Here is a 96,440-nt window from a genome sequence, read left to right on the forward strand (position 1 = left end):
AGCCACCGAGCCCTTCCAGATCGTCGGCCTGCTCATCGGCATCCCCATCGCCACCAAGCTGATGCGCAAGGATCCGGCGCTGCTGCTCAAGTTCCTCGGCGTCGCCGGCGCGCTGCAGGTCGTCGCCCTTTTCCTCCTGGTGTTCACCGAGAACCTGCCGATGGTCATCGCCATGCGAGCCGCACTCGCCTTGGTCACCTCGTCCACCGCACCCGGACTGGCCGCTGCCACGTCGCTCATCATCCCGCCCCGGGTCCGTTCGATGGGCTTCACCATCGGGAACCTGTTCATCATCCCGTCGCTGCTGGCGGGGCCCATCCTGGGCGCGCTGGCCGATCAGTGGGGCCTGCGGACCTCGCTCATCGTCCTCTGCCCCATGATCCTGCTGGGGGTGGCGATGATCACCTCCGCCGGGCCCTTCATCACACCCGACATCCACAAGGTGCGCACATCGACGGTGGCGATGGCCGAGGTGCGCAAGGCCCGCGACGAGGGCCGGGCCAAGCTCCTCCTGGTCAAAGAGCTCGACGTGCACTACGACACCGTCCAAGTGCTCTTCGACGTCGACTTCGAGATCGACGAAGGAGAGATCATCGCGCTGCTCGGCACCAACGGTGCGGGCAAGTCCACGCTGTTGAAGACCATCTCGGGGCTCGTCGAGCCCTCGGCCGGGGCGATCATCTTCGACGGGGTCAACATCAGCAACGCACCCCCGAACGAGATCGTGCGCCACGGGGTGGTCCAGGTGCCCGGCGGCAAGGGGATCTTCCCGTCGCTGTCGGTCGGTGAGAACATCAGGCTGGCGGGATGGCCCTACGTCGACGAACCCGAGTACCTCCAGGCTGCCACCGAGGAGGTCCTCGGACACTTCCCGATCCTCCGCCGGCGCTGGAACGATGCCGCCGGGAACCTCTCCGGCGGCGAGCAGCAGATGCTCACCCTGTCGATGGCCTTCATCGCCAAGCCCCGCCTGCTGATGATCGACGAGCTCTCGCTCGGCCTGGCCCCGGTGATCGTCGAGCGTCTGCTCGAGGTGGTCGAGGCGATCCGCGCTCGCGGCACGACGATCATCCTCGTCGAGCAGTCGATCAACGTCGCCCTCACCGTCGCCGAGACCGCGTACTTCATGGAGAAGGGCGAGATCCGCTTCAAGGGACCCACCAGCGAACTGCTCGAACGCCCCGACATCCTGCGGGCGGTCTTCCTGGAAGGGGCTGCCTCGCTCGAGGGCGCCGATGAATCGCCCCGGGTCGCCGCCAGGACACGCTCGAACCAGGACGTGGACGCCGATGCGCCCGTCCTCAGAGCAGAAGGGCTCACCCGCTCCTACTCGGGCGTCCTCGCCGTCAACGACATCAGCTTCGACCTGCGACGCGGCGAGATCCTCGGGATCATCGGGCCGAACGGCGCGGGCAAGACCTCCTTGTTCGACCTGCTGTCGGGCTATCTCACCCCCGACCGTGGACGGCTGTGGTTCGACGGTCGCGACATCACCCACCTGTCTCCCAGCGCCCGTGCCGGGTTGGGCTTGGGGCGCTCGTTCCAGGACGCACGGCTGTTCCCGGGCCTCACGGTCAAGGAGACGATCTCGCTGGCGCTCGAGCGCACCGTCGAGGTTCGGGACCCCGTCGCCACCGCCCTGGGGCTCCCCGTGGTCCGCGACTCCGAACGCAAGGTCGCGGCCCGTGCCGACGAGCTCATCGGGATGCTCGGTCTCGAGGCCTTCGCCACCAAGTTCGTCCGCGAGCTGTCCACCGGCAGCCGCCGGATCGTCGACATCGCCTGCATCCTGGCCCACGAACCCACGGTCATCCTCTTCGACGAGCCGTCGTCGGGGATCGCCCAGCGCGAGAGCGAGGCCCTCGGCCCGATGCTGGCGCGCATCCGCGAGGTCACCGGAGCCAGCCTCGTGGTCATCGAGCACGACATGCCGCTGATCCGCTCGGTGTCCGACGAGATCCTGGCGCTCGAGCTCGGCGAGGTCGTCATCAGGGGCACACCCGACGAGGTGATGCACGATCCCCGGGTCGTGGCGTCGTACCTGGGCACCAACGAGGCGGTCATCGGTCGGTCAGGACCCACCGGTGGCGAGGACGGCGGGTAGGCCCCAGGCCTCACGAACGACGGCGACTCGCCGATGGGGACATGGGTGGGGATCGGACCTCGCCGCCACGGAGGTCGGTCCGAACATGGACCCAGTCGACAACACCCAGCGGGCGTCACGTGAGCTCTGCCGAGATCGGTGACCGCGGGGGACCGAACGGGCATCCCACCGGCTGGTGGAAGGCCGTCGTCGAACGGTCCTCCGACGTGCTCGTCGCGCTCGACGCGAGCGGCACCATCACCTATGTGAGCCCGTCGGTGCGTCGGGTCTTCGGGTGGGACGAGTCGGACCTGGTGGGCTCCACCGGCTTCCACCTCGTCCACACCGACGACTCCGACCGGATCCGGATGGTGCTCGAGCGAGGTCTCGGCGGCGGCACCCCCGATTCGTATCCCACCTTCCGGCTGCGCCACCAGAACGGCTCGTGGCGCCACGTCGAGGCTCGGGCGTCGAACCTGCTCTCGCTTCCCGATGTGCAGGCGTTCATCATCAGCATCCGCGACGTGACCGAACGGGTGGAGGCCGAAGCAGCGGTCCAGCTCCGCGACGAGCGGTATCGGGCGGTGGTCCAGGCATCGCCCGAAGCGATCCTCATCCACCAGAACGAGACCGTGGTCCACGCCAACCCCGCGGCGGTGCGGCTCCTCGGTGCCAGCGACCGCTACGAGCTGGTCGGCTTGGACCCCGCGGACCTGGTCCAAGCCGAGCCCGACGACCCTCAGCCGGGCACGCCGACCGGGGTGACGGGGTTGGATCGTCCGATCTCTCCGATCGATCGAATCGTGCGACGCCTCGACGGCAGCACCGTGGCGGTGGAGGTCACGAGCATCCCGACGATCTGGGACGGATTCGCGGCCATCCAGTTGATCGCCCGTGACGTCACCGAGGCGCGACAAGCCGACCAGACGCTGATGCACCTGGCCACCCACGACCCGCTCACCGGACTCCCCAACCGCAACCTTCTCGAGGACCGGCTCCGCCATGCATCGGCCCGCGCCGTTCGCACCCAACGTCCCTTCGCCGTGCTCTTCGTCGACCTCGACCGCTTCAAGGTCATCAACGACACCTTCGGCCACCAGGTGGGTGACGAGGCGCTCCGCGAGGTGGCCGGCCGGCTGACCGAGGCGGTGAGGCCGGGTGACACCGTGGCCCGCTTCGGAGGCGACGAGTTCGCGGTCGTGGTCGAGGATCTGCTCGTGGCCGACACCGTCGACCTGGTCGTCGAGCGGGTTCACGCCGCCTTCGACGAGCCCATCGTGGTCCGCGATCGTGAGATCAGCATCGGGGGGAGCATCGGTGTGGTGGTCGCCGAAGAGGGGGGCGATCCCCGCACGCTGCTCCGCGATGCCGACACGGCCATGTACACCGCCAAGACCAAGGGACGTGGCCAAGCTGTACGGTTCGACGCCGCCCTCCGCGAGCAGGTGCATCGCCACGAGGAGTTGGAGCTCCGGCTGCGGGCGGCACTCGATGAGCACCAGGTGGTACTCGCGCTCCAGCCCCTGGTGAGGTTGGCCGATCGCAAGGTGGTTGGCGTCGAGGCACTGATGCGCTGGGACCATCCAGAGCGCGGACTGCTGCTACCCGAGGCCTTCCTCGAGGTCGCCGATGAATCCGGGATCCTGCCCGACCTGGGACAGGAGCTCTTCGAGCTCGCCTGCGCCGACGCGGCGCGTTGGCGCACGTCCCGCCAGGGTCCCGACGGGGGCGAGGTGCCGTGGATGAGCATCAACGTCGCCGCCAGCGAGCTGTTCCACCCGGGGTACGCGAGCCGGATCTTACAAACGCTCTCGGACCACGGGCTGCCGCCCACCAGTCTCTACCTCGAGCTCGGCGAGGACGCGATCCTCGACGATCCGGTGGGGGCCGTCGAGGCCCTCCGGCCGCTGCGCGAGGCAGGTGTGTCGGTGGCCATCGACGACTTCGGCACCGGGTACACCTCGCTCACGACCCTGCGACGCCTCGGGCCCGACCTCCTCAAGATCGATCAGTTCTTCGTCGAGCGGATGACCGAGTCACCGTCGGATGCCGCCATGGTCCGAGCCGTGATCCAGATGGGGCATGCGCTGGGGATCCCGGTGGCGGCCGAAGGCGTCGAGCTCGTGGAGCAACAGAACTTCCTGACCGTCCTGGGATGCGATGTGGCCCAGGGGTTCCTCATCGCTCGACCCGGCCCGCTCTCCTCGCTCGACTCGGTCTTCGACCCCGGTCACTGAGGCGCGCCCCGCCGGACCCGCGCGATTCCAGCCCCGTGTAGCGCCGCGCGACCGTTGCAGAGCGTGCGATCCCGCCCGGCGAGGCCCTAGAATGGGTCCACCGTGCCCGGTGCCCTCGCGAGCGCCGCGCTTTCGGCGGAAGCGCAAGGCTGCCCCGCTGGGCGGGCACGATCACCGATGTCGATTGCAAGGGACCCACTGTCATGGGAGCCAACCGCACCACGTTCGAGAAGCTGCAGCGCGACCGGGCCAAGAAGGCCAAGGCAGACGCCAAGCGCGCCCGACGGATGGGGCTCGAGACCCCCGCCACCTCCGACGAGCGGTCAGACCCCGGACCAGACACCGCTGTCGGTGGCGAATGGGACCTCGGGCCGAGCGAGAAGCCGCTGTCCGCCTCCGAGCTGCTGGTCCTGGTCGAACAGCTCCAGCAGCAGTTCGACTCCAAGGCCATCTCGTTCGAGGAGTACGAGGAGCGCAAGGCCGACCTCATGGCCCGGCTCCCGATCGACTGAGCCCGCTGGCCGCGGCGCTTCGACCACACGCCTGCATCCGTGCCCAAGACCGACTGGAACCCCGTCCTCCGCGACCAGCTCGATGCCCCCTACTGGTCCGAGCTGCAGGAGTTCGTCGCCAGCGAGCGGCACGCGCACCGGGTCTATCCCCCACCGCAGCAGGTGTTCGCCGCGCTGCACCTCACCCCGTTCGCCTCGGTCCGGGCGGTCATCCTCGGCCAGGACCCCTACCACGGGCCCGGACAGGCACACGGCCTGTGCTTCTCGGTCCCCGGCGGTGTCGACATCCCTCCGTCGCTGCGCAACATCTACGCCGAGCGCGAGTCGGACCTCGGCCTGGCTCCACCCGACCACGGCAACCTCGAGGCCTGGGCACGTCAGGGGGTGCTGTTGCTCAACGCCACGCTCACCGTCCGTGCCGGCCGTGCCGGTTCCCACAACGGCAAGGGTTGGGAGCGGTTCACCGACCAGGTCATCCGTGCGGTGGCCGCCAAGCCCGACCGCGTCGTGTTCATCCTGTGGGGAGCTGCGGCACGCAAGAAGAAGGAGCTGGTCGCCCAGGTCGGCGCTCACCGACATGGCGTGATCGAGAGCCCCCACCCTTCTCCGCTGTCGGCCAGCAGCGGGTTCTTCGGCAGCCGCCCTTTCTCGCGAACCAACGCCGCCCTCGAGGAAGCCGGACGCGAGCCCGTCGACTGGAGGGTCGACGGAGAGCACTGATCCACGGACCGAGCGGCCTCGGGTCAGCGCTTGGCGGTCGCCGCGAACTTCCGGGTGGCGACGACGGCGAACACCACGGTGATGGCGACCGCCCAGCCCAGCGCGATCCACGGATCGTTGCCGGCCTCTCGGCCGTTGTAGAGGGCTCGAGTCGCGTCGGTGAGGGTCGTGAAGGGGTTGTGCTCGGCGACGGGCTGGAGCCATCCCGGCATCGTCGAGGGGGAGACGAAGGCCGACGACACGAACGTGAGCGGGAACATCCAGATGAACCCACCGGAGTTGGCCGCCTCGACGGTCTTCACCGACAGGCCGATCCAGGCCTGGATCCAGCTGAACGCGTAGCTGAAGGCGAGCAGCAACAAGGTGGCCATGACCGCTCCACTCACGGTCCCGTCGAAGCGGAAGCCGACCAGCAGCGCCAGACCGATCATCATCACGAAGGTCAAGATGTTGCGCACCAGATCGGACAGCGTGCGCCCGATCAGGACTGCACCCTGCGCGATCGGCAGGGAGCGGAGTCGGTCCACGATGCCCTTGGTGAGGTCCTCGGCCAGGCCGACCCCGGTGAAGGCCGACCCCCACAGCACGGTCTGGGCGAAGATGCCCGGGATGAGGAACTGCTTGTAGTCGTCGTAGTCGGGCACCATGATCGCCCCGCCGAACACGTAGACGAACATGACGACGAACATGACCGGCTGCACCGCGGCGTAGACCAAGAGCTCGGGACTTCGGGGCATCGCCCGCAGGTGGCGCAGGGCCTCGACCCAGCTGTCCCGCAGGATCAACAGTCGGCGATGGTGCGCTCCGCGGGCGTACCCGGCGTCGGGTGCGGCATCGACCCCGGCGATCATGTCGCCCCCACCTCGGCGGTCCTGGACCGCTGCCCCTGGTCCTCGGCGGGGGGATCGTCGACAGGATGCCCGGTGAGGGCGAAGAACACGTCGTCGAGCGTCGCGCGCGCGGTCGCAACGTCGTCCACCACAAGTCCCAGGTTGTCGAGATGACGGATGAGCCGCGGGACCACGCCGTCGAGGGTCTCGACGGGAACCCGCACCGAGCGGCCGCCGGGATCGACCACCAGCTCACCGCAGGCGTGAGGCGCCAAGACCTCCCGGGCCCGGTCGATGTCGCGGTGGTCGGCCAGGGTCACGACCACCTGCTCGCCACCCACCCGGCGCTTCAGATCGGCGGGCGTGCCACGAGCGATGACCCTGCCCAGGTCGATCACCGCGATCTCGTCGGCGAGCCGGTCGGCTTCGTCGAGGTACTGAGTGGTGAGCAGCGTCGTGGTGCCGGCGGCGGTGAGCTCGTCGATGAGCTCCCACACCGCGATCCTGCTCCGGGGGTCGAGCCCGGTGGTCGGTTCATCGAGGAACAGCACTGCGGGATCGCCGACCAGGCTCATCGCGATGTCGAGCCGTCGGCGCATGCCCCCCGAGTAGCCGCCGGTGACCCGTGACCCGGCCTCGACGAGGTCGAACCGCTCGAGCAGTTCCGAGGCGCGGCGCCGTGCCTCACGCTTGGGCCGGTGGAACAACCGGCCCACGTGCTCGAGGTTCTCGAAGCCGGTGAGGCGCTCGTCGACCGCGGCGTACTGGCCGGTGAGTCCGATGCGGGCGCGCGCTTCGCGGGGGTCGGCCATCACATCGATGCCATCGATCCATGCCCGCCCCGCGTCGGGCGCGAGCAGGGTGGTGAGGATTCGCACCGCGGTGGTCTTGCCCGCGCCGTTGGGCCCGAGGACACCGAGCACGCTCGACCGGGCCACCTCCAGATCGACGCCCCGGAGCGCCTCGGTCGTTCCGAACCGCTTCGTCAGGCCCTCGGCCACCACCGCGTTCATGAGCCCACCCATGGCGATCCCCGCCGACCGATCACCCTCGTGCCGATTCGCATCAAGGGCCAATCACACCACGCCCGGCACCGACGAGGCCACTCACCACCGATCGACTCAATCCGCGTTGAGTGATTACGATGGCGACGTGCCCCACTCGTCGACATCGGACTCGTCGCTCCACGTGCGGGCGACACGGCACGCGGCCTTGGGCGACCCGAGCCGCCTCGCCATCGTCGACTCGTTGGCCATCTCCGACCGCTCACCGGCCGAGCTCGGCCGGTCGTTGCAGCTGCCTTCGAACCTGCTCTCCCACCACCTCGACGTCCTGGAGCGGGTGGGCCTGGTCGAACGAACACCCTCCAGCGGCGACCGGCGTCGCCGCTATGTGCGCCTGCTCCTGCAGGTGCCGTACCTCCCCGACGTGGTGCGGACGCCGGCTCGACCGGCGTTGTTCGTGTGCACCCACAACTCGGCGCGAAGCCAGCTCGCGGCCGCGCTCTGGCGGTCGGTCACCGGCGAGCACGCCCTCTCGGCGGGCACCGATCCCAGCGACCGCGTGGCCCCCGGCGCGATCAGAGCGGCCCGCCGCGCCGGCCTCGACCTGGGCGACGCCCGTCCACGACCTCTCCACGAGGTCGTCGACCCACCCTCGCTCGTGGTCACCGTGTGCGACCGGGCCCACGAGGCTCTCGGGCCCGTGCCGAGCCACCTCCACTGGTCGGTCCCCGACCCGGTCGTCGCCAACACCCCGGAGACCTTCGACCGAGTCGTCGTCGAGCTCCGCGGACGCATCGAGCGCTGCTTCGCCCCCAGTGCGGGCGGCACGGCGCATCGCTCCCCTCCCCCACCCGAAGGAAGGCACGATCCATGACCACCGAAGCACCTGAGGTTCTCTTCGTCTGTGTCCACAACGCCGGCCGGTCCCAGATGGCGGCCGCCCTGTTGCAGCACCACGCGGGCGACCGGGTCGTGGTTCGCTCGGCGGGCACCGCCCCCGCCGAGGAGATCAACCCCGCCGTCGTCGATGCCATGGCCGAAGTCGGGATCGACCTGCTCGCGTCCGGCGCTCACCCCAAGGCGCTCGATGACCCCGCCGTCGAGGCCTCCGACGTGGTGATCACCATGGGCTGTGGTGACGAGTGCCCCTTCTACCCCGGCAAGCGATACCTCGACTGGTCATTGGACGACCCCGCCGGCAAGGGGGTCGAGGCGGTGCGTCCCATCCGCGACGACATCGACCGCCGGGTCCGCGAGCTGCTCGACGAACTCGTACCCGACACCGCCACCTCGTAGCGCCACGGTCGCGACCCTCGCCCGCTACCGCTCGGTGGTCGCTGCCTCGAAGCCCGACCAGCGGTGGGTCGTGAAGTCGTAGAGCTTGCAGGTGCGGAAGATGTGCCTGACCGTGCGCCACCGGAACCGGTAGGTGGTGATCTCGTCGCCGTGGACGGCCGCCAGGTCGGCCGAGGCGCCCGCGAGCCGGTAGAAGGGGATGCGGGTGTCCACGTGGTGGGGCGTGTGCACGAGGATGTGGTGGGTGAGGTGCTCCCACACCGGGTTGCACCGGATCGTGATCGAGCTGCGGAGCTGTCCGTCGAGGGCGCTCCACTCGCGACGCTCGTCGTAGAAGGCCACGTCGGGGTGGGTGTGGTGCAGGTAGACGAAGAACGCGATGAACCACGTGAACACCACGAAGGGAACAACGACCGCGGCCACCGCGGCGACCGGACCACCGAGGAGCCACGCCACCGTGCCCAGCCCCAGGGCGTAGGCCAGCGTGATGACCTTGGTGGCGCCCACCCCGCGGGTCCTGCGGGCTCGGGGGTCGGGGCGGAAGCGCACCATGCCCTGCCACCACACCCGCAACAGGTAGTGCAGCGCACAGGTGACGGGGTGGCGTTCGAGCCGGTACACGAGCCGGCTCCATCGGCTGGCAGCGCGGTACTCGTCGATGGTCCACGGTCGCCAGATCCAGTCGATGGTGCTCAGGCTGGTGAACCCGTGGTGAACCTTGTTGTGGCCGAACACCCAGAGTCGGTACATGTTCAGCGACGGGAGCATGGCGATGGTGCCGAGCACCTCGGACACGCGGTCGGAGTCGAACAGCGCCCCGTGGGCGGCGTCGTGGCCCCACACGAACGCGAACGCCACCGCGAACCCGGCGAGGACGCCGAAGCCGATGGTGAGCACCGGGTTGGCGACCACGATGGCGGCGGCGATCAGCGCGGTGTACAGCGCCAGGTCGAACGCCAGGGTCAGCAGCGCCCGCGCGGTCGAACGCTCGTAGCAGCGTGGGGAGAACGCGGCGCGCACCTGACCGAGGGTGAGCCGGCGTGGGGAGTGGGGAGCCGGCTCGGCGGTCTGGGCGGCATCTGGGGTGGTGATCGTCGAACTGCTCATGGCCCGAGAGCCTACCTACCAGTAGGTAGGTGATGCCAGGGCCGAACGTCCCGAGCTCGCACGGGGCCCGGATTGCCCCTGGCCCGATGGTGATCGAAGCTGGACCGTCCCCGACCTGGACACTGGTTCGCCCCACCCATGACACCCGCCACCCGCGATGCTCACCGCGCCGAGCTCCACCGGCACCTGACCGGTGCGCTCCGGTTCCCTGCCGACCTACCGATCAGCGCGCGCCGCGACGATCTCGTGACGGCCATCGCCGAGCACCAGGTGGTGGTGGTCGCCGGCGAGACCGGCTCGGGGAAGAGCACCCAGCTCCCCAAGCTGTGCCTCGCCGCCGGACGTGGGCGTGACGGGTTCATCGGCCACACCCAGCCTCGCCGCATCGCTGCCCGGACCATCGCCGAACGAGTCGCCACCGAGCTCGACACCGAGCTCGGCGGGGCGGTCGGCTACACCGTCCGATTCCACGACCAGGTCGGCGACGACACCCTCCTCAAGGTGATGACCGACGGCATCCTCCTCGCCGAGATCCAACGCGACCGCCTCCTGTCGCGCTACGACACGATCATCATCGATGAGGCGCACGAGCGCAGCCTCAACATCGACTTCCTCCTCGGCTACCTGCACCAGCTGCTGCCCCGACGGCCCGACCTCACGGTGATCATCACCTCGGCCACCATCGACACGGCCCGGTTCGCCGAGCACTTCGACGACGCCCCGGTGATCGAGGTGTCGGGCCGGACCCATCCGGTCGAGATCCGCTACGAACCACCCGAGGACCCCGACACCGGCGTGGCGCTCGACCAGTCCGAAGCCATCGTCGGCGCCGTGCGCTCGTTGCAGCGCGAGGGTCCCGGTGACGTGTTGGTGTTCTGCAGCGGCGAGCGCGAGATCCGTGACGCTGCCGGGGCCCTGCGCGACCTGCACCTGCCCGACACCGAGATCCTCCCGTTGTACGCGCGACTGACCTCGGCCGAACAGCACCGGGTCTTCCAGGCCCACCGCGGTCGTCGGGTGGTGCTCGCGACCAACGTGGCCGAGACCTCCCTGACCGTGCCCGGCATCCGCTACGTGGTGGACCCCGGCACGGCTCGCATCTCCCGCTACAGCTACCGGACCAAGGTCCAGCGCCTTCCCATCGAGGCGGTGTCTCAGGCCTCGGCCGACCAACGGGCCGGTCGCTGCGGGCGCCTCGGCCCCGGCATCTGCATCCGGCTCTACTCCGAGGACGACTACCTCGCCCGGCCCCGATTCACCGAACCCGAGGTGCAGCGGACCAACCTGGCGTCGGTCATCCTCAAGATGGCGTCGCTGGGTCTGGGAGCGGTCGAGGACTTCGGATTCATCGATCCGCCCGACGCACGGGCCATCCGCGACGGGATCCTGCTGCTCGAGGAGCTCGGCGCCGTCGATCCCGACCAGGCCGGCACACGCCGGTGGCTGACCCCCGTCGGCCGATCGCTCGCCGAGTTGCCGGTCGACCCGCGTCTGGGACGGATGATCCTCGAGGGGGCGGCCAACGACTGCCTCCACGAGGTCCTCGTGATCGCCTCCGCCCTGTCCATCCAGGATCCCCGCGAACGCCCGACCGGACCGGACCAGGCAACCGCAGCCTCGCTCCACGCCCGCTTCGACGTCCCCGGCTCTGATCTCTTGTCCTACCTCCGGCTCTGGGAGCACCTCCACGAGACTCGTCGCGGCCGATCGGGCAACCAGTTCAACAAGCTCTGCCGATCCGAGTTCCTCCACGTCCTGCGCATTCGCGAGTGGCAGGACCTCTACGCCCAGCTCCGCACCGCGACCAAGACGCTCGGCCTCCGACGTCGCTCACAGCCGGCGGAGCCCGATGAGGTGCACCGGGCGCTGCTCGCGGGGTTGCTGTCCCATGTGGGCACCCGCACCGGCGACCGGCGTGAGTACCACGGCGCTCGCAACAGCCGGTTCGCCATCGCGAGGGACTCGGTGCTGTCGAGCTCGTCACCGAGCTGGGTGATGGCCGCCGAGCTGGTCGAGACCAACCGCATCTGGGCGCGGGGTGTCGCCCGCATCCAGCCGGACTGGATCGAACAGGCCGGCGAACACCTGGTGACGCGCAGCTACAGCGACGCCTGGTGGGACCCCGCCCGGGGGTCGGCCATGACCACCGAACGGGTGACGCTCTATGGCCTCACGCTGGTGGCCGACCGCACCGTGGAGGTGGGATCGATCGATCCCGAGCTGGCCCGCCGGCTGTTCATCGAGCACGCCCTCGTCGACGGCGAGTGGGACACCCGCCACCGGTTCCTCGCCGACAACGAGGAACGAGTCCACGAGGTCGAGGCGCTCGGGGCCCGCGCCCGCCGCGACCTGGTGGCCGCCCCCGAACGGATCGCCGCCTACTACGACGAACACATCCCCGACCACATCGTGTCGACCCGCCACTTCGACCGCTGGTGGCGCCGCCGCCGGTCGCGTGACCCGCACCTGCTCGACCTGCCCCTCGACGTGCTCATCGACCCGTCGGCGGGCGAGATCGATCGCGACGACTTCCCCGACCACTGGACATCGGGCTCGGTGTCGCTGCCCCTCAGCTACGAGTTCGATCCCTCGAGTCCCACCGACGGCATCACCGTCGAGGTTCCCGTCTCGCTGCTCCCCCACCTCGATGCCACCGAGTTCGAGTGGAACGTCCGCGGACACCGGGCCGAGCTGGTCGAGGCGCTGGTTCGATCACTGCCCAAGGCCACGCGCCGCCGGCTCGTACCGGTCCCCGACACGGTTCAGGACCTGCTCCTCCGACTCGACCCCGATGCCGGACGCCTCACGGCGGCGTTGCGCGACGAGGTGGCGGCGCTCACCGGCGAGGTGGTCCGACGGGACTGGTTCGACCTCGACCAGGTGCCCGGCCATCTCCGGATGTCGTTCCGCGTCCACGATGACCGGGGCAACACCCTCGCGACCGACAAGGACCTCGATGCCCTGAGGCACCGCTTGCACGCCCACGTGCGCGAGGCGATCGCCGCCCTCGGCCTGGACATCGAGGTGGCCGGTCTCACCGCCTGGCCCGGAGGCTCGATCCCCAAGCGGCAGCGGGTGCGAACCGGCCGGCACCAGGTCATGGTCTACCCCGCCCTGGTCGATGAGGGTTCCACCGTCGCGGTGCGGGCGTTGCCCGACCGCCGCGAGCAGGCTCCGGCCATGTGGGACGGCACCCGCCGCTTGCTGCGACTGCAGCTGCCGGCCGCCGCGCGTGCGCTGGGCCGACTCCCGACCGCATCGGTCCGCGAGGCCATCGCGGCGAGCCCGTATCGCGGTGAGGACGAGTGGCTCGACGATCTGCTCACCGCGGTCTTCGACCACCTGATCGACACGGCAGGTGGCCCGGCGTGGACCGGCGAGGAGTTCGAGCTCCTGGTCGAGCACGTGCGAGACGGGATGAGCGATGCGCTTCGTGACGCCTGGACCGGTGCCACCACGGTGCTCGATCGCCACCAACGGATCGCCGCGACCCTCGACCGGACCACCGGTCCCGGGTTCGCCGAGGCGGTCGACGACATCGGGTCCCAGCTGCGGCGGCTCGTCTACCCGGGAATGTGCACCGCCGTCGGCATCGACCAGCTCGCCCACGTGGCCCGCTATCTCCGGGCCATCGAGCGCCGGCTCGACACCCTCACCGACGACCCCCAGCGCGACCGCCGGCGCATGGCCGTCTGCCGCCGCCTCGAGGCCGACTACGAGGCGGTTCGGGCGCGGGTGCCCTGGTCGCCGGAGCTGGAGGAGGTGGGCTGGCTCCTCGAGGAGATGCGGGTCGCCACCTTCGCCCAGCCGCTCGGTACGGCCCAGCCGGTCAGCGAGAAGCGCATCTGGACCGCGATGGCCGCGCTCGAACGGTCCTGAGGATCGGCGCCCCGAACCGATACGTTGCGGGGCGTGGAACCACGTGACCCCGGCCATCCGTCCCCCGACGATCTCGTCGCCGGGGTCTTCGCCAACCGGACCCTCAACCTCCGCTCGGTGGCCGCCATCGGCTACGACATGGACTACACCCTCATCCACTACCGCACCGACGAGTGGGAGGGCGCCGCCTTCGAGCACGCCGTCGACATCCTTGCCCAGCGGGGCTGGCCGGTCCACGACATGGGCTTCGACCCCGACGAGTTCATCCAGGGCCTCGTGCTCGATCTCGACAAGGGCAACCTGGTCAAGGCCACCCGCTTCGGGTACGTCATCCACGCCCACCACGGCACCAGGGCCCTGTCGTTCGACGAGCTGCGCACCACCTATGCCGGGCACTTCGTCGATCTCGAGGAGTCCCGCTGGAAGTTCCTCAACACGCTGTTCTCGTTGTCGGAGGCCGCCCTGTACGCCCAGCTCGTCGACCGCCTCGACGACGGGCGGCTGGGGTGGGTCATGGGCTATGACGAGCTCTATGCCGCGGTGTCGGGCGCGCTCGACGAGTCACACATGCAAGGCGCGCTCAAGGCCCGAATCGTGGCCGACCCGGCGCGCTATGTCGTGGTCGACGAACGCCTGGCACCGACCCTCCTCGACCAGCGGGCCGCCGGCAAGCGGCTGCTGTTGATCACCAACTCCGAGTGGGCCTACACCCAGGCGATGATGAGCTGGTGCTTCGATCCGCACGTGCCGAGCGGATCGTGGCGTGAGCTCTTCGACATCGTGGTGGTTGCCGCCGGCAAACCCCGCTTCTTCGCCCAGGACGAGCCCTCGTTCGAGGTGGTCGACGAGGAGGCCGGGCTGCTCAGCCCCCACTGGGGCCCCTTGGAGCTCGGCCGCGTCTACTACGGCGGCAGCGCCCGGGGGGTCGAGGCCAGCCTCGATCTCGAGGGCGACCAGATCCTCTACGTCGGCGATCACCTCTTCGGCGATGTGCACGTGTCGAAGGCGGTGCTGCGCTGGCGAACCGCGCTCATCCTCCGCGAGATCGAGGCCGAGCTGATCGACGGCGCCCGCTTCGCGCCCGACGAGCAGCGGTTGGCGGCGCTCATGGGCGACAAGATGGCGCTCGAGGACGACTTGGCGCGAGTCCGCCTCGACCGGATCAGAGCACGCGACCGCGGCGACGCCGACACCGCCAAGCGTCTGCAGCGCGATGTCAGCCGGCTCGCGGCCAGGGTGCGCCGCCTCGACGACCGCATCGGGCCGCTGGCCCGGGCCGCCGGCGAGCTCGGCAACGCCGTCTGGGGTCCACTGATGCGTGCCGGAAGCGACAAGAGCCTCTTCGCCCGCCAGGTCGAGCGCTACGCCGACGTCTACACCTCGCGGGTGTCGAACCTGGGTGCCCGCACCCCGTTCGCCTACCTCCGAGCGGCCCGGACCTCGCTGCCCCACGACGCCACCTGAGGTGCAGTCGAGGCGAAAAGGAGCTACACCGGTGGCATGAAGTTCAAGAGCGGACTCATCGCCGGCGTCGCCATCGGGTACTACCTCGCCACACGGATCGACCCCGAGACACGACGCCGCTTCGAATCGAAGGTCAACGAACGGGTCGCGCACCTCCGTGACGATCCACGCGTGCAGGACGTGGTCGACTCGGTGTCGTCGGTGGCGGGCGAGGTCATCGACAAGATCGACGACCGGGCTGCAACCTGAGCCACCACCGGGTCATTCGCCGGGTCACTCGCCAGGTCAGTCGCCGGGGTCGACCCGTCCGCGCATGCGCTTCACCTGTGACCGCTTCGACTTCGCGTCGAGCCGGCGCTTCACCGCGTTGCGACCGGGCCGGGTGGGTACGCGCCTGGTCCTGACCGCCAGGGCTGCCGCGAGCCGCTGGGCGAGACGCTCGGCGGCGATCACCCGGTTGCGCGCCTGGGACCGTTCGTCGGATGCGACGACCCGCACCTCCGATCCGAGCGACCGGAGCAGTCGCTCGCGCTGGGTCTCGTCGAGCGACGGCGAGCTCGCGACGTCGAAGCGCACCTCGACCTTGGTGTTGGCCGTGTTGGCGTGCTGACCGCCCGGCCCACCCGACGCGGTGAAGCTCCATGTCAGCTCCGACATCGGAATGGCGAGCGAGCGCGAGACCCGCAGCACGTCTCGGTCCTCCGATGACTCCATCCGACCATGCTGGCACGTCCCGACTATGATCGGTGGTGCCGCCCCTGCAGAGGGACCGTTGCGGGAGCGGCACGACAACGGGGGGTGGTTTCCCGCCCCGAAGCCATGTGCTAGCAAAATGATGTGCTAGCAAGAAAGGGCCTACTGGGTTGAGCATGCGCACATCGATCCAGGGGTGTCGCGGGCGAGCCACGCTGGCGGTGCACCCGGAGAGACCGGCCCGGAAGGTACACACCCGCTACTGAGAGGACTCTCTCGATGAACGGATCACGATCTTTCACGTCTCGCTCGGCGCTGATGCGCCTTCTCGCCGTGCTGGCCGCCCTCGTCATGTTGATGGCTGCCTGCGGCAACGACGACGAGGACGACGCCGCCGATCCCGGCGACGACGACACCACCGAGACCACCGCCGCCGACGACGGTGGCGACGACGGCAACGGCGACGACGGCAACGGCGATGCCGCCGATGGCCTGCTGGCCGAGCTCCAGGACGAGGGCTCGATCACCATCGGTATCGCCAACGAGGTGCCCTTCGGGTTCGTCGACGAGGACGGCGAGGCCACCGGCATCGCACCCGACGTCGCGAAGGCGGTGCTCGCCGAGCTGGGCATCGACGACGTCAACGCCGAGGTGGTCGAGTTCGGCAACCTCATCGGCGGGCTCCAGGCCGGACAGTTCGATCTGATCGCGGCCGGCATGTACATCAACGCCGACCGGGCCGAGCAGATCCTGTTCTCGGATCCCGACTACTGCATCGCCGAGGGTCTCGCGGTCGCCGAGGGCAACCCCGAGGGGATCGAGGACTACGGATCGTTCCTCGACAACGCCGACATCACGATGGCGGTCGCCACCGGTACCGTCGAGGTCGGCTACGCCGAGGACGCCGGGGTTCCCCAGGGCCAGATCGAGGAGTTCGGCGACATCGACAGCATGTACGACGCCCTCGAGGCCGGTGAGGTCAACGCCGTGACCGGCACCGCCGCCACGGTCGGCCGCCAGGTCGATGCCCGATCGGGCATCGAGGCCGTCGAACCGTTCTTCCCCGTCGACGCCGAAGGCAACGAGGTGCTGCCGTGCGGTGGCTATGGCTTCCGCAACGAGAACCAGGACTTCCGGGATGCCTTCAACGACGTGCTGAACGGGTTCCGCGAGGACGGCACCACGATGGAGATCATCGCGGCCTACGAAGACTTCTCCGAGGCCGATGTCGAGAAGGCCAACGAGCTGACCGTCGACGACTTCCTCGGCTAGTCCAAGGGCAGTCCGCCACGAGGGTCCCCGACTCGTCTATGGTCGGGGACCCTCGTCGCGCATGACCGAGAAGGGGTGGAAACGCAGTGGACGGGTTGCTCCTCGAGTCGCACCAGTACGACCTGCTCCTTGAGGGGGCGTGGATCACGATCCAGATCCTCGTCTACGCGTTCGTCCTCGGCGTCGCCCTCTCGCTGGTGATGGGGGTCGCCCGGCTCTCCGAACGACGGTGGATCCGGGGCGCCGCCCTCGTCTACGTCGAGTTCTTCCGGGGCATCTCCACGATCGTGCTCCTGTTCATCGTCGCCATCGCGATCCCGATCCTCTTCGACCTGAGCCAGGTGTCACTGCTGGCGCTCGGCGTCGTCGCGCTCGGGGCCAACATGGGCGGCTACGGGGCCGAGATCGTGCGCGGCTCCATCCTGGCCATCCCGCGGGGTCAGAGCGAAGCGTCGATCGCGCTCAATCTCAGCAACACCCAGCGTCTGCGCCATGTCGTGCTGCCCCAGGCGATGCGCATCATCCTGCCACCGTTCGGCAACCTCACCATCGAGATCCTCAAGGGCACCGCCCTGGTCAGCCTCGTCGGCCTGGCCGACATCACCCAGGCCGGCAACTTCATCCGCCAGCAGCAGCTCTTCACCGCCGACGGTGCCGACCGCACGGTGCTGTTCTTGAACATTCTCGTGCTCTACTTCGTGCTGGCCCAGATCGTGAACGGGCTGTTCCGCCTCGGCGAACGCCGCCTCGAGCGCAAGTACGCCGGAGGCGCCGCCGACCTCGGGACCATCGCGGAGGTGGGCAAGTGAGCGAAGCGCTGACCGAGCAGGTCCAGCCCCCACCCCCCTGGTACCGGCGGACCGATATCGTGGCGGTCCTCGTCGCGTTCGCGCTCGGCTACGCCTTCCTGATCCTCGGGGTCGACGATTCGACCCGCTTCCGGACCCGCCTCAGCCCCGCCGGCGATCTCGACTTCGACTGGATGTACTTCTGGCACCTGATCCCGCTCATGTGGCGGGGCCTGATGGCCACCGTCAAGGCGACGGTCTTCGGGTTCACCTTCTCGGTCGGGCTCGGGCTGGTGCTCGCCCTCCTCCGCCGCTCCACGGTGCGCGTCGTGAGCTGGCCCACCGCGTTCCTCATCGAGTTCATCCGTTCCACGCCGATCCTCGTCCAGCTCTACTTCCTCCACGCGCTGATCCGAAGCCTGGACTGGTTCCGGCCATCGTCGATCAGCATCCTCGCCATCGGCCTCGGTGTGCACTACGCCACCTACTGCTCCGAGGCCTACCGCGCCGGGATCAACAGTGTCGACAAGGGACAGTGGGAAGCCGCCACCGCGCTGAACCTCGGCCCGCTCACCAAGTGGCGCCAGGTGGTGCTCCCCCAGGCGATCCCCAACGTGTTGCCCGCCCTCGGCAACTTCCTGGTCGCCGCCTTCAAGGATGCCCCACTCGGCATCGCCGTCAATGCCACGGGAATCCTGTTCTTCGCCCAAGCCGTCCGCGGCGGCGACTTCCGCGCCGTCGAGCCCTACCTCATGATGGGTGTCGGGTTCCTCCTGGCCAGTCTGCCCGCCGCCTGGCTTGTCCGCCGACTCGAGCGAAAGGTCCACTATGAGCGCACCTGATCCAACCGCCGACGGAACCAACGGATCCGGCGCCGCGGGCGTTCGCCTGCGCGGCGTCCACAAGGCGTTCGGGCTCAACGTGGTGCTGCGCGATCTCGACCTCGACGTCGACCCGGGCGAGCGGGTGGTCATCATCGGGCCGTCCGGGTCAGGCAAGACGACGATCCTCCGGGTGATCATGACCCTCGAGCGGCCCGACTCCGGCACCATCGAGGTCGGCGGGCGCCACCTCTACCACCAGCCGGCGGGCGACGGGTTGAAGCCGGCCAGCGAGAAGCACACCCGATCGGTGCGCTCCGACGTCGGGATGGTGTTCCAGCACTTCAACCTGTTCCCGCACATGACCGCGCTCGAGAACATCATGCTCGCTCCGGTCAAGGTGCACGGGATGTCGAAGGAAGAGGCGCGATCCCTCGGCTTCGAGCTGCTCGAGATGGTGGGGCTGAGCCAGGCGGCCAACCAGACCCCGGGGCAGCTCTCGGGCGGCCAGAAGCAGCGGGTGGCCATCGCCCGGTCGCTGGCCACCAAGCCGGCGGTGATGCTCTTCGACGAGGTCACCTCGGCCCTCGACCCCGAGCTGGTGGGCGAGGTGCTCAACGTGCTGCGCGACATCGCCGCGCGGGGCGAGACCACCATGATGCTGGTCACCCACGAGATGGGCTTCGCCCGCGAGGTCGCCGACCGGCTGCTCATGTTCGACAACGGCCAGGTCATCGAGTCGGGCCGACCGGCCGACGTGCTCGACAACCCCACCGAGGAGCGCACCCAGTCGTTCCTCGGCGCGGTCGCCGAGCACTGACCGTTCGACTCAGCCGACGATCCCCTGCGAGCCGGCGGGGTATTCGCCCAGCTCCGGCTCACCGCGGCTCCAGCGTTCGAGCACCGGGGCCACGATGCGCCACTGCTCCTCTGCTTCAGCGCCACTGACGAACCAGCGCCTATCGCCGGCGAACAGGTCGGCCAGCACCCTGGCGTAGGCCGACGGCTCTGGGGCGGCCGGCAGGGAGCGCAACGTCATGTCCCCCACCCGCAGGCTGATCGAGGCAGGGGCGAGCCCGAGCACCATCTGGTCGTCGCTGTCCCGCGCACGCAGCACGACACATCGCCGGTCGTCGCCGAGGGCCTTTCCGCTGCGCAACCTCACCGCCGTTCCCATCCAGCGCGAGCTGTCGATCTCCAGCTCGACCTCGGCCAGGGTCTCGGTGCCCCGATCAGGATCCACGTCGGGCTCGTCGACGTAGGCGGGCACCATCTCACCGTCGATGGCGCCCGCGGTGTAGCGGGCGCGTACCGAGGTCTCGGGGCGTGCCTCGACCCGCCGCAGCACGTCGAGGCGGGCCGATGCCACGTCGTCACCGCCGGGGTCATCGGCCGGCTCCATGGCCGCCACCGCCAACACCTGCAGCAGGTGGTTCTGGAGCATGTCGCGCAGCGCACCGGTGTGGTCGTAGTAGCCGGCGCGACCTTCGAGGGCGATCGTCTCGTCCCACACCACCTCGATCGACTCGAGGTGGCGAGCATCCCAGATGGAGGCGAACAGGGATGTCGCTCTCAAGCGCGGCAGGCGACGGATCGACGGGTGCCCCAGGAAGTGGTCGACGCGAAACACCCGGTCGTCGGAGAAGCAGTCGTCGAGCAGCTGGTTGAGCTCCCTCGCCGAGTCGAGGTCTTCACCGAAGGGTTTCTCGACGGCCACCCGGACCCGGTCTCCGAGGCCGAGCGCGGTGATCGCCGTGAACACCTCGGCGAAGATCGCGGGTGGTAGGGCCAGGTAGAACACGATCGAACCCTGGTCGGGGAGGTCGAGTCGACCGAGCTGTGCCGGGTCGGTGGCGTCGGCCCGGGCGTAGCGCACCAGATCCAGCACCACGTCGAACCCGTTCTGGTCGACTCCCTGCTCGACCGCGTCGTCCCACAGCTGGTTGCGGTAGTCGGCGGTGTCGAGGTCACGCCGGGCGACGCCGATGACACGGAGGTCCTCGGGCAGCGCGCCGCTGCGATGCAGTTCGGCCAGTGCAGGAATGAGGTAGCGCGTGGCCAGGTCGCCCAGGCCTCCGAGGATCACCAACGTTGTCGACACACCCTCGGTCTACCCGATGAGCGGTCCGTCACACGGCGTCGCCTCAGCGCGACAGCAGGTCCCGGGCGACGTGGGTGATCTGGATCTCGTCGGTGCCGGCGTAGATCTGCAGGACCTTGGCGTCGCGTGCGAGCTGCTCGACCCGGAACTCGGACATGTAGCCGTTGCCGCCGAAGAGCTGTACCGCCTCGAGGGCGACCTCGGTCGCGGCTCGGGCCGAGTAGAGCTTCATGGCCGACGCCTCGGCCAGGCTCATGCTCGTTCCGTTGGCACCAAGCTCGACGGTGCGGAACACGAGGTTCTGGACGTTGAGCCTGGCCACCTCCATGCGGGCCAGCTTCTCCTGGATCAGCTGGAACTGCCCGATCGGCTGGCCGAACTGGACGCGGTTCTTGGCGTAGTCGATCGAGCGGTCGAGGCACTCTTCGATGATGCCGAGGGCCATGGCCGCGACACCGGAGCGTTCCTGCTGGAACGTGGCCTTGGCGCCCTCGCGCCCGCCCGAGGACACGTCCTCGGTCTCACCGATGAGGCGGTCGCGCCCCACCTCGACGTCGGAGAGGAACAGCTCGCCGGTGGGCGACGAGTGCATGCCCATCTTGCGCAGCGGCTTCGACTGCTCGAACCCGGGCAACCCGCGGTCGAGCACGAAGCTGAGCACCTTGCGCTCCTCCGGCGGGTTGCCCTCGTCGAGCTTGCAGATGAACACCGTGGTGTCGGCGTAGGGACCATTGGTGATGAAGGTCTTCGAGCCGTTCAAGACGTACCCGTCGCCGTCTCGGCGAGCGGTCGCCTTCATGGACCCGAACGCGTCGGAGCCCGACTCCGGCTCGGTGATGGCCCACGCTCCCACCTTGTCCATCGTCAGCAGGTCGAGCGCCCACCGTTCCTTCTGGGCGGTGGTGCCCTTCGACATGATCGCCGCCGAGGTGAGCCCCATCGAGACGCCCATGGCGGTCACCATGCCGGGGCACACCCGGCACAGCTCGATGATCGGGATGAGGGTGAGACTCCCGTCGCCACCTCCTCCGCCGGACGAGCCCGAGTCGTCGGACTCGACCTCGCCCTTCTCGCGAGCGATCTGTCGGGCGAAGCGCTCCTTGGCCATCGCGTCCATGCCGAAGGTGGCGAACAGCTTGCGCAGGATGTCGTAGGGCGGGAGGTCACCGTGCTCGAGCTCGTCGACGTGGGGTCTCACCTCCTCGTCGACGAAGCGGCGAACCGCGTCGCGCACCATCTGCTGTTCGTCGGTCCAGTCGATCATCGCTGCTCCTCGGGTCACCGGAGGTCGGTCAGGGGGTGTCCTGTACAGCGTACGGTAGGCATGATCCGCACCGGGACGACATCGGGGCGGACCGGTCGGGGTAGCGTCCAGGGCACCGCACCGACGTCTCATCGGAGAGCAGCACATGATCGAGCGACAGGTCGACATCGAGACCGCCGACGGCACCATGACCACCTTCGTGTACCACCCCGACGAGGGTGGACCCTTCCCCGTGGTGCTCTACCTGATGGATGCCCCCAGCATCCGGCCCGCCCTCAAGGACATGGCCTCGCGCATGGCGTCGCACGGGTACTACGTCATGTTGCCGTTCCTGTTCTACCGGGGTAGCGCCTACAAGGAGTTCGGCGCGGACGACGCCGAGATGCACGAGCGCCGCGAGCTGATGAAGACCGTCACCCGTGACGGCATCGTCACCGACGCCGATGCCCTCCTCAGCTTCGCCGACGACGACCCGGCCGCCCGCGGCGGCGACATCGGAGCGGTCGGCTTCTGCATGAGCGGGCCGATGGTCCTCGCACTCGCACAGCGGCGGGCCGACCGGGTTGCGGCGGTGGCCTCCATCCACGGCGCCTGGCTCGTCGCCGAGGACCGCGACGACTCGCCGCATCGCGAGGTCGACCAGATCCGAGCCGAGGTCTACTTCGCCTGGGCCGACGACGACCCCACCGCGCCCGCCGAACAGATCCCGGTCATGGAGTCGGCACTGTCCGAGGCCGGCGTCCGCCACCACATCGACTTCATGGAGGGCGCGTTGCACGGCTTCGCACCACCCGGAGGCCCGCGCCACGACGAAGCCGCCTCCGAGCAGCACTGGGAACGGGTGCTCGACCTCTTCGAACGCAATCTCTGATGGATCCGGGGGATTCGTCTCCTGCTGTTGTATACACTGAGGACACGGCCTTCTCCGACGTTCCCTTGGATTGGGCCACCGATCCCGGCACCTACCCTGCAGGAGGGACCTACAGTGCATACAATCGAGCATTGGATCGATGGGAAAGCGGTCCCCGGATCTGCCGCTGGGCGGATACCGGTGCACGATCCCGCCACGGCGGGGGTCGTGGCCGAGGCCATCGATGGCACCAGCGAGGACGTCGACCAGGCGGTGGCGGCAGCCCGAGCCGCCGCGCCCGGTTGGGCCGAGGTCTCCCTCAGCCGTCGGGCCTCGCACTTCTTTCGCCTGAAGCAGCTCCTCGACGAGCACGCCGATGATCTCGCCGAGCTGATCTCGACCGAGCACGGCAAGACCCGCGAGGACGCCCTCGGGGAGGTCGCCCGCGGAACCGATATCGTCGAGTTCGCTTGCGGCATCGCCAACCTGCTCAAGGGCGAGATCAGCGAGCAGGTCTCGACCGGTGTGGACAGCTGGTCGGTCCGCCAACCCCTTGGTGTCGTGGCGGGGATCACCCCCTTCAACTTCCCGGTGATGGTTCCCATGTGGATGGCTCCCCTCGCCATCGCGTGCGGCAACACGTTCGTCCTCAAGCCCTCCGAGAAGGATCCCTCCCCCTCGTTGCTGCTTGCCGAACTCTTCGACCGTGCGGGATTCCCCCCGGGGGTCTTCAACGTGGTCCACGGGGGCCCAACCGTCGTCAACGCCCTGCTCGACCACCCCGACATCGAAGCCATCTCATTTGTCGGTTCCACCCCGATCGCTCGCCACGTCTACGAGCGAGGCACCGCAGCAGGCAAGCGCGTGCAGGCCCTCGGAGGTGCGAAGAACCATGCCGTCGTGCTCCCCGACGCCGATCTCGAGCAGACCACCTCAGCGCTCACCGGAGCGGTCTACGGTTCCGCCGGGCAGCGGTGCATGGCGATCTCCGCCGTCGTGGCCGTCGGCGACGTGGGAGACGACCTCGTCGCTCGTCTCCGGACCCAGGCTGAACAGATCCGAGTCGGCCCAGCGACCGATCCCGAGTCTGAGATGGGTCCGGTGATCTCCGACGCGACCATCGAACGAATCGATGCTGCGATCACCGATGCGACCGAACGGGGCGCGACGCTCGCGCTCGACGGGCGGGCCGCGCCGATCGCCTCGGGTGACGGTTGGTTCGTCGGTCCGACCATCCTCGACCACGTCACCCCGGAGATGGACGCCTACACGACCGAGATCTTCGGTCCCCTGCTCGTCGTCCTGCGAGCCGCGTCGCTCGACGAAGCGCTCGAGGTCATCGCCGCCAACCCCTACGGGAACGGGGCTGCTCTGTTCACGTCCTCGGGTGCTGCGGCTCGTGGCTTTCAGCGTCGGGTGCAGGCGGGCATGGTCGGGATCAATGTCCCGATCCCGGTTCCGCTCGCCTTCTATTCCTTCGGGGGGTGGAAGAGCTCGCTGTTCGGCGACACACACATCCACGGTCCTGAAGCGATCCACTTCTACACTCGCGGAAAGGTGATCACCACCCGCTGGCTCGACGACAACGTGGCGACGGCTTCGTTCTCCTTCCCGACGACGCGCTGAGGCGGACCGCATGACCCACCCCTCGGAGTTCATGCGGAGCGTCGAGACCACCCATCCCGAGGCCTCGTCGACCAAGCCCGGATATGTTCTGCGTCGCGTCGACATGCCCTACGAGGTGATCGGTGAGCTCAACCACAACCCGCGCGACGACGGGTTGGTCCATCGGCTTGCAGACCCCAATGCGAGCAACGATCCCAGCTGTGAGTTCGCAGCGGGGATCTACCGGATGGAGCCGGGCTGGCGCCATCCGTTGCACCTGCACCGGTCCTCGGCCGAGCTCTACTACGTCCTCGATGGTGTCGCGTCCTTCACCCTCGGCGATGACACGTTCGAGGCAGCCAAGGGCCACTCGCTGTACATCCCCGCCGGCATGCCTCATGCCATCTCGTCGGGCGACGAGCCGATGGAGCTCCTCTACGCCTTCGCCGTTCCGGACCTGGCCGGCATCGGCACCGTCTGGCTGGAGGAGTAACCCTCCGCTACACGGCGGCGGCGCCGACGCGGATGCAGGCTGCCTCATGACGCTCGCCCACCGCCCGCAGCTCGACCGGTGCCACCGCGCACTCATCGATCCGGATGGGGCAGCGCGGGTACAGCACGCACCCTTGCGGGCGGTTGATCGCGCTCGCCGGATCGCCTTCCAATCGCACCGGCTCGGTGCGCTCGAAGGGATCGGCAGACAGCGACGACGACAGCAGCGCCTTGGTGTACGGATGCTGCGGATCGTCGAAGAGCTGGTCGACCGGCCCTGATTCGACGATCCGGCCCAGGTACATGACCAAGATCCGATCGGCGACATAGCGAACCGTGTGGATGTCGTGGGAGATGAAGAGGTACGCCATCTGCGTCTCCTGCTGGAGGCGCGCGAGGAGCTGCAGGATCTGGGCACGAACCGACAGGTCGAGCGACGAGGTCGGCTCGTCGAGCACGACGAACGACGGATTCGTCACGATCGCCCGAGCAATTCCAACGCGCTGCTGCTGTCCGCCCGAGAGCTCACCGGGAAAGCGGTCCGCGAACTCCGCGCCGAGCCCGACGTGCTCGAGGGCGCCGAGGACCCGACGGTTGCGCGCGGCCTCGTCTGGCTCCAGCCCGTGGATGATCAACGGCTCTGCGATCGTGGATCCGACCCGGAGGCGGGGGTTGAGCGATTCGAACGGCTCCTGGAAGACCACCTGCAAGCGGGCCCGGATCTTCCGCACCTGCCTCTTGGGGAGGCTCGCGAGCTCGGTCCCTTCGAAGCGCACCGTCCCGGAGGTCGGTTCGAGGAGTCGCAGCGCCAGACGACCCGCGGTCGTCTTGCCCGAGCCGCTCTCACCGATGAGGGCGACCGTCTCCCCCCGCTCGATCGAGAACGAGAGGTTGTCCACCGCGTGAACTTGGTGCCCTCCCGGCAGCTCGAAGGTACGGCAGACCGCGTCGAGATCAAGCAACCCCATCAGCAGCAACTCCTTCCGGGAGGTGGCAGCGGTACTCGTGACCATCCCCGCTCACCGAGACCCCTGGCGCCTCTTCTCGACACCGCTCGAACACATGCGGACAGCGGTCGGCGAACGGGCAACCGGGCGGATACTCGACAAGGTCGGGGAGACGGCCCTCGAGGTGCACGAGTTGGTGCCCGCGGCGCGGGATCGCAGCCAACAGCGCCGCCGTGTAGGGGTGATCGGGTCGCGTGAGCACCGAGGTGACCGGACCTGACTCGACGACGGTGCCGGCGTACATGACCACGACCGAACTGCAGTACTGGGCGACGACACCGAGGTCGTGGGTGACGAGCAGCATGGAACGTCCCTCCTCGCGGACCAGCCCCTGGATCAGATCGAGGATCTGGCGCTGCACCGTCAGATCGAGCCCGGTCGTCGGCTCGTCGGCCACCACCAGTGCCGGATCGAGGATCATCGCCATGGCGATCACGACACGCTGAGCCATTCCACCACTGAGCTGATGGGCGTAACCGTTGAGAACCCGCTCCGATCCCGCGATCCCGACCGCATCCAACGCCCGCCGGGCCCGCTGCCGGGTGGTGCGCCGCGCCGACGACTTCCCCTCGTGGGCAGCGATGATGGCCGCGAACTGGCGGTCGATGCGCATCACCGGGTTCAGGGCGCTGAACGGGTTCTGAGCGACGAAGCCGATCGTGTCACCCCGTAGGGCCCGAAGCGCCTTCGCTGGCAGACCGACGAGGTCCGTGCCGTCGAGCACGGCTCGGCCTCCCACCACCTCTCCCGGGGGACGCACGAGCCCGAGGATCGAGCGGACGGTGACCGACTTGCCACAGCCCGTCTCCCCCACGATCCCGACGATCTCGCCGCGCGGGACGTCGAACGACACGCCGTTGACCACGTGTGCCGGGCCGACCGGGGTAGCAAACTCGGTTCGCAGGTCCTGCACCGATAGCAGCGGCGCGATGTCTGTGGTCATGTCGCTCACCGAACCTTGGCCCGGCCGAACTGGGCCTGGAGCCAGTCGGCGACGCCGTTGAAGCAGAAGACGGTCAAGAAGACGGCGAGGCCGGGGAAGAGCGACACCCACCACTGCCCAGTGGTCATGTTCTGCGCTCCGGTCTGGATCATCGCACCCCAGCTGGCCTCCGAGGAGGTGATACCGATTCCAAGGAACGACAGCGCGGCGATCACGACCACCGCGTGGGCGACCGCCAGCGAGGCCTGGGCAAGGATCGTACCGGTCATGTTCGGGAGCAGGTGACGGAACATCACGCGCAGATCACCGGCCCCGATGGCATGAGCGGCTTCGATGTACCGGCTCTCCCGGATGCTCAGCCCCTCGCTGCGTACCAAGCGGATGAAACGGGGGACGTTGATGATGGCGATGGCCATGACGATGTTGTTGAGGTTGTTGCCCATGAGACCGACGATGGCGATTGCCAGGATGAGCAAGGGGAACGCCTGGAAGACGTCGAGCGCCCGCACGATGCGTTCGCCCCACGGACCCTTCCGCGATGCCGCCAGACCGAGGGGGACACCCACGACGAGGGAGCCGAACATTCCGATGACCGCCAGCGGAACGTCGAGCGCAGCCGATGCGACCAGACGGCTGAACACGTCGAGCCCGAAGCGATCGGTCCCGAGCCAGTGGTCGGCCGACGGAGCCTCGAGCACCCGGCTGGAGTCGGGACTGCCGGGATCATGGGGCAGCGGAGCGAAGAACCCGGCGAGCACCATGACCACGATCACACCGAGCGGTACGACGAGAGCCCAGGGGATGCGACGTCTGCGTGGGCCAGATGTGTCGGTCGGTACCTCGCCGCCGGTCGCTGAGGTCGTCTTCATGTCAGTCATAGTCCACCCGAGGGTCGAGCGCTGCAACGAGCATGTCGAGAGCGATGAAGATCAAGAGGGTCCCGAGGCCCGCGATGACGATGAACCCCTGCACCGCGGGGATGTCGAGCTGGAGGATCGAATCGATCGCCCACTCACCGAAACCGCCCCACGAGAAGATCGTCTCGACGATCGCAGCACCACCCGTGAGCGCGGCGAGCAGGATTCCCCCATAGGTGAGGATCGGCGTGCGTGCCTGACGGAAGGCATAGATCAGTACCTTGCGCTCCGACAAGCCCGACGCTCGCGCGAACTCGACCTGCTTGGACTCCAGAGCCGGCAGGAGGGACGCGATCGTCGTCTTGGCGAAGTACGAGGAGTAGTAGATCCCGAGGGTCAGCACCGGAAGGATCGAGTGGGAGAGAGCGGAACGCAACGTCGCCCACTCTCCTTGGATGATCGAGTCGAGGATCAGCGCGCCGGTGACGCGGTCGGGGGCGGACTCGAGCAATCCGAGACGGCCGACCGGAGCGGGCGCCCACCCCACCAGGTAGAAGAGGCCGTAGATCAGCAAGAGTGCCAGGAAGAAATCCGGGATCGACTGGAACACCGTGATCACCGTGCGCGACGCCCGATCCGGCGCCCGATCGTGCCAGTACGCGGCGATCGTGCCCAGCCCGATCCCGGTCACGGTGGCGAGGGCGAGCGACAGGACGACGAGCTCGAGCGTGTTCGGTAGGAACCGACCCACCTCCGAGGTGATCTCACGGTTGGTGTAGAAGGACCGCCCCAGGTCCCACTGGACGAGGTCACCCAAGTAGTCGACGTACCGGTCGAACATGGGCTGGTCCAGCCCGAGGCGCGACTCGATCTCCGCGATCTGCTCCTCCGATGCGGCTGGTCCCGCGATGACGCCGACCGGGTTGCCTGGCAGCACGTTCACCAGTAGGAACGCCAGGGTCACAACGACGAACATGGCGACTGGGAGGAAGAGCAACCTCCGGCGGCCGTATCGCAGCACTCGCTTCATGATGAGCTCCCCAAGAGAACGGACTCGGCCTCCGCCAGATCGATCACATCGGCGTACTTCGCGTCGAGGTCGAACAGCGCCGCGTCGTGGGGCGCAGGGTGACGGTCCCCGCATGCCTCGGCGACCACGAGGGGAATGAACCCGTGCTGCATTGCGTCCAGGGCGGTGGCACGGACACACCCGCTGGTCGACAGGCCGCCGATCACCAGCGTGTCCAGACCCAGGATCGTCGACGACGAGGCGAGGGAGGTGCCGAAGAAGCCACTGGCGTACTGCTTGGTGACCACGACCTCGTCGTCGCGAGGTTCGAGCCCGGGCGGCGGCGCGGCCAGCGGGTTCCCGCTCGTGAAGCACTCCAGTCCGGGGACCTTGCGCCGAAAGAGCCCAGCGTCGAGGGGCCCACGCAACTCGATGCGCGTGTGCAGCACCGGTCGGCCGGCCCTCCGCGCCTGGGCGAGCAGGCGTTCGCATGCCTCGACGGCATGCTCCGCCCCCTTTCCGGCGAACAGCGGCGAGCCAGGTTCGAGGTACGCCATGCTCAGATCGACGAGCAGGAGGCCGGGGTGAGCGCCCGATCCGAGCCTGACGCCGAACCGACCGGCGCCATAGTTCGCTTCCAGATCCGAGTCGGCGGACATCTCAGATGACCCCTCCTGCTCGCAGGGTTCGCATCGTGTCGTCATCGATACCGAGGATTTCACCGAACACCTCGTCGGTGTGCTCGCCCAGCTCCGGTCCGACCCACCGAACCGAACCGGGCGTCGACGAGAGGCGGGGAGCGACGTTCTGCATCGGGAACTCGCCGAACTCGGGATGGGGCAGCGTGACGATCGCCTCGCGGGCATGGTAGTGCGGATCCTCGAGCATCTCGGGAGCCCGGTAGACCTTCCCCACGGGTACCCCGCAGTCGATCAGGTGGTCGACGAGGGCGTCGGCCTCCCACCGCTCGGACCACTCGGAGATGAGCGCGTCGAGCTCACCTTGGTTCTGCCCGCGGGCGGTGTGGGTGGCGTACCGGTCGTCCTCTGCCAGCTCGGGGCGGGATATCGCATCTGCGAGCCGCTGGAAGACCGTGTCCTGGTTGGCGGCGATCAAGACCATCTTGCCGTCGGAGGTGGGGTAGACGTTGGAGGGCGCGATGTTGGGGAGGATGGCTCCGGTCCGCTCCCGAACGTAACCCCCGAGCACATACTCGGGAATGAGCGACTCCATCAGCGCGAGCACCGCTTCGTAGATCGCCGAGTCGACCACCTGACCCTCGCCGGTGCGGTCTCGTGTCCGCAGGGCGAGCAGCGCTCCGAACGCGGCGAACGTCCCCGCCAACGAATCGCCGATCGAGATCCCCGTACGGCTGGGCGGGGTCGACGGGTCGCCGACGATGTAGCGCAGACCACCCATGGCCTCACCGATCGCCCCGTAGCCGGGCTGGCTGGCGTAGGGCCCACTCTGGCCGAACCCCGAGACGCGAACCATGATGATCCCGCGATTGACCGCCTTGAGATCCTCGTAGCCGAGGCCCCAGCGCTCCATCGTGCCGGGCCGGAAGTTCTCGACCACGACATCGGCCTCGCTCGCGAGGTCGCGCAGCAGGCGCTGCCCGTCTTCAGAGCGGAGGTTCAAGGTCACGCTCTTCTTGTTCCGTCCGACCACGGGCCACCATAGGGATCTACCGTGTGGCTTCTCCCGTCCCCACTCCCGCATCGGGTCGCCGGAACCGGGAGGCTCGACCTTGATGACCTCGGCGCCGAAGTCGGCAAGGAGCTGACCGCAGAAGGGGCCCGCCAGCAACGAGCCCATCTCGAGCACCCGTACACCTTCTAGTGGGGGCACGGCGTCACCCTGCCTCGCCATCATCACTGCCTCCCTCGCGCGCCCTGGCGCGGCATCGATCAGCAATCGGGGCGTTGTATACACCGATCTTCCGCTATTGTATACACCAGTGCAGCGTTCCCAAAAATCGCGACGGTGATGACCGGACTCCGGTCCTGACCCACCACCTGGAGGCCCTACGAATGGATACATCACAACGTGACATCGAGATCGTCGAGGTGTCCCCCCGGGACGGGCTGCAGAACGAGACCACCCTGATGACGACCCCGGACAAGGTCGAGCTCATCGAGCGCGCCATCACCGCCGGTGCGCGCCGCATCGAGGCCACAAGCTTCGTGCACCCCCGGATCGTCCCGCAGATGGCCGACGCCGAAGACGTGCTCGCCGCCGCGCCACGATCCGATGAGGTGAGCCTCATCGGCCTCACCCTCAACGCGAAGGGGTTCCAGCGGGCCGTCGCCGCTGGAGTCGACGAGGTCAACTTCGTGGTGGTGGCCTCCGACACCTTCAACCGCGAGAACCAGGGTGTCGGCACCGACGAGTCGATCGCGGTCTGGCGCGAGATCGCCGCACTCGCTGCCGAAGCAGGGCTTGGGACCAGCGTCACCGTCGCGGCCGCCTTCGGGTGCCCCTTCGAGGGAGAGGTCCCGGTCGATCGGCTGATGCACGTAGTCGATGCGATCCTGGCCTCGCCGCCCGACGAGTTGGCCCTCGCCGACACGATCGGTGTCGCTGTACCGACCCAAGTGTCCGAACGCCTTCGCGCGATCGGAACGGTTGCTGGCGACATCCGGCTGCGCTGCCACTTCCACAACACCCGCAACACCGGGATGGCCAACGCGGTCGCCGCGGTCGAGAACGGAGTTCGGGTTCTCGATGCCAGCATCGGCGGGATCGGGGGATGCCCCTTCGCGCCCGCGGCCACGGGTAACATCCCTACCGAGGACCTCGTCTACCTGCTTGAGCGGATGGGGCTCTCGACCGGGATGGATCTGGGGGAAGTATGCGATGCCGCGACGTGGCTCGGAGAACGGCTTGACCAGACAGTGCCTGGGCTGCTCAGCCGGGCTGGCGGGTTCCCCCCAGACCCCGACGCCCACTGATCGACCCACGACCGGGCGACCACAAGGAGACTGACCGCCGTGGGACGAGCAGCCGATCTTGCCTACGACCAGATCCGAAAGCACATCCTCGACGGCACCTACCCAGCTGGGTTCCACCTCAAGGAGGAGGTGATCGCCAGCTCCGTGGGCGCGAGCCGCACGCCGGTGCGCGAAGCGCTCAGCCGCCTGAGCAGTGAGAGTCTCGTCGACTTCGTGGCCCACCAGGGCATGTTCGTAGCCAACTGGGCCACCGAGGATCTCGACGAGATCTTCGGCCTGCGGGCTCTGCTCGAGAGCTACGGGTGCCGCCTCGCGGCACAAAGGATCAGCACCGAGATGATCAACAAGCTCGACGCGCTCGCCTGTGAGATGAGCCGCGCCCATGGATCCGACGGCGAGGCGGCCACCGACCATATTGCGACCCTGAACAACGAGTTCCACCAGGTGCTGATCGAGGCGAGTGGGAACCGGCGCCTGGTGTCGATGGTCCGTCACATCGTGGCTGTCCCACTGGTGCACCGGACCTTTCACCGATACGACGAGGAGGCGCTCAACCGCAGCCTGGCCAGCCACCACGAGCTGGTGATCGCGATGCGGGAGCGCGACCCGGACTGGGCAGCCTCGATCATGCAGTCGCACATCCTCGCCGCCCGAGCCACGTTGCGGACCGGCGCCGCGGCGGCCACCCACCCGAACGGCGAGGCCACGCAGAACGAGCCACTCAGCTGAGCGCCTGCCCGAGCACGCGCCCGAAGCCCAGGGCGGGAGTTACCGCCATGCCACCGCAGAACGCGCGGCCACTCGTCGCCCCCATTCCGATCGCCTCGCCGATCGCGTACAGGCCGGTTGACATCGAACCGTCACCCCGGCGAACCTCGAAGTCGGCCCCCACGCCAATGCCGCCGAACGTGCACAACACCGCGGCCGGGGTCTGGATGGCATAGAAGGGCGGCTCGGCGATCGGTGCAAGCAGCACGGAGCGGCCCAACCGATCCTTCTTGTGCCGAACCCCGTCGTTGAACTCCCCGACGGTCGCCACAAGCCCGCCGGGATCGATCCCTGCTCCTTCGGCGAGCGCCTCGAGCCTGTCGGCGCTGACCACCAGATCCCCGCGCCGTCCTCGTTCCCGCAGCTCGTCGTTCGACCACTGGCGGACCAGCGGAGCGTCGGCATCGAGCGCCGCATCGTCGAACACCACCCACATCGTCGAGCCCGGCTGGGCCAGCGCCGCGTGCTCCTGGGTGGTGACATCCACGAGATCCTCGGCCACGAACCGCTGGCCGAGGCGGTTGACCCAGATCTCGCGAGGCGGACGCTCCGCCGCGGTGAGGTGCAACATCGCCGTCCAGAAGTCGACCCGCCCAGAGCCTGGCGGCTGCTCGATCAGACCCAAACGCGGCGTGTGGAGCTCGCCGTACCGCACCTCGGCCCCCAGAGGGTGAGCCAGACGGATGGCGTCACCGGCGGAGGTCTCCATCGCGTTGGTCACGAGCCGCCGTCCTCCCGGCGTGAGCTCGTCGAACAGATCCGGGGCGGAACCGTACCCCCCGGTGCAGAGCACGACAGCATCCGACTCGACCGTGTACGTGCCCGACGCCCCGTCGAGGACGACACCGTCGACGCGTCCGCCTCGCTCCTCGAGACCGACGACAGATGTCGACAGACGCTGCTCGATTCGGCCAGCAGCGACCGCCTCGTCCCACAGTGGTCGCATCGTCTCGAGGATCGACCGCCCCTTGCGGAGCCCCCAGAAGGTGCGGGGCCGCGAGTAGGGGGTGTGCCCCCGGTAGATCGCCGGCGTGGCCGGGTCGAAGTCGAACCCCAGGTCGTCGAGCCAGTCGAGGGTACGGGGTGCCTCTTCCACTGCCATGCGGACGAGGACCGGGTCCGCCCGCCCTCCACCGATGGCCATCACGTCGTCGTAGTGCAGTTGTGGTTCGTCTTCGATGCCGGCCTCGCGCTGGCGCCTCGACCCCGCGGCGCTCATGTGCCCGGCGCTGACGTGGAGCGTTCCACCGATCTCGGCTGCGCGATCGACGACGAGGACTCGAGCGCCCTTGGCGGCTTCGATCGCACAGGGGATCCCGGCGGTGCCTGCGCCGACCACGACGACGTCGTAGCGAGTCATGGCCGTGCCTCCTCGTCGAGGCGCCCGGTGACGAAGTCGGCGACGATGCGACTCCACTCCTCGGGCAGTCGCCACGGGAGCTGACCGGTGGTATCGGTCAACGTCATCCGTCGGGCGTCCGGGCGCAGCTGCAGGGCCATCTCGTCGCTCTGCACCAGCAGATCGCGCGACGCCGTGAGCAAGAGGATCGGATACGTCGACTCGGCGAGAACCGGTGCCGGGTCGTGACGGAACGCCGCGTTGTACGCCCAGTTGTACCGCTCGAACACCGACGCGATGTTCGCCACCGACAGGTTGAGCAGCTCGGGAGGCTGCTCCCACAAACGTTCATAGCGCGCCCACAGGTCCATCAGGTGACGGCCCTCGGGATCGACGGGCAGGTCTGGCGCCCAGTCGTCGAGATAGCGCTGACGGGTCGCGTCGTCGAACAGGGCTAGGCCGGACACCACGGCATGGGTGGCTCGCTCTCCGGCGAGGCGTGCCACCTCGAGCGCGATCGACGCACCGGTGTGCTGACCCACCACGGCGAAGCGGTCGACACCCAACTCGTCAGCAGCATCGAGGAGCAACCGCGCGTAGTCCGGGATCTCGAGCGGATGCTCGGGGGGATCTGACATGCCGTAGCCCGGCGTGTCGAAGGCGACGACGCGCGCTCGCCGGCCGAGGTGAGGCAGGGCCCGCTCGTAGACGTTCGAGTTCTGGGGCGATTCGTGGAACAGCAGGATCCAGGGACCGTGGTCCCCGGCGCGACGGACGTGCACCTGCTTGCCCTCTGGGCCGACATAGGCACGCATGTGTACTCCTCTTTGGTCGGGAGAGACGGTCAGGTGGTCGGCGGCGTGCGGCGCGAGCGGGAGGCCGGTTTCTCAGCCGAGCGCGTGGATGCACGCTTGGCGGGCTGCTTCGCCGGCTGCTTCGCTGGGCGCTTGGCGGGCTGCTTCGCGGGACTGGGCGACGACCGGGACTGCGACGAGGGGAGCAGCTCGAGCGTCTCGGGCTCGGGCCGCCCGAGCACAGTGATGACCGCTGTCGATCCGAGCTGGGAGACCACGCGAACTCCTTCGTCGAGTGCAGAACGCACCGATGCGATGTCGCCGGTGATCGCCACACTCACCAGGCCACCACCGACGATCTGTTGGGAGAGCAACTCGACCGGTGCGGTCTTGAGCATGGCGTCGAGGGCGGAGATGGCGAACGAACGCCCGAGAACCTCGAGGACGCCGACTGCGCCCGCGGGATGGGTCGGCATCTTCTACTCCTTCGTGTAGTCGAACCAGCCGTCTGATTCGATCCGATCAACGATGGCCACGATCGTGGCGTCGACCGGCGCTCCTTCGGTGCTGGGTGTCCGTGCTGCGGCACCGCCGGTGACGACGAGGACCACCTCTCCCCTACCGGCGCCGACCGCGTCGACGGCAGTGATGACGTCGCCAGTCGCGCCGTCCTCGGTCAGCGACGCCACCAGCAGCAGCTTCTTGCCCACCAGCGCGTCGAGCTTGGCCGTGCTCACCGCAGTGCCCACGACCTTTGCGATCCTCATCGATCTCTCCCTCGTTCGGTACTGGACCCGCTCACGGCGCCTCCGCCCATGGTCGCGTGTCGAACGCCCGGCGCACAGCGTCCTGGGCGGCGACGATCTCGGCTTGGGGTCCCGACACCCACAGGCGTCCGAACATACCGATACCGTTCACATCGACGAGCTTGACGCCCGAGTACTTCTCGACCTCGTTGCCGATCGCGGTGATGTAGCCGGCCGGCGCACACTCGACGACGAGCATCGACTCGCCGGCGACGAGCAGGTTTCCTCGCCGGGTCCGGTTCACCAACTGGGCCTGATTGGCGTCGACGTTGGAGACCGTCTGCATCGAGACGAGCTCGGCCGGCGTCGCATCCTCCACGGAGATCCCGAGCAGGTCGAGGACGGTCGCTCCCGCCCGACGGACCGAAGCCTGCGACGCTGAGTGCAACTCGGTGAGCCCGAACTGGCGCTCGACGACCTGTGAGCCCGGCCTGACATCGGCCTCCTTGAGCGCGGCGTCGACCAACCGATAGATGTCGCTGCCCGGGGCGATCTCGAGGTACAGCTCGCTCATGCCCTCGACCACCGGGTCGCCGGAGATGAACGAGCCGAGCATCGCTGCCATCTGCGGCTGCAGGCGGTCGATGAATGCGTAGGTCCTCAACTCGACGGCCACGATTCACTTCCTCCCGACGAGGAGCCAGAGCTGACCGGTGCGACGGACCTGGCCGCTCTGGAGGATCCGGCCGGTGGGGGCCATGACCTCCTCGACACAGAACCGTGGGCACGATAGCTCGGTGCAGTCGCCGGTGAAGCCGGCCTCACGGGCGGCAGCCACCAGATCCATGTCTCGCATCGGACCCCAGAACGGCTCGTGGTTGTTGTAGGTGTCCCAGTCGATCATCGCCTGGGTGAGCGCATCCATCCCCGCATACCCGGGGAAGTCGGCATGGATCATCATGCCGCCGGGCTTCAGGACCCGGTGACACTCGGCCAAGATGTTGCGAAGTGCGGCCGGTGGGCACTCGTGCAACAGGATGTGTGACACCACCAGGTCGAAGTGCTCATCGGGGTACGAGGTGCGCTCGGCGTTCTGCTGGGAGAAGTGGACCCGCTTACCAAGCGTCTCGGCCCGGGCATGTGCATAGCGCAGAACCGGCGCACCCAGGTCGATCGCGTGGACCTCCGCTTCGGGATACGCGTCGACGTAGGGCAGGGTCGCGTTCCCCACGGTGCAGCCCATGTCGAGGATCCGTTCGGGCCGCAAGGACGGATGCTCCTTGCGGAGGTAGTTGTTGACCACGGACTGGCCGTAGTCATCGTTGAGCTCCCCCATCTGGCCCATTGCGTAGACGTACACGCCACGGTCGTAGAGGGCACCCGCTGCGACGTCGTCGGTCGCGTACTCGCCCCTGTAACCGCCGGGCATGGCGTGGATGTCGATGCCCCACTGGTACCACGGCACCTCGAGGCTGGGATCGAGCTCGAGTGACCCGAGCCCGCGGTCGACCTGTTTTGCTCGATCACCCAGATCGTCGATCTGGCGCGCCACCACGTCACCCACGGTGTTCCACAGCAGGTCCTGGCTCGACCGGCGCACCGAGCTCCAGAGCCGATAGTAGGGCTCGCTGCTCAGCGCCTCGCGCACCTCGTGACGATCGTTCGGTGGGACCCCATGCTGCTGCGCCCACCGCGGGCCGGCACGGTGTTCGTAGAGCTCCCGTACTCCGGGGGACACCTGGTTCGCGATATGGGACTTCAGGGCCTTGACGAAGGTCTCGCGGGCCTGATCATCGTGCCCCTCGTCGGGCAACATCGCATGTCGGTGCTGTTGGTGTGCCATTGTCAGCGTCTCCCGTTCCTCACAACTCGGCGAAGGCCCGGCGAACGACCTCCATGTACTCGTCCCAGGTCTCGTCAGCCATGGTCTGCTCGCGCATCTCCTCGAACACCCGGAAGACGCGAGCAGCGAATGCCGAGGCGGCAGCCTCGCGCTCGTCGAGCACCGCGTCGTCGGGTCGGTACGACTCGACGGCGTCGGCAGCCAAGGCGCCCTTGGCGACCAGCAAGCGCTCGAGAGTGTCGAGACGCTCCCGCATCGCCCAGGTCTCGCTGGCCAGGGTCGTAAGCATCGAGATGACCGCATCGAGCGCTCCCCCGTCGTCGAAGAAGACAGGTCTCGCGCCCTTCGCCTTGGCCGGCAGCACCCGATCGCCGGCCGGCATCGCCTGGATCGGTGAGCCGACCCCGTGCGCTCCGTGGGCTCCGAGTGCCTTCAGCGTCTCCTCCGCGACGGTGGAGGCGTCAGCGCCCGGCCGCGACGCGGCGACCGACTGGACCACGTCGCGAAGCATCGCGGTGACCTCGTCGCTCTCGCCACACGAGCACGCGTGCGCGTCGACATCGGATCCGACGTCGTCGTCGACTGCATCGGGAATCGATGCGCCTCGACGCACCTCGATCCCTCGTGCTGCTGCCACGTCAAGGGCCGCCGGCGAGATGACCTCACCTGGTGCGACACTCAGCACCGACCACCCGTCGGCGGCCAGCTCCTCGAGGTCCACAGCTGTATAGACCCGTGTCATCGGTCCTCCTCCTCTTCAGGCCGGGACGGGGTCAAGCGGTGGTTCCACCTCGCGCCGCGCCGGTCGGCAGGATCGCCTCGACATCGCCGTGCGGGCGTGGGATGACGTGGACCGAGACGAGCTCGCCCAGACGACCAGCGCTCGCGGCACCGGCATCGGTGGCGGCCTTCACCGCACCGACGTCGCCACGGACGATGACGGTGACGAGGCCACCGCCGGCGTATTCGGTGCCGACGAGGCTCACGGTGGCGGCCTTCACCATCGCGTCGGCCGCCTCGATGGCGGCGACAAGGCCCCGGGTCTCGATGAGACCGAGTGCAGAGTTCTGAAGATCAGCCATGGGTGCTTCCTCTTACTTTCTTCGTGGGAGTGGTGGAACCGCGCCCAGGGGCGCGGCAGGGCGCGTGATGCACATCACGCGAGGACCGAGCAGGCGTCATGGGGAGACAACCTCCTCGGCGATCCGGTGGACGAGCTCCTCGAGGAGCGTCCGTGGGCGATCGATCTGGCGCGGGATGGGTGGTTCGCGCCGCTGCGGGTGACCGTCCTGGCTCACTCGGCGGGGGCGGTGGCGGGCGACGACCGGGACCGGTGCAGGCAAGCCGGTCTCGTCGAGACTGGTCTCGCGCCTGGTGTCGAGGTCGGGGCCGCGCTCGAACATCTGGGGCTCGGGCCGGCTTCGGCGCATCTCCGCGCGCAGCGCCGTGGTCGCCGCGTCGTCGGGCCGCCCGTCGGCGTCGAGCACGACGCCGAAGCGCCGTGCCCCGTCGGCGCTGACCAGGCCTCGCTCGACGTCGAGTGCCACGTCCTCTGCGGGACGTTCGAGAGGATCGCCCCAGCCGCCTCCGCCCCAGGTGATGAACTCGAGCACGTCTCCCTCGTCGACCAGCACGTTGTCGCACTTCGACGCCAGGACCCGCTCGGTCCCGTCAATCGAGCGGTGGATCTTCGTGCCTCGATCGCCCGGCTCGCCGCCGAGCACACCCCACGGGGAGGTGAACCAGCGGTCGTCGTGGATCGAGATCGTGCCGGGCTCGAGGAAGCGGTAGGACATGCGGATCCCGTTGCCCCCGCGATGGCGTCCAGCTCCACCGGAGTCGACGATGGTCTCGTAGGCCTCCATCCGCAGCGGGTAGTACGCTTCGAGGAACTCGTTGGGCACGTTGGTGAACGACGGCCACATCGAGTGCCCGTCGAAGCCGTCACCGAGCGGCCGGCCCGGCACGCCACCGAACCCGATCTGGTAGAGCTGGAACCACTCGCCGCCGCGGTCGGTCCCCGAATACATCAGGTGTGGGCTCGAGGAGAAGCCGGCGGCGCAGAGGAACTCGGGCCGACACTGCCCGAGCAGCCCGGCAAGGACGTCGAAGAGTCGACCGAGGGCGTGGGTCCGGCAGCTGAGTGCTGCGGGTGGGTCGGGCTTGAGCAGCGAGCCGCTGGGGATCCGCACGTCGACCAACGGGTAGAACCCGTCGTTGAACAAGATGTCCGGATCGAAGGCCATGATCGTGTAGACGCCGAAGAACATCCGCAGGACGTTCTCGTTCAACAGAAAGTTGATCGAACCCGCGGCCTGGGGGTCGGTCCTGCCGAAGTCGAGCACCACTCGGTCACCTTCGCGCCACAGCGAGCAGGCGATCCGGTAGGGGCCGCTCCCGAGTCCGTCGTCGTCGACGAAGTCCTCGAACTCAACAGGCTCGGTCGGCACGACCTCGACGAAGAGCTTGGCCATCGCCTGGCGATTGCGCTCGAGCAGCGACTCGAGCGAGGACAGGAACGTCGGCGCGCCGAACCGGTCGCACAACTCCAGCAGACGCTGCTCGGCGGTGCGGCAGGCAGCCAGGATCGCGTTGAGGTCGGCACGGTTCCATCGGGGGAGCCGCACCTGATTGAGGATCGTGTCGAGCAGCTGGGTGTCGACGACTCCATCGCGCAGGAGCTTGACCGGCGGGACGACGACACCTTCCTCGTGGATGGACAGCGCGTCGGTAGGCAAGCTGCCCGGGACCTTCCCCCCGACGTCACTCATGTGGCCGAACATCGCGGCCCATCCGATCAGGAGATCCTCGCGATAGATCGGCATCAGCACGAGCCAGTCGTTCGCGTGGCTGATCGCGCCGTCGCAGGCGTAGGGGTCAGAGGTGAAGAACACGTCGCCCGGCTCCACGTCGCCCTCGTAGCGATCGAGGAAGCTGGCGATGAACGAGCCGAACTGGCCGGCGACCATACGGCCCTCGCGATCCGCGATCAGCGGGAACGCGTCGTGTTGCTCCCGGATTCCGGGCGACATCGCCGTGCGGAAGAGCACGGCGTCCATCTCCTCGCGTGCGTTGCGCAGCGCGTACTCGACGATGTCGAGTGTGGCGGGGTCGACCGAGACGGTGCTCGGGGGCTGGGCCTGCTCGATGATCTGCGCCATCAGCGTTTCTCTCCTGCGGTCCATCCTGCCGGGGCGATGACGAGGTTGCCCCATCGGTCGACTTCGCAGTCGTGGCCCGGGAGCACGACCGTGGTGGAATCCATCTCGAGGATGATTGCCGGTCCGGAGATGTGATGCCCAGCGCGCAGTTGGGTGCGATCCACGAGAACCGCGTCGTGCCAGGCACCATCGGCGTAGACGCGCTGAGGTTCGACGACCGCACCCGAGGCGTCGGGGCTCGACGCAACGTCGATCTCCGTTCCGAACAGCTCGGGGCGTGGAGCGGCGCCGATCGCGCGGATGCTGACCGTTTCGTGGAGCTCGTCGAGCGAGAAGCCGAAGAGGCGTTCGTGAGCGGCGTCGAACGCGGCACCCAGTGCTGCGAGCCCTCCGCTCAGTGCTGCCCCCTCGTGCTCAACCGGAACCGGGACCTCGAAGCCCTGGCCGTGATAGCGGACGTCGACCTCGTAGCTGACGAGTCGGCCGACCGCGGGCACGCCGGCGTGATCGAGCTCGTCGGACACCTGGTCGCCCAATCGGCTGAGCTCGGCAACGAGCTCGCGTGGCTCGATGGCGTCGAAGCGCCGGATGATCGACTGGGTTGCCTCCGCTCGCAGGCTCGTCGACACATCACCATGTGCACACAGCACTCCCGGCGATGGTGGGACGACGACGGGCCAGCTCCCGAGCAGGCGGGCGAGCGCGTTGGCGTGAAGGGGGCCGGCACCGCCGAAGGGGAACAGGGCGAACTCGCGGGGGTCGTGACCCTGCTGGACCGAGACCAGGCGGAGGGCACCGAGCATGCTCTCGTTCGCTAGGTCGATGATCGCAGCTGCGGCCTCTTCCACGTCGAGTCCGAGCGGAGCGCCCACCCCAGCGGCGACGGCGCGTCGCGCTCCTTCAACGTCCAACTCCATCTCTCCACCGAGGATGCGAGGCGGGAGGAATCCGAGCACGACGTTGGCGTCGGTCACCGTCGGTTCGGTTCCGCCGCGTCCGTATGCGGCCGGACCCGGCCGGGCCCCGGCGCTCTCGGGACCGACCCGCAGCGACCCGGTCAGCTCGGGGACTCGGGCGATCGAGCCGCCGCCGGCACCGACGGTGCGAACGTCGAGCGATGGGGCGCGTACGACAAGGTCCCCCACCGCGGTCTCGCGCCTCACTGCCGGGATGCCGTCTTCGATCAGAGCGACGTCGGTCGACGTCCCGCCCATGTCGAGGGTGAGCAGGCTCGCGTATCCCGAACTGGGGCCGATGGCCACCGCGGCAGCCACACCCCCAGCTGGTCCGCTCATCAGCAAGTTCACCGGGGCGTCGGACGCTGCCTCGAAGGTCATCAGACCCCCGTCGGAGCGCAGGACCCGCCGATCTGCGTGCAGCCCGCGAGAACTCAGTTGGTGTGACAGCGCATCGAGGTAGGCGGCGACGGTCGGTCGCACGTAGGAGTTGGCAACGGTGGTCAGGGTGCGCTCGTACTCGCCGAGCTCGGGTTGGATCTCTGAGGAGATCGACACCGACATGCTGGGGAGCACCTCCTCAGCGATGCGCTTGGCCTCTCGCTCGTGCTCGGCGTTCGCGTAGGAGTTGAAGAACGCGATGGTGAGAGCCGTCACCTCTGCTGCCTCCAGCTCGGCCAACGCGTGACGTAAGCCGTCGACGTCGAGCGGCTCGACCACGGACCCGTCGGACCCGATTCGGCCCCCGACCTCGCGGGTGTGGCGGAGGTCGACCAACGGCGGTGGCCGGTCCCACACGATCCAGCCTCCGAGGCCACCCGGAACGAACGAGCGGGCGATGTGTAGCACCTGGCGGTAGCCGCGGGTGACGATCAGCCCGACACGCGCTCCCTTTCGCTCCAGGACTGCGTTGGTCGCGACCGTCGTGCCGTGCAGGAACTGCTCGAGCTCTGACAGGTCGATGCCCGCGAGCTTGCGGGCTCGTTCGGCTCCTTCGAGCACACCTAACGACTGGTCCTCGACGGTGGTGGGCACCTTCGCCCGATGGGAGACGCCCGTCTCCGCGTCGACGAGATAGACGTCGGTGAACGTTCCACCTACATCCACTCCGAGTCGGTACATCAGAGCCGGCCTGTGCCCGTGAAGTCGCTGAGGTGGGAAACGAGGTCTTGGAGGTGAAGGGTCATCGTCCTCGAGTGGTGCTGGTAGGTGATCGGGGCCCCCGAGGCGTCGGCCGAGGTGGTCTCGCTCGACCGACGCCTGGTGGGGGGACCTGGAGGATCGCTCAGCCGACCGAGAGATCCCAGTAGTGGATGTGGCCCTGCGGGTACGAACGGAACCCGGTGACCGAAGGCTGGAAGATGTAGAACTTCTGTGTGTCCACGATGGGAGCCGAGGCCATGTCCTCGATCATGAACTCGTTGACCTCGGTGATCAGCTCGTCGCGCTCCTCGCCGGGCTGGGTCTCGAGGATCTGACGGGAGAGCGTGTCGACCTCCTCGGTCGAGTAGTTGTGCAGGTTCGTCAGACCGTCGGTGGCGTAGAACACCTGCAGGTAGTAGGCGGGATCGGGCACCAGCGGCAGGGAGGTCGCCAGCCACGCAGAGAGTGTGCCATCACGCTTCGCAGCGTCGAAGTCGGCGCCCGAGGGAATGTTCTGGAGCTCGACATCGATACCCACCTCGGCAAGCTGCGACTGGATCAGCACCGCCACCTGCTCGATGTGGGCACCGAGGTTCGCGACGTTGTATGCGATCGTCATGTCGAACCCGTCAGCGAGCCCAGCCTCGGCCAGCAGCTCCCGGGACCGCTCGGGATCGTGCTCGAGGGTGTCCTCGATCGACTCGACACCGAAGGCGTCGTGGAAGAAGTCCGTGGCGACCGAACCGATGCCGGAGTAGGCCCCTTCGAGGATCGCCTCGCGGTCGAGTGCGTAGGCGACTGCCTGACGGACTCGCACGTCGTCGAATGGCTCGGACTCGACGTTCATGATGATCGTGTCGATGTTGGGGTACAGGACCTGCTCGAGCCGTACCGCGTCATCGGTCTGGAGGCTCTCGATCTGGTCGAAGGTGAGCGCCATCGCGATGTCGACCTCGCCGCGCTGGGCGAGCTGGAGCCGGCTCGAGCCCTCGGACACGGCGCGCACCACGACGTCGGTCACCTCGGGCATGCCCCGGTGGTAGTTCGGGTTGGCGACGAGTCGCACCTCGTTGCCCGGATCGAACGACTCGACCTCGTAGGGTCCGAACGACGCGGTGTTGTTGGCGAGGAACTCGTAGCCGTACTGGTCGTCCTCGGTGGCGTTCTCCATGACACCCTCTGAGTCGTAGATGGTCATGAAGAAGGTAGTGAGCACCGTCAGGCTCACCGCGTTCGGCGCCGCGAAGTTCAGCGTGAAGGTACGGTCGTCGATCACCTCGATCGGGTTCTCGAGATCCCATCCACCGATCTCCATGAGGATGCGCGCGATCGGCACGCCCTCGGAGTTGATCATGCGCTCGATCGACCAGGCCACGTCCTCGCTCGTGAGCGGGTTGCCGAGGTTCGACACCACGCCCTCGCGCAAGGTGAAGGTTGCGCTGCTGCGATCCTCGCTCACCTCCCAGGACTCGGCGAGCTCACCCTCGAGCTGGTCGGGTTGCTGGAGGACCTCGGCGCCTTGCTCGGGCTCCTCGAAGCGGAGCAGCGTACCCGCCAGGTTGGGGAGCAGATCGATGGAGATGAACCCCTGGTACCGCTCCGAGTCGAGGCTGGAGACGACACCGGGCGTAGCGACGGTGATCGTCGCCCCGTCACCGCTGTCGCCACCGTCGTCGCCACCGTCGTCGCCACCACCGTCGGAGTCAGCGGGCGTGGTGGTCGCTCCGGACTGATCGTCGCCACCGTCGTCGCCACCACAGGCGGCGGCGAGCAGTGCGAAGACCAAGAACATCACCGCCAACAAGCGGTGTCGTGGTGCTGCGCGCATGGTTGAATCTCCTCCCGAACGGCTGGTACGGACCTTTGGGGCCCCAGTCAGTCAGACGACTGATGGCCTCTTGTATACATCAATCGGAGATGCGCCACAAACTTCTCCAAAATCGGCCGCATTACGCCCGTTGGTGTACACAATCATGTCACCGGACGGCGCGGAACGAAGGTGCCGCCACCGGCTCCGCCGATGAATCGGCCTCGATCGACCACGTGCTCGCCCCGCCGCCACACGCCCCGGATCCGACCGGGCACGCTCCAGCGCTCGAACGGCGTGTAGTCCGACCGCTGGTGCTGCGTGGATGCCATCACCACGGTGGAGCCATCCGGATCGAGGACGACCACGTCGGCATCCGAGCCGGGCCTGAGGGTCCCCTTTCGAGGATGGAGACCGAAGGCCTTGGCCGGTTCCGTGCAGGCCACGCGCACCATCTCGCTCAGCTCGAGGCGCTTGGCACGCACCCCGTGGCCGTAGAGCAGCGGGAGCCGATGCTCCACCCCCGGCGCGCCGTTGGGGATCTTCCGGAAGTCGTCGTGGCCGAGCTCCTTCTGGCCAGCGAAGCAGAACGGACAGTGATCCGAGCTGACGACGCCGATCGTGCCGGCACGCAGCGCACGCCACATGGCCGCGCGGTCGTCGACGCCGCGCAGGGGCGGGCTCACCACGTACTTCGCCGCCTCGAACCCCGGACGGTGATACTCGTCGTCGCCGAGCAGCAGATAGTGCGTGCAGGTCTCACCTGAGATCGGGCGGCCCCGTTCCTGGGCCTCGGCCAGGGCTTGGGCCGCGCCGCCGGTGGAGAGGTGAACGAAGTAGACGGGCGCGTCGGCCAGATCGGCGATGGCGATCGCTCGTCGCACCGCCTCCACTTCGGTCATCGGCGGGCGCGTCAACAGGTGACCGAGCGGTCCGGTCCGCCCAGTCGCGACGACCTCGCGTCCCAGCGCATCGATCAGGTGGCCGTTCTCGGCATGGATGCACACGTTCGCGCCGAGCCGAGACGAGGCACGCAGCACGTCGTAGAGCTGGCCGTCGTCGAGCATGGCGAGTCCTTTGTAGGCCATGAACACCTTGATCGACGGACTGCCGTCGGCGACGACGATGGGCAGGTCGTCGAGGAAACCGTCGTACGGGTCGGCGATCGCGAGGTGGAACGAGTAGTCGGCGACGGATCGGTTCCGGGCCTTTGTGTGCCACGCCTCGAGGGTCTCGGGTAGCCGCTCCCCCGGCTGCTGGAACGCGAAGTCGACATAGGTGGTCGTGCCGCCGGCCAGTGCTGCGATGCTGCCGGTGATGTGGTCGTCGGAGGTGACCGTGCCCATGAAGGGTGTGTCGAGGTGGGTGTGCACGTCGACTGCACCAGGCAGCACGAGCATGCCGCGCGCGTCGATCTGCTCGGCATCGGCGATGTCGGCCAATGTCCCGACCGCGGTGATCGTCTCGCCTTCGACGAGCACGTCGGCGCGGCTGACGCCATCGGCCTCAACAACGCTCCCACCGGAGAACAGGAGTCGGCGAGCCCGACTCATCGTTCGGCTCCGGGGCCGAGCACCTGCCTGATCTGTATACGGTCGCTCCGGTGAACGGGTGCGTTCGTCACGGTGTGATCCTGAACCCTCCTGGAATATCAGGGCTATGAGCTGATCGGCACTTGGCCACTCTGGTGTAGTGTATACACGATCACACCGACTGGAGGGAAGCGAATGGGGCACATGGGCAAGCGGCGAGTCGTCTGGGACGACGTGGAACGCAGACTCTGGCAGGAGGAGCACCTGCCCTTCGGCTTGGTCCGCCGCCTGATCAACACGGACAGCGACACCGGCGGTGAGACCCTGATCGTCGACGTGCCTCCAGGCTGGACACTCGAGTCCGAGGTGTGGAACGAGTCGGACCTCGAGTTCGTCGTGCTGTCAGGCGGTCTGCAGATGGCCGACATCGCTGCGGCGCGAGGTACCCATGTCTTCCTCCCGTCGGGAGTGCCACTCGGACCCATCACTTCGAGCGAGGGAGCCGAGCTCATCTTCTGGCACGACTCGGCGTTCTGCCTGCGCACCGACACCCCGCCCGAGCCCGCTACGAGCCGGACCGTGCTCCTCGACGTGTTCGACGAGTCGAACTGGGTGACGGTCAAGGACGCATTCGCCGGGGTCACCGATGTGGGCAGCCACGACGACCTCGCCGTCCCCACCCGCTGCATCCGCCTCCGCAAGGTCGAGGAATCGGGCAAGGACACGATCCTCTTCGTCCTCCCACGTGGGTTCCAGAAGAGCTCGCTCGAGTATCACCACTCGACCGAGGAGATCTTCATGCTCGGCGGATGGTGCTCCACCGACCCCCACCACGTCTACCGCGTCGGCGAGTACCTCTGCTGGGAGCCCGGCGTGATCCACGGCGTCGTCTCGGGATGGGACGCGCTGTGCCTCTCCAAGCACCACGGTCCGCTGACGAGCCCGAACATCCCCATCGGGGCGGTCTCGGTCGACATCACCGCCTGACTCGGGTGGGTCGCGAGCCGGGGCGCAACATCGGGAGAGAGGCCGCTGGCTTCGCCGTCGTCGCCGGCGTGTTCGGCCTCTCCTTCGGCATGGCCGCCCACGTTGAAGGGCTGCCGTGGTACCAGTCCACGGTCTTCTCGGTGCTCACCTTCGCCGGGGCGAGCCAGTTCGCCACGGTGGGCATCCTCGCCACCGGCGGGTCGGCGCTCGCCATCGTGGTGACCTCCGCCCTGCTCAACGCGCGCTTCCTACCGCTCTCCATCGCTGTCGCCAACCGGATCCGCTTCCGCGGATGGCGCCGGGCTCCCGCCACCCTCGTCATGACCGACCCCTCGGCGCTGTTCGCGCTCCAGGCCCCCGACCCACAGACGGCACGGCGGTGGTACTGGATCGGCGGCCTGGCCACCTGGGGGGCCTGGTCCACCGGCACCGCGGCTGGTGCGCTCATCGCCGAGACCATGGCGTTCGACCCCAAGACCCTCGGCCTCGACGTCGCGCTTCCTGCACTGCTCCTCGGACTGTCGGCCAGCGCCCTCCGGCAACGGGTCCCGCTCGCGTTCCTCGGGTTCGGCTCGGTTGCTGCGATCGGCGCCATGCCGCTCGTGGCGGCCGGGGTCGAGTATCTGATCGTCGGGCTCGGCGCGGGTCTCGCAGCGATCATCGGTCTGGGAGATCCGCGCGAAGACGATCGGCCCGAGCCCGCATGAGCTGGTTCCTCGTCGGATCGCTGGCCGCGATCTCGCTCGCGCTGCGGGGAGCAGGCCACCTCGCGCTGGGCGACCGCGTCCTCGGCGCACGAGCGGAGCGACGGCTCTACCTGGTGGCGCTGTCGCTGCTCGGAGCGGTCATCGCCAGTCAGGCCCTGACCACCGAAGGTGCCCTGGCGGTCGATGCCCGGGCGTTGGGCATGTGCGCCGCAGTCGCCGCCGCGTTCCTCCGCGCTCCCCTTTTGGCCATCTTCCTCGTCGCCACCGTCGTGACCGCGTCGGCCCGAGTCATCGGCGTGACATGAGCACCGGCCTGCCGCGACTCGCGGTCATGCGTCTGTTCGACTCGGTGGCCCAAGCGGTCGACGTCGCTGTCGCGGCAGAGAAGGCCGGGCTCGACGCGGTCGGGATCGGCGACTCACCGCTGCTGTACCCCGACCCGTTCGTGACGATGGCCGCCGTGGTGCAGCGCACGGAGCGGATCGCGGTGACGCCGTGCGTCACGAACCTCGTCACGCGCCACTGGAGCACGCACGCCGGCGCCGCTCGGGCGATCGAGGAGATCGCCCCCGGCCGCAGCTGGTGGACGATCGCCACGGGGAACAGCGCCGTGCGGATGGCGCGCCTGGCACCTCAGCGTCTCGACGAGATGTCCGATGCCATCGCCGAGATGCGGGCACAGGCCGGTGACAAGCTGCGCATCATGATCGCGGCCGGCGGTCCTCGCTCCGCGGAGCTGGCCGGCAGTGTCGGCGACGGCATTCTCGTCGGCAGTGGCGCCGATGCCGACCTGGGGCGTGATCTGATCGATCGGGCCGAGGGCGCACGAGGCACCGACGCGCCGAGCCGGGAGCTCCAGCGCTGGCTCCACGTCCTCATCAACCTCGCGGCCTCGGACCGACCCGAGGATCGGCGCGCGGCCGAGGACGAGATCCTCAACGCGGTGATCGGCTTCGCTCGCCACGCCCTGCGCGGCGGCCACCGCCTCGACGCCGTCCCCCCGGATCTCGTCAGGCCGATCGGGTCGTTCCTGGAGGCATATGACTTCGGGGCGCACGGCCGGGCCGGCCCACGACAGTCGAATGCCGCGATCCTTGCGGCCCAGCCCGACCGCGAAGCGATCCGTCGCTTTCTGTTCGAGCGGTTCGCGGTCGTGGGGCCACCAGAGACCTGTGCCCAGCAGATCTCCAATCTCATCCGCCGGTGCGGGCTCGACGGCGTGTCGCTCTCGATCCCAGTGCTCCGCCCGGTCCAGCTCGTCGAACGTCTCGGGAGCGAGGTAATCCCTCGGATCGACGCCAGCCCCTAGACACCCACCAGCTCATTGCCCGCGCACAGGAGGGTCACACCAAGGTCCTCGGTCCAGTCGGGTTCGAAGCCCATGGTGGTGTCGTCGCCCCAGCGCAGCCACATCCCAGGGCGCAGTTCGACCTCCTCCGACCCATCCGGATGGCTGATGGTGACCCTTGCCGACCCGTCGAGTACGTAGCTCCAGGCATGGCCGCCCCCTTGCATGGGCAGCGCCTCCCCCGTCGGCCGCCACGACCCCGGGACGTGCACGATCGTGACGGGGTGGTGGGTCGGGTCGGGTGCGTCCCCACCGGTCGAGAGCGATCGGACCTGCCACCCGTCCACCTTCGGATGCGGATGCCACGGCACATCCGGTGCGTACGCCACCCAAGGATCGTTGAACTCCCCGGGCGTGGGTGCATCGAAGGGCACGGCGTTGAAGTCGAGTGGACCCGCGCTCCACTCGAGCACGAGTGCCCCCAGCTCGCTCACCGGGTCGATCGACATCCCGTGAATGCTGCGCGGTGGACGGTCCAGCAGCATCTCCTGACGGAACACAAAGGTCCGAGGATCGGCGTCGGGGGAGGCGTATTCGACATACGGCAGGTCGCCGAAGAGCAGGTACACGAACTCGCGGGTGCTGCCGTGGTGGTGTCGGGTGTGCTGCGAGAGGGTGAAGTCCGACGGGACGAACGCCAGCTTGAGGCTGTTCCCGGTCTGCGGATCCGCGTAGAGCGTCTTGCACTTGGTGCCTTCGTACTGGGGGTGCCATACCTCCCAGTCGAGCGCGCTGGTGTCAATCACCTCGAGGGACATGCAGGCCTTCCTTCAATCAATTGGACACAATATGGAGACGGAGAACGTCAACAGCCCCGAAATATCGGGGTGACGCTTGACACCCCTGAGCCGAATTGTATACACAGATGGAGTCGGCTGACTAGGCCGCGCTGGCCACACCCCGCAGACAACCCCCCATGGAGAGACCGAATGAACCGAGATCGAGGGCGGGCCCCGGCCCGTCTCGCACCCCGAGCCCTGCTCGCGCTCCTCACCCTGATCGCCCTCGTCGCATCGGCGTGTGGGGGCGACGACGACGGCTCGTCGGGCGATGACAGCGGCGACAGTCCGGCCGACACCACGGCATCGGACGACTCGACCCTGACCGTGATCACCCCGGCGGTGCTGTCGAGCCTCGACCCCGAGCGCTACGAGGGCAACATCTCCCTCGATCTGATCCCGAACTTCGGTGGGACCCTCTTGTGGTGGGAACCGCCAGAGCCCGATGCCACGGTGATCCAGTCCCCCGACGAGATCGCGCCGGCACTCGCCGAGTCGTGGGAGATCTCCGAGGACGGCAAGGTCGTCACGTTCACACTTCGGGAAGGAGCGGAGAGCCCGTATGGCAATCAGGTGACCAGCGAGGACGTCCGCTGGAGCGTCGAACGGATGATCAACTCCGAGGGCGTGCCCATCGCGCGCATCCTGATGAACCAGGGCGGGTGGAACCTCGAAGAGCCGATCGAGGTGGTTGACGACCGCACCTTCCGGCTGCACATCGACCAACCCAACGCGGTCAGCCTCTCGATCCTCACCACCTATTTCACGATGATTCTCGACTCGGCCGAGGTGCTCCAGCACGCCACCGAGGAGGACCCCTACGCATACGAGTGGCTCGCGGCCAATGACGCCTCCTTCGGCGCCTACACCGTCGACTCCTTCGACCCCGGCACGCAGGTGCGGCTCGCCACCAACCCCGGGTACTGGGGTGAGACCCCCGCCTACGAGGACGTGGTCATGCGCGCCGTCTCCGACGGGTCGAGCAGGCTCCAACTGCTCCAGCGTGGTGAAGCTGATGTCGGCTTCGGCCTCACCTTCGACCAGCTCACATCGGTCCAGGACGACCCGTCGCTGCAACTCGAGCAGATGCTGTTCCCCAGCATCATGCTCCTCGTCACCAACCACGAGGTCGAGCCCTTCGGCGACCCGCGCGTTCGCGAGGCACTCGCCCTCGCCATCGATCGAGACGCCATCGTCGAGGGCGCCTATCAGGGATTCGGCGCGCCGGCCCGTGACTACTTCCACAACGCCTTCGGGTTCGACCCGGCCGAGCAGCCACTCGAACAGGACCTCGACCGAGCCAGGAATCTGCTCGCCGAGGCCGGCGTGGAGGACCTGCAGCTCGAGCTGTCCTACAGCATCGGCAATCTCGGCCCCGAGGTCGAGCAGATCGCTGTGCTCGTGCGCGACCAGCTCGCCCAGATCGGCGTCGATGTGGAGATCAACAACATTCCATCCAACGCCGACTTCGACGCGGGCAAGCGAGACGGCTCGCTCGCTGCGTGGCTCGCTACCAGCGCCCCGCAGATCCCGGATCCCGCCTACTACGTACAGGTCTTCTACGGGACTGATGGAATCGTGAACCTGATGGGCTACTCGAACCCCGAGCTCGACGATCTGGCCGTCGACATCCTCGAGACCCAGCCGGGACCAGAGCGCACGGCGCTCGTCGCCGACGCCAACGACATGATGCTCGACGACATGCCGTCCGTGCCGCTCGTGGACACCGAGAAGTACTACGTGTTCAACGAAGGCGTGACCGGCTTCATGGGGAATCCGCAGGCCAACGTCGAGTTCCGGCAGCTCCAGCCCGCCGGCTGATCCACACCAGACCGTCCCCGGCCGCGCATCCGGGGATCGGTGTCGGGGCCGGGCGGGGAGTTGGGCTCGCCCGGCCCCGACACCACCGACAGGAGGGTCATGCCCGACATCGGTTTCATCTGGCTTCCGCGCTCGGTCCACGAGGCGGTCGCCATCGCGCGCGGGGTCGAAGCCGGGGGCTTCTGGGGTCTCGGAATCTCGGACTCACCGGTGCTGTACCAGGAGATGTACCCGGTCGTCTCGGCCTGTCTCGCGGCGACCGAGCACATCAAGGTCGGCTCCAACGTCACCAACCCGGTGAGTCGCCACTGGACCATCCACGCGTCGAGTGCTCGAGCCTACGAGGAGCTACATCCGGAGCGGTACTACCTCGGGCTCGCCTCGGGCGACGGTGCCGTCCACAGCATTGGCCGACGTCCGGCCACCCTGGGACACCTCGCTCGCGCGGTCGACGACATGAGGGGCGCGATCCCCGACACGACCGAGATCCAGGTAGCGGCGAGCGGCCCGCGCGCCGCCGCGATGGCCGGATCGGTCGCCGATTCGGTCATCCTGGGCACCGGTGCCGAGCCCGCCGCCGTAGCCGAACTCGGGGGTCTGGCCCGAGCCTCGGCCGCCGAGCGGGGGAAGCGGGCGCCCCGGATCTGGGGGCTGATCCCCACCTACATCGTCGACGACGACGCCGACCTCGCCCAAGCTCGCCGTGACTACGCCGCCATTCCGGTCGCCTATGCCCGGTTCGCCTTCGACGTCACCTTCGCCTCCAAACACATCCCTACGGAGCTCCAGGCACCACTGCGCGCAGGGCTCGACCGCTACGACTTCGGGCACCACGCCACAGTCGGGGTGCCAAACCCCAACGCACACCTCTTCGACGACACTCCCGAGGTGCTCGACTACCTCTTCGAGCGCATGGTGCTGTTCGGTACGCGCGAACAGTGCGCGACGCGCCTGGAGCGCTTCCTCGACACCGCCGACGTCGACGGTGTGCACCTGACGATCATCGCACCGGACCCGGTGAAGGTGGTGGAGCGAGCCGGAGACGCGTTCGCCCACCTCGTGGGTTGACGCCTCGAACCCGGCTGGTCAGGTTCCACCGAGCTGCGAGTCGAGCACCATCAACGTCTTGGTGCCGGTGACCGCACCGGTGCGCCGGATCCGGTCGATAACGCGCTTGAGATCCTGGACATCGCGAACGCGCAGCCAGACGAGTGCATCCGGATCGCCGGCCAAGGTGAACAGCGCCTGGATCTCGGGGATGGCGTCGGCCAGACCCTCGATGGCGTTCACCGGTGCACTGCCGACGAACCGCAGCTCGGCGAAGGCCTCGAGCGGTCGGCCAAGGGCGGCGTGATCCACCAGCGCCGTATAGCCGGTGATGATCCCGGTCGTCTCCAGCCGATCGACTCGACGTTTCACAGCAGGCGCGGAGAGACCGACCCGGGACCCGATGTCGCCGTAGGTGCGCCGAGCGTTCTCGCGCAACAGGCCGATGATGTGCTGATCCGTTGCGTCGACGATCGGAGGATCCCGGTCCATGAACAACCATCATCTCCGATTCCGGCTCAACACGCACGCTTCATTGCGTTATCGCCTGGCTTCGGCAACGATCTATGGCGCGAAGCGACCCCGGTGGTTACCGTCACCGCCATGAGCAAACCCGACGCGCGCGACCTTGATGAGGACGTGCTCCACCAGATCGAGCAGCGAATCCTGTGGCTCGGGACGCGCATGGTCGACGAGGCCAACCGGCGCGAGCCGATGGGAATCAAGGTGGGTGGCCACCAGGCCTCCTCCGCCTCGATGGTGTCGATCCTCGCGGCCTTGTGGTTCGGGCACCTCCGAGCCGACGACAAGGTTGCGGTCAAGCCCCACGCTTCCCCCGCCTATCACGCGCTCATGTATCTCATCGGGGCCCTCGATCGCTCGTATCTCACGAAGCTGCGCGCTCGCGGCGGTCTGCAGGCCTATCCGTCGCGCACCAAGGATCCCGATGTCCCCGACTACTCGACCGGATCGGTGGGCCTAGGAGCCGTGGCCCCGCTCTTCTCCGCTGCAGCGCGCCGCTACTGCGATGACCACTTCGGCGACGGACCTCCCGCCCGGTTCTTCGCCCTGGCCGGTGACGCCGAGCTCGACGAAGGCAATGTGTGGGAGGCGATTGCCGAACCTGTCACCGCCGGACTCGGCAACTTCACGTTGATCATCGACCTGAACCGCCAGAGCCTCGACCGGATCATCCCCGACATCCAGGAGACCCGCCTCGCCGGCTTCTTCCACAACGCCGGGTGGCACGTCGCAGAGGCGAAGTACGGCCGCCGACTCACCGCAGCCTTTGAGCGCCCTGGTGGCGATGCCCTCCGCAACCACATCGATGCGATGTCGAACGAGGCCTATCAGGAGTTGTTCAAGCTCGACGGAGACCGCCTTCGGGACACGTTCCTCCGCGGCGCGGACCCTGCGGTGGGCCGAGCGCTCACCGACGTGGACGACCAAGACCTGCTCGGCCTACTCGCCGACCTGGGCGGCCACGACCTGTCCACGTTGGGTGACGCGCTCGACACCTGCGACTCCGAGTCGGATCGGCCGAGTGTGGTCTTCGCCTACACGATCAAGGGATGGGGACTGCCGACGGCTGGCGATCCGCTCAACCACGCCGCGCTTCTGACCGAAGACCAGATCGACGACCTGCGTTGCTCGGTCGAGCTCGACCGCGAATCGGAGTGGAACCGCTTCGATCCCGACTCCGCGGCGGGAAGGCTGTGCAGCGAGACCGGCGCCAGGCTGCGGCGCGACCCCTTCGGGTCGCAACCCCGGCCGGCAGTGCCCGCACGGGCGTCCCAAGTCGTTCGTCGTGGCACCGTGTCCACCCAGGAGGCCTTCGGCCGCACGCTGACCCGCCTCGCGGCGGAGGAGGTCGGTTCCCGCCTGGTCACTGCCACACCGGACGTCTCGGTCTCGACGAACCTCGGCGGGTGGATCAACAAGGTCGGCGTCTACTCCCACGACGAGCGGGCGGACCACGGCGGTAGCGAACAGCTGCTCAAGTGGGCGCCCGCTCCATCAGGCCAGCACATCGAGCTCGGGATCTCCGAGATGAACCTGTTCATGCTGCTCGGACAACTCGGCCTCTCCCACGAGCACCACGGTCAGCACCTCCTTCCGGTGGCGACCGTCTACGACCCGTTTGTGCTCCGGGGGCTCGACGCGCTGATCTACGGGCTCTACAACGCCGCCCGATTCGTCGTCGCGGGGACTCCGGCGGGGGTCACGCTCGCTCCCGAAGGCGGCGCCCACCAATCGAGTGTGACCGCGTCGCTCGGGATGGAGCTGCCCGGGCTCGCCTACGTCGAACCGTGCTTCGCCACCGAGGTCGACTGGATGCTGTGCGAGGCGCTCGATCGCCTCGGTGGAGCCGACGGGGAGAGCAGCTACTTGCGGTTGTCGACGCGGCCGATCGACCAGGCCCCGTTCGATGCGGCGATCGCGCGCACCGGTGAGCAAGGACTGAGAGAGCTGGTTCTCGACGGCGGGTATCGGCTGGCCGAGACGCCTGTCGATGGCCGACCAGCGGTCACGATCGTGGCGACCGGCGCGCTGGTCCCCGAGGCGTTGTGCGCTGCTGAGGAGCTCGACGGTGAAGGCGTCGGAGCCACGGTCATCAACGTCACCAGCCCGGACCGCCTCTACCGGTCCTGGCAGGGGCAAGTCCGTCCGGCTCTCGACGCTGGTCGGGCCATACGTCGGCCGAGCCATCTGCACCGACTGATCCCACCTGCCGAGCGCGACCGGCCGATCGTGAGCGTCCACGACGCCGCCAGCCACACCCTGGCCTGGTTGGGCTCGGCGATCGGTGCCCCCCAGGTGAGCCTCGGGGTCGACCGCTTCGGCGAGTCCGGGACGATCCACGACCTCCACGAGCTCACTGGGATCTCAACCGGGGACGTGGTCAACGCTGCACTGCTGGCGATCTACGATCTGGCGTGAGGCTCCATCTGCACCGAGCCTGTCGCCACGGGGTGGTCGACCAGCTCGCGGTCGCGGATCTCGGCCTCGATCGATGCGCATCGGTCGGCCCGCTGGTCGAGCACGAGGGGGGTGACGCCGCGGCCCGCGAGATCGGCTCGGAACGTGGCCAGCCCCCGCCATCGCTGGAACGGGCTGGCCGAGATCCGGGTGCTCTGAACGCGGGGGATCACCACCACGACGGTCCGGCGCAGCAGCGACCCCCAGCGGGTGACCAGCAGATCACCGTCGAGGCGGTGGCCGAGGTTGCGGTACGCGTCCAGTCCCATCACCACCGAGAGCGCCACCGCCGCGACTCCGATCATCACCACCGTGGTCGGCGAGCGCCCCACGGCTACGGCGACGCCGATGAGCAGCGCGGCGACCGCCAGGCGCCGCACGATCCTGCGGCTCCGCGCGGCTCTGGGTGCCGCCGCCAGATGGTCTCGGTCCACGGTTCGACCGATCCCCACCGCCAGCAACCGGTCGATCTCGCCGCGATCGGCCAGCGGCACCGAGAGCTGAGCCTCGGCTCCCGCGCCCGTCCCCGCGCTGCGGATCTGGATCGAGGCGTAGCCCAGGAGTCGGTGCAGGGGATTCTGGCGGATCGCGACGGCCTGGACCCGCGCCAGGGGAACCACCGCATCGCGTCGTTCGAACAAGCCCCGACGCAGCCGTAGCTCGTCACCAGCTCGCACCACCGTCAGGTCGTGGTGGGTAGCCAGGGAACTGAGTGCCGCTGCCACCACGGCGACCACCACCAGCGCCAGGGCGCCGGCGAGGAACCCGAGGGAGACCAGCAGCGTTCCCGCTTCCTCCTCGACCGACTCGGCCATGCTCCGAGGCAACCGGCTCAGGGTGTCGGCCAGGGTTCCCATGAGCGCGAACACCACCAGCAGGTTCGACCCTGTGACCCCCGCCAGCATCACCTTCCACACCGACAACCGCAGGACCTCGACCTCGGGGGGTGGTGGTGCCTCCGCATCGGGCCGGCCGCCGACGGCTTCGTCGCCCACGTCGCCGGCATCATCGGCGCCGGTCGGGCCGGTTGGTCCATCGGCCAGTGCCCGGGCACGAGCGGCCACCACGTGCCGTTGGAGGGCCACGGCCTCGTCCTTGCCGAGCGCGTCGAGTCGCACCTCGGCGCTGCCGGCGCCGCCCGCGGTCTCGATGCGGACCACCGCGAACCCCACGAATCGGTGCAGGAGCGGCTCGCTGACCTCGACGTGTTGGACCCGGGTCACCGGGACCCGCCGGTAGGTGCGCGAGATCACACCGTCGTCGAGGGTGATGGTCTGGCCGTCGAAGCTCCAGGTGCGCCGGGACCAGACGAGCAGCGATGCCGCAATGTTGTAGGCGACCGCCAGCGCCAGCAGCAGGAGCTGGCCCAGCGCGACCGCCACCAGGATCAGGCCGAGACCACCGCGCCCGAACGAGAACAGGTCGAGCCATGGGCTGACGGGATGTGTCCGTCGCGGCGTCGCCCAGTCGCCGGCTCCGCCCATCGACCGCGGCGGTGGCGGTGGCGGTGGTGGTGGTGGTGGCGATCCCGGCGCCCCCGAGGGCGGCAGTGGCGGCTCAGACGGCGTCATCGCGTCCGGCGCGCTCGAGCACCAGTTGACGGAAGGCCTCCGCATCGCCGGACGCGAGACCGGGCACCGAGCCGTCGCTGGTCGCCGCGGCGGTGGTCAGGTCGGCACTCACCAGCCCCAGCAGCCGGTCGATGGGCCCCTTCGACAGATCGACCTGCTGGACCCGGCGGTAGGGAACGGCCGAACGGCGCTGCACGATGACCCCGCGGCGGATCTCGAGCGCATCGTCGGCAAGGCGGTACGACCAGTGGCGGTAGACGATGGGAGGCCACACGAGCCCGGCGAGGACCGCCAGCGCCAGGATGGCCGCCGGTGCCACCAGGATCGGCCACCCATCCAGCCAGCCTGAGTTGCGGGCGATGAGCTCCGCCGCCGCCAGCGGGACGGCGACGAACAGCCCGTTGCCCACCGTGTCGATGCGCCACCGGGTGACGACCCGCGGGTGCAGCGAGCACCATCGTCCTGCTTCGAGCTCGTCGGCCGACGCCGAGGGATCGTGATTCTGCACCGCCGCCACCGGTTCAGACGACGAGGGTGGCCACCGCCGAGAAGTGGAACACCGCCGCGATGATCGTGAAGGTGTGCCAGACCTCGTGGTAGCCGAAGGTACGGGGCCAGGGATCGGGCCACTTGGTGATCAGCACCGGGAACCCGATGGTGTACATGACCCCGCCGGCGACGATGAGGGCGAGTTGGATCGGGCTGAGGTGATGCACCAGAACCGGCGCGGCCGCCAGCGCGCTCCACCCGAGGATCGGGTAGAGGGCGAACCCGAGCCAGCGGATCCGGTGGAACGCCACCAGCTTCAGCACGATCCCGACCAGGGCGACGACGCCGACGACGCTCAACATGGGGATCCCCCACTCCGGCGGCAGCGCCAGCAGGCAGATGGGAACGTAGGTGCCGGTGATGAGCAGGAAGATCATCGAATGGTCGAGCCGTTGCATCACCTGCCGGGCGCGCGGGGTGCGGGCCAACCGGTGGTAGGCAGCCGAGGTGCCGAAGCCGGCGAGCAGGGTCGCGGCGTAGATGGCTGCTGCGACCCGGGCGGTCGCGCCGTCGGCGAGCACGACGAGGATCAGACCGGCGGGGATGGCGGCGAAGAACGTGATCGCGTGGGCGCGGCCCCGCCAGAGGGGGAGATCGAGCGCTTCGCTCACGATGTTCACACCCTCGACTCTACTTGACGAGGGGCCGGCAACGACGGCGCAGGCCATCGAGGCGGGCGAGCTGCACCAGCAGGCCGGCCCGGTCACGGCGATGCTCACCCATGCTCGCAAGGACCGCCGCGCACAAGCGGCGGTCATGACACCACCCTCGTCGACCGTGCGACTCGCGACGACGGCACTCCATACTGAACGACATGGCGAATCCTGCAGAGTCCGGTCCGAGTTTCTTGGTCGTTGCCAACCGCCTGCCCGTGCGTTGGGTCGACGACGACGACAGCGGCAGCGACGGGCACTGGGAGACCAGCCCCGGCGGGCTGGTCTCGGCGGTGCGGCCCGCGATCGTCGACTACGGCGAAGCGGCCTGGATCGGCTGGACCGGATCGGCCTCCGACGAAGACCCGTTCGTCGACGACGGATTGCACCTGCACCCGCTCGCCATGAACCAGGACGAAAAGCAGCTGTTCTACGACGGCATGTCGAACGGCACCTTGTGGCCGCTCTACCACGACAAGGCGGTGCCGGCAGAGTTCCACCGGCACTGGTGGGACGGCTACCGACGCATCAACCGTCGATACAGCGAGGTGGCCGCCGAGGTGGCCGGTCCCGGCGCCACGGTCTGGGTGCACGACTACCAGCTCCAGCTCGTGCCCGGGCTCCTGCGCGAGATGCGCCCCGACCTGCGCATCGGGTTCTTCCTGCACATCCCGTTCCCCCCACCCGAGCTCTTCGTCGGTCTCCCCTGGCGCAACACGATCGCCAACGGGGTCCTCGGGGCCGACCTCATCGGGTTCCAGACCCCCGATGCAGCCGACAACTTCCACCGGCTCGCCCAGCGGCTCGGGCTCGCGACCGACGCCGGCGACGGTCGCTTGGACCTCGGCGACCGCATCGTGCAGACCAAGGCCTTCCCCATCGGGATCGACGTCGCCCGCTACGACGAGGCCGCCCGCACCGACAAGACCTCCGACCACGCCCGCGACCTTCGCGCCCGGCTCGGAGCGCCCCACACCGTGCTGTTGGGGGTCGACCGCCTCGACTACACCAAGGGCATCGACGTGCGCCTGCGCGCCCTCAAGGAGCTGCTCGACGACGGTGACGTCAACCCGAGCCAGGTGACGATGGTGCAGGTGGCCCAGCCCAGCCGCGACGACGTCGAGGCCTACATCACCCTCCGCGAGGAGGTCGACCGCCTCGTCGGTGAGATCAACGGCGACCACGGGCGGGTCGGGTTCCCCGTGGTGCACTACATCCACCAGAACGTCGACTTCCCCGAGCTCATCGCCATGTACCGCGCCGCCGACGTCATGTTGGTGACACCGTTCCGTGACGGCATGAACCTGGTGGCCAAGGAATACGTCGCCACCCGCTACGACCTCACCGGAGTGCTGGTGCTCTCGGAGTTCGCGGGAGCGGCGACCGAGCTACGCGACGCACTCTTGGTCAACCCCTACGACATCGACGGACTCAAGACCGCCATCGCCCAGGCGGTGGCCATGGAGCCGACCGAGGCCCGCGCCCGGCTCGAGCCGATGCGAGCCGCCGTCTTGGCCAACGATGCGGTCGACTGGGCCCGTCGGTTCCTGGCCGACCTGGCCTCGCACCAGCCCTGAGACCAGCGGAGCCGACCCGGCGCTGCTAGTTTCCTGTCGATGAGTGACAGGATTCGGGCCACACGGGAGCAGCGCGGGTGGAGCCAGCAGGAGCTGGCTCGACGGGCGGGGGTGACCCGTCAGCTCGTCAGCTCGATCGAGGCCGGCCGCCACTCCCCCAACGTTGCGGCCGCGCTCGGCCTGGCAGCGGCGCTGGGCGCCACCGTCGAGTCGTTGTTCGGTTCGGGTCCCACTCGTGATGGGGTGGCCAGCGTCGACGGGGCCCGGCCCGGCAACGGCCCGGTTCGAGCCGCGGTGGTCGGCGACCGGGTGGTGACCGCCGACCTGGCCCACGCCGACGACGATCTCGAGCGCTGGGACCTGGCCAACGCTGTCGTCGCCGGCGACCGGATCGAGTGGCTGCACCCCGGTGCCGACGAGGCGGTGATGGTCGCCGGGTGTGACCCGATGCTCGGTTTGCTGGCCACGGTGGTCGAGCACGAGAGCCCGCACCGCGTCATCGCCGTCCACCGTTCCACCGGGCGTGCCCTCGACGCCCTGGCCGAGGGCCACGTCCACGCCGTGGTCGTCCACGGGCCATCGGGCACCTTGCCGGCACCACCCGTCGCGGTCCGCCGGATCCACCTCGCCCGATGGCAGGTGGGCCTCGCCGGCCGGCACACCCCACCGTCGCTCGAGGTGATCGCTGCCGGGGGAACCGACGTGATCCAACGCGAAGGCTCAGCCGGCACCCAGCAGGCGCTGGTGCGCGCCCTCGTCGCCCTCGGCGGCGACCCCGCGCCGCCCGGGCCGGTGGCATCGGGGCACCTCGATGTCGCCCGCCGGCTCCGTCGGGTCGCGACCGGCAGCGCCACCGCGGGCATCACGATGGAGGCTGCAGCCCGCGCCTTCGATCTGGCCTTCGACCCCATCGAGGTGCACACCGCCGAGCTGTGGATCGACCGACGCTTCGCCGGAATCCCCGCACTGGCCACCATGGTCGAGCTGCTGGCCGGCGCCACGGTGTCGCGGCAGGTGGCCGCCCTCGGCGGCTACGACCTGGCCGGGACCGGGACCGAGCTGGCGACGTGAACCGACGCCACGCACCACCTCGTGTCACCAGACTGGTGCTCGGACTCCTGGTCGCCGTCCTGGCCTCGTGCGGCGCGGCCGAGCAGTCCGACGCGCAGCCCGACACCACGATCACCGTGGCCGCCGCGAGCGACCTGCGCTTCGCCTTCGAGGACCTGGGCGCCTCGTTCACCGACGAGACCGGCACCGAGGTCACCTTCTCGTTCGGGTCGTCCGGCCTGTTGCGCGAACAGATCATCAACGGCGCCCCGTTCGACCTGTTCGCCTCGGCCAACGTCGAGTTCGTCGACGCCGTCATCGACGCGGGTCGGGGCCAGGCCGACACCAAGGCGACCTACGCCTACGGGCGCCTGGCGCTCTGGGCCCCGCCGGGGACCCCCCTGCCCGACGCCATCGAGGACCTCACCGATCCGCGGTACTCGCGCATCGCCATCGCCAACCCCGACCACGCACCCTATGGCCTCGCCGCCGAGGCTGCTCTGGCCACGTCGGGCATCCTCGACGATCTCCGCGACCGGTTGGTCTATGGCGAGAACATCTCCGACACGTTCCGCATCGCCCAGAGCGGCAACGCGAGCGTGGGCATCATCGCCCTCTCACTGGTGATCGCCGACGGGAGCGACCACACGCTCGTCCCGGACGATCTCCACGACCCGCTCCGCCAAGCCCTGGTCGTCACCTCGACCGGGGAGCAGGGCGACGCCGCCCGGGCCTTCGCGGCCTACCTCGACACGCCTGCGGGGCGCGAGACCATGGCCTCCTACGGCTTCGTGGTGCCCGACGACCCCGAACCCGACCGGTGATGGCGGACTGGTTCCCCCTCTGGCTGTCGCTGCGGGTGGCGACCACCGCCACGCTGCTGGCGTGCGTGTTCGGTGTCGCGCTCGCCTACGTCCTGGCCAAGGGCCGGTTCCGGGGTCGGGGCCTGCTCGAGGCGGTCGTCACCATCCCCATCGTCCTCCCGCCCACGGTGCTCGGCTACTACCTGCTCACCACCCTCGGGGTGAACAGCCCCGTCGGTCGGGGCTGGGAGCAGGTGTTCGGCTCACCGCTGGTGTTCACCCAGGCCGCGGCGATCGTGGCGGCGACGGTGTCGGCGCTGCCCTTCGTCGTTCGCACCTCCCGGGCCGCGATCGAAGACGTCGATCCCCGGATCGAGGCGGCGGCGAGGGTCGCCGGACACCCCGAGTGGAAGGTGGCCACCCTGGTGACGCTGCCGGTCGCCCGGCGCGGGTTGACCGCGGGCATCGCCCTCGGCTTCGCCCGGGCCCTGGGCGACTTCGGTGCCACGATCATGGTTGCGGGCAACATCCCGCAGCGGACCCAGACCCTTCCCATCGCCGTGTACGACGCCGTCCAGGTCGGCGACCAGACCACGGCCCGGACCGGCTCGCTCGTGCTGGCGGCGATCGCCATCGTCGTGCTGCTGGCCATCTCCCAGTACTCCACGAGGCCGGCATGACCGTCGCCGTCGATTGCACCACCACGGTCGGGCCCATCACCGTGCACGCCCGCTTCACCGCCGACACTGGGATCACCGCGCTGTTCGGCCCGTCCGGCGCGGGCAAGAGCGTGACCTTGGCGACGATCGCCGGACTGCTGCGCCCGACCGCGGGCACGGTGGTGCTCGAAGGGACCACGGTGGCCGATCCCGCGAAGCGTGTCCACGTCCCCACCCAGGACCGGCACCTCGGCATGGTGTTCCAGGAGGCAGCGCTGCTCCCCCACCGCAGCCCGCTCGACAACGTCGCCCTCGCGGTGTCGGGCAGCGACAACCGTGCCGAGCGCAGGGAGCAGGCCCGGCGATGGCTCGACCGGGTGCATGCCTCCCACCTCGCGACCGTGTCGACCAGCGGGCTCTCGGGCGGTGAGCAACAGCGCGTCGCCCTCGCCCGTGCACTGGCCGGCGAGCCCAGGACCCTCCTGCTCGACGAGCCGTTCACCGCCCTCGACCAGCCCACCCGCGAGTCGTTGCGCGAGCTGGTCGCCAGCCTGGTGAGCGAGACCGGCACCACCGCCCTCGTGGTCACCCACGACATCGCCGACATCGCCGCACTTGCCGACAGGGTCGTCGTCTACGAGCCGGGGCGGACCATCGCGACCCACGATCTGCACCGTCGACGGCCCGACCACCACCGGGAGCTGGTCGAGCTGCTCGGGCTCGGGCCCTGATCCCCCGCCCCTTCCCCTGCGCGGCCCCGGGTGCGAGACTGATCCCATGCCCGATGCTGCAACCACCCCACCGGCAACACTCGACCAGCGCACCGCGGCCCAGGTCAAGGCGCGACGGGAACGGTTGCGGTCCACCGAGGAGCACCTGGCGTCGGCCGCGGCCGCTCCGTTCCCCGGCCGGCTCGACCTGTGGTGGGCGGGGGTGGCCAATGCCGCCACCGAGCTCGCATCGATGTTCGAGCACCACGTCCACGACACCGAAGGCACCGAAGGCCTGTTCTCCGAGATCGAGGCCGCGGCCCCCCGCCTGGCCAACGACGTGTCCAAGCTCCGCTCCGACCACCGCGAGATCGAGCGCGCGCTCGAGAGGTTGACCGCGTCGACGCCGCCACGGACTCCGGACGAGGTCTCCGCGGCGCGCGAGGCGATCCTGCAGGTGCTCTCCCGGCTGGCCCGACATCGCTTCGCCGGGTCCGATCTGCTCTACCAGGCCTACCAGGTCGACATCGGCGCCATGGACTGATCGCGTCGCGCCGGTCGCCTGTCCATCGGACGGGGAGCGATCCATCCCCCGGCCGCTACGCTGCGGCCCGAGGCCCCGGCCAACTGGTCGCAGGCCGTCCGTGTCCGCTCTGCTTCGGAGGAACCCACCAGCCATGGCCACCACCCGCAACGCATCCACCCACTGGGAAGGCCCGCTCGCCGAGGGCTCCGGTCAGGTCACCATGAAGTCCTCGGAGATCGGAACCTTCGACGTGTCGTGGCCGTCGAGGGCCGAGGAGCCCAACGGCCGCACCAGCCCCGAGGAGCTCATCGCCGCCGCCCACTCGTCGTGCTTCTCGATGGCCCTGTCGGCGGCGCTCGGCAAAGCCGGCAACCCGCCCGAATCGCTCGACACCTCGGCCGCGGTCACCTTCCAGCCCGGCGAGGGCATCACCGGCATCCACATCACGGTGCGGGGCAAGGTCCCGGGCATCTCCGCCGAGGACTTCACCGAAGCCGCCGAGGGCGCCAAGAGCAACTGTCCGGTCAGCCAGGCGCTCACCGGCACCACCATCACCCTCGAGGCCACCCTGGCCTGATCAGCTCGCTTGGTCGGGACCGTCGCCGACCGGGGTCAAGGGCCGGCCGCACAGACGGGTGAGTTCCCCGGCGGGCAGGTTCGGGGGCGCGGCCCCCGCCCAGGTGGGGCCCTCGCCACTGGTGCCTAGGATCGACGCCGTGATGAACATCTTCGTCCTGGGCCTCGACGAACCCAATCGGGTGCTGCTCGAGGCCCTCCCCGGTAGCGGAGACCGCTATCGCTTCCATCCGCTGCTCGACCACGACACGATCCGCGGGGTCGAGGAGTTCGCCGTCGAGGAGTGGCTGGACCGGTGCCGCGCCACCCTCGATGCCTTCGGGGGCAGCGTCGATGGCATCGTGTCGTTCTGGGACTTCCCGGTGACCGAGATGGCGGCGATCCTCTGCGCCGAGCGGGGACTGCCGAGCCCATCGCTCGACGCGGTGCTGCGTTGCCAGCACAAGTACTGGAGCCGGCTCGTCCAGCGTGACTGCATCCCCGAGCACACGCCGGCCTTCGCCGCCTTCGACCCCTTCGACGACACGGCGATGCGCACGCTCGATCTCGAGTTCCCCTACTGGGTGAAGCCGGTGCGCTCGTTTCGCTCCCACCTCGGGTTCCGCATTGGGTCCGAGAGCGCGATCGAGCCCGCCCTCCTCGAGATCCGCAACGGCATCGACCGCATCAGCGAGCCGCTCGAGTGGCTGCTCGATCAGGTCGAGACACCACCGGAGGTCAGCGCCCTGGCTGCGCACGCGTGCATCGCCGAGCAGCTCATCTCGGGCCACCAGTGCACGCTCGAGGGCTATGTCCACCGCGGCACGGTGCACTCCTACGGCGTGGTCGACTCGTTCCGGGCACCCAACCGCAGCACCTTCACTCGCTACCAGTACCCGTCCCACCTGCCCGAGGTCGTCCAGGACCGCATGTACGAGGTGACGGCCACGGTGCTAGCCGCCACCGGCTACGACCACGGCGCCTTCAACGTCGAGTTCTTCTACGATGCTGACGCCGACCATCTGTGGCTGCTCGAGATCAATTGCCGTGCGTCGCAGTCCCACGGAGACCTGTTCGCGAAGGTCGACGGGGTGGCCAACCTCAAGGTGGTCGTCGACCTCGGGGTCGGCCAGGAGCCCGAGATGCCCAGCGGCGCCGGTGAGTACGCGTGCGCGGCCAAGTTCTTCCTGCGCTGCTGGCACGACGCCACCGTCATGTCGGTGCCGACGCCAGAGGAGATCGCCGCCCTCGAGGAGATCGTGCCGGGGACCTCGATCCACCTGCACGTCACCGCCGGCGACCGGCTGTCCGAACTACCCGACCAGGACAGCTACAGTTTCGAGCTCGGCGAGGTGCACGTCGGAGCCGACACCGACGCGGACCTGCGGCACAAGTTCGAGGCGTGCGAACGTGCCCTGGGGATCGCTCTCGTCGAAGAAGGAGAAGACTGGTGAAGGTCATCGACTCGTTCCCGCGCCGGGTGGAGGTCCACGAGCACGTGTGGATCCCGATGTCTGACGGGTGCCGTCTGGCGGCGAGGATCTGGTTGCCCGAGAGCGCCGAGCGCGACCCGGTGCCGGCGGTGCTCGAGTACATCCCCTACCGCAAGCGCGACAGCACCAGGACCCGCGACGCCATCACCCATCCCTACCTCGCCGGGCACGGCTACGCCGCGGTGCGGGTCGACATGCGCGGCAGTGGCGACAGCGACGGCCTGCTCGACGACGAGTACCTCGAGCTCGAACAACGCGATGCCCTCGAGGTCATGGCCTGGCTCGCCGACCAGACGTGGTGCACCGGTTCAGTCGGCATGATGGGCAAGTCGTGGGGCGGGTTCAACGCCTTGCAGCTGGCCGCGCTGCAGCCGCCCGAGCTCAAGGCGATCGTCGCGGTGGCGGCCACCGACGACCGCTACGCCGACGACGTCCACTACATGGGGGGCTGCCTGCTCGGCGACAACCTCTCGTGGGGGTCGGTCATGTTCGCCTACAACTCGTGCCCGCCCGACCCCGAGCTGGTCGGCGACTCCTGGCGCGAACAGTGGCTCGAACGCCTCGAGCACGACCGTCCGTGGGTCGACCTGTGGCTCGAGCACCAGCGCCGGGACGACTACTGGAAGCACGGGTCGGTGTGCGAGGACTTCTCGGCCATCGAATGCCCGGTCATGATCGTGAGCGGGTGGGCCGACGGCTACTCCAACGCGGTCTTCCGCCTGGTCGAGAACCTCGAGGTCCCCCGCCTGGGCCTCATCGGACCGTGGAGCCACAAGTACCCCCACCTCGGGATCCCCGGTCCCGCCATCGGGTTCCTCCAGGAGATGGTCAGTTGGTGGGACCGGTGGCTCAAGGGGGTCGACAACGGCATGGACCGCGAACCGGTGCTGCGGACCTGGATGCAGGACAGCGTGCCTCCGATCACCCGCTACGACATGCGGCCCGGGCGGTGGGTCGCCGAGGACTCGTGGCCGACCCCCAACGTCACCCCGACCACGCTGGCGCTGGCACCCTCGCGACTGGTCGACGAGGGCGACGAGGGCGAGCCCGTCGAGCTCACGGTGCAGTCACCGCTGTCGATCGGCCTCTTCGCCGGCAAGTGGTGCTCCTATTCGGCGACCCCTGACCTCCCCCATGACCAGCGCGAGGAGGACGGCGGGGCCCTGGTCTTCGACAGCGACCCGCTCGACGAGCCGCTCGAGCTGCTCGGGGCGCCGATGGTCGAGCTCGACGTGGCGGCCAACCGCCCGGTCGCCATGGTGGCGGTTCGGCTCTCCGATGTCGCCCCCGACGACAAGGCCACCCGTGTCACCTACGGCCTGCTGAACCTCACCCATCGCGACAGCCACGAGCACCCGACCCCGCTCGAGCCCGGTCATCGCTACCGCGTGAGCGTGCAGCTCAACGACATCGCCGCGGTGTTCCCCGCCGGACATCGGCTCCGGATCGCCATCTCCACCTCGTACTGGCCGTTGGCCTGGCCGCCCCCCGAACCGGTGCGCCTCAGCGTGATGACCGGGTCCAGCTCGGTCACGTTGCCGGTCCGTGAGCCTCGTGAGAGCGACGCCCGGCTCCGTCCGTACGAGCCGCCGGAAGGGGCGCCTCCGATCGACACCCACGTGGTCGAGCCCGGTCACCACACCTGGCGCGTGATCCGCGACCTGGCCATCGACCAGTCCACGCTCGAGGTCGTCAAGGACGAGGGGACCGTGCACATCGACGAGATCGACCTCGATCTCCTCGACCAGACGTGGGAGTGGTACCGCAGCACCGGATCGGACTTCACCTCGCTCGAAGGCGAGACCACCTCGGTCCGCGGGTTCGCCAGGGGCGACTGGTCGGTGCGGACGGTCACCAACACCAAGCTCACCGCCGATGCCACCCACTTCAGGGTGCGTTCGACGCTCGACGCCTACGAGGACGACACCCGCATCTTCAGCCGCAACTGGGACCGAACCGTGGCCCGAGACCTGCTCTGACCTCGCCGTAGGTCTGCACCCGTGGACCGGGGCCGGATCACCGGCCATGATGGTCTCGGGGAACCCCACACCCCTCACCGGAGGTGGTCCATGTCCACGCTGCGTTCCATCCCTGCGCCCGTCGAAGCGCTGCTCGGCTCCGACGCGCTCGCCCACGTCATCACCACCAACTCCGACGGGACACCCCAGGTGTCGGTGGTGTGGTGCGGGGTCCGCGAAGACGAGATCCAGTTCTGCACCGAGGAGGCCACCGCCAAGGTGCGCAACATCCGGCGCGAGCCCCGTGTGGTGCTCTCCATCGAGGACGAAGCCCGCAACGCCTCGGGAACCCAGCAGCACCTGGTGGTGCGAGGACGCGCCCGAGTGCTCGGTCCCGCCGATCAGGATCTGTGCGACGAGCTGTGCCGGGTCCATGTCGGCAGAGCCGATCATCCGCTCAACCTCAGCCGGTCGCCCACCGCGGTCACCGTGGCCGTCCAGGTCGACCGATTCGGTGGCAACGGCCCTTGGGTCACGTCCTGACCGCGCCCTCGAGGGCGCAGCGATACCGTTCACCGCATGAACCAGCCTGACCCCCCACGGCTCGAGGTGCGCGAGCTCGACCACGTGGTGCTGCGCTGCAACGACGTCGCCACGACCCTGTCGTGGTACCGGGATGTGCTGGGCCTCGACGGCGTGCGCCTCGACGAGTGGGAGCGGGGCGACGCTCCGTTTCCCTCGGTCCGGGTCAACGCCGGCACGATCATCGACCTCGTCCCGGCCGGATGGGCACCCACCGAGGGTCCGGTCACCACCGGCGGCCACCTCGACCACCTCTGCCTCACGTTCGCGCCCTTCGATGCCGACGCCCTGGTGGCCAGTGACCGCTTCCGGGTGCAGGAGGGTCCGGTCCCGCGGTTCGGGGCCCGGGGCGAGGCAACATCGGTGTACGTGCTCGATCCCGACGACACCGTCGTCGAGCTGCGCTGCTATCCCGGCTGATCGCTCCGGCGTTGCTGGATGCCGAGCGGGCTCCGGCGCCGGTGGATGCTGAGGTAGGTCAGGCCTCTCGGCCCGGCGGTGATGCTGCGGTGGGCGCCCCGGGGAACCAGCGCGAGGACATCGCCACGCAGGGGATGGACGTCGTCGTCGATCGTCAGCTCTCCGGTGCCCGACTGCACGAACACCAACACGTCGACGTCGGCGTTGACATGTCGGGCGATCTCGCCGCCGGGCGCGAGGCGGACGAGGTTGGCGTCGAGATCACCGCCGTGGGGCAGGCTCCATACGGCGCCACCCGCGCCACTGGCGGCTGCACCGAGGTCGACCACGACCGGGCCGATGGCGTCGGCCGTCTCGTCACCGCCGACCAGGTGCGCCCAGCACGGCGGGTCGCCCCCTTCGTCGTGGGGTGGGGTCATCGTGGGGTGGCGGCGAGGCGACGTTCGGCGTCGAGCACAGCGGGGAACAACAGGTTGTTCTCCTTGTGGACGTGGAGATGGGTGTCAGCTTCCAGTTCGTCGAGCCCGGCGTAGAGCGCCTGGTAGCTGGCACAGCCATCGTCGGGGACAACGTAGTCGGCGGCGGTGGTGCGCAGCTCGGCGAGCAGCTCACCCGCCCGATCGTGCTCGGCCAGCATGACCGAGATGGGGTTGGCCAGGGTCCCGCAGTGGAACTGTGGTGGGGCGACGGCCGAGGTCAGCTCGCGGATCATGGGGAACAGGACCTGTTCCTCCTTGCGGAGGTGGGGCTCGAGGTCGGCCCTCAGCTCGTGCACCAGCCGTTCCACGTTCCCCAGCTCGGGGTGGCGCTCGCCGTGGACGCCGGCGACCTTGACCGCCAGGGCTTCGAGTCGCGGGAGCGCATCGTCCAGGTAGGCGTGGTGGGTCGCCTCGAGGTGGTCGACCAGCTCGCCGGGTCCCAGCTCGGCCCACTCGACGGGGGCCTCGGGCTCATCCACCGTGCTCAGCTGCTCGATGAGGGGATCGAGGCCGACCCCGGCCTCCTGGGCCGCGGCATCGAGGGTGCGCTGGCCGCCGCAGCAGTAGTCGAGTCCGAGCTGGTCGAGCAGTGGTGCCAGGGCCGGGCGACGGGTGACCAGCTCACCGAGGGTGGTCTGGGGATCGATGATGGTCATGGCAGGTGTTCCTTCGTGTGGTGGTCAGGTGGGCAACAGCGAGGCATCGGCCACCGCGGTGGCGTCGAGCTCGTGACGCAGTTGGGAGCGCGCCCGTTGCCATGGCTGGTGCAGGGCGCAGGTGCCGGTCTCGTTGCAGGGCCGGTCGGCGAGGACGCAGCGACCCGAGTCGGTGGGGCCCTCGACGGCTTCGATGACGGCCAGCACCGACACCGAGGACAGATCGCCGATCAGCGAGTAGCCACCGGTGGGCCCGGGATCGGAGCGGACCCAGCCGGCGCGTACCAGAGGCGTGGCGACCTGGGACACGAACCCTGCGGTGGAGTCGACCAGCAGGGCCAGCTCCGGGCCCTTGAGGCGGCGATCGCTGGCCGCGAGGACTCGCAGCATCCGCACGGCGAGGTCGCTCTTCCGGGTAACTTCCAGTCTCACACTATAAGACTAGCTCATCGGGTTCTCGTCGGCGCATCGGGCTGCCACTGCGGCGGGCGGGCCCGGCGGACGAGTCGCAGGGGGCCCTCTCCGGTGACCGACACCTGGTCACCCTCGACCTCGACGGTCAGGTGCTGACCGGCCACGGTGATCCCGTCGACATGGAGCCGGTGCAACCATGAGGGCAGCGCTGGTTCGAGGGCCACCTCGCCTCCGGGTGCCCAGGGGTCCAACCGCAGCATCGCCCGCAGCCACAGCAGGGGCGCCGCTGCTGCCCACGCCTGGGGCGAGCACGACGTGGGATAGGCGGCCGGGGTGCGGAGTCGCTCGCGGTGGAACCCGGCGAACAGCTCGGGGAGCCGGCCGTCGTGCGCGTCCGCCGCGGCGAGCTGACCATCGATCACCCGATGCGCGTCATCCAGATAGCCATAGCGCGCCAGCCCGGCGATGCACAACGCGGTGTCATGGGGCCAGACCGAGCCGTTGTGGTAGCTGACCGGGTTGTAGGCCGTCATCGAGGTGGCGAGTGTGCGGATGCCCCACCCCGAGAACATCTCCTCCGACATCAGGTGTGCGACGACCGCGTCCGCCCGGTCGGGATCGACGATCCCGGTCCACAGGCAGTGGCCGATGTTCGACGCCAGCGTTTCGATGGGTTGCTTGTCGCCGTCGAGGCCGAGCGCGTACCACCCGTGCTCCTCGAGCCAGAAGTCCTCGTTGAACCGTCGACGCAGCGTGACCGCCCGGTCGCGGTACCGATCGAACGTCGCGACGTCGCCGGTTGCGAGGGCGAGATGCGCCCGAGCCAGGTAGGCGCCGTAGACATAGCCCTGGACCTCACAGAGCGCGATGGGTCCGGTCGCCAGCTCCCCGTCGAGGTGACGCACCGCGTCCCATGAGTCCTTCCAGCCCTGGTTGACCAGACCGTCGTCGCTCTGGCGCTGGTACTCGACATAGCCGTCTCCGTCACGATCGCCGAAGTGCTCGATCCACCCCAACGCTCGATCGGCGTGGGGCAGCAGCTCCGAGACGGCCTCGCTGGCGGGGTCCCACCGTGCGAGCTCGCCCAGGAGCATCACGAACAGCGGTGTGGCGTCGATCGACCCGTAGTAGGTGTTGCTACCTCCACGCGAGAGGCTCCCACCGGACCCGAATCGCATCTCGTGAAGGATCTTCCCCGGTTCCTCCTCGGTGGCAGCATCCACCTTCGAGCCCTGGAAGCGGGCGAGGGTGCGCAGCACACCCTCCGCCAGCGACGAGTCGGCGATCAGGGTCATCCACGCGGTCAGCAGCGAGTCCCGGCCGAACACCGTCATGAACCAGGGGGCTCCCGCCGCGAGGATCGGTACATCGGGATGGTCGGGGTCGAAGATGCGCAGTGCGCCGAGGTCCTCACCCGATCGCTGCACCGCTGAGGCCAACCGCTGGTGATCGGTCTCGACACCGGGAAGAGTGGCCCGCCACGACTGCATGCGCCGCACCGGTAGGGCTTCCTCGTCGGCGCCGCCGCAGTGGAATCGGGCCTCCAGGTCCCGGCCCTCGATCTCGACGGTGAGCTCGACGCAGATCTCCCAGGTCTGTCCGTGCCCCAGCACCATTCGCCAGGTGATGTGGCCAGGTTCGACGCTCGCCGCGTCGTGGGCGTGGAGGGTCACGGCCTTGGTGTGCGTGCCGTCGCGGTGGGTGTAGCGCAGCCTCTCCTCGCTGACCTCGTGGCCGTGCTCGCCCCGTTCACGGACCCGACTCTCCTTGACCTCGAACAGGTCGGCGAAGTCGACCCCACACATCAGCTCCACCACGACGGGCGCCTCGGAGAGTCCGTGGTTGGTGACCGCGACCTGCTCGCGCATCCCCGATCCGATGCTGCGGCACCGGAAGAGCACGATGTCGGCGTCGGCGCGACCCGCCGCTGGTCGCGCGTGGCCGACGAAGGTCGCCGAGAAGGGCTCGGTCACATCCACCGCCAGTGGTTCGATGGTGTGCCCGTTGACCCGCAGCTCCCAGTCCGACAGGACCCGGGTGTCGAGCACGAACAACCCGTGGGGCAGGTCGGTGACGATGTCGCCGGTCTCTCCTGACACACAGAACGTCTGGCCCGCCACCAGGGTCACCGCGCCGCCGGCACCCCCGAGCGACGCCACCGGGGTGGTCCCTGCGAACGGCGATGCATCCTGGCTCATCGACAGACCTCCCGGGCCTCGTCCCGGACGCTACCGCCCCTTGGGCCAGGCCATGGCGACCGCTCGCCGATCTCGCCTCGCAAGAGCCGTGACCTTCGACCCTGGCGGCGGTGAGGCGGACGTGGTTCGATCAAGGTGCGGGCGCGAGCCCGCACCGGGCACCGGAGGGTGCAATGGTCTCGAACCCCCATCACCGCCACCAGCGGCCGCGACGGCTCACCGTCGGCCTCGTCGCACCGCCGTGGGTGAGCGTCCCCCCGGCGGTCTACGGCGGCACCGAGATGGTCGTCGACCTGCTCGCCCGTGGTCTCCAGGCCCGCGGGCACGAGGTCGTCCTGTTCACGACCGGCGACTCGACCTGTCCGGTCACCCGGCGTTGGCTGCACCCTCACGCGCTCGGGACCGCGTCCCGTCTCACCGAGGACGCCCACGTCGAACGGGCCTACCAGGTGCTGGCCGACGTCGACATCGTGCACGACCACACGGTCACCGGCCCGTCGCGGCCCGAACTTCACCCGCCACAGGCGCCGGTCGTCGCCACCATGCACGGAACGCTCTCACCACCGGCCGATCGCTCCTATGTCCGCGCAGCTGCGTCGGGTGTGGCGGTCGTGGCGATCTCCCACGATCAGCGGCGATCGGCGCCGCACCTTCCGGTGGCGGCAGTCATCCACCACGGGATCGACGTGGGGTCCTACCCGAAGGGGCGCGGCGAGGGCGGCTATGTCCTGTTCCTCGGCCGGATGAGCCCCGACAAGGGAGTCCACGAGGCCATCGAGATCGCCCGGGCGGCGGGGAGACGGATCATCGTGGCCGCCAAGATGTGGGAGCCCGACGAGCACCGGTACTTCACCGAGCGGGTCGAGCCGCTGCTCGGGAGCGACGCGGTCTATGTGGGGCCGGTCGACCACCTCCGCAAGGTCGAGCTGCTGGGCGGCGCCGCGGCGTTGGTGAACCCCATCGGTTGGCCCGAACCCTTCGGCCTGGTCATGGCCGAGGCCCTGGCGTGCGGAACTCCGGTGCTGGCCTACCCCGAAGGAGCCGCGCCCGAGATCATCGACGATGGTCGCACCGGGTTCCTGTGCCGGTCCCGGGAGGAGATGGTGGCGCGGTTGGGTGAGATCTCCACGATCGACCGCGACGCGTGCCGTACTGCTGCGACGACGCGCTTCTCCGCTTCGAGGATGGTCGACCAGCACCTGGCGCTCTACCACGACCTCCTGTCCGACCCCGCTGGCATCGACCTGAGACGCTCCGGCGCTGCGCTGCTCACCTGAGCACCTGGCCGTGGACGAGGCGTGACTGGCGCCGGGACGGGGTAAGGGGCCGCCATGCCCGACGATCCGGACGTGGACGAGAACAAGATATCGACCAGGGCCGATCTGCTCCCCGAGGAGCAGGCCGCCGGCAGCGACGACCCCGAGGGCCAGGCCGAGGCGGTGCTGACCGAGTCGGAGGAGCGCCGCCGGTCACGCAACGCGGCCCCCAGCACCCACCTCGAGCACCGCACCTCCGAGGACACGACCCCTCCGCCGGACTGACGCTTCGTGCGGTCCCCGAGGTCGGTCCGCTCGGATCGCTCTTCGCCACCAGGTCGGCGTGGGGTAGATTGCGCGGGTATCGGGGGGATGAGGCACAGGTCACCGTCGCCAGATCGGAGCGAGGAGTGAGTGTGGGCGGGTCGAACACAACCGCAGCCGTCCTCCACACGACCCGGGCGCTGCTCTGGATCAGCAGCCAGGCCGCCCGAGCCGCCCGACGGTTGGCCGACCAGTTCGTGGAGCCGGTCGATGCCAGGCGCCGACCGAGCGACCCCGATGCCGATGACCCGGCACCGTTCGTGGCCTTCAGCGAACTGACGGTGCCCGAGGGCGGCGAACCCCGGCTCGACGCCGCGTTCAGGAACCGCCTCGGTGCGGTGGAGCGCGCGCCCGGCTTCCGCGGGCTCGAGGTGTGGGCCGATCAGGCCCGACCGACCGAGTACTCCATGGTCACCTGGTGGGATTCGCGCGAGTCGTTCCAGCAGTACCTGCGGTCGGAGGATCACCGACGGTCCCACGACCGGATTCCCACTGGGCCCCTGGGTCCGCGTCCGCGCAGCTTCCGCCGGTTCCGGGTGGTCGCTCGATGAGTGTCGGCCCGGCCCAACGGGTGGACGAGTTCCTGGACCTCGCGGTCGAGGGCAGCTCCAAGGCGGCGATCGACCTGGTGCTGCGACTTCTCGACGACCTGGTCCCGAGCGGGACGATCATCTCCGAGCTGCTGGTGCCGGTCCAGCGCGAGGTCGGCGCGCGATGGCAGCGCGACGAGCTGAGCGTCGCCGACGAGCACCTGGCCACTGGCGTCACCGAGTCCGCCCTCCACGCGCTCGTCGGAGTCGACGCCGTCCCGGCGAAGACCGGTCTCGTCGTCCTTGCCTGTGCCGAGGGCGACTGGCACGCCCTTGCCTCGAGGATGTTCGCCGAGCAGCTCCGCAGCCGTGGCGTGGTCGTCGCCTTCCTCGGCGCCTCGACCCCCGCCGATCAGATCGCCACCTTCGTCCGGCGTCACCGCCCCGAAGCCCTGGCGGTGTCGTGTACCTCGGCGCTGTTCTACACCGGTGTCCCTCCCCTCGCCGACGCGGCCCACGCCGCGGGCATCCCGGTGCTGGTGGGTGGTCGCGCGCTGAGCGGACAACCGGATCGCTCTCGGCGTCTCGGAGCCGACGCCGAGCCCGACGACGCCGACGCGGCGATCACGATCCTCGACGACTGGCGCGAGCACCCACCGGTGGTTCGTGTCGATCCGACGCCCCTGCCCGCCGATGCGCTCGAGCTCGACCGGCGCGCCGGCGAGCTCGGCGAGGTGGCCTTCGGCGAGCTCGCGCGGCGCTTTTCTCCGATGGCGACCTACGACGACCGCCAGATCGCCCGCACGCGAGAGGACCTCGCCTACATCGTCCGGTACGTCGCCGCCGCCCACCTGGTCGACGACCCTGCCGTGTTCACCTCGTTCCTCGACTGGTTGCTCGAGGTGCTCGCGCCACGAGGAGTCCCACGGGGAGCGGTCGCCGCGAGTCTCGATGTTCTCCAGCCCCTCGTCGGCGAGGTCAGCCGTGCCGGTGGCCACCTCATCACCATCGGCCGCCAGCACCTCGAGGACACGGGCTGACCCCGAGGATGTCGTTCACTCGGCGATGAGCTGGTCGACCGGGGCGAAGTCGTCGGTGAGGTGGCGTTCGCCGTCGACGAAGGCTTCCACCTCGGTGCCGCGCAACAGCCTGCCGTCGTCGGGGCCGATCTCGAGCTCTGCGAGGGGCGCACCCGAAGCCACGAGCACGTGGTTGGCCACCGATACGGTGTCGGTTGGGGGCACGACCACCGCCACGTGGTCGAAGTGGCGCATCAGGGTGGCGGTCTGGGCCCGGGCGAAGCGGACATCGTCGCCATCGATCACGTTGAGCACGTAGGTGCCGTCGGGCCGCAGCACGCGAGCGATGTCGGCGACGAACTCGGAGGTGGTGAGGTGCCAGGGAACCGAGAGGCTGCCGAAGGCGTCGCCGACGACGAGGTCGAAGCGGTCGTCGCGCTGGTCGGCGACCACCCGCCGTGCATCGTCGACCACCACCTCGACATCGTCGCCTTGTCCCAGGCCGAGGCGGTCCTGGGCGATGCGCACCAGCTCGGGATCGATCTCGGCCACCAGGTTCACGCCACCCGCTCGGGTGGCGTCGAGGTACCGGGGGAAGGTGAAGCCTCCCCCACCGATGTGGAGGGCGTCGATCCGTCCCGCGGTGGTCTGGTCGGCCACTTGGGCGAAGAGGCGCACGTACCGGAACTCCAGGTGGGTGGGATCGTCGAGGTCGACGTAGCTGTGGCGCAAGGTGTCCAGCCGAAGGACCCGCCCACTGGGCCTGGCGGGATCGTGTTCGACGGTGACGCAGAAGTATGGGGTCTCCCACTGACACACCGACGGGGTCGTGGCACCCATGCCGAGCGCGCCGACGATCACCGCCAGCACCAGTGCCGTCGACCGCGGCGACGGCATGCCGGCGGCGAAGCGCCACCACAGCACCGTGCCGCCGACGACGAGGGCTCCGCCGATGGTCAACACGATCGGACGGGTGGGCATCGCTTCGATGAGGACGAACCCGGTGGCGAAGGTGCCGACGAGGGCGCCGGCGGTACCCGCCGCCGACAGGCCGCCGACGACCGAACCGGTCTGTCCGAGGTCGGCGAGACGCAGCTTGGCCACCATCGGGCTTGCGGCCGACAGCACCGCGGCGGGCAGGAAGAACGCCGCGCCGGTCAGCACCACGATCGAGGCTGCGCCCCGCCCCGACATCGGTCCGAGCCAAGCGAGGGTGGGCAGCGACCACCAGGCGAGGATGCCGCCGAAGATGAGGGTCGGTCCCAGCAGGCGGCTCGGGTCGACGCGGTCGGCGAGGCGGCCGCCCAGCGCGGTGCCGACGGCGATGGCGGCCAACACCGTGCCGATGATCCCGGTGTAGGTCAACAGGGTGACGCCGGTGTAGGGGGCCAGGAGCCGGCCGGCCAGGATCTCCAGCACCAGTACCGCGGCCGAGGTCGTGAACACGATCGTCACGGCCAGCGGGGCGCCGAGTCGTGGCTGGGACATGCACCGATGGTGACAGGACCCGGCCGCCGTGGCGACATCGGGGGAGGCTGCTCCGACCCGCCGCCCGGATCGCTACTCGCCGTCGGCCTCCGGCTCGGCGCGGGGAGCATCGGAACGTCGGCCCATCTCCTCGATGGTGGACGGGACGTCCTCGTCGAGGCCTGCCATCCAGAGGCTTCCGGCCATGACCGCGCCCCAGACCGTGAGGCCGAAGACCACCACGCCGACAGTGAAGATGACGATCTCGCTCATGGCCGGCGCTCCCCTCGGGTCGCCGGCGCGTGCTCGGTGGGCGTGAGCAGCAAGGTGCCCAGCGAGTGGATGGACGGCACCCACAGGCCCACGAAGATGCCGGCGGTGGTGTTGTCCTCCATGAAGTAGAGCCACACGGAGAACGCGAACGAGGCGAACGCGGCGATGAGGAACGGCAGCTTGAGCCGGAGGGATGGGTGGAGTGCGGGCATCGGTGGGGCACCTTGCTTGGACGACGTTTACCCCTCTTTCGCCGAACGAGCTCTCGCGGATGCACCGGTGAGCGCGCCACGGGTGACGAGACGACCCCCAGACGCTCTGGCTGAGAGGGTCAGGCCTGGTCCCAGATCATCCCGCCATGGGTGCTGCCGCTGAGCATCTCGGCCGGTGACCGCTTGTCGATGTGGCCGATGAGCCCCCGGTAGATGCCGTAGCCCACCAGCTCCTGCAGACGCGGTGTGAAGGTGGCGACCAGCGACGGTGACAGACCGAGCTGCTGGTTCTCCTGTTGACGGATGTATCCGGCGCAGTAGTTCATGGCGACCCCCACTCTGCGATCGCGGGACTGGTTGGCCCCTCCCCCGTGCCAGAGCGACCCGTGCCACACCAGCACACTGCCCGCGGCCATGGTGGCGGGGATCGAGTCGTGGTCGGCGCCGTACTCGGGTGAGGAGTCTGCGAGGTGCGAGCCCGGAACGATGCGGGTGGCGCCGTTCTCCTCGGTGAAGTCGGTCAGGGCCCACATGGTGTTGCACACCGTCGGCGGGTGTGGCTTGGGGATGGGGATGAGCTGATCGTCGGCGTGGATCGGTTGGGCGGTCTCGCCGGGCCGGATGTCGATCGACGACAGCGACGAGATCAGACAGCCCGAGCCGAGTACCCCGTCGACCACCGGGAGCACCTCGGGGTGGATCGGCACCTGCTGGAACACCTCGTCGTGAGCCAACAGGTTGTAGACCCGCAGCGTGTTCGCTCCCTCGAAGCGGTTGCCGGCCGGTTCGATGCCGAGCTCCTCGACAAGGCGGTCGAGCGTTTCGAGCAGCGCCGCGCCCAGGTCGGGGGCGAAGGCGTCCTCGATGATCGTGTAGCCGTCCTGCTCGACACGTTCGAGGTGTGCCGCGATCTGGTCGGTCCCCATATGCGCGAACGTTAGCCCCGCGCCGGGCTGAGGCATCTCCCTCGGCCCGGTGGCGAGGCTCAGGTGAGAGGCGCCGGAGCAGCCAACCCGACCGCAGCCAGCGCGTCGACCGGGCCGGGTCGGCCGAAGTACCAGCCCTGGCCATGGTCGACCGACTCGGAGAGCAGGGCGTCGGCGTCCTCGGATGTCTCGACGCCCTCGGCGACCACGACGGCACCGCAGGCGTGGCCGAACTCGGACAGAAGGCTCGAGCACCGAGGGTCGAAGAGCGAGTGCGGGGACAGGTTGACGGCCAGGTATCCGTCGAGGCGGTCGAGGTGGGCGACGGCGTTTCGCACCGCCAACAGCTCGAGTGCCACTCCTTCGCCGATCGTGGCCGCCTCCGCGAAGCACACGTCGGGCGCCAGGCCCCACTCCTGGGGGAACCTGCTCAGGGCCTCGGCACCCACCCGGTGACCGGTGAGAAGCTCCACGATGGGCTGCACCACCACCACCGGGCCGCCGGCCGCGATCACTGGATCCAGGCGCTCCCGGATCCCGGCCTCGCGCCGACGCTCGTTCACACCGGGCTCGATCACAGCGGCCGCTGCTCGGGCGAGGACCTCCATGAGCGCCTGGTCTCGCTTCGTGAGCCCCTTGTCGGCGGTGAACCCCGCCGCACAGAACGTCCCGTAGAGGCTTCCATCGCTCAGGTGCACCGGCACCGACACGTAGCTGCGGATCCGGGGAAACCGGGCGGCGGGGAGGCGCTTGGCCTCCGGGAGCTTGGCTACGTTGGGGATGACCGGGGGCAGCTTGCCGTCGAGGATGGCCTGGCAGAACGACGAGTCCTGAGGTTGGGTCTGCCCGTCCTTGAACAGCGGAATCGACGATTCCACCACCTCGAGGTGCTGGGTGGTGCCGTCGAGGCGTGACAGGAAGGTCAGGCTGAGGCCAAGGGCATCCTTGGCGGTGCTCAGGAGCTCCGCCACCTGCTCCTCGGCATCAGATCGCACGTGGCCCATCGAGGCTCATCGACCGATCCGACGGTCGGCTTGAGAGCACACACTCGAGCGGGCGATCCGGCCCCTCGACACTGGTCCATATGGCCCTAAGTGACCCCGAGAGCACAGGCGGGGGCCAAACGGGTCGATACCTGGTGCATGAAGACTCGCTCCACGGACGATCGTGCATCAGAGGCACCGGCACGCACCGAGGTCTCTGGGGGAGGCCCCGTCTTGGGCCGCGGCGTCGGCATCTTCGTCTCGGCGGTCGTCGTGTCTGGCGCCGGGCTGCTCGGTCTGGTGGTGTGGGCCGGAGATCCGCAGCCTGTCGGCACGCCACGCGACGGTGTCGTGTTCGGCGCCTGGCGGGTGCTCTACGACAGCGCCGCCCCGTCGCTTTCGATCCTGGTCACCTCGTTCTGCCTGGCGGTGCTGGCGGCGATCGGCATCGCCGCCGCCGAGCGCGTCGTCACCGACCGAGCCCGGCGTTCGACCGACAGCGCTCGTCGTCCCCTCGCTCCCCGGACGATCATGGCCGGCAATCGAGGCGAGTACGCCGGGCCGGTCACCATCACGGTGCTCGTGCCCGCCCACAACGAGCACGCCTCGATCGGAGCGACCCTCGTGTCGCTGTTCGAACAGAGCCGGCCACCCGAGCGGGTCATCGTGGTCGCCGACAACTGCAGCGACGACACGGCCTGGATCGCCCGGGGACATGGCGCCGAGGTGTTCGAGACCATCGGCAACACCGAGAAGAAGGCCGGTGCGCTCAACCAAGCGATCCCCGGGCTCCTCGACGAGATGGGCGACAACGACTGCGTCATGGTGGTGGACGCCGACACGGTGCTCGACCCAGGGTTCCTCGCCACCGCGGTCCAGCGCCTCGCTGGTGACCGGGCCATCATGAGCATCGGGGGCCTCTTCTACGGCGACGACACCGGCGGGCTCCTCGCCCAGTTCCAGCGAAACGAGTACGTGCGCTACAGCCGCGAGCTCGAGCGGCGTCGCGGTCGGGTGTACGTACTGACCGGCACCGCCTCGATCTTCCGCTCCGCCGCCCTGCGCACGGTCGCCGACTCTCGCGGCTCGCTTCTGCCCGGCGTGCGCGGTGACATCTACGACACCGCTGCGCTCACCGAGGACAACGAGCTGACCCTCGCCCTCAAGAGCCTCGGGGCGCTCATGACCAGCCCTCACGAGTGCCGGGTGGTCACCGAACTGATGCCCAAGTGGAGCCACCTGTGGAACCAGCGGCTGCGGTGGCAGCGCGGTGCGCTGGAGAACCTGGGCGCCTACGGGTTCAAGCCCTCCCTGGTGCGCTACTGGGCGCAACAGCTCGGCATCGGCTACAGCGTCATCGCCCTCAGCTCCTTCTGGCTGCTCATCGCCGTCACGGTGTTGGCGACCCCCGACTGGGTCTGGTACCCGTTCTGGCTCAGCATCGGTGCGATCTTCGTGGTCGACCGGGTCGTCAGCGCGTGGCAAGGGGGTTGGCGGGCACGCATCCTGGCCGTGCTGCTGTTCCCGGAGCTGGTGTATGACCTCTTCCTCGACGTCGTCTACGTCAAGGGCGTGCTCGACATCACCTTCGCCCGCCAGGCGACGTGGGGGCACGTCCCCCACACAGCCGATCTCGTCCGGGTCGGCGATCCGGTACCGGAGGCGGCAGCATGAACGTCGTCTCTGCGCTCGTCCTCGCCACGGTGCTGCCCGAGTCGATCCTCGGAGCCCACTGGTTCGCCGTGCTGTCCACCTTCGTGGCGATCAACACGATCCTCTACGTGTCGATGTCGATCTTCAAGATCCTGCCGAAGCCCTACCTCAGCGATGTCGTGCGGCCCCACGGTCGGCGCGCCGAGACCCGATCGATCTACCCGAACGGCCACAGCGCACCCGACGAGGGCTAGAGCGTTCAGGGCGTTGCTCGCCGCCGGCTCGGATCCCCCGGTCAGCCCTGCGCGCGGAGCGCGCCGATCAGGTCCGCCTTGCGCATGCCGGAGCGTCCGGGAACGCCAGCCTCCTCGGCCATCGTGGTGAGCTGGCCGACGTTCAGTGCCTCGAGCCCGTCATCGGGCGGGTGTAGCTCGGCGAGCGCGCCCGCGCGGAGCTCATCGCCCATCGCCTGCCACGTGTGCCAGTAGCGGCCGAGCCTGTCCACGAACGCATCGGGTTTCTCGGCATAGAGCCGGGCCCCGAGGCTCTGCGCGGCCTTCTCGAGCGCGACCCGCCGACCGCGCACCACGACGAGGGCGCCGTCGACCTGCTCGCCACCACCGAACTCGTCGGGGCTGTCGGTCAGCTGCTGCTCCAGGACCGCCAGGTCGTGGGCATCACCGAGGGCGTCGGACAGGTCTTTGAACCGCTTGCCCAGCGGATTCAGCACCGAGGGGGCGGCGTCATCGAGCAGCCGCACGTGGTACCAGGTGTACTTCGCCCGCTTGCGCCACTCGTGGAAGTGCTCCGGAGATGGTGCGTCGACCACGGGGCCGAGGGCCTTGCGGCCGCGCGCGTAGGTCTTGTGCAGTCCGGGACCGATGGCGTCCCATCCGTCGTCGTTCAGCGACCAGTCGTCGACTGCCTCGCGCCCTTGCTCGAGCAGCCGACGGGCACGACGAACAGCGCCATCGTCGTCTTCCACCTTGGCGGTGGCCGCGACAGCACGATGACGCAGTCCGGCACGCACGCCGGGGAGTCCTCCGTCGGGCAGCTGGTCGATGCTCGCCGCGACGACGTCGTCGAAGGTGCCGAGCAGTGACTCGGCATCTCGGATGCTGCTCAGCTCCCGAGCCGCGTCGCGAAAGATCTCGTTCGCGTCCCGGTACTGGCCCCCGAGCGACGGGCGCACCAGTCGCACGAGGGCGCGAAGCTTCTTGCAGCGCTTCCGGCAGTCGTGGACCGCCTCCACGGGCCCTGTCCGACCTGGCATCGCGAGGTCCGCGAGCGCCTTTCGGACCTGGTCCTCGGCGACGTGTCGCACCGACGCTTCGACGGTCTTCGTTCGTTTGATGGAGTACGCCATGGCGCCATTCTGAGCTGTGGGACGAATCTGCTTCGCTGTCTACCCAGAGTCCACCCTCGACACGCTCTGACGTGGTGCGAAGCTACACCGGATGCGAACGACCACAGGCAGCTGCGGAGAGATCACCGACGCGAGACGCTCCCCCTCCCGACCATCGCCCAAAGACGCAGCTGACCAGGGCGCTTACCCTGGTCAGGTGGTGTCGGACGTCGGGCAGGCCCGAGCCAGACCGTGTCGGACGTAGGAGTACCCGCCCGGCGTCCCGCTCAAGAGCGCGCCACGGCCCGCTCGTCGCTCCGGCCCCTCCCCTTGTCATCACTTGTCATCAGGGCGCCGACGCCGAGCAGTCGGGCGGGCCGCGCAACTCCCCTGTCCGACGATGCGGCGAGCGCTCAGGGTTCGTGGTCCTCGGTCGAGGCGACTCGCAGGGCTTCGAGCTCGGGCAGTGCCTCGTGGTCCTTCTCCCGATCGGCGAAGCGCTTCGAGTCGATGATGTCGCCGAGCCCGGCGAGGCGGATCTCGACCTCGTTGACGGAGATGGCGACAGATCGACCAGCGAGCTCTCCATACGATCGCCGTCCACCGTCGAGGTCACGGAGCGAGCGGAGGACGTCGAGGTCTCCGGCTGTCGTTCGCCAGGTCGAGACCTCCAACCCTCGCAAGGTCGGGGCATCGACTTGGACCGGTAGCGCCCGGGCCTCGTCGTCGCTCAGGCCTCCCACGCGGAGGAACGCCCCCAGCTCGGTGAGGGCGGCGCCGAGGCGTCGCAGGTTCTCGTCATCGTCATCGGGCAGGACGTCCACGTCCTCGGTCAGGCGTTCGGAGCCGTGGAATCGAGCGGCTACTCCACCGACGAGCAGGTACTGGACGTGGTGACGATCGAACACCTCGACTACACGGTCGATGTCGAGCGGCGGGTGATCGCCCACCAGATCAAGCCGAGCGCTCGGCGGTCTCCCGCTCCCGCCTCAGCTCTTCGAGGAACTCGAGGACCGCCTCGGCACTGTCCAGCCGCCGACCGTCGTTGGTGATCGACACGTCGTCGTCGGTCGCGGGGCCGCCGCCAGCGACGAACGCTGTCGCCTCACCCGGGCCGTAGACACGCTTCACCGGAGCCATGGGTTCAAGGCTACCTGCCTGCGGTCGACGGTCGATCTCGGCCTTGCAGATCCTCCTGTGACGCGCCCTACGGGTCGAGAGCTCCTCGGCCGAGGGCGAATGTCTTCGGGTCGAACTTGTGCCAGGTGATCGGCGTCGAGGTGGCTGGAGTCCGTGTCCCGCGTGGCAGTGCGAGGTCGATCGTTGCCGGGATCTCGTCGGTCAGCCCGTGACGAGCCAGCGCGCTGGTGAGGCACATCGTCGCTCGTTCGGAACGGAACGCGACCTCGATGAGGTCCGGATCAGCCCTTGAATGACAACGGTTTCCGTCGTCGCTACCAGCGCCGTTCCCCATGGCGACCGTGGTCGAGATCGGCGTGACGTCGGGAGCGGGAGTCGTCCGCGTCGCGGCGCTCCCCGCCCTCGCTGTGCTCGAAGGGCTCCACACGGCGAAGCGAAAGCCCTCACCACCCGATCCCGGTGATGCCCAACCCGCTCCTTGCGCTGGGGGCAAGGTCAGTGAACGACCTGGAGGCGAACAAGATCTGTCGCCAGTGACATCATCAGCCTTTTCTGATATTCATGGTGCATGGCATCAACGACCACCGAAGGGCTCGTCGAGATCTCCGTGGCGGCCCGGATGTTCCACGGGCTGAGCGATCCGACCCGTCTGTCGATCCTGTTGGCGCTGCTCGACGGTGAACGGCGGGTGAGCGACCTGGTCGAGATCGTGGGCTCGTCACAGTCGAACGTGTCGAACCACCTCGCATGCCTGAAGGGCTGCGGCCTGGTCACCGACCGACCGGCAGAGCGTCGTCAGGTCTTTTACTCGATCGCCCACACCGAGCTCCGAGAGTTGCTGGAGAAGGCCGAGCAGGTGCTGGAGCTGTCGGGCCACGCGGTCCGTCTCTGCGACCACCCGTGGATGGGTGCGGGAGCGCACGACGATGGCTGATGCGTGCTGCGCTCCGCCCACCGATCCCGTCGAGGACGGCGCAGCGGGCTGGTCCGAACAGTGGCGGCTGGTGGCCGCGGTGGTGGCGACGACGGCCTGGGCGGTGGGTGTCGCCGCGGGCTGGGCCGACGCGGGGGCGCTGTCGCCGGGTGCCTTCGTCGTGGCGGTGGTCTCGGGTGGGGCCACGTTCGTCCCGTCCTCGTTGATCGATCTGCGACACGGTCGGGTCGGGGTTGGCTTGTTGATGACGATCGCGGGTGCCGGCGCGCTGGTGCTCGGGGAGCTGCCCGAGGCCGCGGCGCTCGCGTTCTTGTTCTCCATCTCCGAGGCGCTCGAGTCCTGGGCGGTGACCCGGGCCCGGCGTGAGCTGCGTGCGGTGCTCTCGATCGTGCCCGACACCGCCCTGGTGCGCCGCGGCAGCGAGATCGTCGAGGTCCCCACCGACGAGGTGGCCTCCGGAGACATCCTGGTGCTGCGAGCCGGTGCCCGGCTGGTGACCGATGCCGTGGTGACCGAAGGGCGGTCGGTGCTCGACGTCTCGGCGGTGACCGGCGAGTCGCTGCCGGTCGAGTGCGGCCCCGGCGATGCAGTCATCGCGGGCAGCATCAACGGCGGCGGCCACCTCGAGCTCACCGCGACCACTCCCGCCTCCGACAGCACCCTCGCCCGGATCGTGCACGCGGTGGAAGAGGCCCAAGATCGCAAGGGCCACGCCCAGCGCATCGCCGACCGCATCGCCAGGCCGTTGGTGCCGGTGATCCTGGTGGTCGCCGCTACGGTGGCAGGCCTCGGCGCCTTGGCCGGCGACCCCGCGCTGTGGGCAGAACGGGCCTTGGTGGTGTTGGTCGCTGCGGCGCCGTGCGCGCTGGCGATCTCAGTGCCGGTCACGACCTTCGCGGCGATCGGTGCCGCCACCCGCACCGGGGTGCTCATCAAGGGCGGCGCCGCCCTCGAGGCCCTCGCCACGGTGCGGGTCGTGGCCTTCGACAAGACCGGCACCCTCACCCGCAACCAGCCACGCGTCGTCGACGTCGCCGCCCACGGGCTCGACCGGCGTCTCGTGCTGGAGCTGGCGTCGGCACTCGAGGCTCACAGTGACCACCCGCTCGCCACAGCCATCACCGCCGAGCACGAACCAACCCGTGCGGCGGCACAGGTGCAGACAGTTGCCGGGGCGGGGGTCACCGGCAACGTCGACGGCCATGTGGTCCGGCTCGGCAACCCGCGCTTCGTCGACCCCGGACCCTTCGCTGCCGACGTCGACCGCATGACCGCCGCGGGAGCATCGGTGGTGGTCGTGGAACGCGATGGGACCCCGGTCGGGGCGGTCGCCGTGCGCGACGACCTACGTCCCGAAGCAACCGACACCGTCGCCGCCCTTGCTCGCCTCGACCTCGCCACGGTGATCCTCACCGGCGACCACACCCGCACCGCACGCGCGATCGCCGACCAGGTCGGCATCGACGACGTGCGCGCCGAGCTGCTCCCGGCCGACAAGGCCGACGCGGTGGCCGACCTCAGGCGGCGCGGACCTGTGCTGATGATCGGCGACGGCATCAACGACGCGCCCGCTCTCGCCAGCGCCGATGTCGGCGTGGCCATGGGGGCGCTGGGCTCCGACGTCGCCATCGAAGCCGCCGACGTGGCCATCATGGGCGATCACCTCACCCACCTCCCCGACCTGTTGATCCACGCCCGACGGTCCCGGCGGATCATGGTCCAGAACCTCGCCATGTCGGGGCTGCTGATCGCCACCCTCATCCCGCTCGCGGGCGTCGGCCTGCTCGGCCTCGGGGTCGTCGTAGCGATCCACGAAGGCGCCGAGGTCCTGGTGATCGCCAACGGGCTCCGCGCCCGCGCGACCTCTGCCACATCCCCCGACACGATGCCCGTGCCAGAGCTCGAGGAACACGTCCATGTCTGACCCGTTGCGATGGTCTCGCGAGACGGTCGCCCAGCACCCCTCAACCAGCTGAGGCCTCGTCGAGGAGGCGGATGAACTTGGTCTTCTGGCGGTGTCGCTGGCGGAGGTCGGCCAGGTAGCTCTCGAAGCCGCTCGGATCGCCTCCGCTCTCGTAGAGCGTGCGGATCTTGGCGACCCCCTCGACAGCGGCCTCATAGGTCCAGGTCTTCTTGCGGTCGATCTTCGCCTCGACGTCGCGGGCGAACGCGCGGGCTGCGTCGAGCGGCCGCTCGGCCTCGCTCGACCTCGCCAGCTCCATCCACACCGACAGCGACGCTCCGTGCTCGTCGGCAACGACCCACGCCTCGTCGAGGTGGCCCTCCCAGGACAGGACGGCGATGAGGTCGTCGTGGGTGGCCGGCGCCGCGGATGACGCGCCGCCACGTACCGACTGATGGGCGTGGGTCGGTTTGCCACGGTGGCGGCGTTCTCCGCGCCACGGGCTTCGAGCAAGCCGATCGCACGAGGCTCGTACTCACCCCAGGTGCCGGACTCGGCCGTCCACCGCTTGAGCCGCTGGTACCGCTCGAGGTTTGGACGCTCGGTGAAGCGTCGCCAGACAAGGTCGTTGACCTCGGCGGTTCGGCCGCGCTCGACCCAGCCAGCGAGCGCGAGGTCGTCGAGGCGGCTGTCGCCGCGCATGGGGTGGTCGCTGCCATCGAACGCAGTGAGTCCACGTTCGACCCAGGCGAGGGCCTCATCAGCACGGTCGGCATCGATCAGCACCTCGGCGATCTCCACGTAGTCGTAGGGGTACGACAGGTCCAGGGCCAACAGCTCGACCCGCGCGTCGACGTCGCCTGCAGCCTTCGCAAGGTGCTCCCGCATCTTCACCAGGTGGAAGTGGCTCCGCTCGGCGCTCGCCCTCTCCGCCTCACTGAGGGCCTCCCACCGTTCGTCCGCCAACCGCTTCAGCTCGGCGAGCCCATCGTCGCCGAGCACGTCGGCGTAGCGGTTCGGGGCGTCGTAGAGGATGTCCCACTCGCTGTCGACGTCGAGGGCGAACAGCCGCCGAGCGAGCGCAACAGGATCGGGCCGAGCGATCTCACACGCCCGAAGGTGGATCCTCTCGAGTTCCGAGGTGATCTGGGAGAACCAGCCCGATGAGTCGTCGACCCGGCCCATCGTCACGTCCACCCGACCGAGTGCATACTCCGTGATGTCGATCACCGCCGCCGGATGGTCCGGGAGCAGATCACCAATCTGGCCAACCACACCCATCACCGCCCGAGCCCACGGCCCCGACGTGCGGGCGTAGTCACGCCGGTTCGCGCTCCCCGACTTCAACGCATCGGAGAAGGATCGTCGATACGAGGACACGTCGAGCGGCCCACCGCCCGCCGATGCCGCCTCCACCAGAAGCTGGGTCCGCAGCTCCACGTCCTGCTCGGCCTGACTCATCAACATCTCGACGAGCCGCTCCGCGGGCAGTTCGGCCAGATACGCGGTGAGCTGGGCCGCTGCCTTCTTGGTCATTCGAGCCATCGCCACTGTCTACCGGCGTTGGGCCTCGAGGGCGATCGCAGCTCGGAAAGCTCGCCAAGCAAGAATCGTGCAGCTAGACCCCTCACTCGGCCAGGCGGTCGAGGATCTCCTTGTCTCGTTCGACGAGGGTGTGCAGGAGCCCCATGAACTCCTCGTCCTGGCGAACCCGATCCACTTCGGCTGGGAGTCGTCGGCCACGCCGCATGTCAACGAACTTGGCAAACTTCCGCATCTCATAAGTCTGCCCTGTCGCGAGGCACCCGATCGAGGCGAACCGCTACTCGGTCGCCTTCGGGTGACCGATCGAGCAGTCGGTCATCCAGACGATTCGACGGTCGTCATCGATGCAGTACCAGATCCGCCCGGCGCTGGTGACCTCGAACTGCCACTGTTCCAAATCCTTGCCGTCGACAGCCCGGGTCCCGAGCGAACCCTTGAGCGGGTGCTGCCTGTCGTCGCGGTGTCTCGGGTCGGTGGTGATCCGATCCCAGGCACGACGAGCGTTCGCAGATGCAGCAGCACACACCTGGTCCCATCCCTTGACCGCGTCGTTGGTCGCGAAGCGGAAGTCCCAACCGCCCGATCCCGGAGGTGGCGCAACCCGCTCCTTGCGCTTGGCCATCGCGTCAGCTCGCGGGTCGAGGGACGGCCTTGCCCTTCGTCACGATCGGCCTGCCCAGCCGGCGTGCCAGCTTGGGATCGGCATGGATCTCCGCCGTCGCTCGCCACTCCTCGATCATCTGTGCGAGTGGGCCGAAGCTGTCGAGCTCCGCTGCCGCCACGACGGTTCGGGTGAACTCGTCGATGAACGCCGCACGGTCCGACCGAGGCAGGAACGATGTCCATGGAAACTCATCGAGCAGTGCTTCACCCAGCGCCGTCGGGGAATGAACAGCCAGGTTCCGAAGCGCTCGGCCGACCATCGCATAGGCGTCCGCTCGCTGGTCGTCTCGGTCGACCCGAGTCAGCCGCAAAGCAGGCGCACCCCGACGCCGGAGGACAACGTCGCCGTCGGCGAGGTCCTTGACCACGGTCTTGGGCTGACGCAATAGCTCGGAGAACGGATGCTCGATCACTCGCATGGCCAGGATCATATCTGAACTAGTTCAGATGTCGCTCCAGGTTACGGCGATGCTCGGCAACGACGGTGAAGTCCTTGGCGTCGTGGGGTTCCAGCGCTGATCATCACGCGATGCTGAGCAGTTCCTCAGCCACGAGAGCGCCTGCGGCATCGATGTCGTAGCCCTCGGGAACCTCGCGCAGCAGCGGGATGAGGTCGGCCCGGAATCCGACGTCGGAGACATGCTCCTGGAGCCCCTGTCGGGCTCGCTCGGCGGTGTAGCCGTCGGGTCGGTACGGGTCGAAGCACGCAACGATCTCGGCGGGATCGAGAGCGAGCACGGTCAGCGCCACCCAGAGGTCGAACAGGTCACGTCCCTTTCGCCGTTGGAACATCGCCCGCAACTTGGTGGCCACGAGCTCCTCGGGCTGGAACGTGAGCACCTCCGCTCTGCCGGACCACCATGCCGAGTCGACCTGGTACGACGCTCGGCGGTGAGGACGGGCCGGCGAGGTCTCGTGGGTGTTGATCTCTATCTTGACCCGCATCCGGCCCGCACCGGACTCGAAGGGGGCGCGCAGCCGAACCTTCGGGTACGAACCGACGTCGGTGTTCGCATCCATGCCGAGGCCGTCGGCGACCTCGCGGATGGCGTCGAGGATCGGGCCGATCGGACCGTGGGTTGCGCGGACGTAGTCGAGGTCCTCGCTGTAGCGGAGCGGTTCGGGCAACACGACCTTGTGCAGGCACGTGCCGCCGCGGAAGACCAGCTCATCGCCGAGCACTGGGTGGCGGGCAAGTTCGACGATGAGGCGGGACAGGACGAGATCTTGTTCCACTTGGTCAACCGCTGGCCACGGCGCCAACTGGCTCCATTCGGTGATCGCCGAGCGAGGGATCACAGGTCCGGCTCCGGAGTGGCGTTCACGATCACCTGCCAGCGAGCATCATGCTCGCCCGCTCGACGACCGCTCGGGTCGAGCAGCACCGACCTCCGACTCGTGATGGACGCGGCGAGCGCCTCAGTGTTGAGCTCCACTTGCACCCGGTGGGCCATGAAGTCGAGGAGCCACCCGCAACGCTGGATGACGGACGTCGGATAGCCGACAGCTGATCCTGCGAGACGAGGAATGTCGATCCGTTCCTCCTCGAGCATCTCCCCCACAATCGTCGCCACATTCGACAGACCACCGCTGCTTCTTGGGTGAGCTAGCAGGTCGAGGACCGTGGTCTCGATCGCCGACACCCGCATCGTCCCCGTAGGCGTGTTGACGATATCGACCGCACGCCCCGCCATTGACGCGTCGGTGATGAACCGGATCCGCACGCGACCGAACGCTCGCTCTCGCAACCTCGCTGGCGTCATGACCTGGAACACCTGGGGTCGCTGATGCGCGAACCCGTGCACCTCGGCTGCCGAGAGCAGCGCGACGTAGTAGTCGTGGCCCAAGTGGCCCATCAGCGCGTCGATGAAGTGCGAGGCGGGAGCCGAACCCCACGGCCGGTACTCGGGCGGCACCACGACGTACAGGCCCTTCGTCGGACTGAACAGCTGGCCACGACGGCGCCAGCGCGCCAACGTCGGTGCGACGTGGTTCTCGGATACGCCAAGCAACGTCGCTGCCTCGGCCGTCGTGACCCAGCTGCGACCGCGGGCCAACAGCCAATCGACAAGCTCGCGTGGCTCGACGGCTTCATGGCGATCCTCACTCACGCACCAATACTAACCAGAACGATTAGTTTTGATGCGTACTTACGTCCACAGCGGACACTCCGGCCCGTTGCTGCGAGCCCGCGCTCCTCGATGAACGCGATCACGGCCTCGGCACTGTCGAGCCGGCGGCCGTCGTTCGTGGCCGACCCATCCTCGTCGGTAGGAAGTTCCCGGACAGCAACAGATTCCGCTGCCTCACCCGGGCCGTACTCACGCTTCAACGGTGTGTGGCGCACTCCGACCGAAGACGGGCGCTGCGAGCGGGATGGCGTCGCCCACATCGTCGCGGACGCGGCGGAGAGTTGTAGTCGGTGAGCCAACTCCGGTCACCATGCCGTGCAGGGGTTGTCATCCCAGGTCAGAATCACTGCCGTGGACGATCCCGGGCTTGGCGTCTACACATCCTCCCGTGCCGAGGCGGCGTGCCGATGTCAGGCGCTTGTGGTCCGAGAAGCCGCTGAGAATCACTGTCGCGGCTGACGCTGCTGTCGACCAGGCATGTGAACGACTGCTGCATCTCGCCCACTTCGAAGAGTTGGACGTGGCCACACTTCACCCCGACCTACGGATCATGGATGAACCTCGTCGAACGCTGGTTCTCAGCGCTCACCACCAAGAAACTGCAACGCTCAGCCCACGACTCGGTCAACGCCCTCGCCGCCGACATCCGCAGCTGGGTCGACAACTGGAATGACAACCCCACCCCGTTCAACCCTGCCGACAAGACATTTCTTGGCGACTCGGCTCTTCTTGACAAGTTATACCTATACAACATTACTCCAGTCGTCTAGTCTTACCTAGACGACTGGAGGGTCAGCAATGAGCAGCAACAAGGCGATGGCGCGTGCTGCGCTCGAACGAGACCTCGGACGGCACCGCGACACGCCCACCGCCGCGCCGCGCAGCGGCTGGATCCGGGCAATCCGAGATGCACTGGGCATGTCGACGAGCGAGCTCGCCCGTCGGATGGGCGTGTCGAAGGCGCGGGTCGGCCAGATCGAGCGGGGCGAGCGCGAGCGCACCATCACCCTCGACACGCTCGAGCGCGCCGCCGACGCGCTCGGCTGCCGAGTCGAATACGTCCTGGTCCCCCGCGAACCGCTCGACGATCTCGTCTGGGCTCGAGCGAAGGCGAAAGCCAGAGCGGAGATCGGGGCGGTCGATCACACGATGGCGCTGGAGGACCAACGCCCCGACGGCGGCTCCGACGCGGCGCGCATCGAGGAGGCCGCCCGCCATCACGTCGACAAGCGTGGCCTCTGGTCATGAGTGATCCGCTGTTCGACACCGGCGACGGCAACACGCCGATCGACGAGGACGAGGCGCATGGACTCAAACTCACCTGGGTGCGCACACGAGGCGACCTCAATGAAGCCGAGGCGGCGAACATCCTCGACGCCCGTCGGGCGATCCGCTCCCCCGCTCTCGACGAGGTGCTCGACGATCTCTGGCTGCGCCAGCTCCACCGTCGGATGTTCGGCGACGTCTGGAGCTGGGCCGGCATCTACCGGCTCAGCGATCGCAACATCGGCACCGATTGGACCGAGGTCCCCGCCGCAGTCCGGAGACTCATCGAGGATGCACACGCGTGGATCAGGCCCGACGAGCAGCAGACGGCCGTTGCCCGGTTCCACCATCGACTCGTCGCCATCCACCCTTTCCCCAACGGGAACGGCCGCCACTCACGCGCCGCGACCGACTACCTCTGCAACGCGCTCGGGATCGCTTCCCCGACATGGGGAGCGCTCACCAACGCGGACACCGCCGAACTGCGCGCCGCATACCTCGCGGCGCTCCGCACCGCCGACCGCGACCCGAACGACCTCGAACCCCTCGTCGACTTCATGTGGTCGTAGGTCGCCCCGCGTCGGCGAGGCGGCCGATCGTGCCCGCCGAGCAACAACGCGGGACGCTCCGCTATCGGAGGTCGACCTCGGATGAACTTGGTCCTCTGGCGGCGCCAGCAGCGGAGGTGACCAGGGCGTTTGCCCTGGTCAGGTGGTGTCGGAGGGGGGACTTGAACGCCGATCTCGCCCGTGTTGGCCCGTGTCGTTGCGTCCCTATCTGTGCAGGTCAGAGGCGGTTTTCGTGAGGGTGTCGTGCGGTCCCGTACCGGCCTGTACCACCCTTGTGTCGGACGTATCGCGGACAAATCTGATGACAAGCGACACGGTATGTCGGAGGGCGGAGTTGGCGACGATCCGTCCAACCCGTTCGCAGTTTCGGCGGTCGCCCTGTCCTGCCTGGACGTTCGGCTCGCGGCGCACCCCCGATATGTCGGAGTGGTGAGTTTCGCCCCCTCGACCGACACCGACGGGTGGCGCTGACGCCTGTCGTGGCGGCGAAGTGCGGCTCAGATCCCGGCGGATCATCCCCGTCGTCATCACGATGTCATCACGATGTCATCACGGTCCGACGCCGCAGTTTGGGCACCTCCGACTCGCACCGCGCTCGCAGAATCGCGACCTGAGGCGTCCGCCGCGTCGCTGCCGAATAGTCGACACTGTCGTGATGACAGCCCGCCAACCGGGCGTGGGACTACGAGTGCCGTGTCAGGCAACGTTTGCCCTGCCCGCCAACGGCACGTATCTGGAGTCTGAGTTGGAGCGTCCACGACGTAGGCGTCGCAGCGGTTGGGGTGCGTTGTGGACGCGTTATCTGGAGTGTGTCCGGGACCATCCCCGTTGCTGATCCGATCTGGTCGTAGGTTGCTTGCACGTCCAGACGCGGCAGTGATCGGTGATCGTGCAGCGGGTGGTGATGCCCGTGACCGGGGCGGAGTCGTGGACTGTCCTTGGTGAGGATGGGTCGGCGGTCGAGCCGGTCGAGTCGTTCCTCACGTACTTGGCAGCGTTGGAGCGTTCGCCGAACACGCAGCGGGCGTATGCGACGAGCTTGAAGTTGTGGTTCGAGTTCCTCGAGGCCGTCAAGGTTGATTGGGCGAGTGTCTCGGTCGATGACGTGGCTCGGTTCGTGTCGTGGCTGCGAGCTCCGGCCCCGAACGTGATCGTCCTTGATGGCGGCACCGCCCGACGGTCGCCGGCGACGGTGAACAGGCACCTGGCTGCGGTCTTTGGCTTCTATGAGTTTCACGCCCGGTGCGGTGTGAAGGTCGCAGCCGGATTGGTGGCGTGGCGGCGGATCGGTCGGGGTTCCTACAAGCCGTTCTTGCATCACGCCACCGCCGGCAGACCAATCGCGACCCGGCCCGTCAAGCTCGCGGTCCCACAGCGAGCGCCTCGTACGCTCAGTGCCGAACAGGTTGTGCAGATCTTGGCGGCACCGGTCCGGGCTCGGGACCGGTTCTTGTTGGCCTTGCTGGCCGAGACAGGTATGCGGGTTGGTCAGGCGCTCGGGTTGCGTCACGTCGACTTCGTGAGCCGCGCCAAGGAAGTCCGCATCGTCCCTCGGGCCGACAACGCCAACGGCGCCCGAGCCAAGCTGCGAAGCCCCGCGACTGTGCCGGTGACCGCCGGGCTGGTGCGTTGCTACTCGGACTACATGCACGCCGAGTACGGCGACCTGGACTCGGACTATGTGTTCGTCAACCTGTGGGGTGGCCGGATCGGCGCCCCGCTGACCTACGCGGCGGTCCACAAGATGGTTGACCGCATTCGAGCGTTGACCGGGGTGGAGTTCACGTTGCACATGCTGCGCCACACCCATGCCACCGAGTTGATTCGCTCCGGTGTGGCCATCGAGGTCGTCGCCCGCTTGCTCACGCACCGGTCGTCGGTGACGACCAGTCAGATCTATGTGCATCTGGATGCCGCCGATGTGCGGGAGGAGCTGCACCGAGTCGGCGTCTGGGACCGAGCCGAGGAGAGCACGTCATGAGCGCAGCAGGCACCGCCCACCACCTCCAGGCCCGGCCCGGGATCATCACCGGTGTCGGCGGTCTGGTCGAGGCTGAGTTCGCCGAGGACCGCTGGGACGCGTTCGTGCTCGGCGTCCCGGCCCGACGGGGCCGCAACATGGCCAAGTTCACCAACATCGAACAGCCTTGGCTGAGGGAATCAGCAAAGGCGTGGTGCCGGTTCCGGCTCGGTGCTGGCTACTCCTTCGGCACGATCGTCGCGACCGGCGAGAACATGGCCCGCTTCTCCACGTTCCTTACCGGACGGCCCGAGGTTGTCGACGCCACCGGTGTGAACCGGACGGTGGTCGAGGCGTTCCTGGTGTGGATGGCGACCAGCAAGTGGTCGGCGTCGACACGATCGACGACGTTGTGCTTCCTCAAGGGCTTCTTGGAATGGGGTCGCCGTCACGACACGCTGCGGGGTCTGCCCGCCGACGCGGTGATCTACGAGGAGGAGGTCACGCGGCCGGCCGACCAGTTGCCCAAGTTCATTCCCGAGTTCGTCATGGCCCAGCTCGAGGACCCCGAGAACCTGGCCCGGCTCCGCAACCCGAGTGTCCGGCACCTGGTGATCTTGTTGATGGAGACCGGCATGCGCGGCGGCGACGCTTCGGTGCTGGCGTTCAACCCGATCACCAACGACAGCACCGGCTGGCCGTGCTTGCGCTTCGACAACTCCAAGGTCGGGCTCGAACAGCTCATCCCGCTTTCCGCCAAGGTCGCCGACACCATCGGCGCCCAACAAGATCACGTCCGGGCGACATGGCCGAACGGGTCACCGTGGCTGTTTCCCGGCACGGCCGATAACGACGATGGCACCAAGCCCTACGCCCACGGCAGCCTCTCTCACCAACTCGGAAACTGGCAGCAACAGATCGACGTCCGGGACGAGACCGGCCAGCCGGTGAGGGTTCACGCTCATCAGTTCAGGCACACCGTCGGGACCCGGCTCATCAACGCCGGCGTTCCCCAACACGTCATCCAGAAGCTGCTCGGCCACGCCAGTCCGCGCATGACTGCCCGCTACGCGCAGATCCACGACTCCACCGTCCGCGAAGCGTTCGAGGCCTACTGCCACCAGCGTGTCAACACCACCGGCGGGGCCGTGCCCTACGACCCGGACGCCTCCACCGCCGACGCCGAGTGGGTCAAACACAACCTGTCCCGGATCCACGACAGCCTTCCCAACGGCTACTGCGGCCGGCCACCCCAGCAGGACTGCCCACACCCCAACGCCTGTCTCACCTGCCCCGATTTCCAGACCACCCCCGAGTTCCTCGACGTGCACCGCCAGCACGCAGCAACGAACCGCAAGCTCATCGCCCGCGCCGATTCCAGCGGCCAGTTCCGCCTCGCCGGCAACCTCCGCCAAGTCCAGGAGAGCCTCGACCAGATCATCCCAGCCCTCGAAGCCCTCGACACCGACGGCGGCAGCTCATGACCAGAGCCGACAACACCGACCACCTCCGACGAGCCGCAGCCGACCGCCGCGACGCCGCCACTCGTCGCACGATCGCGGTCATCGACGAGTTCGACCGCACCGGCGCGGCTGTCACCATCGCCGGAATCGCCTCAGCCGCTGGCGTGTCACGCAGCTGGCTCTACGAACAACCCGACCTCCTCGCCGGTGCTCTCCAGCTACGCGACCGCACCGGCACCCCTTCGCTGCCGACCGCGCAGCGAGCATCCAACGAGTCACTCCGCCAACGCCTCGACGCGGCGAGGACGGAGATCGAACACCTCCGGATGGAGAACGTCACCCTTCGAGACCAGCTCGCACGAGCCCTCGGCCAAGCCCGAACCCACCGCTGAACGCTGCGCCATGGGCATGTCCACAACGCAGACCCTCAGGTCATGAACCCGAAATCGAGCTCGACTCGAGATAACGGCACTTTGGGG

97 protein-coding genes and 1 pseudogene (1 of these 98 only partly in view) are annotated in these 96,440 nt (G+C 68.6%); 51 read left to right on the top strand and 47 right to left on the bottom strand.

What is annotated here, in order from left to right; genetic code table 11:
• The 4 genes from U5K29_14535 to ung form a co-directional block, all read left to right on the top strand.
• Positions 1–2,104: the 3' portion of an MFS transporter gene (locus U5K29_14535; GenBank protein ID MDZ7679757.1), read on the top strand. Its footprint begins 932 nt before the window's first position; 2,104 of the gene's 3,036 nt are visible here — the last part of the coding sequence; its start codon lies off the left edge, out of view; it ends in the stop codon at positions 2,102–2,104.
• Between the two features lie 119 nt (positions 2,105–2,223).
• A complete protein-coding gene (locus tag U5K29_14540) occupies positions 2,224–4,320 on the top strand; it encodes an EAL domain-containing protein (protein ID MDZ7679758.1) in 2,097 nt (698 codons plus the stop codon).
• Between the two features lie 203 nt (positions 4,321–4,523).
• Complete coding sequence (locus U5K29_14545) at positions 4,524–4,832, top strand: hypothetical protein (GenBank protein MDZ7679759.1); 309 nt, start codon at positions 4,524–4,526, stop codon at positions 4,830–4,832.
• Positions 4,833–4,871: 39 nt separating this feature from the next.
• Positions 4,872–5,552 carry a uracil-DNA glycosylase gene (ung, locus tag U5K29_14550; protein ID MDZ7679760.1) on the top strand — a complete coding sequence of 227 codons (681 nt, stop codon included), beginning with the start codon at positions 4,872–4,874 and terminating at the stop codon, positions 5,550–5,552.
• A 23-nt stretch (positions 5,553–5,575) separates the two neighbouring features.
• Here ung and U5K29_14555 read toward each other — a convergent pair whose 3' ends face one another.
• Both U5K29_14555 and U5K29_14560 read right to left on the bottom strand, forming a co-directional pair.
• A complete protein-coding gene (locus U5K29_14555; GenBank protein MDZ7679761.1) occupies positions 5,576–6,403 on the bottom strand; it encodes an ABC transporter permease in 828 nt (275 codons plus the stop codon).
• Positions 6,400–7,407: an ATP-binding cassette domain-containing protein gene (locus tag U5K29_14560; protein ID MDZ7679762.1), complete on the bottom strand. Its 1,008-nt coding sequence runs from the start codon at positions 7,405–7,407 to the stop codon at positions 6,400–6,402. Before U5K29_14560 ends, U5K29_14555 begins: the two co-directional genes overlap by 4 nt.
• Before the next feature lie 106 nt (positions 7,408–7,513).
• Between U5K29_14560 and U5K29_14565 the strand changes: the two genes are divergently transcribed.
• Both U5K29_14565 and U5K29_14570 read left to right on the top strand, forming a co-directional pair.
• On the top strand, positions 7,514–8,260 hold the full coding sequence (locus U5K29_14565; GenBank protein ID MDZ7679763.1) for a helix-turn-helix domain-containing protein: 747 nt from the start codon (positions 7,514–7,516) through the stop codon (positions 8,258–8,260).
• Entirely contained in the window at positions 8,257–8,682 is a 426-nt protein-coding gene (locus tag U5K29_14570; GenBank protein ID MDZ7679764.1) for an arsenate reductase ArsC, read from the top strand. The genes U5K29_14565 and U5K29_14570 overlap by 4 nt, the downstream gene beginning before the upstream one ends.
• A gap of 24 nt (positions 8,683–8,706) precedes the next feature.
• On the opposite strand, the gene U5K29_14575 is transcribed toward U5K29_14570, so the two are convergent.
• Positions 8,707–9,789 carry a fatty acid desaturase gene (locus tag U5K29_14575; protein MDZ7679765.1) on the bottom strand — a complete coding sequence of 361 codons (1,083 nt, stop codon included), beginning with the start codon at positions 9,787–9,789 and terminating at the stop codon, positions 8,707–8,709.
• 138 nt (positions 9,790–9,927) lie between these two features.
• On the opposite strand from U5K29_14575, the gene hrpA reads away from it, so the two are divergent.
• The 3 genes from hrpA to U5K29_14590 are packed head-to-tail and all read left to right on the top strand — an operon-like array spanning position 9,928 to position 15,381.
• The gene (hrpA, locus tag U5K29_14580; GenBank protein ID MDZ7679766.1) at positions 9,928–13,668 is read left to right on the top strand and encodes an ATP-dependent RNA helicase HrpA; all 3,741 of its coding nucleotides are present in this window, start codon (positions 9,928–9,930) and stop codon (positions 13,666–13,668) included.
• 33 nt (positions 13,669–13,701) lie between these two features.
• Positions 13,702–15,132, top strand: coding sequence for an HAD-IG family 5'-nucleotidase (locus U5K29_14585; GenBank protein MDZ7679767.1), 1,431 nt, complete (start codon positions 13,702–13,704; stop codon positions 15,130–15,132).
• 36 nt (positions 15,133–15,168) lie between these two features.
• Complete coding sequence (locus U5K29_14590; GenBank protein ID MDZ7679768.1) at positions 15,169–15,381, top strand: YtxH domain-containing protein; 213 nt, start codon at positions 15,169–15,171, stop codon at positions 15,379–15,381.
• 36 nt (positions 15,382–15,417) lie between these two features.
• On the opposite strand, the gene arfB is transcribed toward U5K29_14590, so the two are convergent.
• On the bottom strand, positions 15,418–15,846 hold the full coding sequence (gene arfB / locus U5K29_14595) for an alternative ribosome rescue aminoacyl-tRNA hydrolase ArfB (GenBank protein ID MDZ7679769.1): 429 nt from the start codon (positions 15,844–15,846) through the stop codon (positions 15,418–15,420).
• A gap of 258 nt (positions 15,847–16,104) precedes the next feature.
• Between arfB and ehuB the strand changes: the two genes are divergently transcribed.
• The 4 genes from ehuB to ehuA all read left to right on the top strand — a co-directional run bounded on the left by ehuB (position 16,105) and on the right by ehuA (position 19,526).
• Positions 16,105–17,097 (top strand): ectoine/hydroxyectoine ABC transporter substrate-binding protein EhuB, encoded by a 993-nt coding sequence (ehuB, locus tag U5K29_14600; protein MDZ7679770.1) that lies wholly within the window; start codon positions 16,105–16,107, stop codon positions 17,095–17,097.
• A gap of 86 nt (positions 17,098–17,183) precedes the next feature.
• Entirely contained in the window at positions 17,184–17,906 is a 723-nt protein-coding gene (locus U5K29_14605) for an amino acid ABC transporter permease (GenBank protein MDZ7679771.1), read from the top strand.
• Positions 17,903–18,727: an ectoine/hydroxyectoine ABC transporter permease subunit EhuD gene (ehuD, locus tag U5K29_14610; protein MDZ7679772.1), complete on the top strand. Its 825-nt coding sequence runs from the start codon at positions 17,903–17,905 to the stop codon at positions 18,725–18,727. Before U5K29_14605 ends, ehuD begins: the two co-directional genes overlap by 4 nt.
• A complete protein-coding gene (gene ehuA, locus U5K29_14615; protein MDZ7679773.1) occupies positions 18,714–19,526 on the top strand; it encodes an ectoine/hydroxyectoine ABC transporter ATP-binding protein EhuA in 813 nt (270 codons plus the stop codon). The genes ehuD and ehuA overlap by 14 nt, the downstream gene beginning before the upstream one ends.
• Positions 19,527–19,535: 9 nt before the next feature.
• On the opposite strand, the gene U5K29_14620 is transcribed toward ehuA, so the two are convergent.
• Together U5K29_14620 and U5K29_14625 are read right to left on the bottom strand one after the other, a co-directional pair.
• Positions 19,536–20,807, bottom strand: coding sequence for a hypothetical protein (locus U5K29_14620; GenBank protein MDZ7679774.1), 1,272 nt, complete (start codon positions 20,805–20,807; stop codon positions 19,536–19,538).
• A gap of 43 nt (positions 20,808–20,850) precedes the next feature.
• Positions 20,851–22,071, bottom strand: coding sequence for an acyl-CoA dehydrogenase family protein (locus U5K29_14625; protein MDZ7679775.1), 1,221 nt, complete (start codon positions 22,069–22,071; stop codon positions 20,851–20,853).
• A 145-nt stretch (positions 22,072–22,216) separates the two neighbouring features.
• On the opposite strand from U5K29_14625, the gene U5K29_14630 reads away from it, so the two are divergent.
• The 3 genes from U5K29_14630 (at position 22,217) to U5K29_14640 (ending at position 25,019) form a co-directional block, all read left to right on the top strand.
• Positions 22,217–22,942 carry a dienelactone hydrolase family protein gene (locus tag U5K29_14630; protein ID MDZ7679776.1) on the top strand — a complete coding sequence of 242 codons (726 nt, stop codon included), beginning with the start codon at positions 22,217–22,219 and terminating at the stop codon, positions 22,940–22,942.
• A 114-nt stretch (positions 22,943–23,056) separates the two neighbouring features.
• Positions 23,057–24,547 (top strand): CoA-acylating methylmalonate-semialdehyde dehydrogenase, encoded by a 1,491-nt coding sequence (locus U5K29_14635; GenBank protein ID MDZ7679777.1) that lies wholly within the window; start codon positions 23,057–23,059, stop codon positions 24,545–24,547.
• Positions 24,548–24,557: 10 nt separating this feature from the next.
• Positions 24,558–25,019: a dimethylsulfonioproprionate lyase family protein gene (locus tag U5K29_14640; GenBank protein ID MDZ7679778.1), complete on the top strand. Its 462-nt coding sequence runs from the start codon at positions 24,558–24,560 to the stop codon at positions 25,017–25,019.
• A 7-nt stretch (positions 25,020–25,026) separates the two neighbouring features.
• Here the strand turns inward: U5K29_14640 and U5K29_14645 are convergent, their stop codons facing one another.
• From U5K29_14645 to U5K29_14670, 6 genes are read right to left on the bottom strand one after another with little or no spacing between them, the layout of a single operon-like run.
• The gene (locus U5K29_14645) at positions 25,027–25,986 is read right to left on the bottom strand and encodes an ABC transporter ATP-binding protein (protein MDZ7679779.1); all 960 of its coding nucleotides are present in this window, start codon (positions 25,984–25,986) and stop codon (positions 25,027–25,029) included.
• Positions 25,973–26,968: an ABC transporter ATP-binding protein gene (locus U5K29_14650; protein MDZ7679780.1), complete on the bottom strand. Its 996-nt coding sequence runs from the start codon at positions 26,966–26,968 to the stop codon at positions 25,973–25,975. The genes U5K29_14645 and U5K29_14650 overlap by 14 nt, the downstream gene beginning before the upstream one ends.
• A 5-nt stretch (positions 26,969–26,973) precedes the next feature.
• On the bottom strand, positions 26,974–27,837 hold the full coding sequence (locus U5K29_14655) for an ABC transporter permease (GenBank protein MDZ7679781.1): 864 nt from the start codon (positions 27,835–27,837) through the stop codon (positions 26,974–26,976).
• Position 27,838: 1 nt separating this feature from the next.
• A complete protein-coding gene (locus tag U5K29_14660) occupies positions 27,839–28,855 on the bottom strand; it encodes an ABC transporter permease (protein MDZ7679782.1) in 1,017 nt (338 codons plus the stop codon).
• Positions 28,852–29,493 (bottom strand): isochorismatase family protein, encoded by a 642-nt coding sequence (locus tag U5K29_14665; GenBank protein ID MDZ7679783.1) that lies wholly within the window; start codon positions 29,491–29,493, stop codon positions 28,852–28,854. Before U5K29_14665 ends, U5K29_14660 begins: the two co-directional genes overlap by 4 nt.
• A gap of 1 nt (position 29,494) precedes the next feature.
• Positions 29,495–30,709, bottom strand: a complete 1,215-nt coding sequence (locus U5K29_14670; protein MDZ7679784.1) for a CoA transferase — start codon at positions 30,707–30,709, stop codon at positions 29,495–29,497.
• A gap of 158 nt (positions 30,710–30,867) precedes the next feature.
• Between U5K29_14670 and U5K29_14675 the strand changes: the two genes are divergently transcribed.
• The gene (locus U5K29_14675) at positions 30,868–31,788 is read left to right on the top strand and encodes a hydroxymethylglutaryl-CoA lyase (protein MDZ7679785.1); all 921 of its coding nucleotides are present in this window, start codon (positions 30,868–30,870) and stop codon (positions 31,786–31,788) included.
• A 39-nt stretch (positions 31,789–31,827) separates the two neighbouring features.
• Complete coding sequence (locus U5K29_14680; GenBank protein MDZ7679786.1) at positions 31,828–32,517, top strand: GntR family transcriptional regulator; 690 nt, start codon at positions 31,828–31,830, stop codon at positions 32,515–32,517.
• Here the strand turns inward: U5K29_14680 and U5K29_14685 are convergent.
• From U5K29_14685 to hydA, 12 genes are all read right to left on the bottom strand, one after another.
• Positions 32,510–33,916: an FAD-dependent oxidoreductase gene (locus tag U5K29_14685; protein ID MDZ7679787.1), complete on the bottom strand. Its 1,407-nt coding sequence runs from the start codon at positions 33,914–33,916 to the stop codon at positions 32,510–32,512. The genes U5K29_14680 and U5K29_14685 overlap by 8 nt on opposite strands.
• The gene (locus tag U5K29_14690) at positions 33,913–34,710 is read right to left on the bottom strand and encodes an alpha/beta hydrolase (GenBank protein MDZ7679788.1); all 798 of its coding nucleotides are present in this window, start codon (positions 34,708–34,710) and stop codon (positions 33,913–33,915) included. The genes U5K29_14685 and U5K29_14690 overlap by 4 nt, the downstream gene beginning before the upstream one ends.
• A gap of 29 nt (positions 34,711–34,739) precedes the next feature.
• Positions 34,740–35,165: a BMC domain-containing protein gene (locus U5K29_14695; GenBank protein ID MDZ7679789.1), complete on the bottom strand. Its 426-nt coding sequence runs from the start codon at positions 35,163–35,165 to the stop codon at positions 34,740–34,742.
• Positions 35,166–35,168: 3 nt separating this feature from the next.
• Positions 35,169–35,456 carry a EutN/CcmL family microcompartment protein gene (locus U5K29_14700; GenBank protein MDZ7679790.1) on the bottom strand — a complete coding sequence of 96 codons (288 nt, stop codon included), beginning with the start codon at positions 35,454–35,456 and terminating at the stop codon, positions 35,169–35,171.
• 31 nt (positions 35,457–35,487) lie between these two features.
• The gene (locus U5K29_14705) at positions 35,488–36,111 is read right to left on the bottom strand and encodes a hypothetical protein (protein MDZ7679791.1); all 624 of its coding nucleotides are present in this window, start codon (positions 36,109–36,111) and stop codon (positions 35,488–35,490) included.
• Positions 36,112–36,114: 3 nt separating this feature from the next.
• Complete coding sequence (locus tag U5K29_14710) at positions 36,115–37,251, bottom strand: class I SAM-dependent methyltransferase (GenBank protein ID MDZ7679792.1); 1,137 nt, start codon at positions 37,249–37,251, stop codon at positions 36,115–36,117.
• 46 nt (positions 37,252–37,297) lie between these two features.
• Entirely contained in the window at positions 37,298–38,020 is a 723-nt protein-coding gene (locus tag U5K29_14715; protein MDZ7679793.1) for a hypothetical protein, read from the bottom strand.
• 31 nt (positions 38,021–38,051) lie between these two features.
• Positions 38,052–38,360: an ethanolamine utilization microcompartment protein EutM gene (gene eutM / locus U5K29_14720; GenBank protein ID MDZ7679794.1), complete on the bottom strand. Its 309-nt coding sequence runs from the start codon at positions 38,358–38,360 to the stop codon at positions 38,052–38,054.
• Between the two features lie 96 nt (positions 38,361–38,456).
• A complete protein-coding gene (locus U5K29_14725) occupies positions 38,457–40,439 on the bottom strand; it encodes a hydantoinase B/oxoprolinase family protein (protein MDZ7679795.1) in 1,983 nt (660 codons plus the stop codon).
• On the bottom strand, positions 40,439–42,502 hold the full coding sequence (locus U5K29_14730; protein ID MDZ7679796.1) for a hydantoinase/oxoprolinase family protein: 2,064 nt from the start codon (positions 42,500–42,502) through the stop codon (positions 40,439–40,441). The genes U5K29_14725 and U5K29_14730 overlap by 1 nt, the downstream gene beginning before the upstream one ends.
• Positions 42,503–42,680: 178 nt before the next feature.
• Complete coding sequence (locus U5K29_14735) at positions 42,681–44,366, bottom strand: ABC transporter substrate-binding protein (protein MDZ7679797.1); 1,686 nt, start codon at positions 44,364–44,366, stop codon at positions 42,681–42,683.
• A 143-nt stretch (positions 44,367–44,509) separates the two neighbouring features.
• Complete coding sequence (gene hydA / locus U5K29_14740; protein MDZ7679798.1) at positions 44,510–45,898, bottom strand: dihydropyrimidinase; 1,389 nt, start codon at positions 45,896–45,898, stop codon at positions 44,510–44,512.
• Between the two features lie 183 nt (positions 45,899–46,081).
• Here hydA and U5K29_14745 point away from each other — a divergent pair, with 183 nt between their 5' ends.
• The 4 genes from U5K29_14745 to U5K29_14760 are packed head-to-tail and all read left to right on the top strand — an operon-like array spanning position 46,082 to position 48,880.
• On the top strand, positions 46,082–46,864 hold the full coding sequence (locus tag U5K29_14745) for a DUF4437 domain-containing protein (protein ID MDZ7679799.1): 783 nt from the start codon (positions 46,082–46,084) through the stop codon (positions 46,862–46,864).
• Positions 46,865–46,869: 5 nt separating this feature from the next.
• The gene (locus tag U5K29_14750; GenBank protein MDZ7679800.1) at positions 46,870–47,571 is read left to right on the top strand and encodes an AzlC family ABC transporter permease; all 702 of its coding nucleotides are present in this window, start codon (positions 46,870–46,872) and stop codon (positions 47,569–47,571) included.
• Entirely contained in the window at positions 47,568–47,876 is a 309-nt protein-coding gene (locus tag U5K29_14755; GenBank protein MDZ7679801.1) for an AzlD domain-containing protein, read from the top strand. The genes U5K29_14750 and U5K29_14755 overlap by 4 nt, the downstream gene beginning before the upstream one ends.
• Positions 47,873–48,880, top strand: a complete 1,008-nt coding sequence (locus U5K29_14760; GenBank protein ID MDZ7679802.1) for an LLM class flavin-dependent oxidoreductase — start codon at positions 47,873–47,875, stop codon at positions 48,878–48,880. The genes U5K29_14755 and U5K29_14760 overlap by 4 nt, the downstream gene beginning before the upstream one ends.
• On the opposite strand, the gene U5K29_14765 is transcribed toward U5K29_14760, so the two are convergent.
• Positions 48,877–49,677 carry a hypothetical protein gene (locus U5K29_14765; protein MDZ7679803.1) on the bottom strand — a complete coding sequence of 267 codons (801 nt, stop codon included), beginning with the start codon at positions 49,675–49,677 and terminating at the stop codon, positions 48,877–48,879. The genes U5K29_14760 and U5K29_14765 overlap by 4 nt on opposite strands.
• Before the next feature lie 171 nt (positions 49,678–49,848).
• Between U5K29_14765 and U5K29_14770 the strand changes: the two genes are divergently transcribed.
• Together U5K29_14770 and U5K29_14775 are read left to right on the top strand one after the other, a co-directional pair.
• Positions 49,849–51,519 (top strand): ABC transporter substrate-binding protein, encoded by a 1,671-nt coding sequence (locus U5K29_14770; GenBank protein ID MDZ7679804.1) that lies wholly within the window; start codon positions 49,849–49,851, stop codon positions 51,517–51,519.
• Positions 51,520–51,618: 99 nt separating this feature from the next.
• A complete protein-coding gene (locus U5K29_14775) occupies positions 51,619–52,587 on the top strand; it encodes an LLM class flavin-dependent oxidoreductase (GenBank protein ID MDZ7679805.1) in 969 nt (322 codons plus the stop codon).
• A gap of 18 nt (positions 52,588–52,605) precedes the next feature.
• On the opposite strand, the gene U5K29_14780 is transcribed toward U5K29_14775, so the two are convergent.
• Positions 52,606–53,058: an Lrp/AsnC family transcriptional regulator gene (locus U5K29_14780; GenBank protein MDZ7679806.1), complete on the bottom strand. Its 453-nt coding sequence runs from the start codon at positions 53,056–53,058 to the stop codon at positions 52,606–52,608.
• 111 nt (positions 53,059–53,169) lie between these two features.
• Between U5K29_14780 and U5K29_14785 the strand changes: the two genes are divergently transcribed.
• Positions 53,170–55,506 carry a transketolase C-terminal domain-containing protein gene (locus tag U5K29_14785; protein MDZ7679807.1) on the top strand — a complete coding sequence of 779 codons (2,337 nt, stop codon included), beginning with the start codon at positions 53,170–53,172 and terminating at the stop codon, positions 55,504–55,506.
• Here the strand turns inward: U5K29_14785 and U5K29_14790 are convergent.
• The 3 genes from U5K29_14790 to U5K29_14800 all read right to left on the bottom strand — a co-directional run bounded on the left by U5K29_14790 (position 55,491) and on the right by U5K29_14800 (position 58,285).
• A complete protein-coding gene (locus tag U5K29_14790; GenBank protein ID MDZ7679808.1) occupies positions 55,491–57,029 on the bottom strand; it encodes a PH domain-containing protein in 1,539 nt (512 codons plus the stop codon). The genes U5K29_14785 and U5K29_14790 overlap by 16 nt on opposite strands.
• Positions 57,030–57,102: 73 nt before the next feature.
• On the bottom strand, positions 57,103–57,624 hold the full coding sequence (locus tag U5K29_14795; protein MDZ7679809.1) for a PH domain-containing protein: 522 nt from the start codon (positions 57,622–57,624) through the stop codon (positions 57,103–57,105).
• A 13-nt stretch (positions 57,625–57,637) separates the two neighbouring features.
• Entirely contained in the window at positions 57,638–58,285 is a 648-nt protein-coding gene (locus U5K29_14800; protein ID MDZ7679810.1) for a hemolysin III family protein, read from the bottom strand.
• A 194-nt stretch (positions 58,286–58,479) separates the two neighbouring features.
• Between U5K29_14800 and U5K29_14805 the strand changes: the two genes are divergently transcribed.
• The 11 genes from U5K29_14805 (at position 58,480) to U5K29_14855 (ending at position 68,651) form a co-directional block, all read left to right on the top strand.
• A complete protein-coding gene (locus U5K29_14805; protein ID MDZ7679811.1) occupies positions 58,480–59,895 on the top strand; it encodes a trehalose-6-phosphate synthase in 1,416 nt (471 codons plus the stop codon).
• Positions 59,896–59,934: 39 nt separating this feature from the next.
• Positions 59,935–60,966, top strand: a complete 1,032-nt coding sequence (locus tag U5K29_14810) for a helix-turn-helix domain-containing protein (GenBank protein MDZ7679812.1) — start codon at positions 59,935–59,937, stop codon at positions 60,964–60,966.
• Positions 60,963–61,769 carry a molybdate ABC transporter substrate-binding protein gene (gene modA, locus U5K29_14815; protein MDZ7679813.1) on the top strand — a complete coding sequence of 269 codons (807 nt, stop codon included), beginning with the start codon at positions 60,963–60,965 and terminating at the stop codon, positions 61,767–61,769. The genes U5K29_14810 and modA overlap by 4 nt, the downstream gene beginning before the upstream one ends.
• Entirely contained in the window at positions 61,769–62,428 is a 660-nt protein-coding gene (gene modB / locus U5K29_14820) for a molybdate ABC transporter permease subunit (protein ID MDZ7679814.1), read from the top strand. Before modA ends, modB begins: the two co-directional genes overlap by 1 nt.
• Positions 62,425–63,138: an ATP-binding cassette domain-containing protein gene (locus U5K29_14825; GenBank protein MDZ7679815.1), complete on the top strand. Its 714-nt coding sequence runs from the start codon at positions 62,425–62,427 to the stop codon at positions 63,136–63,138. The genes modB and U5K29_14825 overlap by 4 nt, the downstream gene beginning before the upstream one ends.
• 46 nt (positions 63,139–63,184) lie before the next feature.
• Positions 63,185–63,661, top strand: coding sequence for a hemerythrin domain-containing protein (locus U5K29_14830; GenBank protein MDZ7679816.1), 477 nt, complete (start codon positions 63,185–63,187; stop codon positions 63,659–63,661).
• Positions 63,662–63,794: 133 nt separating this feature from the next.
• Positions 63,795–64,220, top strand: a complete 426-nt coding sequence (locus tag U5K29_14835; GenBank protein ID MDZ7679817.1) for an OsmC family protein — start codon at positions 63,795–63,797, stop codon at positions 64,218–64,220.
• A 139-nt stretch (positions 64,221–64,359) separates the two neighbouring features.
• Positions 64,360–65,652, top strand: a complete 1,293-nt coding sequence (locus tag U5K29_14840; protein MDZ7679818.1) for a hypothetical protein — start codon at positions 64,360–64,362, stop codon at positions 65,650–65,652.
• Positions 65,649–67,670, top strand: a complete 2,022-nt coding sequence (locus U5K29_14845) for a CocE/NonD family hydrolase (GenBank protein ID MDZ7679819.1) — start codon at positions 65,649–65,651, stop codon at positions 67,668–67,670. Before U5K29_14840 ends, U5K29_14845 begins: the two co-directional genes overlap by 4 nt.
• Before the next feature lie 90 nt (positions 67,671–67,760).
• Complete coding sequence (locus U5K29_14850; protein ID MDZ7679820.1) at positions 67,761–68,192, top strand: TIGR03618 family F420-dependent PPOX class oxidoreductase; 432 nt, start codon at positions 67,761–67,763, stop codon at positions 68,190–68,192.
• 36 nt (positions 68,193–68,228) lie between these two features.
• Positions 68,229–68,651 carry a VOC family protein gene (locus U5K29_14855; protein ID MDZ7679821.1) on the top strand — a complete coding sequence of 141 codons (423 nt, stop codon included), beginning with the start codon at positions 68,229–68,231 and terminating at the stop codon, positions 68,649–68,651.
• On the opposite strand, the gene U5K29_14860 is transcribed toward U5K29_14855, so the two are convergent.
• From U5K29_14860 to U5K29_14875, 4 genes are read right to left on the bottom strand one after another with little or no spacing between them, the layout of a single operon-like run.
• The gene (locus U5K29_14860) at positions 68,639–69,070 is read right to left on the bottom strand and encodes a cupin domain-containing protein (GenBank protein ID MDZ7679822.1); all 432 of its coding nucleotides are present in this window, start codon (positions 69,068–69,070) and stop codon (positions 68,639–68,641) included. The genes U5K29_14855 and U5K29_14860 overlap by 13 nt on opposite strands.
• Positions 69,067–69,786: an iron-sulfur cluster repair di-iron protein gene (gene ric, locus U5K29_14865; GenBank protein ID MDZ7679823.1), complete on the bottom strand. Its 720-nt coding sequence runs from the start codon at positions 69,784–69,786 to the stop codon at positions 69,067–69,069. Before ric ends, U5K29_14860 begins: the two co-directional genes overlap by 4 nt.
• Positions 69,787–69,810: 24 nt before the next feature.
• Entirely contained in the window at positions 69,811–70,218 is a 408-nt protein-coding gene (locus U5K29_14870) for an Rrf2 family transcriptional regulator (GenBank protein MDZ7679824.1), read from the bottom strand.
• A 14-nt stretch (positions 70,219–70,232) separates the two neighbouring features.
• Positions 70,233–72,398: a glycogen debranching N-terminal domain-containing protein gene (locus tag U5K29_14875; GenBank protein ID MDZ7679825.1), complete on the bottom strand. Its 2,166-nt coding sequence runs from the start codon at positions 72,396–72,398 to the stop codon at positions 70,233–70,235.
• A 173-nt stretch (positions 72,399–72,571) separates the two neighbouring features.
• Between U5K29_14875 and U5K29_14880 the strand changes: the two genes are divergently transcribed.
• The 4 genes from U5K29_14880 (at position 72,572) to U5K29_14895 (ending at position 75,548) form a co-directional block, all read left to right on the top strand.
• Positions 72,572–73,675 carry a glycosyltransferase family 4 protein gene (locus U5K29_14880; protein MDZ7679826.1) on the top strand — a complete coding sequence of 368 codons (1,104 nt, stop codon included), beginning with the start codon at positions 72,572–72,574 and terminating at the stop codon, positions 73,673–73,675.
• Positions 73,676–73,729: 54 nt separating this feature from the next.
• A complete protein-coding gene (locus tag U5K29_14885) occupies positions 73,730–73,939 on the top strand; it encodes a hypothetical protein (GenBank protein ID MDZ7679827.1) in 210 nt (69 codons plus the stop codon).
• A gap of 131 nt (positions 73,940–74,070) precedes the next feature.
• Complete coding sequence (locus tag U5K29_14890) at positions 74,071–74,529, top strand: antibiotic biosynthesis monooxygenase (GenBank protein ID MDZ7679828.1); 459 nt, start codon at positions 74,071–74,073, stop codon at positions 74,527–74,529.
• Complete coding sequence (locus tag U5K29_14895; protein ID MDZ7679829.1) at positions 74,526–75,548, top strand: cobalamin-dependent protein; 1,023 nt, start codon at positions 74,526–74,528, stop codon at positions 75,546–75,548. The genes U5K29_14890 and U5K29_14895 overlap by 4 nt, the downstream gene beginning before the upstream one ends.
• A gap of 15 nt (positions 75,549–75,563) precedes the next feature.
• Here the strand turns inward: U5K29_14895 and U5K29_14900 are convergent, their stop codons facing one another.
• The 5 genes from U5K29_14900 to U5K29_14920 all read right to left on the bottom strand — a co-directional run bounded on the left by U5K29_14900 (position 75,564) and on the right by U5K29_14920 (position 79,409).
• Positions 75,564–77,015, bottom strand: coding sequence for a fused MFS/spermidine synthase (locus tag U5K29_14900; protein ID MDZ7679830.1), 1,452 nt, complete (start codon positions 77,013–77,015; stop codon positions 75,564–75,566).
• 72 nt (positions 77,016–77,087) lie between these two features.
• Complete coding sequence (locus U5K29_14905; GenBank protein MDZ7679831.1) at positions 77,088–77,267, bottom strand: hypothetical protein; 180 nt, start codon at positions 77,265–77,267, stop codon at positions 77,088–77,090.
• Positions 77,264–77,479 (bottom strand): hypothetical protein, encoded by a 216-nt coding sequence (locus U5K29_14910; GenBank protein MDZ7679832.1) that lies wholly within the window; start codon positions 77,477–77,479, stop codon positions 77,264–77,266. The genes U5K29_14905 and U5K29_14910 overlap by 4 nt, the downstream gene beginning before the upstream one ends.
• Before the next feature lie 119 nt (positions 77,480–77,598).
• Positions 77,599–78,405 (bottom strand): phytanoyl-CoA dioxygenase family protein, encoded by an 807-nt coding sequence (locus U5K29_14915; protein ID MDZ7679833.1) that lies wholly within the window; start codon positions 78,403–78,405, stop codon positions 77,599–77,601.
• Positions 78,406–78,464: 59 nt separating this feature from the next.
• A complete protein-coding gene (locus U5K29_14920) occupies positions 78,465–79,409 on the bottom strand; it encodes an EAL domain-containing protein (protein MDZ7679834.1) in 945 nt (314 codons plus the stop codon).
• A 213-nt stretch (positions 79,410–79,622) separates the two neighbouring features.
• On the opposite strand from U5K29_14920, the gene U5K29_14925 reads away from it, so the two are divergent.
• Together U5K29_14925 and U5K29_14930 are read left to right on the top strand one after the other, a co-directional pair.
• Positions 79,623–81,062 (top strand): glycosyltransferase family 2 protein, encoded by a 1,440-nt coding sequence (locus U5K29_14925; protein MDZ7679835.1) that lies wholly within the window; start codon positions 79,623–79,625, stop codon positions 81,060–81,062.
• Positions 81,059–81,295 (top strand): hypothetical protein, encoded by a 237-nt coding sequence (locus U5K29_14930; protein MDZ7679836.1) that lies wholly within the window; start codon positions 81,059–81,061, stop codon positions 81,293–81,295. The genes U5K29_14925 and U5K29_14930 overlap by 4 nt, the downstream gene beginning before the upstream one ends.
• 41 nt (positions 81,296–81,336) lie before the next feature.
• Here U5K29_14930 and U5K29_14935 read toward each other — a convergent pair whose 3' ends face one another.
• The 3 genes from U5K29_14935 to U5K29_14945 all read right to left on the bottom strand — a co-directional run bounded on the left by U5K29_14935 (position 81,337) and on the right by U5K29_14945 (position 83,526).
• Positions 81,337–82,407, bottom strand: coding sequence for a CHAD domain-containing protein (locus tag U5K29_14935; protein MDZ7679837.1), 1,071 nt, complete (start codon positions 82,405–82,407; stop codon positions 81,337–81,339).
• A 392-nt stretch (positions 82,408–82,799) separates the two neighbouring features.
• Positions 82,800–83,336: a hypothetical protein gene (locus U5K29_14940; GenBank protein MDZ7679838.1), complete on the bottom strand. Its 537-nt coding sequence runs from the start codon at positions 83,334–83,336 to the stop codon at positions 82,800–82,802.
• Between the two features lie 4 nt (positions 83,337–83,340).
• Positions 83,341–83,526, bottom strand: a complete 186-nt coding sequence (locus U5K29_14945) for a hypothetical protein (GenBank protein MDZ7679839.1) — start codon at positions 83,524–83,526, stop codon at positions 83,341–83,343.
• A 568-nt stretch (positions 83,527–84,094) separates the two neighbouring features.
• On the opposite strand from U5K29_14945, the gene U5K29_14950 reads away from it, so the two are divergent.
• Positions 84,095–84,460, top strand: a complete 366-nt coding sequence (locus U5K29_14950) for a metalloregulator ArsR/SmtB family transcription factor (GenBank protein ID MDZ7679840.1) — start codon at positions 84,095–84,097, stop codon at positions 84,458–84,460.
• Positions 84,453–86,384, top strand: a complete 1,932-nt coding sequence (locus tag U5K29_14955; protein ID MDZ7679841.1) for a cation-translocating P-type ATPase — start codon at positions 84,453–84,455, stop codon at positions 86,382–86,384. The genes U5K29_14950 and U5K29_14955 overlap by 8 nt, the downstream gene beginning before the upstream one ends.
• 40 nt (positions 86,385–86,424) lie before the next feature.
• Here the strand turns inward: U5K29_14955 and U5K29_14960 are convergent, their stop codons facing one another.
• A complete protein-coding gene (locus U5K29_14960) occupies positions 86,425–86,682 on the bottom strand; it encodes a hypothetical protein (GenBank protein MDZ7679842.1) in 258 nt (85 codons plus the stop codon).
• 110 nt (positions 86,683–86,792) lie between these two features.
• Between U5K29_14960 and U5K29_14965 the strand changes: the two genes are divergently transcribed.
• On the top strand, positions 86,793–87,530 hold the full coding sequence (locus U5K29_14965) for a hypothetical protein (protein ID MDZ7679843.1): 738 nt from the start codon (positions 86,793–86,795) through the stop codon (positions 87,528–87,530).
• Between the two features lie 460 nt (positions 87,531–87,990).
• On the opposite strand, the gene U5K29_14970 is transcribed toward U5K29_14965, so the two are convergent.
• The 5 genes from U5K29_14970 to U5K29_14990 form a co-directional block, all read right to left on the bottom strand.
• Positions 87,991–88,140, bottom strand: a complete 150-nt coding sequence (locus U5K29_14970; protein MDZ7679844.1) for a hypothetical protein — start codon at positions 88,138–88,140, stop codon at positions 87,991–87,993.
• A gap of 45 nt (positions 88,141–88,185) precedes the next feature.
• The gene (locus U5K29_14975) at positions 88,186–88,530 is read right to left on the bottom strand and encodes a hypothetical protein (protein MDZ7679845.1); all 345 of its coding nucleotides are present in this window, start codon (positions 88,528–88,530) and stop codon (positions 88,186–88,188) included.
• A 4-nt stretch (positions 88,531–88,534) separates the two neighbouring features.
• A complete protein-coding gene (locus tag U5K29_14980) occupies positions 88,535–88,990 on the bottom strand; it encodes a hypothetical protein (protein ID MDZ7679846.1) in 456 nt (151 codons plus the stop codon).
• Between the two features lie 103 nt (positions 88,991–89,093).
• Complete coding sequence (locus U5K29_14985) at positions 89,094–89,807, bottom strand: nucleotidyl transferase AbiEii/AbiGii toxin family protein (GenBank protein ID MDZ7679847.1); 714 nt, start codon at positions 89,805–89,807, stop codon at positions 89,094–89,096.
• A 59-nt stretch (positions 89,808–89,866) separates the two neighbouring features.
• Entirely contained in the window at positions 89,867–90,682 is an 816-nt protein-coding gene (locus tag U5K29_14990; GenBank protein ID MDZ7679848.1) for a type IV toxin-antitoxin system AbiEi family antitoxin, read from the bottom strand.
• Between the two features lie 548 nt (positions 90,683–91,230).
• On the opposite strand from U5K29_14990, the pseudogene U5K29_14995 reads away from it, so the two are divergent.
• From U5K29_14995 to U5K29_15020, 6 genes and pseudogenes are all read left to right on the top strand, one after another.
• Positions 91,231–91,392 (top strand): annotated as a pseudogene (locus tag U5K29_14995) (IS630 family transposase).
• Positions 91,393–91,501: 109 nt separating this feature from the next.
• A complete protein-coding gene (locus U5K29_15000) occupies positions 91,502–91,951 on the top strand; it encodes a mobile mystery protein A (protein MDZ7679849.1) in 450 nt (149 codons plus the stop codon).
• A complete protein-coding gene (locus U5K29_15005) occupies positions 91,948–92,538 on the top strand; it encodes a mobile mystery protein B (GenBank protein ID MDZ7679850.1) in 591 nt (196 codons plus the stop codon). The genes U5K29_15000 and U5K29_15005 overlap by 4 nt, the downstream gene beginning before the upstream one ends.
• 904 nt (positions 92,539–93,442) lie before the next feature.
• Positions 93,443–94,519, top strand: coding sequence for a tyrosine-type recombinase/integrase (locus U5K29_15010; GenBank protein MDZ7679851.1), 1,077 nt, complete (start codon positions 93,443–93,445; stop codon positions 94,517–94,519).
• The gene (locus U5K29_15015; protein MDZ7679852.1) at positions 94,516–95,982 is read left to right on the top strand and encodes a tyrosine-type recombinase/integrase; all 1,467 of its coding nucleotides are present in this window, start codon (positions 94,516–94,518) and stop codon (positions 95,980–95,982) included. The genes U5K29_15010 and U5K29_15015 overlap by 4 nt, the downstream gene beginning before the upstream one ends.
• Entirely contained in the window at positions 95,979–96,353 is a 375-nt protein-coding gene (locus U5K29_15020) for a DUF6262 family protein (GenBank protein ID MDZ7679853.1), read from the top strand. Before U5K29_15015 ends, U5K29_15020 begins: the two co-directional genes overlap by 4 nt.
• Positions 96,354–96,440: the final 87 nt, after the last annotated feature.

It is taken from the genome of Acidimicrobiales bacterium, assembly GCA_034521975.1.
Lineage (GTDB): Bacteria > Actinomycetota > Acidimicrobiia > Acidimicrobiales > SKKL01 > SKKL01.

Excerpts from the sequence above, each read along its gene's own strand:
- U5K29_14545 (MDZ7679759.1), top strand. The coding sequence starts at position 4,524 with ATGGGAGCCAACCGCACCACGTTCGAGAAGCTGCAGCGCGACCGGGCC.
- U5K29_14555 (MDZ7679761.1), bottom strand. The coding sequence starts at position 6,403 with ATGATCGCCGGGGTCGATGCCGCACCCGACGCCGGGTACGCCCGCGGA.
- U5K29_14560 (MDZ7679762.1), bottom strand. The coding sequence starts at position 7,407 with ATGGGTGGGCTCATGAACGCGGTGGTGGCCGAGGGCCTGACGAAGCGG.
- U5K29_14570 (MDZ7679764.1), top strand. The coding sequence starts at position 8,257 with ATGACCACCGAAGCACCTGAGGTTCTCTTCGTCTGTGTCCACAACGCC.
- U5K29_14575 (MDZ7679765.1), bottom strand. The coding sequence starts at position 9,789 with ATGAGCAGTTCGACGATCACCACCCCAGATGCCGCCCAGACCGCCGAG.
- hrpA (MDZ7679766.1), top strand. The coding sequence starts at position 9,928 with ATGACACCCGCCACCCGCGATGCTCACCGCGCCGAGCTCCACCGGCAC.
- U5K29_14590 (MDZ7679768.1), top strand. The coding sequence starts at position 15,169 with ATGAAGTTCAAGAGCGGACTCATCGCCGGCGTCGCCATCGGGTACTAC.
- arfB (MDZ7679769.1), bottom strand. The coding sequence starts at position 15,846 with ATGGAGTCATCGGAGGACCGAGACGTGCTGCGGGTCTCGCGCTCGCTC.
- ehuB (MDZ7679770.1), top strand. The coding sequence starts at position 16,105 with ATGAACGGATCACGATCTTTCACGTCTCGCTCGGCGCTGATGCGCCTT.
- ehuA (MDZ7679773.1), top strand. The coding sequence starts at position 18,714 with ATGAGCGCACCTGATCCAACCGCCGACGGAACCAACGGATCCGGCGCC.
- U5K29_14625 (MDZ7679775.1), bottom strand. The coding sequence starts at position 22,071 with ATGATCGACTGGACCGACGAACAGCAGATGGTGCGCGACGCGGTTCGC.
- U5K29_14630 (MDZ7679776.1), top strand. The coding sequence starts at position 22,217 with ATGATCGAGCGACAGGTCGACATCGAGACCGCCGACGGCACCATGACC.
- U5K29_14640 (MDZ7679778.1), top strand. The coding sequence starts at position 24,558 with ATGACCCACCCCTCGGAGTTCATGCGGAGCGTCGAGACCACCCATCCC.
- U5K29_14645 (MDZ7679779.1), bottom strand. The coding sequence starts at position 25,986 with ATGGGGTTGCTTGATCTCGACGCGGTCTGCCGTACCTTCGAGCTGCCG.
- U5K29_14650 (MDZ7679780.1), bottom strand. The coding sequence starts at position 26,968 with ATGACCACAGACATCGCGCCGCTGCTATCGGTGCAGGACCTGCGAACC.
- U5K29_14655 (MDZ7679781.1), bottom strand. The coding sequence starts at position 27,837 with ATGAAGACGACCTCAGCGACCGGCGGCGAGGTACCGACCGACACATCT.
- U5K29_14660 (MDZ7679782.1), bottom strand. The coding sequence starts at position 28,855 with ATGAAGCGAGTGCTGCGATACGGCCGCCGGAGGTTGCTCTTCCTCCCA.
- U5K29_14665 (MDZ7679783.1), bottom strand. The coding sequence starts at position 29,493 with ATGTCCGCCGACTCGGATCTGGAAGCGAACTATGGCGCCGGTCGGTTC.
- U5K29_14670 (MDZ7679784.1), bottom strand. The coding sequence starts at position 30,709 with ATGATGGCGAGGCAGGGTGACGCCGTGCCCCCACTAGAAGGTGTACGG.
- U5K29_14675 (MDZ7679785.1), top strand. The coding sequence starts at position 30,868 with ATGGATACATCACAACGTGACATCGAGATCGTCGAGGTGTCCCCCCGG.
- U5K29_14685 (MDZ7679787.1), bottom strand. The coding sequence starts at position 33,916 with ATGACTCGCTACGACGTCGTCGTGGTCGGCGCAGGCACCGCCGGGATC.
- U5K29_14690 (MDZ7679788.1), bottom strand. The coding sequence starts at position 34,710 with ATGCGTGCCTATGTCGGCCCAGAGGGCAAGCAGGTGCACGTCCGTCGC.
- U5K29_14695 (MDZ7679789.1), bottom strand. The coding sequence starts at position 35,165 with ATGCCGACCCATCCCGCGGGCGCAGTCGGCGTCCTCGAGGTTCTCGGG.
- U5K29_14700 (MDZ7679790.1), bottom strand. The coding sequence starts at position 35,456 with ATGAGGATCGCAAAGGTCGTGGGCACTGCGGTGAGCACGGCCAAGCTC.
- U5K29_14710 (MDZ7679792.1), bottom strand. The coding sequence starts at position 37,251 with ATGTTGCCCGACGAGGGGCACGATGATCAGGCCCGCGAGACCTTCGTC.
- U5K29_14715 (MDZ7679793.1), bottom strand. The coding sequence starts at position 38,020 with ATGACACGGGTCTATACAGCTGTGGACCTCGAGGAGCTGGCCGCCGAC.
- eutM (MDZ7679794.1), bottom strand. The coding sequence starts at position 38,360 with ATGGCTGATCTTCAGAACTCTGCACTCGGTCTCATCGAGACCCGGGGC.
- U5K29_14725 (MDZ7679795.1), bottom strand. The coding sequence starts at position 40,439 with ATGGCGCAGATCATCGAGCAGGCCCAGCCCCCGAGCACCGTCTCGGTC.
- U5K29_14735 (MDZ7679797.1), bottom strand. The coding sequence starts at position 44,366 with ATGCGCGCAGCACCACGACACCGCTTGTTGGCGGTGATGTTCTTGGTC.
- hydA (MDZ7679798.1), bottom strand. The coding sequence starts at position 45,898 with ATGAGTCGGGCTCGCCGACTCCTGTTCTCCGGTGGGAGCGTTGTTGAG.
- U5K29_14745 (MDZ7679799.1), top strand. The coding sequence starts at position 46,082 with ATGGGCAAGCGGCGAGTCGTCTGGGACGACGTGGAACGCAGACTCTGG.
- U5K29_14755 (MDZ7679801.1), top strand. The coding sequence starts at position 47,568 with ATGAGCTGGTTCCTCGTCGGATCGCTGGCCGCGATCTCGCTCGCGCTG.
- U5K29_14760 (MDZ7679802.1), top strand. The coding sequence starts at position 47,873 with ATGAGCACCGGCCTGCCGCGACTCGCGGTCATGCGTCTGTTCGACTCG.
- U5K29_14765 (MDZ7679803.1), bottom strand. The coding sequence starts at position 49,677 with ATGTCCCTCGAGGTGATTGACACCAGCGCGCTCGACTGGGAGGTATGG.
- U5K29_14770 (MDZ7679804.1), top strand. The coding sequence starts at position 49,849 with ATGAACCGAGATCGAGGGCGGGCCCCGGCCCGTCTCGCACCCCGAGCC.
- U5K29_14775 (MDZ7679805.1), top strand. The coding sequence starts at position 51,619 with ATGCCCGACATCGGTTTCATCTGGCTTCCGCGCTCGGTCCACGAGGCG.
- U5K29_14780 (MDZ7679806.1), bottom strand. The coding sequence starts at position 53,058 with ATGGACCGGGATCCTCCGATCGTCGACGCAACGGATCAGCACATCATC.
- U5K29_14785 (MDZ7679807.1), top strand. The coding sequence starts at position 53,170 with ATGAGCAAACCCGACGCGCGCGACCTTGATGAGGACGTGCTCCACCAG.
- U5K29_14790 (MDZ7679808.1), bottom strand. The coding sequence starts at position 57,029 with ATGGGCGGAGCCGGCGACTGGGCGACGCCGCGACGGACACATCCCGTC.
- U5K29_14805 (MDZ7679811.1), top strand. The coding sequence starts at position 58,480 with ATGGCGAATCCTGCAGAGTCCGGTCCGAGTTTCTTGGTCGTTGCCAAC.
- U5K29_14810 (MDZ7679812.1), top strand. The coding sequence starts at position 59,935 with ATGAGTGACAGGATTCGGGCCACACGGGAGCAGCGCGGGTGGAGCCAG.
- modB (MDZ7679814.1), top strand. The coding sequence starts at position 61,769 with ATGGCGGACTGGTTCCCCCTCTGGCTGTCGCTGCGGGTGGCGACCACC.
- U5K29_14825 (MDZ7679815.1), top strand. The coding sequence starts at position 62,425 with ATGACCGTCGCCGTCGATTGCACCACCACGGTCGGGCCCATCACCGTG.
- U5K29_14830 (MDZ7679816.1), top strand. The coding sequence starts at position 63,185 with ATGCCCGATGCTGCAACCACCCCACCGGCAACACTCGACCAGCGCACC.
- U5K29_14835 (MDZ7679817.1), top strand. The coding sequence starts at position 63,795 with ATGGCCACCACCCGCAACGCATCCACCCACTGGGAAGGCCCGCTCGCC.
- U5K29_14850 (MDZ7679820.1), top strand. The coding sequence starts at position 67,761 with ATGTCCACGCTGCGTTCCATCCCTGCGCCCGTCGAAGCGCTGCTCGGC.
- U5K29_14855 (MDZ7679821.1), top strand. The coding sequence starts at position 68,229 with ATGAACCAGCCTGACCCCCCACGGCTCGAGGTGCGCGAGCTCGACCAC.
- U5K29_14860 (MDZ7679822.1), bottom strand. The coding sequence starts at position 69,070 with ATGACCCCACCCCACGACGAAGGGGGCGACCCGCCGTGCTGGGCGCAC.
- ric (MDZ7679823.1), bottom strand. The coding sequence starts at position 69,786 with ATGACCATCATCGATCCCCAGACCACCCTCGGTGAGCTGGTCACCCGT.
- U5K29_14875 (MDZ7679825.1), bottom strand. The coding sequence starts at position 72,398 with ATGAGCCAGGATGCATCGCCGTTCGCAGGGACCACCCCGGTGGCGTCG.
- U5K29_14880 (MDZ7679826.1), top strand. The coding sequence starts at position 72,572 with ATGGTCTCGAACCCCCATCACCGCCACCAGCGGCCGCGACGGCTCACC.
- U5K29_14885 (MDZ7679827.1), top strand. The coding sequence starts at position 73,730 with ATGCCCGACGATCCGGACGTGGACGAGAACAAGATATCGACCAGGGCC.
- U5K29_14895 (MDZ7679829.1), top strand. The coding sequence starts at position 74,526 with ATGAGTGTCGGCCCGGCCCAACGGGTGGACGAGTTCCTGGACCTCGCG.
- U5K29_14900 (MDZ7679830.1), bottom strand. The coding sequence starts at position 77,015 with ATGTCCCAGCCACGACTCGGCGCCCCGCTGGCCGTGACGATCGTGTTC.
- U5K29_14905 (MDZ7679831.1), bottom strand. The coding sequence starts at position 77,267 with ATGAGCGAGATCGTCATCTTCACTGTCGGCGTGGTGGTCTTCGGCCTC.
- U5K29_14910 (MDZ7679832.1), bottom strand. The coding sequence starts at position 77,479 with ATGCCCGCACTCCACCCATCCCTCCGGCTCAAGCTGCCGTTCCTCATC.
- U5K29_14915 (MDZ7679833.1), bottom strand. The coding sequence starts at position 78,405 with ATGGGGACCGACCAGATCGCGGCACACCTCGAACGTGTCGAGCAGGAC.
- U5K29_14920 (MDZ7679834.1), bottom strand. The coding sequence starts at position 79,409 with ATGGGCCACGTGCGATCTGATGCCGAGGAGCAGGTGGCGGAGCTCCTG.
- U5K29_14930 (MDZ7679836.1), top strand. The coding sequence starts at position 81,059 with ATGAACGTCGTCTCTGCGCTCGTCCTCGCCACGGTGCTGCCCGAGTCG.
- U5K29_14935 (MDZ7679837.1), bottom strand. The coding sequence starts at position 82,407 with ATGGCGTACTCCATCAAACGAACGAAGACCGTCGAAGCGTCGGTGCGA.
- U5K29_14945 (MDZ7679839.1), bottom strand. The coding sequence starts at position 83,526 with ATGGCTCCGGTGAAGCGTGTCTACGGCCCGGGTGAGGCGACAGCGTTC.
- U5K29_14950 (MDZ7679840.1), top strand. The coding sequence starts at position 84,095 with ATGGCATCAACGACCACCGAAGGGCTCGTCGAGATCTCCGTGGCGGCC.
- U5K29_14955 (MDZ7679841.1), top strand. The coding sequence starts at position 84,453 with ATGGCTGATGCGTGCTGCGCTCCGCCCACCGATCCCGTCGAGGACGGC.
- U5K29_14960 (MDZ7679842.1), bottom strand. The coding sequence starts at position 86,682 with ATGGAGCTGGCGAGGTCGAGCGAGGCCGAGCGGCCGCTCGACGCAGCC.
- U5K29_14965 (MDZ7679843.1), top strand. The coding sequence starts at position 86,793 with ATGACGCGCCGCCACGTACCGACTGATGGGCGTGGGTCGGTTTGCCAC.
- U5K29_14970 (MDZ7679844.1), bottom strand. The coding sequence starts at position 88,140 with ATGCGGAAGTTTGCCAAGTTCGTTGACATGCGGCGTGGCCGACGACTC.
- U5K29_14975 (MDZ7679845.1), bottom strand. The coding sequence starts at position 88,530 with ATGGCCAAGCGCAAGGAGCGGGTTGCGCCACCTCCGGGATCGGGCGGT.
- U5K29_14980 (MDZ7679846.1), bottom strand. The coding sequence starts at position 88,990 with ATGCGAGTGATCGAGCATCCGTTCTCCGAGCTATTGCGTCAGCCCAAG.
- U5K29_15000 (MDZ7679849.1), top strand. The coding sequence starts at position 91,502 with ATGAGCAGCAACAAGGCGATGGCGCGTGCTGCGCTCGAACGAGACCTC.
- U5K29_15005 (MDZ7679850.1), top strand. The coding sequence starts at position 91,948 with ATGAGTGATCCGCTGTTCGACACCGGCGACGGCAACACGCCGATCGAC.
- U5K29_15010 (MDZ7679851.1), top strand. The coding sequence starts at position 93,443 with ATGCCCGTGACCGGGGCGGAGTCGTGGACTGTCCTTGGTGAGGATGGG.
- U5K29_15015 (MDZ7679852.1), top strand. The coding sequence starts at position 94,516 with ATGAGCGCAGCAGGCACCGCCCACCACCTCCAGGCCCGGCCCGGGATC.
- U5K29_15020 (MDZ7679853.1), top strand. The coding sequence starts at position 95,979 with ATGACCAGAGCCGACAACACCGACCACCTCCGACGAGCCGCAGCCGAC.